The sequence below is a fragment of the Dawidia cretensis genome, from assembly GCF_018598175.1.
Lineage (GTDB): Bacteria > Bacteroidota > Bacteroidia > Cytophagales > Cyclobacteriaceae > Ohtaekwangia > Ohtaekwangia cretensis.
In genome coordinates this window covers 1-115343 of sequence record NZ_JAHESE010000012.1, presented here as the reverse complement: position 1 = coordinate 115343, position 115343 = coordinate 1, and the positions used below count along the sequence as shown (strand labels likewise).

Sequence of the window (115343 nt, the reverse complement as noted above, 5' to 3'; positions counted from 1 at the left end):
GGTTGGGAGATCGTCTGGCCTTCACCGATCGGAAATGCCTTATCCTGATAGGCATGATCCAACAAGGCGCTTTCAAAGAAGAAATGTCGCGGCACCTTCCCAATAGCGGACAGAACGCGGTCGTCTTTAATGCCCTTTTCCGCTAGTTTTTTAACGAGCTTATTGCGCAATCCCTGGTGCTTATAATTGTCTTCCTTCATGATTTTTCAACAGAATTTATGCTCTTGTGGATTAAATGTGGATCGATTGTTGATAAGATATAACCATCTTATAATCAGTTGCTTGAAGTTTGGTTTTACATTTTCCATGGTCAAAAAACCGCCTAAAAATCGAAATTTATTGGGCCTGTCAAAGTTCAAAAAAAACCTTAGGAAAAGTCGCGGCTTTGACCTTACTTTAAATCCTCTCCACACAGTGATAAGCTTTTTGCCATAGCGTTTCACAGTGTCCTGTCTCAAAAAGGGACAGGTGAGCAGTGTAAATAAAGGCCAGCGACGGTTACATCGCTGGCCTTTCACTTTTAGGCCCATCAGGCCTTTTGAAACCGTGCCGACGGCTTAAGTTCCTTATTTCCAGGCGTATACGTATAAAACCCCTGTCCCGATTTTACCCCTTTATGCCCAGCCTGGACCATGTTGACCAGCAGGGGGCAAGGAGCATACCGCGGATTGCCAAACCCGTCGTGCAGCACCCGAAGAATAGATAAGCATACATCCAGCCCGATAAAATCCGCCAGTTGCAGCGGCCCCATCGGATGGGCCATGCCGAGCCGCATCACCGTGTCAATCTCCTCCACGCCCGCGACGCCTTCATACAGCGAGGCGATCGCCTCGTTAATCATAGGCATTAAGATACGGTTGGCAACAAAGCCCGGGTAGTCATTAACTTCCACCGGCGTCTTTTCGAGTTTGCCCGACAGCTCCATGATAGTATGTGTTGTCTCGTCGCTGGTGCTGTAGCCGCGAATTACTTCCACGAGCTTCATTACGGGTACCGGATTCATAAAGTGCATGCCGATCACTTTCTCAGGCCGCTTGGTGGCCGCCGCGATGCGTGTGATCGAAATGGACGATGTATTGGTAGCAAGGATGGTATGTGCCGGTGCAGCCGCATCCAGGTCTTGAAAGATCTTCAGTTTGAGGTCGATATTTTCGGTAGCAGCTTCGACAACAAGGTCTGCACGTTGCACCCCGGCGGCAATATCGGTCGACGTTGTGATGCGTGCGAGCGCTTCTGTTTTTGATGCCTCGGTGACCGTGCCTTTCTCGACCTGGCGGCCCAGATTCTTTTCGATCGTTGCAATTGCTTTCTTCAACGCCTCGGCAGCAATGTCGATGAGGGTAACGTGGTAGCCATGTTGTGCAAAGGCATGTGCAATGCCATTGCCCATGGTGCCGGAACCGATAACTGCAATGTTTTTCATGATGGTTTTTTCGGGTTAATGAGTTGGGCGCAAAGATAGGATTTCACGGCACGTAGAGAAACCGCCGCATGCGCTAGAATTCTTTCTTCAGGTTGAAGAACAAACCACTGACCCCCTCGGCATTATAGGTGTATTCAAAACGAAATACCGTATCGTATGAGCCCACAATGTCGATACCCATGCCGCCACCCGACAGCAGCCTGCCGGTGAGCTGATTGCTGAGCGTATAGTTGTTGTAGTTGTGCACATAGCCCACGTCACCATACGCCTTGAGGTATATCGCTAACGGTATGTGCCGGAATTGCGGAATAGGTACTGCCTTCATATGATAGGTGCGTGCGAAGAGACGCTTTTTGAAGGTGGTTTTGTTGAGCAAAAAGCGAGGCCCTTCGATCACATATATTTCATAGCCGCGAATCACTTGCTTTTGATACCCCAACGCGCTGTAGTTGTAGTATGGCAGATCGTCGGGACGGCTCCAAAAGCCCACGACGTTGTTTGATAAGAAGTAATTCTTACCCATATCAAAAAAGCCCGTTGCCGTTAAGCTCGCTTCAAACTTATCGATGTCGTCGTTCTTCATAATGCCGTTCTGCGAGGCAGCTACGTTCAGGTAATAGCCGCGCAGCGGATAACCAACATAGTCGCGGTGATCGGTGGTGAATTGATACGTGATCGTGCCGTACTGCTGCATGCGGTTTCCTTCTCCCAGGTAGTTCGGGTTCAGGCTCATGATCGTGTCGTTAATGCTGACGCTTTTATACGATACAGAGAAGCCATGCGACTGGTAAAAGGACGGCCGATAGGTATAGGTCAGGCCGCCACTCCGCACCGTGCGCAAGACACGTTCGGATTCGAGAAAGACCATCTTGTGGCGCAGTGTCTGATAGGCCAGGTTCTTGGCTTGCGCAAAGTCCAGGTCGATCATGAGCCCCTGCCGCTGCTTGCGGTCAATGTAGGGAATGCGATACGATAAATTGAACCGGCGCGTAAAGCCGAGCTGCGTAGTAAAGCGCAGCGTTTCGTTGCGGCCCCGCATGTTGTATTGATACAAACGTAAACCATAGTTCACACGGCTGAAGTCGTGGTTATAGTTCTGCCACCACTCGTTAAAGTTGCGGTCGGCCAGCTCGAAGATCGGAGAAGGAAATGTATACCATCGCTCGTTCACATCCACAAGCAGGTCGACATGGTTGGGATCATACTCCAGCGCACGGATCTCGACGGTATTGAACAACCGGGTGTTGATGAGTTTCTTTTTGTCGAGCTCCAGCATGCTGGGCAATTCCCGGCTGAAGACATAGTCGCCAGGTTTAAGCGACAGCTCGCGCAGTACGATGGGATCACGTGTAATACGGTTGCCGACAATAAAGATGCGATTGATCTGCAGGAAACGGCCCGCGCTGTCCGGCAACTGCCGGGTGTGGACAGGACGAATCACGGAATCCGCTGCCGGTAAAGCAACCGTATCCTGACGGTCTTTTCCCAACGGAAAAAGACTAAACAAACCGAAGATAAATGCCAACATTTCGTAGCGCTAAGACACCTGCCCGTACGACAAGTTTAACGCTACTTTTCTAAATATCAGGTGTTTTTCGGTTCCTTTTTTCGACTGGTGTAGATTAGAATGATAATTCCGGCAACCACCAGCGGAATACTCAGAATTTGGCCCATGTTGATGGGCAATCTATCCTCGAATGCCTCCTGATTTTCTTTCAGGAACTCGATTACGATCCGCATACCGAAACACCACACCAGGAAGATCCCAAAGATGCGCCCCGTGACCAGATGCTGACGGTGGCGGTTCCAGATGGCGAACAGCACGAGGAACAGGATCACACACGAAATGGCTTCATAGAGCTGGCCCGGGTGACGTGCGATGCCCACGGTGTTGATCTTGGCCACAAAGCCCTCGGCGTCGGGTTTGGCGATCTTATAGTCCAGGCGCAACTGTGGTGTTTCGTCAAAGTATTCGTACAATCGTTCGCTAAGCAGGGGTACGACACGGTCGTTTAGCAGTCCGGCCGCCTGGGCTTCGGTCGCATGCGGCTTGAAGAAGATGTAAATCGTGATGGGCTTGCGGCCGTTCTCGCCGGCGGGCAGCGAGTCGTTCTGCACATACACCATGTCTTTGACGATGTGGTCGGGATCAATCCGGTCGTCCTTCAACGACTCGGTCAGGCGCCCGGTGAACACAATGCCCCAGGGCTTGTCGGTAGGGGTACCGATAATTTCGGAATTAAAGAAGTTCCCGAGGCGGATCAACGCACCGGTTAAGGCTACCAGAATCACAATGCGGTCGAGGATCTGAAAATAATTCTGTCCAGGCTTGCGCTTGCGGCTGTAGAGCCACAGGGCAAACAAAATACCAATGGCGCCACCGTGGCTGGCAAGGCCTTGCAGACCGGTAAATTTGAACGGACTGAACTCAAAGGGCAGGAAAATACTGAGCGGCTCCTGCCAGATGATTTCCGGCTGATAAAACAGCACGTGACCCAGGCGGGCGCCGATAATCGTGGCCACGATCATGTAAATGGTCAGCGTGTCGACATCCTTCTCCGGTTTGCCTTCTTTGCGGAACATATAATACAGGATCTGCTGGCTGATCAAAAAGCCCAGCGCGAAGAATAATCCATACCAACGAAGTGCAAATGAACCGACAGAAAAGATCTCGGGATTGCCATTCCAGATAATGTAACTCAGTGTAGCCATGAGGGCAAATATAGTGTTAATTGTCTACAGACCAGAGGTTGCCGTAGATGGTGTGCAGTTTTTATGCGTGTTCCAGTTCGTGTAATTCGCGGGCGAATCCTGACGACAAGATGGGAAACCGGCACCATGTACGCGGGTCTACATTGATGTCGTCGAGGTGGAAAGCAGGTGCAATGCGCTCGCGCTTCCATTGGTTGATCGACCACAGGCGAAAGAACTTGGTGATCCAGGCTTTTACCTGTGCCGGTTCGCCGGTGTGTTGCAGGCGATGGTACACCTCTACCGGCGACTTTCGTTCCTGTATTGCCCAGCGCTCAATTTCCGCCAGGATGGAATAGGGCATGAGGTCGGCCTCGTCGGTTTGGTAGCGTTCGGGGGGGCGTAGCTCGGCTGTAGGCTGTAGGTTGTTAACGGCCTGCAGGCCGTCGTGTCCCAACGTATCTTGTGCCCACCGTAGCCATTGCAGTACAAACACCTTGCTGAGCCCCGCAATAGGCGCCAGGCTGCCGCTGGTGTCGCCATCCATGGTGGCATACCCCACGTCGCCCTCGCTGCGATTGGAGGTTGTCAGCAACACGGCGCGATGTATATTGGCCAGCATCCAGATAATGGGTGAACGCGTGCGCGCCTGCACGTTTTGTAATGTAATATCGTCTTGCTCCCAGGTCAGCGTGCGGCCAATCGCCTCCTCGATCTTCTGTGTATAAGCCACGACGGTATCGTCGATGGTCCAGGAGTGAAATACAGCGCCCAACGATTCGGCCAGCAGGCGTGCAGCATCGAACGTATTCGTGGAAGAGTTACGCGTGCCCTGGTACGCGCACGTAAGCAGGCGGCCCACCGTTTGTTGCCAGGAAGCATCCACCGCACCCAGGCCTAGCCGCTGCGCAAAAGTATCCGGGCCCAGTTCGGCGCGGCCGCGTTTTACCATCTCAGCCACAAAGACGGCACAGACGGAAGAGTCGGCACCCCCGCTAAGCGAGAGAACAAAACCGTTTGCGCGACTTTTGCGCGCATAGTCGAAGAGCGCCAACGCCACGGCGCGGGCCAGCTCTTCGTTCCGGTCTTTCGTGTCGGCGGAAGGTATAACTTCGCTCGCCTCGGGCTGCCGGAAGTTTACATCGCAGGCGAGGATATTAAAGCGTTGAAAGGAAAATCGTTTATTGACGGCCAGCAGGCGGCCGTGTTGTGCCAGGATGATGTCGCCGTCGTAGATCATACGGCCGGCTTCGTTGCCCAGCAGGTTGGTAAAGAGATAGGCGCAGGCAAACAGCGATGAGCCCTCTTGTACTACATCGCGTTCGCGCACGGTGCTTTTGCCCATGGCGAAGTGACTGGCACTGGGGTTTAAGATCAGGTCCACGCCACGGTCGCGCAGCCGGTAGCCAGGCCGAAGGTCTTTGCGCCAACCATCTTCACAGATCTCAAAACCCATCTTGATACCGGCCACATCGTAGATTAGGTCGCCCGCCGGAATAGATTCATCGCCTCGTTCCAGCGTGACAACTTTGTGTGCCGGCCATGCATCAAACCAACGTGGCTCGTAGTGTACGCCGTCGCGCGCCAGGTTTTGCTTGAACGTAACCCCGACAATTTTACCATCGCTGATAACGCAGGCACCGTTGTACGTGATGCCGGCGATACGCACGGGCAAGCCCACACTCACGGTAATACCGGCGCAGTGCGCGCGTATCCGCAGCACTTCCTCCCAGGCTTTCTCCGCCAGCCAATCGCTGAGAAAAAGGTCCTCACACCCATAGCCCGTGACACTTAATTCGGGCAGGCAGAGTATAGCGACCTGCTGGTGGCGGGCTTCTTCGATGGCATCGATAATGTTCCGGGTGTTGTTGTCCCAGTCCATCGGGACCTGGTTTACGGTAGCGCCGGCTATTTTCATGACGATGGGATCAAACGCGTTTGTGTGAACTGCGCTGCATTCTACAGACAATTAAATTACCGGTCAAGTTCGCGGAAAAGGAGGAATCGTCGGAAGGGGAGGGGAGCGGCGATTAGGGGGTCAGCAGGTTGAGCATTTCACACGTTTTAAAGGCAGCATCCTGCTCGGCCTTCTTCTTGCTGTTGCCATAGCCCGTGCCCTGGGGCTCATTGTCGACAATCACCTGCGCGGTAAATTCCTTGTGGTTTTTACCCTTCTTCACATTGAGGATTTCGAACCGTACGTCCTTGCCTTCGCGTTGTGCCCACTCGATAATCTTGCTCTTGAAGTTTGAGTTAGAGTTTACAAGCTCCTCCAGGTCGTAATTGGGCCCGATGAGTTTGTCGATCACAAACTTCTTGGTGCGCAGGTAACCTTTGTCGAGATAGATGGCGCCGACGATCGCTTCGAGCGTGTTGCCCAGGATGACCTGCTGCAGGTGCGCGTTCTTTTGGTCGTACTGTACGATGTTGCCCACGCCGATCTTGCGGGCGAGCAGGTTGAGTGTCTCGCGGTTTACAATGCGCGAGCGGATTTCCGTCAGGAAGCCTTCCGAGCGGAAGGGGAATTTTTTGAAGAGGAAATCGGCTACGGCTGCGCCGAGAATCGCGTCGCCGAGGTATTCGAGACGCTCGTTCGATTCTTTATAACCCTGTCCATTTTCTTTCGCAATAGAGCTGTGAACCGTTGCGAGACGATAAAGTTCAAGATTGGAAGGAGTAAAGCCCGCAATGTTTTGTATTGCGCTGACTAACTTCTTGTCGCTCGTCGTTTTTCCTTTCGGAAGCTTAAGGATTTTCCAGACCAAGGTTTATGTCAGTTCATTTTTTTGTCCGGATGCTAATGTAGTAAGAATATGCACGATGGTCAATGCTACTGCCGAAGTCCGTGTGGTTGTATACTCGCCAGGTGTGTGAATAGACCGGCAACCGGCACTATACCGCAAGATGTTATGCTGCTTCTAAAAAGCCATGCCAATATCTGCCGCACGCGTGACGGGCAGAAAACCTCAGGGATATACAGTCGGAATCTCCGGTGATCAGATCTTCTTGAAAAGCACCGAGAAATTGTGGCCTCCAAAACCGAAGGTATTGCTCAAGGCAATATTCACGGGGCGCTCTTGTGCTTTGTTGAATGTCATGTTGAGCTTGGGATCAAGCTCCGGATCGTCCTCGAAGTGGTTGATGGTCGGCGGAATGATGGAATGGTTAATCGCCATGATACACGCGATGCTCTCGATCGCACCGGCGGCACCCAGCAAGTGACCCGTCATCGACTTTGTCGAGCTGATGTTCAGATTGTAGGCGTGCTCACCGAATACTTTCTGGATGGCACGAATCTCGCCAATATCGCCCAGGGGGGTCGATGTACCATGGGTATTGACATAGTCGATCTGCTCGGCCGTGATCTCGGCGTCCTCCAGCGCGTTGAGCATTACCTGGATGATACCGGCCCCATCGGGGTGTGGCGCCGTAATGTGGTAAGCGTCTGACGACATGCCACCACCGATCACCTCGGCATAAATCTTGGCACCGCGTTTTTTGGCGTGCTCGTACTCTTCCAGGATCAGCGCACCCGCGCCTTCGCCCAGTACAAAGCCATCGCGGTTTTTGTCGTAGGGGCGTGAAGCCGTTTCGGGCGAGTCGTTGCGCTCGGAAAGAGCCTTCAACGCGTTAAACCCGCCGACGCCGGCCTCGCATACGGCCGCTTCCGATCCACCCGATACAATGATGTCAGCCTTGCCTAAACGCAGGAAGGTGAAAGCATCGTACAAGGCGTTCGTGGAAGAGGCGCATGCGGATACCGTGACATAGTTCGGGCCACGGAAACCGTATTTAATAGAAATATGACCCGCGCTCAAGTCGGGGATCATCTTCGGAATGAAGAAAGGATTGAAGCGCGGCGTTCCGTCGCCCTTCGTATATACCTTTACTTCCTCCTGAAAAGTAAGTAACCCCCCGATACCTGAGCCCCAAATCACCCCAATGCGATTCGGATTGAGCTCAGCCAGCGGGAGGTTGGCATCTTTTATAGCCTCGTCTACCGCCACCATAGCATACTGCGTGAAGGGGTCCATCTTGCGGGCCTCCTTCCGGTCCATAAAGTTTGTGACATCGAAGTTCTTTACTTCGCAGGCAAACTTTGTTTTAAAGAGACTAGCATCAAAGCGCGTAATCGGGGCAGCTCCGCTTTTACCATTCTTTAGTCCATCCCAGAACTCGGGTAGAGTATTGCCGATGGGTGTGAGTGCACCAAGTCCTGTAACGACTACTCGCTTTAATATCATGCTGATTGGGGTGTGGTTGTAGAAAGACTGTTGTCAATTATTTCTTCACGTTTTGCTCCAGGTAAGAAATGGCCTGGCCTACAGTAGAAATATTTTCAGCCTGATCGTCTGGAATAGAGATGTTGAATTCCTTTTCGAACTCCATGATAAGCTCTACAGTATCGAGGGAGTCAGCACCCAGATCATTGGTGAAGCTGGCCTCAGGAGTAACTTCAGATTCCTCAACACCAAGTTTTTCGATGATGATCTGTTTTACTTTTTGTGCAATTTCAGACATGTTTTTAAGGTTTATGATTTAAAAATCTGTGCAAAGAAAGAGATTTGCGTCAATATTGTCAAACTTTTTTGAACTCGCTCCAAGGGGGTAAAAAACAGTACCAATAGTATAAAAAATGAAAAAAAGCAAGCTGGTCATCGACTATGAATATGACTTCGATCTGCTGGGGTTGACCACGGCTGCCAAAGGCTACAAGTTGGCCTGGGACATGAACCAGACCCTGCACATACAACTCATAAAACAGCCCGATTTGGCCGTTGGCTTCAAAAATAATGACGAAAGGAGCTTTTCTTTTTATGCCTTTGAAACCCAGATCAATCGTTTGAAACTGTTCAAAAACCGCCCATCGGAGGGCGATACGGGAAAGTATTTCCTAATCCCTGAATTTCCTCACTTCGATTTTATAATTTTGGCAGCTATGAAAGATCAGTACGCCCATCCGCAGTTGCTGGAGTTGATCAAGTCCATACCCTCCGTGCAGTTCGCTGCATTTATTCCCATGGAAGGCCTGAAGTCGAAATCAAACTTTATCTTTTAATTATCGGATGCACACTGAAGCGCTCATAGTACCACCATATCCAGAGAAATATTCCTTTTAACCTATGTTAGAAAAAGTATCGTACAACAAGACTAAAATTGTTGCCACTGTAGGCCCTGCTTCCAACTCAAAAGAAATGCTGCGTGCGTTGGTGAAAGAGGGTGTGGATGTATTCCGCCTCAACTTCTCACACGGTAAGCACGAAGATCACCTCAAGGTGATTCAGTTCGTGCGTGAGATTAACAAGGAGATGGGTACGACAGTCTCTTTGCTGCAAGACCTGCAAGGCCCGAAAATCCGTGTCGACGAAATGGAACCCGGCATTATCATCGAGCCGGGACAGGAACTCACCATTACCACGCGTGACCTGGTGGGCAACCGCGAGCTGGTAAGCACCTCGTACAAGAATCTCCCCAACGACGTGGCAACCGGTGACACGATCCTGGTAGACGACGGCAAGATCGAGCTGAAAGTAAAAGAAGTACGCGGTGGAGATGTTATAACAGAAGTTGTCTATGGCGGTCCGCTGAAGTCGCGCAAAGGCATCAATCTGCCCTTTACAAAAGTGTCAGCCCCGTCGCTGACTGAAAAAGATCTGAAAGATCTTGAGTTTGGTATCACCAACGACGTAGACTGGATCGCCCTGTCGTTTGTACGGAAAGCTTCTGATATCCAGCAACTCCGTGAAATTCTGGACGAGCGCAAGTCCTCTGCCCGCATCATTGCCAAGATCGAAAAGCCTGAAGCCCTCAGCAACATCGACGAGATCATCAACCTGACCGACGCCGTGATGGTGGCCCGTGGCGACCTGGGTGTAGAGATCTGGCTGGAAGAAGTACCGATGGTACAAAAGATGCTGGTAGAAAAGTGTAACCGCGTGGGCAAGCCCGTGATCGTTGCTACCCAGATGATGGAAAGCATGATCGAAAACCCACGTCCTACACGTGCAGAAACCAACGACGTGGCCAATGCCGTGATGGATGGCGCTGATGCCGTAATGCTGTCGGCCGAGACCGCCGCAGGTCGATTCCCCATCGAAGTAATCCGCTCCATGGTGCGCACCGTGGCGTCGGTTGAAAAGAGCCCCAATACGTACTACCGCTTCCGCGAAGTACAAAAAGATTCGGCTACGCATATTCACGACAACTTTGTGCTGGCGGCCTGTAAGCTGGCCAAAGACGTAGGCGCCAAAGCCATTGTCGGCATGACACAGTCAGGCTATACAGCCTTCAAGTCATCGTCTTACCGTCCCAATGCTAATATCTTCGTATTTACATCCAACGCTTCCCTACTGACCAAAATGAACCTGGTGTGGGGCACCCAAGCCTACTTCTACGACAAGGTGAACTCAACCGACGAAACCATTGCCGACGTGGAAGAAGTATTGAAGCGCGAAGGTCACGTGACCACAGGCGACATCATCATTGTATTGGCCAGCATGCCGATCCAGGAGAAAGCTCGCACGAACACGCTCAAGATCAACATCGTGAAATAAGAATCACGATCGCCATACACGCAAGAGGCTGCTCCGCACGGGGCAGCCTCTTTTGTTTGATTACGGTTGGGGAGTATCTAATGTTCGCCCTCCAGGCGGGGCACGACAAGAATCACTTCTTCGCGCTCGACCACCACGGCGCCCGCGGGATCGCCTTTGCGCTTGCGCACATACTTGCGCGGTGTGACTACAACCGGGCACAGCGTTTCAGTCTTACGTTTGGAGTTATAGGCAGCCAGCTCGGCGGCGCGTTCGATCACGTCTTTCGGGAAAGGTTTATTCGCCTGGTGTTTAATCAACACATGCGACCCCGGTACGTCTTTGGCATGAAGCCACAGGTCTTCTTTGTAGCCATAGCGCAGCGTCAGTGTATCGTTGCTTTGCGCATTTTTACCCACCCAGATCTTAAAGCCGTGATAGATAAATTCGTGGTAGGGCAAGGGCACTGGCTGCTTTTCTTTTACAGCGAAGACAGGATTGCGACCCACCTCTGCGCGCACCGTCTTCAAGTCGGTCGACGCTTCCAGCGTAGCAATCTCTTGCTTGAGCCGGGCCATTTCTTTTTCTTTGGTCTCAAGCGACTGTTGCAGCCGTTGTATTTCGATGTGCTGGTTCTTGGCCTTGCGATAAAAAGCCTCCGCGTTCTTTTGCGGTGACAGGTCCTTTTTCAGTTTGATGGTAATAGTGTTCTGATCGTTGTAGAAGTCGGGGAACGTGACGGTTTCCTGTCCGGGCTGTAACGTGTGCATATAGGCCATGATCAGATCTGCCCATGTTTTATAATTCGTGTCGCGCTCTACTTCGGCGAGCTTCTCGAAAGTTTTTTGATAATAGTTCTCGCTGCCTTTCAGCTTTTCGCGCAAGGAAGCAATAGCCGCCTGCCGCTCGCGTACAAACGCAGCCCGATGCGTGTACGTGTGAAAAAACTCGTTAATGGCCTCGAGTGGATTGGAAAATTTTCGGAGCGCACCCGGCACGGGCAGCAACGAGAAGTAGACCATACCGTCTGCTTCCACAATAAAGTAGGAATGGTGAAACATCAACTGCTCGCGAACAATCTTAATCAACTGCCAGCGTCCGTCCAGGGATTGTGTATCAAAACCCCGTTGTGAGAGATACTCCCAGGTGACTTTTCCAAAAGTGAAGTAAAGTGCACGAAGATTGCCCTGATGCTGTACGAATGCTTCACCCGACCAGTCGATGGTGCGGCTGAGTGTGGAGAGGTGCAGACCTTCATCGGCAGACATGTTATTGCGGAAGAGCGCGGTCACGGTGTCGTGCTCAAACAACAATACATTTGAGCGGTTAGCGTGCATTTTAAATAACAAGGTGAGGTCGTTACTTAACACCAATGCTATGCTGCGCTCATTTTCAAAAGGGTGCACATCCAGGACACGTTGGCCGATCAGAATCGGGAACAGGTCCACGCTGTTTTTGCGTGCACGATGAAAGTTCGAAGGAAATGAAAGGCACGAGAACGCAGGTTCCAGGCTAGCCTTGATAAAGAATGGCTCGGAAAGGGTCTCAAATCGGACGATAAGTTCGTCTTTGTTCTGGCTGAAACACTCGGATATCACAGTGCCACGCAAGAGCGAGTCAAGCTCATGACTAAGGGGGACGAGAAAGTAATAATTGTTGTGCAACTGGTTGGAATAAAAATGACAGGTATAGGCTTACGAATCAATATCAATCTGAAGGCCGTCGTAGGCCAGCGCGACAGAAGCAGGCAGCTCATGCTGTACCGCGCCATGGAGCCCCAGCTTGTGGCTGATGTGCGTCAGGTACGTTTGCCTGGGTGCAATGCGTTGAATAGTTTCCAATGCTTCGCCCAGGTTGAAGTGCGATATATGGTGCTCGCGTTGCAACGCATTCAGCACAAGTACGTCCGTGCCCCGAAGCCGCTCGAAGGTCTCTTCGGGTATATAGTTAGCGTCCGTGATATAGCTGAAATTGCCGATGCGAAAACCAAACACCGGCATACGCAAGTGCATAACAGGCAATGGCAGAATAGAGATGCCGTTAACGGTAAAGGCATCTTCGTTTATGGGCAGCAGCGTGAGGCGTGGTATCCCGGGGTAGGCCGGGCCGGAGAGGGCATAGGCATACTCTACGGCCAGCTGGTCGAGCGTGGCCTGTGAGCCGTATACCGGCATGTCCATATTTTGTAAAAAATTGTAAGCCCGTACGTCGTCCAGGCCGGCGGTGTGGTCGCGGTGAGCGTGCGTGAAGAGCACGGCATCGAGGCGCTCGATATACTCGCGCAGCATCTGCTGGCGAAAGTCGGGGCCGGTGTCGACCACCAGGCTCTGGCCATCGACGGCGATGTGCAGGGCCGTGCGCAAGCGCTTGTCACGGTAGTCCAGCGAGCGGCATACGTCACACGTACAGCCGATCACGGGCACACCCTGTGAAGTGCCGGTGCCTAGAAACGTTATTTTCAAGCGGCAGTGGTCTGTTGTTCTCCCTCCGAAGCTTGTGCCTGCGGCTCGCCTTCCGGGGTTTCCTCCGGAGCTTGTTCTGCCTGAGCCTGCGGCAGGTTTAACTCCTCGTGCAGCTTACGGCTTTTGTCGGAGAACCTGGTTGGGTCGAGAGTGGTGTTTTTGAGGATATCAAGTAACGCGTTAATCTTTCCTTCTGTGGTAAAGAACTTATTCACGATCATGATCTTCTGGTCTTTCAGCACGCAGTAGCCCGACTTGAAATTGCCCTTCTCATAGCGCAGGGTATAGTCAGACTCCGTCAACATCTCTTCCATTTTTAGCAGAAACTGGGTTGTGTATTTGATCATCGCGGTTGTTGTCTGTTCAGGGGGCAAGATAAGCATTTTAAGTCGAATGGCGCGCCCGCAGAAGCGCCCGGCCATACACATGATGGCGTGGTTTTATTGCGTAATTTGCGGCCTTGAAGCAGGAAAACAAGCATCTGATTGTGGTCGCCGGACCCACTGCCGTCGGAAAAACGGCGGTCGCTATCGCTGTCGCAAAACATTTCCACACCGTGGTGATTTCGGCAGACTCCCGTCAGCTGTTTCGCGAAATGACCATCGGCACCGCCAAGCCCACACCCGAAGAGCAGGCCCAGGTGCGCCACTATTTTGTTGACAGCCACTCGATCGACACGCCCTACGACGCCGCCCAATATGGTCGCGATGCGTTGGCACTGATCGACACGCTGTTCCGCGAGCATAATGTGCTGGTGCTCTGCGGTGGCTCCGGCCTATACATCAAAGCCGTGCTGGAAGGATTTGACGACATCCCCGAGGTGCCTGAATCTATCCGCGCCGAGCTCGTAGCGCAATTCCAGACCCAGGGTATCGGCTGGTTACAAGCGCGCATGGAAGAAGAAGACCCTGCATTGCTAGCCACCATTGACCGCCAGAATCCCCACCGCCTCATCCGCGCGCTGGAGGTAAAGCGCGGCACCGGTCAGTCCATTGCAACTTTTCGTACACAGAGGCAACACATATTGCCTTTCCACGTACATCGGGTAGGCCTTACATTGCCGCGCGAGCAGCTCTACGCCCGCATCGACGCCCGTATGGACGCTATGATCGAAGCAGGCCTCTTTGAAGAGGCCGGGGCGTTGTATCCACGCCGCGTGCACAACGCGTTGCAGACCGTAGGCTACCAGGAGATCTTCGATTGGATTGACGGCCAATACGACCGCGACGAAGCCATCCGGCTGCTGAAACGCAACTCCCGGCGCTATGCCAAACGGCAGCTGACATGGTTCCAGCGCGATGAGGCCATGCGTTGGCATAGTCCGTTTGACCTCGGCATTGTTTTGCATGAGATAGAACAAGCCATGGCCCCCGCGGCCGTATAACGAGAGACGAAGAAGCCCATACACCCGTGACCGAAAAGAAAGTACTCATCATTACCTATTACTGGCCTCCGAGTGGAGGCAGTGGCGTACAGCGCTGGCTCAAGCTGGTAAAATACCTGCCGCAATTCGGCTGCAAACCCTATGTGTTCACACCCGAGAACCCGGCCTTTGCCATTCGCGATGAGTCGTTGCTCAAAGACGTGCCGCCCGAAGCCGAAGTTATCAAGCTGCCCATCTGGGAACCGTACGATGCATTCTTCAAAATGTCCGGTTGGTTCGGCCGCAAGAAATCCGCCAGGCCTACCGACCTCGTGGCAACGGCAGGTCCCAGGTCGTTGTTCCAAAAGCTCAGCACGTGGGTACGCGGCAACATGCTCATTCCCGACCCACGCATATTTTGGGTGCGCCCCGCCGCGCGCCATCTTCACAAATACCTGAAGGAGCACAACATTCCGACCATCATCACCACCGGCCCGCCGCACAGCATGCACCTGATCGGCCGCCGCCTCAAACGCAAGAATCCAAACCTAACCTGGATCGCCGACTTCCGCGATCCGTGGAGTGAATGGGGCCTGCTCGACAGCCTCATGTCCGGAAGCTTCGCACGGAACCAGCACCGCCGCCTGGAGCGCTGCGTGTTAAAAGAAGCTGACAAGGTTATTACCGTCACGCCTTTTTACGTGCGCCAGTTCGAGCACCTCGGCCAGCGCCGCGTGCAGTTACTCACCAACGGTTTTGATACCGACGACTTCCGCGAAGTACAGGTTCGCCCGACAGAGAACTTTGTGATCCGTCACGTCGGGATCATCAACGAAAAGAATAATCCGCGTCCCTTCATGCTAGCCGTGAAGGCGCTGATGGAGGAAGATGCGGCGTTTCGCGAGCGAGTGCGTATCGAGTTTACCGGCGAGGTACATCCGCAGTTTCGGGCGTTTGTTACCGCCGATCCGGTACTGTCCAGCATATCATTATTCATGGGCAATGTACCGCACAAAGAGTTGATGAGCCTTTATGGGCAGTCGTCGTTATTGCTCGTCGTGCTAACAGGATATAAAGACGCAGAAGGCTACTTGCCCGGTAAGCTGTTTGAATACCTGGCTACGGGTCTACCCGTGCTGGGTGTGGGTCCTGAACATGGCGATGCTGCAGTAATGCTGAATGCCACCGGCGCGGGCGCGATGATTGATGACAAAAATCCTGCGGCGATCAAAGCCTTCATTCTGAACGTCTTCAAGCATTGGCAGCAGGGCGAGCTGAAGGCCGCTACAGGCAACGGACATTTACTGTATTCGCGGAAAGAGCTGGCCCGCAGCGTAGCAGCCATGCTGGAACCAGGATCGGAAAACCATAAATGAAGGGTCATGCCTATACCAAAGCTACCACCATACCTATGGCATACCTATACCATACCTATGGTTGACTTATAGTAAGCTTATAGTGAGTATAGTAAAATGAAAGTTGCGAAGCTCGCGCAAGTTTGTAGCCAGTCTTAGACTGGCGTCTCTGCATTAAGGCAACAACAAAGAACTATCCCCATAACTCAAAAATCGATACCCATTCCCCAACGCCTCCTCATAAATCCGCCTCCAATCATCCCCAACCAACGCCGCCACCAGCAGTATCAGCGTAGACGCCGGCTGGTGAAAATTCGTCACCAATCCCTTACAAACCCGGAATGTATACCCCGGCATAATATATATACTCGTATTCCCCGCTAACATATCCGTCTGCAACGCATCCATCCGGGCCAGCACACGCTCCAGCGCCTCCACAGTGGAAGGCAACGACGCGTAATCCTGATAAGGGTCATGCTGCGTAATCACAAACGGCGTATTAGCATCGGCCATCAACCGAACCCCGTACCAATACAAACTTTCCAACGTCCGCATCGACGTCGTCCCCACCGGCACAATAAACCGTCCCGGCTTCAACAAGTTCTCCAGGTTACGGCGAGCCACGAGCACTTGCTCCGTATGCATCGTATGATCAGCAGCATGTTGAACCTTCACAGGCTGGAAGGTCCCGGCGCTGACGTGCAAGGTCAGAAAATCAGTTTGAATGCCTTTGACATGGAGTGCCTCGAGTACAGTCGGGGTAAAGTGCAACCCCGCCGTGGGCGCCGCAACAGCGCCCTCGTGGTGCGCGTAAACAGTCTGGTAGCGATCCCGGTCCGCGGCCTCTGCAGCACGCTTCAGGTAAGGCGGCAGCGGTGTCTCGCCGGAACGTTGAATGATCTCCGCAAAGGCATACGGTGCCGCCCACTCAAAAGCCACCAGGCCTTCCGTGCGGTCCAGCAGTCGGGCACGTAAAGGCACGCCTTGCACGTCCTTTTCCAGCACGGAGCCCTCGGCCCACTTCTTGAGGTTGCCGATGGTACACTTCCAGGTGCTCGACCCCTGGGCCGTCATAGCCTCGGCAATCAGCGGCGACGGGGCCATAGGCTGCAGCAGGAATACTTCAATCGTGGCGCCGGTGTCTTTGGTAAAGTGTAGTCGCGCCGGGATCACCTTGGTATCGTTAAAGAACAGCGAGGTGTTGGCCGGCAGGTAGTCGGATAGGGAGGCGAAGGCCTCGTGCTGGATCGACCCACCCCGGTACAGCAGCAACTTCGACTGGTCGCGTTGCTGTAGCGGGTGGTGCGCGATCCGCTCGGGCGGTAGCGCATACGTGTAATCCTGCATGTCAATGGCCTTCATAGGGCCCAAAGTTACGGCCTGCGCCAGATTTGTCGGGGACAATTTTCATCCCTCCGCGAATTAAATTTATTTTACAGCCATGGCCGTGCACGCAGCATTCATACAGAAAACATTCGAGTTCAATTTCCAGGCGCGTACCTCGCGGGGTCCCATGCATGACAAGATATCGTGGTTTATCAAACTGTGGGATGATGCCGTCCCCGGCGTAGTCGGACTGGGCGAATGCGGCCCACTCCCGGGCCTCAGCATCGATGCGCGGCCGGACTTTGAAGCGATCTTACACGCCACGCTGAAGAAAGTGATGCAGACCGGCGGTCTACAAAACCTGCCGCCAACATGGGTTGAGCAAATCACACCCACAGGCTTTCCGGCCATTACTTTCGGATTGGAAACAGCGCTACTCGATTGGCAGCACGGCGGACGACGGGTGATCTTTGACAATTCCTTTTTCCAGGGCCAATCAATTCCGATCAACGGCCTCATTTGGATGGGCAACCTGGATTTTATGATGCAGCAGATCAACGACAAGGTTGCCAAAGGTTTTACATGCATCAAATTGAAAGTAGGAGGATTGAACTTTGACCGCGAATGCGACGTACTGCAGTATATCCGACAGCGGTATTTTCGGGAGAACCTGACGATCCGGCTGGACGCCAACGGCGCCTTTAAACCCGAAGAGGCGTTGATGAAGTTGGAAGCGCTGGCGAAGTTTACTATACATTCCATCGAGCAGCCCATTAAGCAGGGATTGCCGGAGCTGGCGGATATCATTCGCCAGTCGCCGGTGCCGGTGGCGTTGGATGAAGAGTTGATTGGTGTGGAGGGAGAAGCGCGCGCAGCGCTGATCGAGCGATTAAAACCGGCCTATATCATTTTGAAACCCACCTTGCATGGCGGGCTGTCAGGATGCCGCGCATGGATTGCTGCGGCGGAGCAGCACGGCGTAGGCTGGTGGATTACTTCAGCGCTGGAGTCGAATGTCGGGTTGAATGCAATTTGTCAGTTTACAGCGGAATATAACGCGGCAATGAGTATGCCGCAGGGATTAGGGACAGGCGCTATTTACACCGAGAACATTCCTTCGCCGCTCGTGGTGACCCAGGGAGCAATACGATACGATTCTACGAAGGCCTGGGACGTGGCAATGATTTAGGCAAATCTTCGTGACTTTTGAGCCTGCAACAGGGGGGATGTCTCCGAGTATAGTCCGTGTATTCTCCGAATATAGTCCGAGTTTAGCCCGTTCTAAGAGGACGGAGACTACTCCGTGTATACGCTCGTTTATTTTCGGCCGGAATGGCCATTCACCACCTTAGAGGTAGCGCTTCACATCCTCCGCCGTAACCTCGTCACCGCCCATAATAACAAGCCGCTCTACCACATTCCGCAGCTCCCGAATATTCCCCGTCCAGTTATGCGCCTGCAATGCCGTCAATGCTCCTGCATCAAACGACTTCTTCCGCGCCCCATACTCATCGGCAATGTCGTGCAAAAACTTATCCGCCAGCAGCGGTATATCATCCTTACGATCATTCAACGCAGGCACCTTGATAATAATCACACTCAACCGGTGAAAGAGATCTTCCCGAAACCGGTGCTCTTCAATCTCCTTGCGCAGGTCTTTATTCGTAGCCGCCACCACGCGTACATTCACCGTAATTTCCTTATCCCCGCCAACCCGCGTGATCTTGCTCTCTTGCAACGCACGCAGCACTTTCGCTTGTGCCGATAGGCTCATATCACCGATCTCATCCAGGAACAATGTCCCTCCTTCCGCCAGCTCGAACTTTCCAATACGCTGTTTCACAGCCGAAGTAAACGATCCCTTCTCATGCCCAAACAATTCGCTCTCGATCAGCTCCGACGGAATAGCAGCACAGTTTACCTCGATCAACGGGCCGTCCGCGCGTTTACTCTTTTCATGCACCCAACGCGCCACCAGTTCCTTACCGGCACCGTTGGGACCGTTGATCAGCACGCGGGCGTCGGTGGGAGCGACCTTCTCGATCATCTCTTTCACCTGGCGGATGGGCTCGGAGTCACCCACCATATCAAACTTCTTGGAGATTTTCTTGCGCAGGGTTTTGGTCTCTTTGACCAGGTTGGTTTTATCCAGGGCGTTGCGCAGGGTAATTTCCAGGCGGCCCAGGTCAAAGGGTTTCTGCAGGAAATCGAAAGCGCCTTTCTTGACCGCTTCGACGGCTACGTCGATGGTGCCATGAGCCGAGATCACAATGAAGTTGGTAGCGATGCCCATCTCCTTTACCTTGTCCAGCACTTCGAGGCCGTCCATTTTGGGCATCTTGATATCGCACAGACAGAGGTCGAAGCTGCCCTGCTCGAGCTTCTTAAAACCTTCCTGGCCGTCGGCGGCCTCCTGTACGTCGTGCTCTTTCTCTTCGAGTATTTCTTTCAGAACAGCGCGGATGCGCGCGTCATCTTCAATGATCAGAATCTTGGCCATATCCTGTAAAAGTATTGTATAAAAATTAAACCCACCATACCTCGTCGGTAGGGTGGGTTTAAAAGTGGTAAGCCTGTAAGCCGGGTTCTGTCATCCCTTGCGGGAGTCCTTATCATTTATCTGGGCCTGTCTTCGCAGACAGGCTCTATCAGTCTACCCGTTCCGGTGCTACAGACCGCGAAGCCTGCAGCCAAACGGGCCGCTTGATGCCCGGAACCTATTTGACCTTTCAACGCGTAAGGTTTACCCTGCAACGACTGTCGCCAGCCGCCCGGTGAGCTCTTACCTCACCTTTTCACCTTTTCCCACAAGGATAAATCCCCACGGGTAGTTATTTTCTGTGGCACTGTCTGTTCCCGCGCCGTCACCAGCACAAGACCTTCCCGTTAGGAAGTACGCTGCCCTATGTTGCCCGGACTTTCCTCCCTTTCTGTGACAAAAGAGCGATAAGGCGGCTCACCGCCATAAAGGTACGGCGAAAGCTTGAAAGTAAATAGCATAACCGCCCCAAGGGAATCCCAGGGTTGCTGAAGAATGTCTGAACGACGTTGACTAGTGAATGTCTTTGCCCGTAAGCTTCAGCTCGTAATGGTCAGCGAGCTGCGCTACTTCCTGGATCATCTCCTTCACTTGCTCTTCCGATACAGTCTCCGACAAGCAGGAAGCTTCCACCTTCACATAACCTTCTTCGAGAATAAACTTACTGTAGTCGAAGTGCGCGTTTTGCTCCAGCAGCGCCTTGAGGTCAATGTTGGGAGTAAACTCACATACCTTCGAAGTAAAGAGCGCCTGCTCGCGGCCTGATACCGGGCTGGTCTGTGAACTGGCCAGTACCGTTTGATAACGGCTGCCATTGATGGGCACAACAATCACGGATTTGGTATGGTCGTAGTCGGTGTATTGGCCGCCGATGTGCTCGGCATACTTTTCAACGTACTCCATGAAGCCTGGTAAAGTAGAGATCATATATGGTAGGTTTAAAGTGGATGGTCTATGAAGTTAAAAAAATGGCACCTAAAAGGGCCTGCCACCTGGAGATTTATTTAAATGTTATACCGCCTAAGTTAGAAATAAAATGCGTGAAAACGAGTGCCTCGTGCGGAGAATTCGATGGATGGCGCTGGCACCTTGATCATACTGGCCACAAAAAGCAGCGTGTTCCATACCTTAGACCTCGTTTTAAAGGCCGTCAGGTCGAAGTCCAAAGAAAGATAATATTGCCGATAAGGCGTACCATAGCCCGCCGCCAGGTTCTGCGACGTGCGGGCGTAGACCATGCCCTGCGCACCATAGCCCACGGCCAGGTTAAGCCACTTCGGGAAGTGTATGAACTTGTCTACATCCACCGATAGCCAGTAGGTTTGACCGTTATAATCTTTTAGGATCTCATCCGGCAAACCCTTGCCCAGCGTGTTGGGCCGCTGTGGCGCATAGTCCGTGCGGTGGAAAGAAAACCTGGGGTGTATGCGCACCTCGTTCCAGAGATAAGACTGGCCCAGGTAGAACGCCGAGCCCGCGGCATCGGCAATCAAGTCGCCAGTAGAGGCACCGTAGGCGTCCGAAAAACCATCGAATATTTCTACGGGCACGAGCACGGCAAAGCCCGTCAGCGCACCCCAGAGATCGCCTTTGCGCACCGGCACTTGGCAGGCTTGCAGCGCCCGCGAGGTGCCGTAGCTGAAATAAAAAGCCGAGTAAACATGTCCGAGCTTATCGACCTGTTTCCACTCGGCGTTATCGTTAAAGAACCGAAAAGACTGGCGGCGCGTGTCGGCATACCACAGGTGATTAAGGCCGGCCAGCGCGATGCCATAGCCCGCCGCCCCGCCAATAACCAGGCCGCGTAGCCGGGGTTTATTTACCTGTCGGGCAGAGTCCACTTGTGAAAAGCCGCTGACCGAAAACATGAGCAACAGCAGGCACAGACAGCAGCGTTTACTCCGTGCCGGTGGCATCGTTGTCTTCATCTTCTTTGATTGCGTCACGGTTACCGTTCTTGCGTTCCTCTTCCTGCTTTTTACGACGCTTGCGTGCCGATTGCCAGAGGTCGCGTAGCTCGTTAAAGCTTTGCGTGTGGATAATACTTGCGCCCGTGGTGATCGCGTTTTGGTTGGTGTTCACCGAGCTCAGCATCGGGTTGACGTTGGTGCGGCTATACATTTTTACGCGCAGCTTGCCGTCGGCGGTAAGCATGTAGTCTACCGTCCAGTCACCCGCTACACTGGAAGGATTGGCTTGCGCGTTCGGGTTAGTGCTGTTGGCGGGAGAGCTGGAGGTGTTGTTAAACGTCCCGTCACCCGTTACCCGCAGCCGTCCATTCAGGAACGTATACGACAGCCGCAGCTGGAAGGTGTTGAACGTCTCCTGGTCCATGGAGCCGAGGTCTACGTCCACCACCAGGTCTTCGTCCACCTGGCTCATCCAGTGGCTCAGCTGGTTGGAGAGCAGCTCGCTCAAGCTGTTTACAACGGACCCGCTGGCGTCAAACGACTCCGGCGGCGAGAAGCGACGCAATACGATCAAACTGAATACCTGGCGCTTAAGCTCCTGCTCGTCCAGTTTATTTTTAAACGCCGTGAACACCAGGTCCAGGTTGACGGGTGTACCGCTTTCCGTTTGGACGTTCTTCGGCAGGTCCTTCGCCATGATGTCGAAGTTGATCTCCGGAGACATCATCGGGCCATCCAGGCGCAGCAAAACCTGCACGGGGTATTTACGTTGCAGCTGCGGTGATGCACCGGCCGTCTGGTCGGTAATCGTGATTAAGGGGGCCAGTGACGCCATCTGGTTATACGAAGCATCGATCTCAACCGTGCCCTGGTACGGATTACCATACCATGTGATCCGGCTGCCTTTCTTCACGGAAAATTCTTTATTGATAATGTCGTAGAGCGTAAAGTTATACCACCCCTCGGTGAACTCGAATGGACCAAACATGTTGAACTCACCCTTCGTGTCAAGTTGCAACTTCAAATCACCGTTACCGCGTCCACGAATGATATCGCCCGACTTCTGGTCAAAGATAATCTCGCAGTAGGCGTCGGGTGTTACGTCCAGGTTCAGGTCCAGGGCGAGACCCGTCAGGCTGACGCGATTGCTGAAACTGCCTTCGATCTTTTTGGTGAAGGTCGTATCCTTGAAATTCACGAAGGATATAAACTCTTTCTTGTCGACCGAGGATGACGAACCGCTCAGCGGAATATAGATGTGTGTATTCCGCTCGGTGCGTGCCGTAGAAGTGATGCGCAGGTTCGACAGGGGGCCATTGAAGTTCAGGTCACCCGTGGCATAGGCCTGCCCGTAAAACAAACTGTTGTCTTTGTGCGACGTGTTCAATACCTGGAAGTTGCGGAAGCGCGCATCCAGGTTGATGGTCATGTCGGAGAAACTGTGGTGGTTAATGGTACCGTTGAGGCGTGCTTTGTTGCGCAGCACGTCGGCCAGCTCGATGTCTTTAAAGTATAAGGAAGTCGGCGTAAGCCCGATGATACCCGTAAAACGATACATCGTTTTGAGGTAGTTGATCATGATCTGGCCATCGTCGGTATTACCTTCACCGCGTATAGCCGGATCGTTCAGCGTACCGGTAATCCGGAATTCGCCGGATACCGTGCCACCGATCTGGCTAAAGATCTCGCCCAGGAAAGGCTCGGCAATCTTGAGGTCAGCTTTCTGCAGGCGGGCGGACAGACTCAGCGGACTGTCGGACAACCCCGGTGTATAATGGCCCGTTACGTTAACGATGCGGCTTTGAGAGCGGTCAACAAACAAGTTGATGTCAAACCGGCGCGCCGTGGTATCCCAACGATTTTGCGTGGAGATATCGCCCACCAGAAAATCGTTAATAGTAAAATCTTTTACTTGTAGGGTATTCTGAAATGTAGGCTCCTGGTAGTAATGCGTTACATCCACTTGCGCTTCGGCAATGCCGCGAAACTTCAGGTCGGTCAGTACATCGAGCAGTGCCAGGTCGAGATTGTGGATGTTGAGCGACAGGACTTTGGATGGATCTTCCGAGATCTGGCCATTCACGCGCAGGTATTGTTCGGCGTTCTCCAATGCCAGGTCGTGGAAAGTCCAATCGCTGCCGCGGATGGCCACGTAGTTGCCTGGCATAAACGCCCAATTGCGTTCGAGTATCTTCACGTCGGAAGGAGCCATCGTCACCACGGTGCTGTCGCGCAAGAAGTCAACGCCGCCCTTCAGACGCACATAGTTGTTCTTGCCCTCATGATCGGCATCGAGACCAAAGTCAATGTGGTTCTTGTTCCAGATCGCTTCCGCCAGCAAGTTCTTGGTCTGCAGGTTTTTACTGAGGATTTGCCGCTCAGAGTTTACCGTAAGCATCGAGAGCACGCTGGTGCTGTCGGCGATCTTAGAAGTGGTGAGCTCGAGGTCGGTATTGATAAACACTTTACCCTGGTACTCCAGCGAGTCAAAGGCCGTATATAGGTTGATGATCGTAGTACGCCCGCTCGTAAAGCGGCCGTCGATATGGGTGTTACGTCCCAGCGACAGGTCTAAGTTCAGCAGGTCGTTGATCGGCCGGATATCTTTCAGATCAATCGCGATCTGGGCTTCGTATGATTTAGGCTTGTAGGTCTTTTGCCGGTAATACTCGGCGATCTCGTGTTGGTCATTGCGGATGTTGAGCGAGACTTCCTTCACCAACGTCTGAATATCGTAGGAAATGTCAGAGAAGTTATAGTTACCCTTGGCCTCGACATCGGCCAAAGAAGATTGTACCTTAAAAGAGCGTGTGCCCTGGTCGCGCTGGGCATCCACCAGGACATGATCGAGTTTCAGGTGCTCATGATTATACTCCAGCATCAGATCCGTTACATCGGCGGTACCGCGTAGCGAGTCAAGCGTTAACCCTTGAATGTCGGCTGCCACGCGCGCGTGTAGAAAGAGTGTGTCGCGTGAGAGGTTAAGCTTGTGTAGGTATGCGGTATCGAGCCGCGCGCGAATGCGGATCTGATTACGCCCGTCGCGCAGGTCGATCGAACCCCGCGCGGTGAGCTCGAGATTAGGATCGTTGATCTCCATCAGCCCGCGAAACAAACCCGAGGCAAAGCGGGCGTCCGTACGGATGTTGGTATAGTTGTACTTGTTGACACCGATGGAGCTCACGCGGCCGTTCAATTGAAAATCGGCCGTCTTCTGCGTCAGTCCCGAACCGGCAATCTGACCGTCGAGGCTTACCCGCTGGTACATGGCCGTGTCTTCCAGGTACGTGCCCAGGTCAAAGTTGATCAGCGACACACGCCCTTTGTATACCGAGCGATCGATATCTTCCTCGTTTACTTTTAAGTTGATGTCGGAGCGGATGGTGCCCAGGCGTCCGGAGAACGTGCCGTTTGCAACAAAATCGTTCGGGTAGCCCAGGAATTGCCCGTGCATGGCCAGGTCTCCCATAGGTCGCAGCCGCGCCAGCGTCCGCTCGTTGAACAAAAAGGCAATGTCGTTTGGATCGAGCGTGGAATTGCGCAGGTTGAGAATAATAAAGGTCTCGTTGATGTTCGGTAACCCTTCCATCTCCAACGAACCCATCAACCGCGACCGCCCGATGTCGACTTCCATCTGGGTATACTTGAATTTGTTGACGCGGCCGTTAAAGGTACCGCTGACGGTTAAAGGCTGTCCCAACTGTTTTACACCCGGGGCGAACAGCTCCAGGTCTTCGGGGTCAATGACTGTTTTTGTCAGGTGTGCATGAATGGACACCTCGTCGAAAAAATGACTCAACGCGCGGTGCCCCTGGTAGCGAAAGAGCACGGTATCGGAGATCGTGCTTTGTCCTGCCTGCAAATTGAGACCGGTGAACTCCATGCCCGCCTGTGAGAGCCGGAAGAAGGTCGACAGTTGTTTGACGCTGAACTGTGTTTTCTGATCCTGCGCAATCAACGTGCGCACATAAAACTCCGTGGTATCACCCAACACCACAAAGCTGTTGAGGTGGCCTTCGTCTACAGCCAGGGAGAAGTGACGGTAGTCAAACCCCTGCGGCACGGTATCACTATCCTGGTCTATATAGGTAAACTGGCTGCGGTTCAGGAACGCCTCGCCAATGTTTACCCGCGGCGTGCGACCCGTGCCGCCACCACCACCGCCACCCGACGAAACCTCGTTGATGCGGTCGATAAAGACGTTGATGTTCAGGTTCCGGACAGTATCCGATTCCTGGATCATCGTCACAAAGACGTGTGCGCTGTCGACATAGATGCCGTCGATGTTGATGTCCTGCTGGTGGAAGAGCTGCAAGAGCTTAAAGTTGATGAGAATCTCCCTGGCACCGATCATGCGGTTCTGCTCGGTGTCGTAGACGTTGACTCCCGTCAGCTCCAGGCGGTCGAACCAAAGCATGCGAAAGGCTGTTACGGTGGTCGGAAAACCGGTGACTTGTGTAAAATCCTTTAACAGGCGCGAAACGAGCCAGTTTTGAACGGGTGGCATCTGCAATACCAAAAAGGCGGAGATGAACAGGAACAGAACGGCCGTAACGGAGTAGGCAAGTATCTTCCGAATCCTATTTTTGATAACTTGCAGGTTCATGCTTCATCATATGCGTCCCGTTATCCTTGCCATCGAGTCTTCTTGCGACGAGACTTCTGCCTCCGTGATTAGAAACGGCAAGGTACTTAATAATATTATCGCCTCACAGGCGGTACACCAAAAATACGGCGGCGTGGTGCCCGAGCTGGCGTCGCGTGCGCACCAGCAGAACATCGTGGCCGTGGTAGATGCTGCCCTGGAAGATGCGGACGTGACTAAAACAGCGCTGGACGCCATCGCGTTCACCCGCGGCCCCGGATTAATGGGCGCGCTGCTGGTGGGGGTTTCATTCGCTAAGGGGCTGGCCATGGGCCTGAAAATACCCCTGATCGAAGTCAACCACATGCAGGCGCACGTCCTGGCCCACTTTATCGACGAGCCTCGCCCGTCCTTTCCGTTTTTATGCCTGACCGTCAGCGGCGGCCACACCCAAATCGTGCTGGTAAAAGATTACCTCGACATGGAAGTGATCGGCCAAACCCAGGACGACGCCGTGGGCGAAGCCTTTGACAAAGCTGCCAAGATCTTAGGCCTGCCATACCCCGGCGGTCCCCTGATCGACAAATATGCCCAACAAGGCAATCCACGTGCCTATAAATTCTCAGAGACGGTCATGCCGGGCCTGGATTTCTCCTTTAGTGGTATAAAAACTGCCTTTTTATACTTCCTGCGTGATAAAAAGAAAGACAACCCGGCCTTTGTAGAGGAAAACCTGAACGATATTTGCGCCAGCCTGCAGCATCACCTCGTGTCGATGTTGCTGACCCGTGTGGAGCAGGCCTGTGCCCAGACGGGCATCCGGCAAGTGGCAATTGCCGGGGGCGTGTCGGCCAACCAGGGATTGCGGCAGCGGCTGCAGTCGCTGGGCGAGCAGCGGGGATGGGAAGTGTTTATTCCGGCCTTTCAATACTGTACCGACAACGCCGGCATGATTGCCATGGCGGCTCACTATAAATATCAGCGCGGCCTGTTTGCCCCGCTGAACGTGGCGCCGCTGGCGCGCATGCCGCTGTCGGCATAACCCGTCCAAAGCATGAAAAAGCTATTCTCCGAAGGTGACACCCGCGTTTACCGCCACCAGGTGGAGATGGCCGACCTGGCGGCATTCCCCAACGGCCTGGTGCATGCCGTCTGCTCGACGTTTGCCCTGGCCCGCGACATGGAGTGGACCAGCCGCCTGTTTGTACTGGAAATATGTGACGACGACGAAGAAGGTATCGGTACACACCTAAGCATCGATCACAAATCCCCGGCTTTTCCGGGAGAAGAGATTATCTTTACCGCCCGGATCGAATCGCAACACAACCACGAGCTGTTGTGTACGTTGGAAGCATCCGTGGGCGACCGGCTCATCGCCACCGGGCGCACGGGACAAAAGATCCTGAAGCGCAATAAGATTGGGCAACTATTAAAACAACCATGACGAAACCCAGATTTTCGAACGATATTAACATCAGAAACCGTCAGGCAGGATATGAATACGAGCTGCTCGACCGTTATGTGGCAGGGATGGTGCTGCGGGGCACAGAGATCAAGTCGATCCGCGAAGGTAAGGTCAACTTGCAGGATGGCTATTGTTATACGAGCCATGGGGAGCTTTTTGTAAAGGGGATTACGATCACACCCTACGCGCAGGGAACGCATTACAACCACGAAGCCGGCCGGGAACGGAAGCTGCTGTTGAAGCGTTCGGAGATAAAAAAACTGGAAGGTAAGATGGAAGAGAAGGGCTTGACCGTCGTGCCCACCCGCCTGTTCATCAACGACCGGGGCCTGGCAAAAATAGAGATTGCTGTAGGCCGTGGTAAAAAGCTGCACGACAAACGTGACTCGATGCGCGAGCGTGATGCCAAGCGTGAATTGGACCGGCTAAAACTGAAGTAAGAAGTCCTGCTTTTTTATAGTTCAAAGACCCCCGATTGAATTGATGGATTATACAGATTACGGCGTATGCCGGCTTAGTGTAGTGCCGGTGCGTGCCGCTGCAGCGGATACGTCCGCACAAACAACCCAATTACTATTTGGTGAGCATTACGAAGTGACCGAGCAAACGCGCGACCGCGCGTGGTTGCGTGTTCGGATAGCGTATGACCAATATGAAGGGTGGCTCGACGCGCGTCAGCACCACAGTGTGTCGCGCGAGTACTTTGATTATCTCAACCGTACCGAGTTTAAGATCACCACCGATCTGACGGCCAGCATCCTGTACAATAAAAGTCCAATTCCCATTTTGATCGGTAGTATAATTCCGATCTCCAGCTCGGAGCTGTTCAAGATGGAAGAACAGTTTGCCTTCAACGGCGATGCTAAAAATCTGGGCCAAAAACGTGAACCCGAGTTTCTGTATAAGATGGCCTATAAATATCTGAACGCCCCGTGCCAGGGGGGCGGCAGGGGCCCGTTCGGCATCGACTCCTCAGGCTTTACGCAGATGGTTGCCAAGCTCTGCGGCTATACATTGCTGCGCGATGTGTGGCAACAGGCCAATCAGGGAAGGGCTGTTAAATCGTTCCAGGAGCGCAAAATGGGCGACTTGGTTTTCTTTAAGGATGCCGAAGGACGCATTGTCCACACGGGTATTTTTCAGGGAGGTGATAAGATCATCCATGCGTCTGGCCGCGTACGCATCGATGCGTTGAGCGAGGCCGGCATTGAGGATTTCGACACCAAACAGCTCACATACGCTTTCGCCCACATCCGGCGGATCCTGCCGGATTAAAGCCCAGAAGGGTTTTCCCGCGATTTTTATCGTCGTCTACTCGTCCTGTAACCGTTGCTTTGTATCGTTCTGGCGAGTATATTACCAGCATGAACAGCCGCGTGCTCGTGCTCAATCAGGACAATAGCCCTCTCATGGTGTGCTCGGTAGAGCGTGCTTTTGTGCTGGTGTTCATGAACAAAAGCGAGCTGGTGCGCACGGCCAACGGGCACAAGCTGCACTCCGTCACGCAGAGCTTCCCCATGCCTTCTGTCATTCGCCTCAACCGCTACGTAAACGCCCCCTACAAGGGCGTTAATCTTACCCGGCAAAATATATTCAAGCGCGACAATCACGAGTGCCAATACTGTGGTACTAAAAGGGAGCTTACAATCGACCACGTCATACCCCGCGCCCGAAAAGGTGCCGACTCGTGGACCAACCTGGTGACAGCCTGTAAGCGCTGCAATGCCAAGAAGGGCGACTACATGCCCGAAGAGGCCAACATGGTGTTGCGTAAAAAACCGTATAAGCCGTCCTACGCCATTTTTCTGAAAGACCACCACAACAATTCCTCCGGCGAGTGGGATGCTTTCCTCGGACACCACCCCCATTAACAGCGCCGCCTGCCATCATGGGCATTTGCCCTAAATTTCCCCGCGGAATTATACCGTGTGTTTGGTTCACGCGTTTGCGGTGGCTATACTTGTCGTTATGTTCAACTTACAACAGAAAACGGCCGTCATCACCGGCGGCGGAAGTGGCATTGGTAAAGCCATTGCCACCTTGTTCGCCCGTCAGGGCGCATCGGTTTATATTCTTGAGCTCAACCAGGATGCCGCCAACGCTGCGGTGAACGATATCATTGCCGCAGGAGGCAAAGCCACCGCCCTGGCCGTCAATGTCGCCGATCAGCGCCAGGTGAAAGACGTGCTGGCCACGGTTGCCCAACAGGCCGGCCGCATCGACATACTTATCAACAGTGCCGGAGTTTCGCACATCGGACGCCTGGACAACACGCCCGAAGAAGATTTCGACCGCGTCTTCCAGGTAAATGTGAAAGGTGTATATAACACCATGCTGGGCGCCATCACCCACATGCGCGCGCAGGGTGGAGGCGTGATCCTCAACCTCGCGTCGATCGCTTCCAGCGTAGGCTTGCCCGACCGCTTTGCATACTCCATGAGCAAAGGTGCCGTCTTAACCATGACACTCTCGGTGGCGAAAGACTACATAAAAGATAATATCCGCTGCAACTGCATGTCGCCCGCCCGCGTACATACTGCATTCGTGGATAACTTCCTGGCCAAGAATTATCCGGGCCAGGAGGAGGAAATGTTTGAGAAGCTCTCAAAGACACAACCCATCGGCCGCATGGGCAAACCCGAGGAAGTAGCAACGCTGGCGTTGTACCTGTGCTCAGACGAGGCTTCGTTTGTGACCGGGTGCGATTACCCGATCGACGGGGGCTTCATACGCCTGAATAACTAAGCATAAACTGGATCTTGTACTAGCTGTATCGAAATTTATACTATGAAACTATTGCGCTTTGGTGAGCCCGGCACCGAAAAACCGGGAGTACTCGTCGGAAATGATATTGTAGAGGTATCGTCGTTTGGCGAAGACTTTGGTGAAAAGTTCTTCGAGACCGATGGCATCGCACGGCTGGCCACCTGGCTGCAACAGCACCCCGACCTGCCCAGGGTAAAACAACCCGTGCGTCTGGGGGCACCGTTCCAACGCCCTTCCAAGATCATTTGCATCGGATTGAACTATTCCGACCACGCAAAAGAAACAGGCGCTGCACTGCCGAAGGAGCCGATCATATTCTTCAAGGCTACCACGGCACTGGTCGGCCCGAACGATACACTCGTAATTCCCAGGAACAGCACGAAGACAGACTGGGAAGTGGAGCTTGCCGTCGTGATCGGTAAAAAGGCAACCTATGTGTCCGCCGAAGAGTCATTGAATTATGTCGCCGGCTATTGCGTGCACAACGACTACAGCGAACGCGAATTTCAATTGGAGCGCGGGGGACAATGGGTGAAAGGCAAGAGCTGTGATACATTTGCGCCGATGGGCCCGTACATGGTGACCCGCGACGAAATAAAAGACATCAATAATGTCAAGCTGTGGCTTAAGGTTAACGGCAAGACATACCAGGACGGCACCACCGCCAACATGGTCTTCAACGTAGCATTTCTGGTAAGTTACGTAAGCCAGTTTATGACCCTTCTGCCGGGTGATGTAATCTCGACGGGTACACCAGCAGGGGTAGGGTTGGGTTTCAATCCGCCGATCTACATCAAACCCGGCGACGTCGTCGAGCTTGGCATCGAAGGCATGGGCGAACAACGTCAGGTAGCAAAAGCATATTAAATACCGCATGTTGCTCGATAGCCACCAGCATTTTTGGCAGTATGATACAGTGCGCGACGCATGGATCACAGAAGACATGGCCGTACTCCGCCGGGACTTCCTGCCGGAAGATCTCAAGCCCATACTGGATCAGAACCATGTCGGTGGCTGTGTGGCCGTACAAGCCGACCAGTCGGAAGCCGAGACGCACTTTCTGTTGGCGCTGGCCGGCCAACATGCGTTTATCCGGGGCGTTGTCGGGTGGGTAGACCTGTGCGCCGATGACCTGGAAGATCGGTTGGCATACTTTTCGTCATTCAAAAAGCTGAAGGGGTTTCGTCACATTGTACAGGGCGAGCCGACGGGCTTTTTGCGTGATCCGCGATTTATCCGGGGGGTGCGCATGCTGGCGCGGTATAATTACACGTACGACCTGCTGCTCTACCATCATCAGTTGGACGAGGCACTGCACTTTGTGCAGCAAGTGCCCGAAGTAAAGATCGTGGTAGATCACCTGGCCAAGCCGTCTATTCGCACCGGCGAGAAAACACAGTGGGAACTGAACATGGCGGCACTGTCGACATTCGACCACGTTTCGTGCAAGGTGTCGGGCATGGTGACAGAAGCGGACTGGCAGCAATGGAAGCCTGCGGATTTTTATCCATACCTGGACGAGCTCTTTGAGTCGTTCGGCCCTTCACGGCTGCTCTATGGGTCTGACTGGCCGGTATGTTTGCTGGCGGCTAATTATGAGCAGCAGCTTTTTATAATACAATCGTACCTGGCCAACGTATCGGCCCGGGAAAAGGAACAGGTGCTCGGCGAAAATGCCGTAAACTTTTACAATCTTTAGTCATGGATCTATTGCTAACAGACAAAGTCATCATCGTCACCGGCGGTGCGAAAGGCATCGGCGAAGGGATTGTCGAAGTCCTGACCCGGGAGGGTGCGATGCCCGTCATTGTAGGCCGCAGCGAAGAAGACAACCAGAAAGCCCTCGACAAGATCGGAGGAAAAGGCCTGCAGGTGGTAGCCGAGCTCACCCGCCCGGAAGATTGTCAGCGTGCAGTAGAAGCCGTACTGACAAAATATGGTCGCATAGACGGCCTGGTAAACAACGCCGGCGTGAACGACGGCGTGGGACTGGAACGCGGCTCGTACGAAGCGTTCATAGCCTCTTTGCACAAAAACCTGGTGCATTATTACCTCATGGCGCATCATGCATTGCCCGCATTAAAAGCGTCACGCGGCGCAATCGTTAATATCAGCTCCAAGACGGCCGATACCGGCCAGGGCAACACCTCTGCCTATGCCGCATCCAACGGTGGTCGCAACGCGCTGACGCGCGAATGGGCCGTTGAGCTGCTGCCCTATGGCATCCGGGTTAATGCCATTGTCGTGGCAGAATGCTATACACCCCTGTACGATGCCTGGGTCAAAACCCTGCCCGATCCGGAAGGCACGTTGAAACGGATTACCGAACGTATACCGTTAGGCAAACGCATGACGACAGCGGAAGAGATTGCCAATACCGCCGTCTTCCTGCTTTCGGAGCGCTCGAGCCATACCACCGGCCAGCTGTTATATGTCGATGGGGGATATGTACACTTAGACCGGGCGTTGGCCTGATTGCTATGAGAAAGTATTGCCTGGCACTCGACCTGCGTGACGATCCCGCCCTGATCGCAGCCTACGAAGAACATCACCGCCACGTGTGGCCGGAGATCATACAAAGCATTCGCGATGCGGGTATTGTACAAATGGAAATATACCGTGTTGCTACGCGGCTGTTTATGATCATGGAAGTATCCGATACATTTTCATTTGAAGCAAAAACGAAGGCGGATGCTGCTGACCCCGCCGTGCAGCGCTGGGAAAACCTCATGTCTAACTACCAGCAACACTTGTCATTTGCTCCCGCAAACACAAAATGGGTGTTGATGGACCGTATTTTTAAGCTTACGTAACGTTCTTAGCATCAGTTTGAACCCGGGAACTTAAAGGCCTGGAAAGACTGTTATTTTGAAAATTGTACCGTTTGGTATAATTTTGCGACCGATATGACCAAAGCTGAACGGACACGCCAATTTATTATCGAGCAAACGGCCCCGTTGTTTAATAGCAAAGGCTATGACGGCACCACGCTGACCGACCTGATGGATTCCACCGGTTTGTCGAAGGGTGCGCTGTACGGAAACTTTCGCGATAAAGACGAGATCGCGCTCGCGGCGTTTCACTATGCTATCGACACCATGCGCACACGACTGCGCGATGAGCTGGAACAAAAAAACACCTATAAGAAACAGCTAATAGCGCTGTTTGATTTCTTTGGTGAATATGTATTTAATCCGCCCATCGCCGGCGGCTGCCCGCTGTTGAACACAGCCGTGGAGGCCGACGACCACCGTATATCCATGCGCCGCCTGGTCGCGCGCGAATTAGTGGAGACGGTAGAATTTATAGCTTCGCTCATTGAAAAGGGAATCGAGTCCGGCGAATTTAAAAAAGGTACAGACGCACATCAAATGGCCTACGTATTTTTTTGCTCCATTGAAGGAGCTGTCATGTTTGCACGGGCCGAGCGTTCGGAAGAACCTATGCAGATCGTCATCAAACACTGTAAGAACTTAGTAAAACAAATCAGCAATTAACTTTATGAAGCAACGAAGAGTAGTGGTTACGGGCATGGGCGCGTTAACCCCGCTGGGGAACACCGTGCCGGAATTCTGGAGCAATCTGATTGCGTCCAAGAGCGGTGCCGCCCTCATCACCAGCTTTGACACAACAAAGTTTAAAACCAAGTTCGCGTGTGCGCTGAAGGGGTATGATCCGCTGAACTACTTCGAAAAATCCGAAGTGCGCAAGCTCGATCCCTTTGCGCAATATGCACTGGCCTCCTCCGAAGAAGCGCTGAAAGATTCGGGGCTCGACCTCGACAAGATCGACAAGACGCGTGTAGGCGTGATCTGGGGCTCCGGCAACGGCGGCTTCTATACTTTCCAACAAGAAATACTGGAATACGGACGTGGTGATGGTACACCGCGCATCAACCCGTATTTTATACCCAAAGTGATCGTAGACATCGCATCCGGATGGATCTCGATCAAGCACGGTTTTATGGGACCAAACTTCACCACCGTGTCGGCCTGTGCTACATCCAACACTGCGATTATCGATGCGATGAACTATATCCGCTGGGGCAAGGCCGACATCTTTGTAACGGGCGGCTCTGAGGCCGCCATCAACGAAGCGGGCATCGGCGGGTTTAGCGCGTTGAAAGCCCTCTCCACACGCAATGACGACCCCGCCACCGCGTCACGTCCGTTTGACGTAGATCGTGACGGCTTTGTCATGGGCGAAGGCGGCTGCGCACTCATCCTAGAAGAATACGAGCATGCGAAGCAGCGCGGCGCCCGCATCTATGCCGAAGTAGCCGGTGGCGGCATGTCGGCCGATGCGTATCACCTGACGGCCACACACCCCGAAGGCGCCGGTGCCGCACTCGGTATGAAGTGGGCGCTGGAAGATGCCAACCTGAATGTTACGGATGTAGACTATCTCAACCCACACGCTACTTCTACACCGCTCGGCGACGAGAGCGAGCTCAAGGCTGTTTCAAAAATGTTTGGTGAGCATACCAGCAAGTTGTTGATCAGTGCTACGAAGTCGGCAACAGGTCACTTGCTGGGAGGAGCCGGGGCGATCGAGGCGATCGTGTGCATCAAGGCAATCCAGGAAGGCATTATACCGCCGACGATCAACACCCAGAACATCGATCCCAGTATGCCGCAAGGATTAAACATCGTTCTGGGTAAGAGTGTAAAGGCTACCGTAAATGTGGCCATGAGCAATACCTTTGGCTTTGGCGGCCACAACGCTACCGCAATATTCAAGAAGGTCGATTAATCGACCTTCTTGAATTGCGTATACTATTATTTCTTCTTTACTGTAAACGATTGGCGTAACCGTTCATCTGCCGAATGGCCGCCAATTACTACGGTATACGTGCCGGGCGTTATTTCCCACTGGCTCTTCTTCAGGTTCCATTTCTGTAGGTCCGCTACCGGTATTTTTAGCGTTACATCGTTCTCGCCGTTTTGCGCAACATACGCCCGCGCAAATTGCTTCAGCTCTTTTAACGGCATGCGCTCGCCCGCAGGGTATTGAATGTAGGCTTGAACTACTTCCGCGCCACCCTGCTTGCCGGTATTCTTCAGGTGGACGGTCATCGCCACCGTATCCTTGCTTTGGTACGTCGCGGCAGGCTTCTGCTTCCAGCTATAGTCGAAGGAAGTATAGCTTAGCCCATAACCAAACGGATACTGCACTTTGCCTGCAAAGTAACGATAGGTTCTTCCCTTTACATGATAATCGTCATAGGCAGGCAGATCCTTAAAAGATTTATAGAACGTGACAGGTAGCCTGCCCGAGGGTGATACTTTTCCAAAGAGAACATCGGCAAGCGCATTGCCGCCCTGTGCCCCCGGATACCAGGCCAACACAATGGCGTCGGCATACGGCTCGAGCGCAGCAATGTCGACGGCGCTACCAGCCGTCACAACAGCAACAATGGGCTTCTGGTGGCGCTTGCGCAAAGCCTTCAGAAAGGCGATATGACTGGCCGGAATACTCAGGTCTACCCGGTCACCACCATTCGCCGCCAGGAATGCGTCGCCTTCTTCACCTTCCAGCACGGGCGTGAGACCGAGCACGGCGATGGAAATATCGCTACCCTCCGCATGCCAAAGGCCACCGAAGTGCACACTGTCTACGTCGTTACAACCCATGTCATACTGCACGGTAACCGCCGGTCCGGCAGCTTGAGTAATACCTTCGACAAAGGTGGATACATCGCCCGAGACACCGTGGTAGTTGGCCAGCAACGCATCCAGCGAGGCCGCATTCGGCCCCAGGATCATGATGCTGTTATATTTATTCTTCGGCAAGGGCAGTATATTCTTGTTGTTCTTCAGCAAGACCATCGACTGCTGGGCCGCGCGGCGTGCGAGGGCTGTATGCGCCGCATTGCTGATGCTTTCCGCACCGAGCGAAGTATAGGGTACCTGGTTAGGAGCATCGTAGAAGCCAAGCTTAAATTGTGTACGGAGGGCGGGGATCAGGGCATTGTCTATATCTGATTCCGTAACGAGCTTTTGCTGCAGGGCTTTTTCAAGATCTTTCTGCAACAAACCGGAACAGTCGATGTTAACACCCGCCTTTACAGCAGCGGCCGCTACGTGCGCAGCATCGGGCATCGTTTTGTGACGCAGATAAATATCATCGAGGGCGCCGCAGTCCGTTACTACATGTCCTTTAAACTTCCATTCGTCGCGCAGGATCTGTTGCAGCAGTGTATTGCCTGTACAGCATGGCTCGTCGTTCACGCGGTTATACGCGCACATCACAGACTCCACACCGGCATCCACGAGGGCATGGAACGCATACAGATAGGTCTCGCGCAGGTCTTTTTCGTCGACGCGTGCGTTGAAGGTGTGGCGATTAGCCTCAGGACCGCTGTGCACGGCAAAGTGCTTGGCGCAGGCGGAAGCTTTCAGGTATTGCGATGAATTGCCCTGCAGACCGCGGACAAAGGCCGTGCCCATGCGTGCGGTAAGATAGGGATCTTCACCGTACGTTTCCTGACCACGGCCCCAACGCGGGTCGCGGAACAGGTTGATGTTCGGCGACCAGAAAGTAAGGCCCATATACTGTATGTGCCGGTCTTGCTGCACAGCCAGGTTATACTTGGCACGCGCTTCCGTGGAGATGACGTCGGCCATGGCGCGTTGCAGGGAATCATTAAACGAGGCCGCCATGCCGATGGCTTGCGGGAATACAGTGGCTTCGCCGGCACGTGCGACGCCGTGCAGTGCTTCGTTCCACCAATTATATACCGGCACGCCCAGGCGGGGTACACCCTGGTTGTTATAACCGAGCAAGTGAATTTTCTCTTCGACGGTCAGCTGGTGCAGCAGGTCGTTTACGCGGCTGGTAAGGTCTTTCCGGGAATCGCGAAAGGCGGGGGTTGGTGTTTGACCAAACATGTGCACACTGGCCAAAAGCAAGGCGGCCAGCAGCAGGGATGTACGGGAGAAAAACAGGCGGATGTGTCGCATGCGAAAGGTGATTAATGTTGAGAGCCCAAATATTGACGGTAATTTATTGCGAAGACCTACCATCGGGATAATTTTTTTCACAAAGGTCTCCATAATTTTATTGGCATCTTTGTGTTAGATTGGCTCATACACTTCGTTTGCTAGGAGATCATCGGCCGCAAGCTTGCGGCCGTGTATCGTGTAAAACCTATTGTACCTATTCCACCATGACAAAAAAGCGGATACTCGTCATTTGTTTATGCCTATGCACGGCGCTGGCTCACGCACAAACCCCAACCGAATACACTTTCCGCGAAGGATTGGCGGCAGACTCGCTGCATCGCTACGGCCGCGAAGCGTTGGTGACCGATCAACTGACATATGCGTGGTTTACCGGACAATTCACAACCCCCGCTGCGACTGATAAAAACATCGGGTGGACAGCGATTAAAGCCGACAGTGCCGGACTTTTTAAAGGTCGTGCCATCGTAAACGGTTATTTGTATTTAACATACGAGGCCACGGCTGAACAAACGGCATTGCTACACGTGTCGGGGCACAACATGCTGTTCTTCAACGGCGAGCCGCACGCCGGCGATATTTACCGCCTCGGATGGTTATATGTACCGGTGAAGCTCAAGAAGGGTAAGAACGAGCTGCTGATCCGCTGCTCGTCATGGGCTGTGCGCCAGGGTGTATCGGCGCGTCTGCTGTTTCAGGAGAAAGCCGTGATTCTGCGCACAGACGATGCAACGCTGCCACACATCGTTGTGGGTCAATCGGCTGAGAACCTATGGGGCGCTGTTGTAGCCGTGAATGCGTCGGATAAGACGCTTACTGACCTGCATATCACAGCAAAACTGGAAGGCAAAGAAGTAACGACACAAATACCAGCGCTGACACCGTGGAGCATCCGCAAAGTAGGTTTTCGCATAGACCCTGCCACCGTCAGCGCGAAAGGCTCATATACGTGTACACTCACGATACGACAAGGTGCTAACGGCCGCGCGTTGGATGCACAAGAGATCAGGATCGATGCAATGCAACCGCAGGATCATTACAGCAAAACCTTCGTCAGTGACATCGACGGTAGCATTCAATACTATAGCGTCACGCCGCAGCTCGGAGGAAGCACGACAGCGCCGGCATTGTTCTTTTCAGTGCACGGTGCCAGCGTAGAGGCAATCAGCCAGGCACGTGCATATCGTTCCAAAGATTGGGGTGTGCTGGTAGCACCGACCAATCGTCGCCCGCGCGGCTTTAACTGGGAAGACTGGGGCCGCCTCGACGCGCTGGAAGTATTAGCACAAGCAAAGCAACAATTTACGCCCGATCCCAAACGCATTTACCTCACCGGCCACTCCATGGGCGGACACGGCACCTGGTACCTCGGCGCAACCTATCCGGGCAACTGGGCGGCTATTGCCCCTTGTGCCGGCTATCCTACGTTGACGGGCTATGGCTCCGCCGACGGTAAGATTCCGACCGAAAGCCGTTCTGCAGCCGAGAAGATGTTGCTGCGCGCCAGCAACCCCAGCGACGTCATTGCCCTGGCCGGCAACTACAAAGGCCTGGGTATATACATTCACCACGGCGACAGCGACAAAGTGGTTTCCGTTGACTACGCCCGCCAGATGCGCCGCCTGCTCGGTGATTTCCACAAAGACTTCAGCTACTATGAATATCCCGGCGGGAGCCACTGGTTTGGAAATGAAAGTGTTGATTGGAATCCAATCTTTGAATACTTCAAATGGCACACGATTCAGCCAGACAGCGCTGTGGATAAACTGGAATTCACAACTGCGAACCCTGCCATCTCTCACCACTATCGTTGGGTGTCCATCGCACAGCAGCAACACCTCCTGGACTATAGCAAAGTAGACCTCGCCCGCGACAAGAAAAAGAAAACCATCACCGGTACGACTACCAATGTTTCCATCGCGGGTCTTTCTCTGGCCGTGTTCAACACAGGCGATGTCGTCACCATAACACTGGACGGACAACCCGCGATCTCTTATACCAAAACGGCCGCCGAGTGGGTATATCTTACACGATCCGGCAATACATGGCAGGTGTCGGCTAAGCCGGATGCGAAGCAGAAAGGGGTGACGCGCAACGGCACATTCAAAGAGCCATTCAAAAACCGCATGGTGTTTGTGTATAGCACAAAAGGTACAGCGGCCGAGAACGCCTGGTCCTATGCCAAAGCACGCTACGACGCGGAAGTATGGTACTACCGTGGCAACGGCGCGGTAGACATCGTAGCCGATCAAGCTTTCCAACCGGCGAAATATCCGGACCGTGGTGTTATTCTCTATGGCAACGCAACGACCAATGCAGCCTGGAACAAACTATTGAAGAACTGTCCCATTACCCTAACGCGTAATCTTGTCACCATCGATGGCCAGCAATACCGCGGGGATCAGTATGGTGCATACTTTATGTGGCCTCGTGCTGACAGCGATGTAGCCTCTGTCGCGGTGATCGGCGGTACGGGACTGCCGGGCATGTCGGCTACCGAGCCCAACCAATATTTTGCCGGGGGCAGCGGGTTCCCCGACTACACGATCTTGTCTACAGAGATGTTGAAGAGCGGCGCGGATGGCATCCTGTCGACCGGATACTATAGCAACGATTGGCGTATAGAGACCGGAGAGCGTACGACAAAGACCGGCAATACCAACACCGATACACCAAAAAAATAATAACATGATGAGACGTCTGATACTGCTGGGACTGGTCGCGTGCATGGCGGCTCTGACCGTACACGGCCAGGATAACCTGCACCGTCAATCAACCGTCTATGAATGGCCTGCCGACACCCAGGTTCGGCAGAAGCTGGAACACTGGCGCGACCAGAAGTTCGGTATGATCATTCACTGGGGATTATACGCCGTACCCGGCATTATCGAATCGTGGGAGCTCTGCTCGGAAGATTGGATCTCACGCGACAGCACGATCACCTACGATGCGTATAAACAATGGTATTGGGGATTAAAGAAAGATTTTAATCCCACACAATTCAACCCCGACCAGTGGGCACAAGCGGCAAAGGACGCCGGCATGCGCTACGTGGTATTCACCACTAAACACCACGATGGGTTCAACATGTTCGACACGAAACAGACCGACTTCAAGATTACCAACGGTCCCTTCGCAAACCATCCGAAAGCAAACGTAGCGAAATATGTATTTGAGTCGTTCCGGAAGCAAGGCTTTATGATCGGTGCCTATTACTCCAAGCCTGACTGGCACTCGGAGTATTTCTGGTGGCCGCGATACGCAACGCCAGATCGCAACGTAAACTACGACATCCGGAAGAATCCCTGGCGGTGGAACAAGTTCAAGCAGTTTGCCTACAATCAGGTCAACGAGCTCATGCACGACTATGGCGCCATCGACATCTTGTGGCTCGATGGGGGCTGGGTACGACCGCTGGAAACGGTAAACGACGAAGTGCGTGCCTGGGGCGCGGCAATCCCGCCGTGGAGCCAGGAAATAGATATACCCCGCATCGCCACCATGGCGCGTGCCGCACAACCCGGCCTGCTGATCGTCGACCGCACGGTACATGGCCCTTACGAGAATTACCAAACGCCCGAGCAGCATATACCGGCGACCAGGCTCGATCATCCGTGGGAGAGCTGCATCACCCTGGGCGGTGCCTGGGGCCACGTTCCCAACGACAAGTATAAATCGGCTGCCAAAGTCATTCACACACTCGCAGAAGTGGTAGCCAAAGGCGGAAGTCTTTTACTCGGCGTAGGCCCGACCCCCGAAGGGACACTGCGGCAAGAACAGATCGACCGCTTGAAAGATATCGGCGCCTGGTTAACCCGCAACGGCGCGGCGATCTACGACACCCGTCCGGCAGCGCATTATCAATCAGACAAAACATTCTTCACGACCAATACTGCGGGAAAACTATTTGCTATTTCCTGTCTTGCCGAAGACATGCCCATGCCGCGCACGGTATCCTGGAAAGGAAATGTACCCCGCAAAGGCACACGCATGACGTTGCTCAGCTCCGGCGCTACCGTAAAATGGTCGGTACAGGGCGACATTGTAACGGTGTCAATACCGGCATCGGTTGCCAAAAGCTATACGCCGGCGCTGACCTTAGCCTACGACGCGGGCAAGTAGTCGCCCATCAAATGTCGCTTTTCCACCTTTCAACCGGGATTTACAACGGTTGTAATGATTCCTTTTGCCTTCTCCCAAAAACTTGCAATTTCATTTCGTAGTACGGTCAAAAAGTTAGATTTTTAAGCCCGTTTGCGTACACGGAGCAAATTTCTGATATACTTGAGAAGGGTGGAAAATGGTATTTTGAAGCGGGTCAATGCCTTGCAGGTGGGGGAGGCTACCCTATGGGAGCATTTTAAGCAGGGGGACGAGGGAGCTTACGCGCTGATCTATCGGAGGTATTTTTTCGACCTTTATCAATACGGCAAGAAAATATCCGACGATCAGGACCTGATCAAAGACTGCATTCAGGATTTGTTCGTCAAGCTGTGGCACAACCGCGAGAACCTGAACCAGACGACCTCGGTCAAATATTATTTATTCACTTCGCTCAAACATAAGATCCTCGATGTCCTGAAATCGGCCGCCATTCGCTACAAGGCAGCGGAAGATCCACTGGAGCTCGATATGGCCGATGAAAACGCCGGCGATGAGGTATACGACGATCAACGCGAGGATGTGCTGCGTGCGCTCAATACCCTGTCACATCATCAGCAACAGCTGCTGCACCTGAAATTCAACAAGCAACGTACCAACCAGGAGATTGCCGCCGAGCTGGGTATCACGATCCAGTCGGTGTACAATGCTGTATTTAAGGCCCTGCGCTCGCTCCGAAAACAATTGCATTAAGAGTCGGGATAATTATTTTCATTTTTTGGTATTAGGAATAGACGATTTACGCGTCTGGGTTAAAGTGCTGGTGTTCTGCCAGTGCTGGATTAGGTTTGGGATCCTCTCTACCTTCACCGCGAAAGGGGTGGAGGCGAGAGGATTTTTTTAAATTCGCGTCGTATGAAATTCCCATCTGTTTTCTTCCTGCTTCTTTTGATCTTCTGTGCCCCCGTGGCAAATGCGCAACGTCTTTACGACCTGAACAAGGCCTGGAAAGCCCGACGAGCGAGTGAAGTACAGGAAGACGGCGCAGCCCTGTCGCGTGCGGCAGGCAGCCTTACGGGCTGGATACCGGCACGTGTACCCGGCACCGTACTGACCACGCTGTTGGAAAACGGTCTGGTGCCCGACCCGTTCTATGGCATGAACAACGAACGTATCCCCGACATCTATAAAACGGGCAATGCGCATTATACCTATTGGTTCGTAAACGACTTTACCTATCCGGCCCTCGTTGCCGGCGATCAGGCCTGGCTGCACCTGCGCGGTGTAAACTATCGCTGCGATGTATTTCTCAACGGCGAGAAACTGAACGCCAAACCGCACAATGGCATGTTCCTGCGCCAGGTATACAACATCACAAAAGCGCTCCGGCCCGGAGGCACCAACCGCCTGGCGGTGATTGTACACCCGGCCGATGTCGCGGGCAACCCCAATGGTGGGCAAGGTGGCGATGGTACCATTGCAAAAAATGTAGCACACCAATACGTCGCGGGGTGGGACTGGATTCAACCCATTCGCGACCGGAACACCGGCATCTGGGATAAAGTATGGATCGAACAAACGAAGTCAATTAACATTAAAAATCCGCACGTAGTGACACGCGTGCCGGGTAAACGCTTCCCGGAAGGCAACCAGGCACCTGCACTGATCAACGTTTCTGCTGAGTTGGAGAATCCTACTGCGGCAAAAGTAAAAGGTACGCTCACCTATACGCTCGATGGTCAGACAGTATCACAGGCGGTGACAATTGCTCCGCAGCAAACGCTCACCGTCACCCTACCAGTATTGACACTTAGCAACCCCAAACTCTGGTGGCCCAACGGCTACGGGGCGCAGCACCTGTATACATCGTCGCTGCAATTTACCGAACAAGGTAAAGGTGCATCAGATGAAGAAAAGATTACCGTCGGTGTGCGGGAAGTGCGCACAGCCTGGAATACCCATACCCGCAGCCGCGAGGCATCCGTGAACGGGCAGAAGATTTTTATCAAGGGCGGCAACTGGATTATTTCCGATGCCATGCTCCGTTTTTCGGATGCGCGGTATGACGCCGAAATCCGATTCCACCGTGACATGAACCTCAACCTCATTCGTGTGTGGGGTGGAGCATTGATCGAGCGCCCGGAGTTCTTTGCAGCCTGCGACCGCTATGGTCTGCTCGTCATGCAAGACTTCTGGATGTCGGGTGATTGCAATGGCCGCTGGCTTGACCCCATGAAGACCGAAGACCAATGGACCCGTCGTAACTATCCCGATGATCATAAATTGTTTATTGCTTCGTGCGAAGACCAGATCAAAATGGTACGCAACCACCCGTCGCTCGCCATGTGGTGTGGTGGTAATGAGATCACCCCGCCGGCCGACATCCTGAGCGCCCTGCGCGACGATCTGCTGCCGCGCCTGGATGGCACACGTTGGTTTGCTGAATATTCCAACACCGACAGCATGTCCTATAACAGCATTGGTGGCAATGGCGATGGCCCTTACGGCATTCAGAATATTCGTACGTTCTGGGAAGATCGCACCTTCCCCTTCAACTCCGAAGTAGGATCGGTGGGTGTAGGCGACGCCGTTTCACTGGAGCGTTTTCTGCCGGAAGCAAACCGCGTAGCGCCCGATGATCCCAACCGGCGCATCGACTCCGTATGGCAATATCACAAATACATCGGCTATGATTCGTCTGTATACCGCTACGGCAAACCGAAAGACATGGCCGACTTCGCCAACAAAGCACAGCTCGTAAACTATGACCAATACCGCGCACTGATGGAAGGCTTCAGCGCGCACATGTGGGATTGGTATACCGGCACGATCATTTGGAAAACGCAAAACCCCTGGACAGCACTGCGTGGCCAGATGTACGACTACTATCTCGATCCCAACGCGTGTCTCTACGGCTTGCGCAAAGGCAGCGAGCCGCTGCACGTGATGTGTAACCCGGTAACAGGCATGGTGATGGTAGCGAACAATACCTTCGCGGCCTACAACGATCTGATGCTGGTGGTAAAAGCATACGACGCGACTGGTAAAGAACGCCTTATCACGCAAGTGTTTGTCGGTATTGAGCCTACCGATGCGAAGAAGTATCTCTCGGTAAAAGGATATCTGAATCAGCCGGGACAACCGAAGGACGTATTCCTGTCGTTGCAGTTGCTGGACGTGAAAAAGAACGTGGTCAGTGAGAACTTATACTGGATGCCGGATGCAAAAGGATCCTATCCGGGATTGAATCAACTGGCGGCCGCACCGGTAAAAACAACTGTCAAACGCCTGGGCGCTGGGCAGGTGTCGGTAACGTTGAAGAACCCTGCTGGCAGCGCCGTGGCGTTCTTTAATCGTGTGTCGTTGATTGATGCGAATACGAAGAAACGGCTGCTGCCGGTGTTTTATAGCGACAACTATGTTTCTGTTGTACCAGGAGAAGAGAGGACTGTAGTGCTCGACTATACACCGGGCAATGTGCCTGTAGCGGTAACGGTTAGTGGGTGGAATGTTTCTGAGCAGATTATTCCGGTAAATTAGAAACTGATCCGTAAGTTCAGGGCATAATTAAACAGTTAAAACGCGTGAGCAGTAAAAGAGGACAAGCACTTCCATTCGGAATCGTAGCAATCGTTTTAGGATGGACCATATTTAAACAATTCGATTTTGAGCATTTCAAATTCGAAAAACCGGCATTAGCGATTGTCTATATATTGACCTTTATAATGTCTGTTTACTTTCTTGTTAAGAACATGAAAGGAAAATAACATCAGTCTCCGGGCTGACACTGCTAAAAATCAAAACGGCTTGAGCAAACCAGAAATCAGAACTTCAGCGTAAAAATTGTTTGTACGTCAGGTTCGGACTCGGCGGTGATCGAGCCGTTGTGCATTTGCATGATCTGGCGCGATAAACTCAGGCCGATGCCCGAGCCTGTACGCTTGGTGGTATAAAATGGCACAAAGATGCGCTCCAACGCTTCCGGAATGATGCCTGCGCCGTTGTCGATCACCTCGATCTTGATGGCATTTTCAGCATAATATCCTTTCAGGCTCAACCGGGGATTTTCGGTTTCGCACAGCGCTTCGATCGCGTTCTTGAGCAGGTTGATCAATACCTGCTCGATCATTTCCACGTCGGCTTGTATGGTGAGGTATTCCGAGTCGCAGGTACATTCGAACTGTATCTGCGTTTTTCGAAGCTCGGTCTTCATGAGCTGCGACACATGGTCCAGCAATTCTCTCAGTCGTACCGTGACCAGCTTCGGTTTCGGCAGCGAGGTATATTCGCGGTAAGCGTCGATGAATTTGATCAGGCCTTTGCTGCGGTTGGCAATCGTGCTCAGCCCTTCGCGCAGGTCGTCCGCACCTTCTTCGTTTAGTACATAGTGGCCGTCGCGCGCTTCCATTTCGTGATCGAGTATATCGCTCAGGGTAGAGGTGAGCGACGAGATGGGCGTGATGGAATTCATGATCTCGTGGCGTAGCACCTTCGTCAGGTTTTGCCAGGCTTCGAGCTCTTGCTTCTGTAATTCAGGCTGGATGTTCTGCAGGGTGACCAGCTTAATGTCTGTGCCGCGAATGCGCAGCTCGGTGGCCTGCACGGTCAGGTAAAGTTCGTTGCTGCCTTTGTATAGCTCGCTTTTGCCGGACTCTGCGCTGTGAATGGCATGGTAGAGGCCCGGGTTAATGTCGATCAGCTCGCGCAGGTTTTTGATGTTGGTAATACCCAAAAACTTTTTTGCGTTGGCATTGACAAGTTGCACATTGCCTTCGGTATCAAAAGAAAGAATACCCGTACGCACTTGTTGTACAACCGTGTTGAGGTATTGCCAGTGCTCTTCTTTCTCAGACCGCGCCTTGCGAAAGGCTTCGAGCACTTCGTTAAAGGCCAGGTTCAGGTCCTTAAAGCTCTTGCCAAGTTTATTGTCGGAAGCAAACCCCGAGATAAAGTCTGAGTAGCGCACCGATTCCAGAAAACGCGTAAGCTTCCGGTTGGTTTGGCTGACAAACCGAAAGATCTCCACGAGCTGCAGCACGACGATCAGGGCCATGAGCATGGCAGCAAACAGCATATTAGGTCGTACTACCATGAACATAAACAAGCCCATGGTACAACCCAGTAAGATTACCCGCAGGATGACGCGGGTACGGAAATCTTTAAATCCTAAGTTCAAAGTGCGCGGTTCAGCATTCCAACATTCACTACGAAGGTAATGGATTTGCCGATCACAACCCGTATTTCTCTAAGCGGCGGTATAACGACGACCGCGTCAGGCCCAACTCGGTAGCCGCCTGGGTAATGTTGCCGTTGTATTTCTTCAGCACCTTGCGGATCAACAGTTTTTCGACCTCTTCCAGGTTGTATTGCTCCAGACTCAGCTGGCTGTCCTCCTTGCCGCTGCCCCCGCCATTGGAGGAAAAGTTAAAATCTTCGGGTTGGAGCACACTGCTATTGCTCAAAATGACGGCCCGCTCGATGGAATGTTGCAACTCGCGGATGTTGCCCGGCCAGTGATGTTTGTGCATGCGCGTCATGGCCGCTTCGCTGATCTTGGTCAGGCTCTTTTCGTACTTGGCCGCGTAGTGCTTCAGGAAGTGGTTTGCCAGCAGGGGGATGTCCTCAAAACGATCGCGGAGCGAAGGCACCTCCACTTCGATCGTATTGATACGGTACAGTAAGTCCTGACGGAAGCGGTTTTCCTTTACCATCTCGTACAGGGGCATGTTGGTGGCGCAGATCAGGCGTATGTTAATGGGCGTTTCCTTATTGGAGCCCACACGGCTTACCTTTCGGTTTTGCAGCACCGTCAGCAGTTTGGCCTGTAGAGGCATGGACAGGTTGCCAATCTCGTCCAGGAACAAAGTGCCGTTATTGGCCAGCTCAAAGCGGCCGGCACGATCTTCTTTAGCGTCCGTAAAGGAGCCCTTCTTATGACCGAACAGCTCGCTTTCAAACAGCGTCTCGGTAATAGAGCCCAGGTCTACCGCCACAAAATTCTCGTGTTGTCGTGCCGAGTTCCGGTGGATGGCGCGGGCCATCACTTCTTTACCCGTACCGTTTTCACCGAGGATTAAAACGTTCGCATCCGTACGCGCCACCCGGTCTATAGTTTGGAAGATCTTCTGCATAGCCGAGCTCTGGCCGATGATCTCGCTGAAGCGGTCATTGATCTCCTGGTTGATTTCCTGGTTCTTAAACTTGAGCGTTTCAATCACGTCGCGCGATTCGCGCAGCCGCATGGCAGAAAATAACGTGGCCAGCAGCTTTTCATTTTCCCATGGCTTTAGTACAAAGTCGGTGGCCCCGGCCTTGATGGCTTTCACCGCCATCTGGATGTCACCGTATGCCGTGATCAACACGACAACAGACGACGGGTCGATCTGCAGGATGCGTTCCAGCCAATAATAGCCTTCGCTGCCGCTGCTCACGTCCTTGGTAAAGTTCATATCCAGCAGGATCACGTCATAGTCTTCGTTGCCCATCAGCGCGGGAATCGCTTCCGGGTTCTTTTCAATGTCAACCTGCGCGAACTGCCGCTTGAGGTACATTTTTGCTGCCTTTAAAAGGTCTTCGTTGTCGTCAACGATCAGAATCTTTCCGTGTTTATTTTCAGCCATGGTGCGAATAACAAGTTGGTTTAAGTCTACCCTTTCGCACAGCCGATAACGGCCGGGCAGGACGGTGGACGTCCGGGAACGAACAAAGGCTGTACCGGAATTGGTACAGCCTCTAAATGCGCCAAAAACGTGCTTCTGGGCCTTTTTGATAATTATCCGGACGTTCGGAACCGGACACACCCGTTCACATGTGAACGTGAATATCGCGTAAACTACCTGGAAAACGGGTTAATTTGGGTTTCTGGCGCTTGGCACGCTTGTTGGCTTTAGGCAAATAACGTTGCCCACGGGCAGCCATAACTGAATCAGCATGGATAAAAAGATTGTCAAGAAAAAATGGACGTTGAAACGTATCGGGACCTACGGCGGCATCGCTGTTTTCGTATTGTTCATTGGGTACCAGTTCATTTTTGCAGACCGGCGCTCACGCGTAAAGGTGGAAAAAGATAAGATAACGATCTCCAACGTACAACGTGGGGTATTCCAGGAGTTCATTCCGCAAACCGGTACTGTAGAGCCGAGCCGCACGGTGTACCTCGATGCAGTCGAAGGCGGAACCATCAAACGTGTGGTGGCCGAAAGCGGCGCCATGCTGAAAGCCGGCGACGTAATCCTCGAGTTGAGCAACCTGAACACCGAGTTGTCGGTATTAGGACAGGAGGCACAGCTGAGCGAAAGCATCAACCGTAACCGCGATACCCGCCTGGGCATTACCCGAAATGACCTGGAGCAACGCCAAACCCTGGCATTGATCGATAATATGCTGGCGGTGCTGGCGCCCCAGTACAACCGTGAAAAACAGCTGTTTGAGAAAAAGCTAATCTCCAAGCAGGCATTTGAAAAAACAGAGGCCGACTATCGGTACAATCTCGAGCGCCGTCGCATTACCTACGAGGTATACCGGTCCGACTCTGTAGACCGGATTCGTCAGCTACGGGAGATCAAGATTGCCGAGAACCGCATGAGCCAAAATCTGGAAGGTGTAGGCAAGATCCTGGACAACCTGGTGATCCGCGCCCCGATCGACGGGCAACTGTCACGGCCGCAGCTCGATGCAGGTCAGAACGTAACACCAGGTCAGCGCCTGGGCCAGGTCGACATCCTGGGAAGCTACAAAGTACGGGTGCCCATCGACGAACTGTACCTGCCCCGTATTATGACCGGGCTGAAGGCTACCACCTCGTTCAACAACAAAGACTACGCGCTGGAAATCACCTATGTGTATCCGGGCGTAACCGCAGGCCGGTTTGAAGTAGACATGCATTTTACCGCCGACACGCCTCCGGGCATCCGCCGTGGCCAGTCCCTGCGTCTGCGCATCGAGCTGGGTCAGTCATCCGAGCAGCTGCTGTTGCCGGTGGGCGGATTCTACAAAGATACAGGCGGCAACTGGGTGTTTGTACTCGACGGCGAGGATCAGGCCGTACGCCGCGACATCAAGCTGGGCCGCAAGAATACCGAGAATTACGAGGTGCTGGAGGGGTTGAAGCCGGGTGACCGGGTAATTACCTCGTCGTACGAGAACTTTGGCGACAACGAGGTATTGTTACTGAACTAACAAAAAGCGTAACCATTAAAAATAATTGAAGTATACATGCAACAGCATGCAACCCATACAGTCAATTCTGCATCTTACAATATAATCCTGAAAATCTCCTAGCCATGATTAAACTCAAGAACCTTGAAAAAGTTTACACCACAGAAGAAGTGGAAACTACCGCGTTGAACAGCATTAACCTGGAAATCAAAGAGGGCGAATTCGTTGCCATCATGGGTCCTTCCGGTTGTGGGAAATCGACGTTGCTCAACATCCTCGGTCTGCTGGACAATCCTTCCGGAGGAGAGTATCATTTTGGCGAGCACGAAGTGGCCAGGTATTCTGAACGCCAGCGTGCACAGCTTCGCAAAGGCTCGATCGGCTTTGTGTTCCAGAGCTTCAACCTGATCGACGAGCTGACCGTATTCGAAAACGTTGAGCTGCCACTGTTGTACATGAAGGTACCGTCATCTGAACGCAAACAACGCGTAGAGGAGGTACTGGAACGTATGAACATTATGCACCGCCGCAACCACTTCCCGCAACAACTGTCGGGTGGTCAACAGCAGCGTGTGGCTATCTCCCGCGCGATTGTAGCAAAACCCAGAGTAATCCTCGCCGATGAACCGACTGGTAACCTGGACTCTGCCAACGGCGAAGAAGTAATGAAACTGTTGTCACAGCTGAACGAAGAAGGAACAACGATCGTGATGGTGACCCACTCGCCGTACGATGCGAACTATGCACACCGCATCATCAACCTGTTCGACGGTAAGGTCGTAACAGAGAACATCAAAGAGCACTTCCATATCTAATGGATAACATACCATAGCACTGCCCCACCGGGCGGTGCTATTACTGACCCACCGACATAAACATGTGGTTGGGATCGTTATGCCTATGGCGCAGCGGTAGAGGGATCATGCAGGTGAGTATATTATTCCCGCGGCATGCAACCCAGATAGGGAGCGGGAGTCTTAGAAAAGCAAATACCGTAAAACACCCCACTATTATGATCAAAAATTACCTGCTCATCACCCTGCGGAGTATGATGAAGAACAAGTTCTTTATCTTCGTCAATATCTTCGGGCTCGCCATAGGCATAGGCTGTTGTATTGTAGCCTATTTTAACTGGGAGTACGATCAGTCATTTAACAAGAATCATGAACACCGGGGAGAAATCTATCGTATTAGTCCACTCCGGACGTTTGACGGCACGACGGAGTTACACACGGTAGTCAGCATTCCACTGGCCAATGCCGTTCGACAAAATATAGCGGATGCAGATCACGTTACGCGTCTCAATCGCTCATGGACAAACTTCAAGATTGGAGACAATCTTTTTCCGGGGCAGGTACGCTATGTCGATCCCGATTTCTTTACTATGTTCTCGTTTGATTTTATCTATGGCAAGGCCGACGCGGTAAAAGATAAATCAACGGTGCTGATCAGCGACGAGATGGCGAAAACGCTTTTTGGCAGCACGGATGTCGTAGGCCGTCAGCTTACCCAGGTAGTGAGAGAGCAGCTAAAAGAATTTACAGTAGGAGGTGTCTTCCGGAAGCAACCGCAGAACTCGAGTTTTCAAGCACAGTCGTATATGCACTACGACAACTTCTTCGATGACGCCAACGATCGAACCGAAAACGACTGGCGTTATAATACAGTCTTATTTGTGCAGATCAAAGACCCCTCACGCACCAGTATTGTACATCAGCAACTACAGCCATACCGGGAGAATAACAACAAAGTCCGCGAAGATTTTCAGATCACAGAATATGTGCTCGATCCTTTTGAAGGGATGGCGCAACGTGATGAGAGCAATGAGCGGTGGTCGGACACGCTCCAAAATTCCAACCCCCGCGCGGCAGTCATTACACCTACTATCATGGCGGTACTGATCTTGCTGATTGCCTGCTTTAACATGACGAATACATCCATCGCGATATCGTCACGGCGGCTGAAAGAGATTGGCATCCGTAAAGTGATGGGCAGTATGCGCGCACAGCTGATTATGCAATTCATTGGCGAGACCCTGTTCATCTGCTTCCTGGCGCTTGTCATTGGCATGGTGCTGGGAGAGGTGCTATTGTCAGCGTGGAATTCGCTGTGGACGGACATGAAGCTTACTTCGCACTACCTCGATGCACCCGGCTTCCTGCTTTTTATGATCGGCGTCCTGTTCTTTACCGGACTGCTGTCAGGCAGCTATCCCGCCTTTTACATCAGCAAATTTGAGCCCGTCGGTATTCTGAAGGGAAAGCAGAAGTTAGGGGGGACAAACTTCTTTACACGCATTCTGCTGTGCCTGCAGTATGCTATCTCGCTACTGGCGATCATCGGCTCGTTCGCCTTCTATGAAAACTCGCGCTATCAACGTGACTTCGACCTGGGCTTTGACCAACAGGGTGTCATGATCGTATATGTCAGCAATGGGCAGGAGTATGAAACGTTCCACCATGCCATTGCGCGAAACAAAGATATTCAAGCAATCGCCGGTTCGAAACACAGTGTCTTCTCATCGCGCTATAGCGACCCGGTGAAACATGAGTCGCGTGAATATGAGGTCGATATTATTGATGTAGGCGATGGCTATCTACAAGCCATGGGGCTGACACTCCTGGAAGGACGTGATTTCCAAAAAGACTCCGAGACCGATCGCCGGGAGTCGGTCATCATTACCGAAGAATTTGCTAAAACCTTTTCGTGGAACAAAGCACTGGGCAAAGAAATACTCTGGCACGACACCGTAAAACTATACGTCGTGGGCGTTGCTAAAAACGTCTACACGGCAGGCCTTTGGGACAAAGCGCAGCCGATGATGATCCGCTACACGGCGCCAGAAAACTATACACACGTTATCGTGAGCGCTCCGGTCGAGAAGCTGATTGCCGTTAACGCGTCGATGGAACAGGAATGGAAACAGATATTTCCAAACCGCCTATATACCGGCCGCTACCTGAACGAGGAGATGAAAGAGTCGTTAACGGTAAATGACAACATCGTCAAGATGTTTGCCTTCCTTGGCCTCGTGGCCATGGGACTTTCCGTGACCGGGCTTTTTACCCTGGTGTCGTTGAACATCATTCGCAAAATGAAGGAGATCGGCGTGCGCAAAGTGCTCGGTGCTTCGATCGGCAACATCGCACGTATTATCAATACCGAGTTTATCATTATTCTGGTAATAGCGTCGGTGGCGGGCTGCCTGATGGGTGCGTTTCTCGTCGACATGCTCATGTCAAGCATTTGGAAATATTACCTGCCCGCAGGTTCATATACATTCCTTATTTCTGTTGTAGTCATGTTTATGCTGTCGACGTTGGCCATTGGCTATAAAGTATTCAGCGCTGCATCCATGAACCCCGTGTCGACACTGCGTGATGAATAAAAAAACAACGTATTCGGTAACATGAGGGTAGGGAATGGCGTCAGATAAAGAAAACACGATCTTAATTTCATAACCGTATGTTTAGAAACTACTTCCTGGTGGCGATCCGGAACATGAACAAACACAAGTTCTTTTCCGCGATCAACATCTTTGGCATGACAACGGGCATTACGGCTTGTATGCTCATTTTCCTGTATATCTCAGATGAGCTGAGCTACGACCGCTTTCATGCCCGGGCGGACCACATGTATCGTGTAAACCTGTATGGCAAGATCAGCGGCCAGGACATTCATACGTCGACGACGTGCCCACCCATGGCCGCAGCCCTGGTGGCCGAGATACCGGAGGTAGAGGAAGCGACTCGGATTGACTCCTACGGACAGTCGTCGATCAAATATGGAGACATTGCCTTCATTGAAGAAAAGATGTTTTATGCCGACTCTAATTTCTTTCAATTCTTTAACTACAAACTGTTGCTTGGAGATCCCAGGACGGCGTTAAAAGAGCCCCGTTCGATCGTCATGACGGAGGACCTTGCGCATAAATACTTTGGTGAAGAGCCTGCGCTGGGCAAGATGGTTGTGATCGGCAATGAAAACGAAACGTTTAAGGTGACCGGCGTCTGTGAAAATGCACCCACCAACTCACACCTGGTCTTTAATGTTCTACTCTCCGCCAGCTCGGCAGACTTCCTGCGAAAAACCATGTGGTTGAACAATAGTTTATATACCTATTTGGTGTTGAACAAGGGCGCTTCAATCGAAGCCGTGCATGCCAAGCTCCGGGGACTGGCCGAGCGCCACGTAGGACCCGAGATGGAACGTTTTCTGGGCAAGTCCATGAAACAGTTGGAAGCCGAAGGCGGGCAATTTGGGTATACGACCATTGCTGTTCCAGACATTCACCTGCGGTCTACCATGCAACATGAGATCGAGCCTGTCGGAAATCTGCTGTATGTATATTTCTTTGGTGGTGTTGGCGCATTCATTATCGTCATCGCCTGTATTAATTTTATGAACCTGTCCACGGCTCGCTCCGCCGGCCGGGCAAAGGAAGTAGGACTGCGCAAGACGCTGGGATCACTGCGCGGGCAACTGGTGCGGCAATTCCTGTCGGAGTCGCTATTGTATAGTGCCGTAGCGGTGATAATGGCCCTGGCCGCATGTTACCTGTTATTGCCGTCGTTCAACCTGTTGGCAGGAAAGACACTTCAAATGGAATTACTGTACACACCAACCTTCATCGCGAGCGCGCTTGCGCTGATTGTCCTGGTCGGTTTTATCGCCGGCAGCTATCCGGCGTTTTATCTAACGTCGTTCAGTCCGGTGGAGGTATTAAAAGGCAAAGTGCGTAGCGGCATGCGCAGCAAGGGAGTACGCAGCTCGTTGGTCGTGTTCCAGTTTGCACTGTCCATCTTCCTGATCATTTTTACCATCGTGGTATATCAGCAGATCACCTTCATGCAGGAGCGTAACCTGGGCATGGACAAACACAACCTGCTAATTATCAACAATGCCTGGAAGCTTGATAAGAACCAGGTATCTTTTAAAAATACACTGTTGGAGCAAACCGGTATAGTGGATGCCAGCTTTACCAACAACAACTTTCCCGGTGTGAACAATACAACTGTTTTTAAAGCATCCGGCAGCGAGCAAGACCACATCATGGGGGTTTACTATGCGGATGTCGATAACCAGCACACCATGCGGTTTGAAATGAAAGAGGGCCGGTTCTTTTCTCCCGACTCACCGGCTGATACGCTGGGCATTGTACTGAATGAAGCGGCGGTGAAAGAGTTTGGATTCGAAAAACCGCTGGAGGAGGAGATTTTGTACAACGATAACGAGGATGGACTCGAGCGCCTCAAAGTAATCGGCGTGTATAAAGATTTTAACTTCGAGTCACTGCGCGACAAGGTGCGCCCCCTGGCCATTCGCTTTACCCGTACCGCAGGCCGCCTGATGGTGCGGTATGAAGGCGATCCCACCAAAGCCATCGCAACGATTGAGAAGCTTTGGAAAACACAAACCGAAAACGAGCCGATCCAATATTCTTTTATGGATCAGAACTTCGACCGGCTGTTCCGCTCGGAACAACGGATGGGGCAGGTGTTCGGCGTGTTCTCGGCATTGGCCATCTTCATTGCCTGTCTCGGCCTGTTTGCGTTGGCGGCTTTTACCGCCGAGCAGCGCACCAAGGAGATCGGCATTCGCAAGGCCATGGGTGCCTCTATGCCCAGCCTGATCGTGCTGTTGTCAAAGGAGTTCACGCGGCTGGTATTAGTCGCCTTTGTACCGGCGGCCCTGGCCGGGTGGTACATCGCCTCCAGCTGGTTACAAGGCTTTGAATATCGCGTAGAGATTAGTCCGTTGATCTTCGTGGGGAGTGGTCTTGCCGCCATCACCATTGCCTGGGTAACGGTTGGCTACCAATCCATCAAAGCCGCCGGAACCAACCCCGTCAACTCGTTGCGGTACGAATAAAGTGCCGATACGACATTTATTCGACGGTTTTTGGAAGGACGGGACTGTGTCAATGTTAAGTTTTGGCAAACTGGATAACATTGCCGTAATAAATCCGTAAATTGAAGTTCAACGAATGATTTATGGAGAAGAATAAGACATCGAAAAAGGCTCTGAGAAGCCTCATCGAAGATTCGACGCAGGAGGCCTTGAGCCGTCTGGAACTGCCCGAGGCGACCAAGAAAGTGAAAAAGTTGATCGGCCGGAGTGCCAAGAAGTTGGCGGAAGCTTACGCCGAGATTCTGAAACGAGAAGAGAAAAAGAAGAAAAAGGTAGAGAAGTTTATCGACGAAGCGGTAAAAGGCGGCCGTAAAAGCACGAAGAAGAACAAGAATACCAAAGCCGAACATGTAACGGTATAGGACTTTTTCCAAACAATCCTGGTAAAGCCGTCTCAAGAAGTTGAGGCGGCTTTTTTTGTATCTTTCTCGCCCATATCTATCTGACCATGTCTTCAGCGGAACGCTTAAATGAGTTAAAGGCCCATCGCAACCGTCGCATTGGCGTCGTCCGTACGGTAAAAGATACACTCTTCATCTCGCTGGGAGTGTTGTCGGCCGGCTTCGGATTAAAAGGCTTTCTGCTGCCCAACAACTTCCTCGACGGCGGCGTGATGGGAATCTCCTTGCTGGCAAGCTTGTTGACCAGAATCGACCTGTCCTATCTGGTCGTGTTGCTCAACATTCCCTTTATCATCATCGGCTACACCCAGATCTCGAAGAAATTTGCCTTTAAAACACTGGCGGCCATTACTGCGCTCGCCATCTGCCTGGCGGTGATTGAATTCCCGGCTGTTACTCACGACCGCCTGCTGATAGCCTTCTTCGGTGGCTTCTTTCTGGGCTGCGGCATTGGCCTTTCTATACGGGGCGGCTCTGTCATCGACGGCACCGAGGTGTTGGCCATTTATACCAGTCGTAAGACAACGCTGACGGTGGGTGATATTATTCTCATTCTGAATATTCTTATATTTTCCGTAGCAGCCTACCTGATCAACATTGAAGTGGCGCTATACGCAATCCTGACATACCTCGTAGCGTCCAAGACGGTAGACTTTGTTGTGCACGGTATTGAGGAATATACCAGCGTGATGATCGTTTCGGAAAAGAGCAGGGAGATCCAGGATGCCATTACTGAAAAGATGGGGCGCGGTGTAACGATCCTGAAGGGGACGAGTGGCTATGGCAAGACCGGCCATCGTGAGAAAGATCTGGATGTGATCTATTCGGTGATCACGCGCCTGGAGCTGCAAAAGCTTAAAACGGAAATTGCCAAGATCGATCCCGGAGCCTTCGTAGTAGAGAACAGTGTAAACGATATTAAAGGAGGCATGATCAAAAAACGGCCTCTGCACGACTAAGCATCATGGTAGTAAGTATAGTGGGGTGTGGCTGGTTTGGAATGCACTTTGCCGGCGCACTGGTGGCAAGGGGTCATCAGGTAAAAGGTTCTACTACATCCGAAAATAAACTGCCGGCGTTGGCGGAGCGGGGTATTGAACCGTTTCTGATACACATCCGGTCAGAGGAACTGTCGGTGACGCCGTCATTCTTTTACTGCGATGTATTGGTCATTACCATTCCACCTCGCGCAAGCGTAACACCAGCCGGAGAGTATCAAGCGACCATAACTCGGATTGCCGCGCTGGCGAAACAATACAAAGTCCCGAATGTAATTTTTATAAGCTCCACGGCCGTCTTCAGTGACTTAAATGGACATGTTCAGGAGGACACTCTTCCCACGCCGGAAAGTGACTCCGGCAAAACATTGCTGTCGGTGGAGCACACGCTGCAAGCCGAGACAGCCTTTACGACAACCATCGTCCGATTCGGTGGCCTTGTAGGACCAGGGCGTGATCCGGGAAGGTTTTTTGCGGGTAAAAAAGATGTGGCAAATGGCCAGGCACCTGTAAACCTTATTCATCAGGACGATTGTACGGGGCTCTGCCAGGCAATTCTGGAGACAAAAGCTTTTGGCGGTATTGTGCACGGTTGTGCACCCGACCATCCTTCCCGCCAGGCGTTTTACCGAAACGCATCAATACGGGCAGGATTGGAGGAACCTACATTTGTTGACGAGCTTACGCATTGGAAGATTGTCGAAGGCGCGCAAACCCAATCCCGGCTGGTGTATCGCTATCACGTAGACGATTGGCTTGCCTGGCTGAACCGTCCGTAACTTTCTACTGGATTGTTACGTTTTAACAAAACACTAACTCCGTCCCACATGAACTGGCTTGTAATATTAATTACTGTAGTTGTGACGACCGGCCTGGTATACGCCCGTCAGTGGATCATTCGGAATCGTAAAACACACCCCGCACTATACCGCAATAGAGGGCCTTTATACACGCTGGTATGGGTTATTCTGCAACTCGGGGATATAATAGGGTAGTTTTCCATCGGTAATTTTCCGGCCTCACTGCTGTGGGAGCGTAAAGCCGTTCTAAAAGTATAGATGTGTGTTACTTGGCCAGGAACGTGTCAATCATCATAACAACGAAATCAGGCAATTTGCTATTCTTTTCCGCGGCGCAGATCTCGCCGATATAATCGCTGTGGCCGCCCGGCAGGATGGCCAGCTCGGCGTGCGGCAGCGTACGTGACAATAGCAAAGCGTGTTCTACACGTATTACGTCGGTGTCGCCGTTGATGACCAACGCCGGAGCCTGAATAGCCTTGATGAGGTCGTCGCTGATATCCTGGAAATGGATCATCCTGGTAGCGTCGCGGGTAAACATTTTTTGCAGCCCCTGTGGGTCGGCGTTAACTTTTCGGTAAGCCTCTTTCAGCGGGGCAGGCATTTGCTCGAGCGTAGTCTGCTGCATAAACTCAAAGAAGTCGGTGGGCATACCATCGCGTTTATAGAGCGTGGATGCCAGCACCAGTTTATTGACCTGCTTCGGATGCCGTATGGCAACTTGCAAAGCAGTAGTGCCGCCGTTGCTGAATCCCAGGATGTCGGCCTTCTCGATGTGCAGGTGTTGCAGAAGCGCCGAGACGTCGTCAGCATCTTGTTCGAAACTGAAAGATCGGTCGATGTCGGCGGTGTGGCCATGGGCCTGCAGCTCGATGGCAATGACCTGGTGTGTCCTGGCCAGGGCCGGCAGGACACGCGCGAAGTTCGACTCGATGGTAGAGCCACCACCGTGTAGCAACACCAGGGGCTTGCCCGTGCCATGGAGCTCGTAATACAGCTTCAGTCCGTTGACAATGGCATACCGGCCGACGGTGTTTTGTTGGGCTTGCAAAGCGTTAGAAGTCATGATGATAAGTAAAAGTACAAGAAAGGTTTTAGGGTACATACAAGCAATGGTTGATGCAACAAACTTAGGGCAAAATACGCCATGTCAGGCGACGCTCTTGTGCCATTCTACCGGGTAAATCGGGTCATGATGACGACAATATACAAGCGTCTTAAAAAAATAACCTGCAGGACGTTGTATAATGTCGAAGGTTGCTTATTTTCGATACTAGCCCGTCTTTGCTGCCGCTTGAAATCAAGGCGGGTGCAAGATGGGCGCTGTTATTTTTACCATATCCTCCTGTATGCAGTATAAAAAATTACTATCCCTGGTTGTGCTGTCCCTGTTTTTTTGCACCACCTATGGGCAACGCGTCACTGAATTTCGCAACATGTCGCGCGAAGGCGATCAACGTCTGTTCCGGCGCGACTACGTGAAGCTGACAGTAGAGCAGCTCGACTCACTCAAGAAAAAAGCAGGACAGGACAAGATCATATTGTATATAGATGACGTGCCGTTTGAAGACCTGGTGGGCGAGTTTGCCGACAGCGCCACGGTAACGTTCAAATTTGAAAAGAGCGACAATTCCGATAACCCCGAGGCGAAGGCCTGGGCGTTCTTCTACAAGAAACCTCGTAAGTGGATCTTACAAGATAAAAAGATCAGCGTTGGCATCAAAGGTCAGCACGCGGTGCCTTCCACGGCCACTATAGACATTGTGATCATTCAGTCAATCCAGTATTGGCTTGGCATTTTGCTGATAGCCTTGCTGCTCGCGTTGCTGATTTGGCTTTCGGTCAGCTCGAACCTGTTACGCGATACCACCGGTACTTCGACCATCCGGCCACCCTACAGCCTGGCACGAACGCAGTTCACCTTCTGGCTCATGCTGATCTCCTCGGCCTATATCTTCCTGTGGATTTCCACCGGTGAAATGCCGGTGCTGACCAGCTCGACGCTCATTCTGTTGGGCATCAGCGGCGGCACCTCGGTCATTGCCAAGATCATTGACAACAGTCAGTCGTTATATGCTTTGACCGATGACAAAACCGACGGGTTCTTTATCGACATTCTTTCCGACGAGAAGGGTATCAGTGTGCACCGCCTGCAGATGGTGGTGTTCACCCTCATCGTCGGCTTGATATACTGCTACGACGTGATCGTGATCTTTGAAATGCCGGAGTTCGACAACAACCTGTTGATGCTGATGGGCATTAGCAGCGGCGCATACGCCGGCCTGAAGTCGACGGAACACAGTTCTACCACACCTGTGGGATAGCCATGAAGATCGAAGCAAAACGAAACCTGAACATCCGCCAGGCGCCGGACTTAAGCTCGGCGCGTGTAGGGGTATTGCTGGCCGGCAACCAGGCAGAGGTAGATGGCGCAACCACCGGGCAAAACATCCAGGGCAACTCCCTGTGGTATGTTGATCGGAACCGAAACTACTATTGGAGCGGCGGCGCACGTCCCGTCGGAACGATCGATACGATCTTACAGGAGTCGCAACCAGCGCTCCCGGCTCCGGCACGGTTCCCCTGGTTTGACATGCTCAAGATCAACGAGATCTGGGATACCTACGGCGAACGTGGGCAAGGCGCCACGATTGCGGTACTGGACACGGGCTACAATCCCACTGTCCCGGAGATTGTAAATGCCATCGGTGGTTCGAAGATCATCATTACGCCCGAAGCATACCCTGGCATTCCGCTGGTGGAAGAAGACCAAAGCAATATAGGCCATGGCAGCCGCTGCCTGTCGCTGGCAGGGGCGCGGGCAAATGGCCGCTTTTCACTGGGGGTAGCCCCGGAAAGCAAACTGCTATCCGCCAAAGTCAGCATCAACCGGGAGATACGCAACTTTGATTTTATTCTGCAAGGTATACAATGGGCGATCGGGGCTGGTGCCGACGTGATCTCCATCAGCTATGCGGCTGAGCTTAGCGATGCCGATAAAAGCCGGTGGGAAGCAAAATATCTTGACATCATAAAAGATAAAAATGTATTGATCTTCGCGGCCGCCGGTAATGCGGGCTCAACCCAAATGCCGGGCGAGCGATACCCCGCTTCTTTTAATCAGTGTATCTCCGTCGGCGCGGTGGATCAGTCGGGAAGCTTGAGCCCGATTACAATCCTGAGTAACAAGACCGTGCTGCATGCGCCGGGTATTGACGTAGAATCAATCGGAAAATCCCCGACACCGGATGTGCAGTCGGGTACGAGTTATGCAACCCCCATCATTGCCGGCATTGCCGGGTTGGCGGTTGCCTATCTAAAACGGACCAAAGGCAGTTGGAATGCCGTCGACCTGTATCATAAATTACAGGCGTCGGCCACCGTGATCGGCAACCAGCCCACAAAGAAACTAATTAACGGCATCGAGTTATTTAAACAGATTACGATATGAAAAGTTGTATATACGTATGGGGAGTTATGCTAGTGCTTCTGGCTCATACCGGCTATGCGCAACAGACAAGCCTGTATTACAAGGCGATGTACCTGGAAGCGCAACGCAGCCCGGTAACACACAAGATACCCCTGGACGAGTCCACCAAAGATGTACTGCGGGAGCTCTATGCCCCCAATACCAATATCACGGTCCCGCTACTGGATGGCAACCCCTTGTTGAAAGATCAGTTTGAGGATGCTCCCGGTTCAGGGGTGAGTGCCCTACGGCAGCCCCTGGCGGCCGTCGGTGGCCTGAATGTTACGAACCTGGCCGATGGCCTCGCGAAATTTCTGATCAAGCGATCGAAGGAAGAGTTAAGTGTTGCTTTCTTCCAGGGTTTTAAAGATGACTTGAAGAAGTACCCGGAACTGAAGGTGTTGTTTCCGAACACGGCCTCGTTCATTGAAAATATCGAGGCGTACAACTATGCTTCGTTTTTACAAACCCTACGCGAGGGGTTTCAGGCCGACCTGATGTCATTGCCCACGGGCCTGCGCAACCTGCGTACGCTCAAGCCGGCCATGTGCCTCGACGGGAATAAAAAATGCACGGAGCGGCTCGCCGCCATCGAGAATTTCTTTGAAAAGAACGAGCTCAGTATCCTGTATGTAGCCTCCACCATTGTCATGGACAGTCTCCAGGCAGGTGCAAACATAGCGGACATCCTTCATGCAATAGCAGAAGACGAACAGACGGACAAATTCCAGGACGTATCGAACATATCCAATGCCGTGCTGCTGGCGGATATCTTTTCCGGCAGTCTGCGAAGCAAAGACGCCGATCGTGTGTGGGTTACAAGAACTGAGCTGAAAGAGCTAAAGAACACCGATCGGCTGAAATTGTTCTTTGGCATGATCCTGCAAAAATGTGTTCTCGAAGATATCAAGTTTAACGTCAATGGAAACAATGTATCATTCGCGTCGTTGATTAAAGCCGAAGATACACAGCGATATTATACCTACCTGGAAACAATTGTCAGTGCCGGTACAGAGGTCAACCAGGTTGTAAAAGACATCCGGACCAAAAAAGCAGCAAACGAGAAATTCACTTCGGATAACTATGTACAATACCTCAACGCCTCCGTCGATGCCGTACAATTGCTGGTTAACCTGGAGCAGTTTAAGATCACCATACCTCCGGCCCAACTTCAAAACATCACAACGACTCTGAGATCAGCGATTTCCGTCTATTACAATATTCGCGCGGAGAACTATGCGTCTGCCATCAGCAATGTCTTCATCATTGTCGATCATACGTTGAGCAGTAGCTACGAGCACAAGGACAAGATCTTGCGCTACGGTGCCTTTATGGCCTCGATCGTACAAGCAGAAAGCGCCGACCAGGTGGAAGAAGCAATTGAAGCCGTGGCACTCCCTGCCGGCAGCGCGTCGATCAAAAAGAGCGCCGACTGGAACATTGCACTGAACGCGTACCTGGGTGGTTTCACCGGTCGTGAATACCTGGCCGAAAAGGTGACGGATAGATGGAAAACGATGCGCGGTATTGCGGCGCCCGTGGGCATTGCCATTAGCCATCGTGTTTACACAGCCTCGGTCACGGCGTTCGTATCGGTGCTGGATATCGGTGCGGTCGCTTCGTATCGCTTAGATGATAACACTTCAGCCGACCTGCCCGAGCTAAAACTGCAAAACATCTTTGCGCCGGGCGGCGGTGTAATCATTGGCTTGCCCCGATGGCCAGTGTCCATCGGATACATGTGGCAAGTTGGTCCGGCGCTGCGGGAAATTTCAGACGGTTCGGCAATAATTTCCAGCAAAGTAAACCAGCGGCAGTACCTTTTCGTAGGTGTAGATATACCGCTACTGAATTTTTATACGAAGCCGCGTAATAAATAGGCGAATGTCAATTTCACTTCTTTTCATCCGCCTTTTCGGTTTTGGGAAACAAGTAATTTGTCACTACGTAAAAGAATCCAATAACATTTGCCGTAGTAGTTGTTAATAATGCAATGATTACCGAATCGGATAAGTGAAAGGCAATAGCAGGTGAAAAGATAATTAAACAACTTGAACCCGATGAGATTACAATATAGATAACTACGGATAGCCAAAAAATTAGTACGGCGAACAGACACCAGGCAAAGGTTTTCCTAAGCGCAATATTTTGGCTGCGATCACGGATATCAAGGCTTTGAAGAGTGTACTTCTGTATTTCAAATGCAGTTACAACATCGGGAGCCGATGAAGTTTTGCCTAGGATTCCCTTGAGCTTTTCGAAGGGCTTTAGTTCAGGCTTGCTCAAGTTTACCGTATTCAGTTTTGAAATACGTTTTTATCTTCTCTTCATCAAGGCTCATGCCTTTCGGAATTGAAAGCCCCTTAGCATGATAGTCACGGTACAATTGATCCCAAGGGGTATCTACCTCGTGTGTAAGATTTGAAAGTTGAGTAGCCGTTAAATCAGAATATAAATTCCACATGCTGTCCAACAACGCGATAGTATCCGGATTCGTCACCTTTGGTGCGTCCTCCAGGATATTTGTATAAGGCGATTTGATTTCCTTATTTCCGTAGTGCTTAAATTCATGGTATACCGAAGGGATTACTGGACCATATGGCCAAGCTTGAATGGCCTCATCGATCAACGGGGTATCGTACAAAGCAAGACACCAACCATGAGAAAAGTAAATAAGCTTCTGAAGTTTCATAGGAGAGACTGGCTTTTTATCTTTTACCCCCTTCTCTATGAAGAAATTAGCAACCGCTAATGCCTTTTCCATATGCAAAGCTTTTCTTTTAGAATACATAAAGCTAACAAAAAAAGGAATCTATTGAATCCTTTATTAAGCGCTAATATAATGCTTTTAGTCTTGTAATGCTAATATTATTAGTTTTTGGTAAAAGCTCAACAATAGGACGCAGAATGAGTTAAAAATAACAGCGCCAGGCTTGTGGACCTGACGCTGATTAAAGGTTATCGAATATCAATCGGTATTTCCATCTGCTGCTTCGAGCTGTTAATGCCATAGACATAGGCACGGCCGCGGTACTTCGAAAAGAACTCACTCACCTCTTCCGGATCTTTCACACGCTGGCGGTTCAACGCTACAATGGTGAAATTCTCCGGTATACCAATACGCTTCAGTACGCTGGTGTCTTTCATCTTAAACACCTTCACCCCGTAGCGTGTCGACTCAAGCTGCGCACCCAGCGAGCCATCGTTCAGAATCTTGCGTTTGATAATCTCCGTACTGCCATTCTGGTTGATGAGCGTGAGCGTAGCCGTATTGACCTTGTTGCTCCGCAGGTATGTAACAGTGATCTTATCGCCGGGATTGTGATAGCTCAGCTCTTCTTCAAACTCGCTCTGCGTATTGATGTTGATGGTATCGATACGCGTAATGATATCGCCCAGCTTCAAGCCGGCCTTAATCGCGGGTCCTTCGCGGTCGAGCTGCTCCACGAGTACACCGTTGAATGTTTTTACGTTGGTAGCCAGGTCGTACTTCTTGGCATTTTCATAATTATACTCTACCACGCTGGTACCCAGGAACGCCTTCTGCGGTGCGCCGTATTTTACCAGGTCATTGAACACCTTCTTGGCAATATCGATGGGAATCGCGAACGCATAACCGGTATAAGAACCTGTGCGGGAGAGTATGGCCGAGTTGATACCGACCAGCTCGCCGGCTTTGTTGACCAGCGCACCACCCGAGTTGCCCGGGTTGATGGCCGCATCGGTCTGAATAAAAGATTCGATCGGGAACTTGTCTTCCAGGATCCCAATACGCCGGCCTTTCGCACTAACGATACCCGCCGTTACCGTAGAGGAGAGCGTAAACGGATTCCCCACAGCAATAACCCATTCCCCCACCTGTAGGTTCTTGGAGCTACCCAACGTAGCAGCCGGCAGGTCGTTGCCTTCTGGTTGGATCTTGATCACGGCCAGGTCTGTAGAAGGGTCGGTACCAATGAGCTCGGCCGGATAGGTGCGTTTGTTATAGTTCACTTCAATACGCTCGGCAGTCTCTACCACGTGGTTGTTGGTAATGATATAACCGTCGGCGGTAAAGATTACACCCGAGCCGCTGCTGACCTGCGTGCGGTTGCTATTGCCCTGGTTAAAGAACCAATCCCAATACGAGTAGGAGGCGCCTTGCGAAATGCTGTTGATGTATACAACACTTTGCGTGGCCCTGGCCGCGGCAACGCTAAAATCTACGTTGGGTACGGCTACCGTTGGAGCTGCCGAAGAGGAGGAGTGATAGGTAAGGGGTGTGTCGTAGCCTGTCGCAGAAGTAAACGCCGTTTTGGCCTCTTCGGTCTGTAAGCCGGGCTTCACCATCAGCGCATAAAAAGCATAAGAGCCGCCAAATCCGGCCAGGAAAGCTACGATGACAATTTTCAGGACGTTTTTCATAGAAAAATAATATCGGTTTTGTCGTGTGGTAGGGACGAAGCGTGTGTGTAAAAAGTTTCAGCGTGTGGAGCAAAAATACTTAGTTTTGCACATTATGGGAATTCGTTCGTTTTTCGCCCGGCCGCTTGCCGCCTATATTGCCCGTCAGACTGAAAAATGGTCGCTTGCACCGGTTGCTTCTCAGCAAAAAGTATTCCGGTATCTGATCGACGAGGCAACACAGACAGCCTTTGGCAAGGACCACGGCTTTGATACTATTCATACATACGAGGACTTCAAGAAACAAGTTCCCATACGCGACTATGAGGCCCTGCGGCCTTACGTCGAACGGGTAGTACATGGCGAGCCCGACGTGCTCTGGAAAGGCAAACCGGCCTACTTTGCCAAGACCTCCGGCACGACGTCGGGCATTAAATATATTCCCATCACCCAGGCATCGCTCCCCAATCATTTCAATAGTGCCCGCAACGCGGTTCTGAGCTACGTGCACGAAACGGGCAACGCCTCCTTTCTCGACGGCGGGCTGATCTTCCTTTCCGGCAGCCCTGTGCTGGAAGAAAAAGCCGGCATCAAGACCGGTCGGCTTTCGGGGATCTCCAACCACCAGGTGCCTGCATACCTGCGGGGCAACCAGAAGCCCAGCTATGAAACGAACTGTATCGAAGATTGGGAAGAGAAGCTCGACAAGATCGTCGACGAAACGTTGGCAGCCGACATGCGCCTGATCTCGGGCATTCCGCCGTGGGCGCAAATGTATTTCGACCGCATCCAGGCGCGCACCGGCAAGAAGGTAAAAGATGTATTCCCCAACTTCTCGGTGTTTGTGTATGGTGGCGTAAATTTTGAGCCCTACCGTGCCAAATTGTTCGAGGCCATCGGTAAACAAGTAGACTCGATCGAAACCTATCCCGCATCGGAAGGATTTATAGCCTACCAGGATTCACAGGCAACACACGGCCTGTTGCTGCTGTTGGATACTGGAATCTTCTTTGAATTTATACCCGTAGAAGAATACTTTTCCGAAACGCCCACACGCCTGAGCATTGGCGAAGTAGAGCTTGGCAAGAACTATGCATTGATCATCAATAGCAATGCCGGTTTGTGGGGCTACTCCATTGGCGACACCGTCAAGTTCGTATCAAAAGATCCATACCGCATTGTCGTCACCGGCCGCATCAAACATTTTATCTCGGCCTTTGGCGAGCACGTTATCGGCGAAGAGGTGGAGCGCGCCATGAAATATGCGCTGGAAAAATTCCCGGAAGCCGCTCTGGTAGAATTTACGGTAGCCCCGCAAGTAACACCCGCTACCGGCTTGCCGCACCACGAGTGGCTGGTGGAGTTTGCACAGCTGCCGAAAGACCTGGAGGCGTTCGCGCAAGCGCTCGACGACCAATTACGGAACCTGAATGTGTATTACGATGACCTGATCACTGGAAATATCTTACGTACACTTATTGTCACCCCATTGCAGCGCAGTGCTTTCATAGAATACATGAAGTCGTTGGGAAAATTGGGTGGTCAGAACAAGGTGCCCCGCTTGTCAAACGACCGTACCATTGCTGACGTGCTGGGTGAAAAGTTTGTCGCTCGGTCATAAGCAAACTTTGCGTACTTTTGCCGAACGTACCGGCATATGCCTGGTCGTCTGGATCATCAATTTTAGTGCAGTTGAGTAACAAAAAAAATATTGCCATTCTTGGCTCCACCGGTTCCATCGGTACACAGGCCTTGGATGTAATTGCGGCAAATCCCGATGCTTTTCAGGTGGAAGTGCTCACGGCGCAAAACAATGCCGCGCTTCTGATTGAACAAGCCCGGCGGTTTCAACCAAATGCAGTCGTTATCACCAACGAAGACCATTACGAGCTCGTACGTCAGGCCCTCGCGAATGAGGACGTTAAAGTTTACGCGGGCGAAAAAGCCCTGGCCGACATTGTGCAGATGGAAACCATCGACCTGGTTATAACCGCCCTGGTAGGATATTCCGGCCTGCGCCCCACGCTACGGGCCATTGAGGCCGGCAAAACCATCGCCCTGGCGAACAAAGAAACGCTGGTCGTCGCGGGTGACCTGGTAACGCGCCTGGCACGGGAGAAAGGGGTAAGCATTTATCCTGTAGATTCTGAGCATTCGGCCATTTTCCAGTGCATGGTGGGCGAGTTCCACAACAAGATCGAAAAGATCGTTCTGACGGCTTCTGGCGGTCCTTTCCGGGGTCATCTACGGCCGCAACTCGGCGCGGTGACCAAAGCACAGGCGCTGAAACACCCCAACTGGTCTATGGGGGCGAAGGTCACGATCGACTCCGCATCACTCATGAACAAAGGACTGGAAGTGATCGAAGCCAAATGGCTGTTTGGACTCAACCCTTCGCAAGTCGAGGTAGTCGTACACCCGCAATCCATCATTCACTCGTTCGTACAGTTTGAAGACGGTTCCCTCAAAGCGCAGCTGGGCCTGCCCGATATGCGGCTGCCGATCCAATTTGCAATGACGTACCCGCATCGCCTGAAAAGCGACTTTCCGCGCTTCGATTTTGCGCAATACCCATCGCTGACGTTTGAAAAACCCGATACCGAAACTTTTCGTAATCTTGCACTGGCGTTTGATGCCCTGCACCGCGGTGGCAATATGCCGTGCGTGCTGAATGCAGCGAACGAAGTGGCCGTGGCCGGGTTTTTGCGTGAACAGGTAGGTTTTCTGGAAATGTCGGACATTGTTGAACAATGTTTGGCAAAAATGGATTATATAGGTAATCCCTCTTACGAAGATTACGTTACAACCGATAAAGAAACACGCCTGCGTGCGCAGGAATTGTTACGATAAAAAGACCCACACGCACACTGTAATAATTTGAAAAAGAAAAAGACTAACGGATTAAAAGATAACGAATGGATTGGATGATCATGTTAGCTCAGTTACTGCTGAGCTTATCGTTTTTGGTGGCCGTACACGAAATGGGCCACTTGTTGGCAGCCAAGTATTTTGGAATGCGCGTAGAACAATTTTCGATCGGCTTCCCGCCGAAGATATGGTCCTTTACAAAGGGTGAAACAGAATACGCCATCAGCGCCATACCGCTGGGGGGATATGTAAAGATCTCGGGTATGATCGACGAGTCGCTCGATACCGAAAAGATGAAGCAGGACCCGCAGCCGTGGGAGTTTCGCTCCAAGCCGGCCTGGCAACGTCTCATCGTTATGCTCGGCGGTATCATCGTAAACCTCGTCGTGGGCGTATTGATCTTTATCTCCCTGACGTTCGTCTTTGGTGACATCTATATGCTGAAAGACGTCGTAAACAAAAACGGCGGCTTTGATGTAGGCGAAGTAGGCGAAGAAATCGGCCTGCGCACCGGCGACAAGATCGTGAAGATCAACGGTAAAGATTTCTTGTATACCGAGGAGATTACCAAGCCGCAGACATTGCTCAGCAATGACGGCTACTATACCGTAGAGCGCGACGGCAAACTGGTCGATATTTCCATTCCCGGAAACTTCATCGAGAAGTTCAACAAGAAAGAAAATGCCATGAACTTCCTGCGGTACCGCGTGCCGCCGGTAGTAGGCGAAGTGACGAAAGAATCTATTGCCGAAAAGACCGGGCTGAAAGCCGGTGACGTATTTACAGAAGTGAATGGCACGCCCGTAGCATACTTTGACCAGGTATATAAGCTCGTACAGAATAGCAAAAAGGCAAAAGCTGATTCCATCTCCTTTAAGGTGTCTCGCGCCGGCGCGACGCTCGCATTTAAAGAGGCATTCAAAGGTAAGGAAGGTATTGGCTTCCGCGCCATGGAACCGAAAGACTACCTGGCAGATGGCCGCGTCGCCAAGAAATATGGTCTTGGAGAGTCCATACCGCTGGGTGCTACCCGCGCAGTAGAAACGCTGAGGACACAAGTGACTGCCTTTGGCGCGGTGATTAGCGGCAAACTGTCTCCCAAGAAGTCCCTGTCCGGCCCGATCGGCATCATGCGTGCCTATGGCGGCGAGTGGGACTGGCAGCGTTTCTGGTCACTGACCGGCGTGTTGTCACTCGTATTGGCTTTCATGAACCTGCTGCCGATCCCGGCGCTCGACGGTGGCCATGTGATGTTCCTTACGTACGAGATCGTTTCGCGTCGCAAGCCTTCTGATAAGTTCCTGGAAAATGCGCAGAAAGTTGGGATGGTATTCCTGCTGGCGCTGATGGTATTTATCTTCGCGAACGACATCGTGAATCTGTTCTCGTAAGAACAATAGATAAGTTATTTTCAATGCCCGCCGACGTTAGTCGGGGGGCATTGTTGTTTTATTCCGGTTTGTGGATCTGGAATTCTACACGACGGTTTAAGCTTCGGTCTGCTTCAGTCTTTTCGTCAACAATGGGCTTCGAGCTTCCGTAGCCATGGGCTTCAATGCGACTGGCATCAATGCTGAACTTGTAGATCAGGTAAGCCTTGATGGCGTCGGCGCGTGCTTGCGACAGTTTCAGGTTTGCAATTTCATTGCCCTGCTTGTCGGTATGCCCGGCAATGCTCAGGTTGAGCATCGGGTGATCGATCATAAAGTTGGCCAGCTTATTCAGGTCGGGGTGCATGGATTCGAGTATGTCGGCCATGCCATTCTCAAACTCGAGTGATTGGAAAGCAATCTTACTTTCGATGGGTTCGGTCTCGAGGTTGATTTCCTGATCACCATCCATGAAGAAGATTTGCTCGATGCGGAAGAAGTCGTCACCCTGAATGATGAGCAAATAATTTCGTTTGTTGATCAGGTTGAAATCGAACGAACCGTCCTCGCGGAGAAACTTGGGCGCTACTTCCACACCTTTGTCTAAGTCAATGACCGACACAATGCCACGGAAAGGTTTCTTCGTTTCGGAGTTGATCAGCTTACCTTTCAGACGCGCCACCGCGTCGGGCTGCGCTTCCATCGGCACCGGGAAGGAGTATAGATCGAGATTGTTCAGGTTGTCCTCAGCCGACTTGGCATAGTATAGATTTTTGGACTCCGAGTCGATTGTAAAATAATATTCGCTTCCTACGCCGTTCACCAGCGGGCCGATGTTCTTGGGCTCGCCCCAGGCGGACCCATCGCGATGCGCCTTGTAGATGTCGAAGTCACCAAAGTTCAGCGGCTGCCCGTTGGAGCTGAAGTAAAGTACATTGCGCGTATGATGAAAGAATGGACTTACCTCAAACGCGCGGGTATTGACAATCGGGCCCAGGTTCTGCGCCCTCTGCCAGCGGCCGTCGATGTCGCGCACCGAAACGTAAATATCGGAAAAGCCAAAGCCGCCAATGCGGTCGGACGAAAAGTACAAGGTGTCCCCGGAGTGGGAGAGAGAAGGCTGCGAGTCCCACGATGCGCTGTTGATGTTCTGTCCCAGGTTTCGTGCCTCGCCCCAGGTGCTGTCAGGCTGTAGGTCCGATACAAAGATGTCGCAATTGCCGTACGAATCGGGCGAGTTGCAGCGCGCAAAGTATAAATGCCGGCCGTCGCGGCTCAAGCTGGCCGACCCTTCGTTGTACGGCGTATTGATCTTTTTCAACTCTTCCGAAAAGCCCCACAGGGTGTCACTCTTGATCGTATAAAACAAGTCTTCGTTGTAGGTCTTTTGCAGCGGTGTGATCTTGGAGTTTCGCTTGGACGTAAAGAGCATGACGTTGTCGACGTTGCCGATCGTCGGGCCATAGTCTTCTTTCTCTGAGTTTACACCGTACCCCATGTTGAGCAGCACACCCTGCGGCGGGCGCAAGGTGTCAATCTCTTTGCGAAAGGCCACCAGGTCATAGTATTGCTTCAGCGGCACATACAGGTCTGTTTGGTTACGCGTGAGCGTATCGAACTCCTGACGTACCAGTTTCTCGTCGATGTTCTGTTTGTGATGTTTGAGTACGAGTTTGTAGAGCAATACAGCTTCGCCTGGTGGACCGAGCTTTTCCGAAAGCTTCGCTAAATCCCAAATGAGCTGTGTCTCGATGCCAAAGTTTTCAATACCGAAATTGCGCACATACGCTTTCAGCTCGGCATATTGTTGCTCGTAGTCGCCGGAGGCGGCAAGCGCTTTTATTTTGGCGAGTTTTGCTGCATCTTTATAGAAGCGAACCCCATTCACATTGGGAAAAACGAAAATGTCAGATTGGCGGTAGCTTGTCAGGCTATCATTAAGCTGAACGACTCCACCCTTTTTGTATTTCGTTTTAGGCTTTTGAGCCAGGAGCGGAGCGTGAACCAACAGCCAAAAGGCCGTAATTAAGGTTAAAAAGTAGGTTTTCACTTAACCTGCGTTTGGTAAAAAACACGCCAACCGGATAAAGTTGACACTATTTTGCTTCTTTTACAACTCTCTTGGCACTACTATTGTCCTTTAGGCGCACATACCAACCAGATAACGAAGCGCACGCACGCCGTGCCAGTTTGACATTTTTCGACCAAGGCAATGTTTAAAGCAAATCCCATACAGCTCGTTCAGGAAGAATCAGATGATCTCATTCAACTGATCAATCCCGAGCAAGATTCCGATATTAAGCCGGAAGACCTTCCGGAAGAACTTTCGATCCTCCCCATCAAAAACACAGTGTTATTTCCCGGGGTGGTGATTCCCATCACAGTAGGCCGGCAGAAATCCATTAAGCTGGTAAAAAAGGCCTACCAGGGAAACCGTATCATTGGCGTCATAGCGCAAAAGAACTCGCAGGCGGAAGAGCCTATTATCGACGATCTTTACCGCACCGGCACAGTCGCCCGCATCATTAAGATGCTGGTGTTACCCGACGGCAATACAACCATCATCATCCAGGGCAAGAACCGGTTTACCGTCAAAGAATTTGTGCAGGAGGAGCCGTACCTCACCGCCCGCATCGCGCTGCAATCAGAGCCTATACTCAATGCCAACAACAAAGAGTCCAGGGCCCTGGTACAGTCATTGAAGGATGCAGCCACCAAAATTCTGAAGCTAAATCCGGAGATACCCCAGGAGGCACAGGTGGCACTCGACAACATTTCGAGCATGTCGTTCCTGGTGCACTTCCTGTCCTCTAACCTCAACGCCGAGGTAGGCGACAAACAAAAGATACTCGAAACGCAGAATATTACCGATCGCGGCACACTGCTGTTGCAGTATATGCTGAAGGATATACAGATGCTGGAGATCAAACACGAGATTCAGAAGAAAGTACACACCGACATCGATCAGCAGCAGCGCGACTATTTCCTGCGTCAGCAGATAAAAGTGCTGCAAGACGAGCTGGGCTACGACGGCCCCGACAAAGAAGTAGAGAAGTTCCGTCGCCGCGCCGAAACCAAACAATGGACAAAACAAGCTGCCGAGCACCTCAATAAAGAGCTGGACAAGCTGCTACGCATAAACCCCATGGCAGCCGAGTACCCGGTGGCCATGAACTATGTCGAGTTTATGCTCGACCTGCCCTGGGCGGAATATACCGAAGACGACTTCGACCTGAAGCGCGCCCGCAAGGTGCTGGACCATGACCACTTTGGTCTGGAAAAAGTAAAGAACCGTATCCTGGAATACCTGGCTGTGCTCAAGCTCAAGCAGGATATGAAGGGACCGATCTTGTGTCTGTACGGCCCGCCCGGCGTAGGAAAAACTTCGCTGGGGCGTTCTATAGCCAAAGCGTTGCAGCGCAAGTATGTACGCATGTCGCTGGGCGGCGTGCACGACGAGGCCGAGATTCGTGGGCACCGTAAGACCTACGTGGGCGCGATGCCCGGTAAGATTCTGCAGCACATCAAAAAGTCGCAGTCATCCAACCCCGTCTTTGTACTCGACGAGATCGACAAAGTAAAAGCAGACTTCCGCGGCGACCCGTCGTCGGCGTTGCTGGAAGTGCTCGATCCCGAGCAGAACAGCACCTTTGGCGACAACTACCTGGAAGTAGATTATGACCTTTCGAAGGTACTCTTCGTCGCCACCGCCAATTCGCTCGATACCATTCACCCCGCGTTGCGCGACCGGATGGAGATCATCGAGATCACCGGCTACACGCAGGAGGAAAAAGTCGAGATCGCCGTCAAACACCTCATCCCCAAACAGCTGAAAGAGCATGGTTTACGGGCGAGCGACGTGAAGTTCTCGAAAGATGCCATCAACAAAACCATCAATAGCTATACCCGCGAGTCGGGTGTACGCAGCCTGGAGCGCAAGATCGGTACCCTCGTGCGGCACATAGCCAAGTCGGTAGCGATGGAAGAGGAGTATGACAAAGTGATCAGCGACGAGACGGTACGCAAAGTCCTGGGCGCAGAGGTATTTGACGAAGAGCTATACCAGGGTAACGACATCGCAGGAGTGGTAACAGGCTTAGCCTGGACACAGGTGGGTGGAGAAATTCTCTTTGTAGAATCCAGCCTCAGCCGTGGCAAAGGTGCCTTAACGATCTCCGGCCAGTTAGGCGATGTCATGAAAGAATCGGCCGTCGCCGCGTTATCTTATTTAAAATCCAATGCCGAGGCGCTGCAGATAGACTACCGGTTGTTTCAGCAATACGATCTGCACATACACGTGCCGGCCGGGGCCGTGCCCAAAGACGGACCGTCGGCGGGGATCACTATGTTCACCTCGCTGGCGTCGATCTATACACAACGCAAAGTAAAAGCCAAGCTGGCCATGACCGGCGAGATCACCCTGCGAGGCAAAGTATTGCCGGTAGGGGGCATCAAGGAGAAGATCCTGGCGGCCAAGCGCAGCGGTATAAAAGAGATCTTGCTGAGCGCGAAAAACCGGCGCGACATCGAGGAGATCGAAAAGAACTACCTCAAGGGACTGACGTTCCACTATGTCGACAACGTCGAAGAGGTACTCAAGATCGCGCTGCTCAAAGACCGTATTACGGTGCCCATGAAGTTCGTCTTAACCGACCAGAAAGCGACCGCCTGAGCAGAATAGCCGGGCGCTGCCGTGATATGACAACATTTTTGCGATATTAGCAGGCAAAGCTTCTGGCGTGGTGAGACGATTACACCTTCTTTTTTTCCTTTTCTGTACCGTGTCATCCTATGCGCAGATCGGCGGCAAACGCTCGTTTGAGTTTCTGCAGCTACCGGCCAGTGCACGCCAGGCCGCCCTCGGGGGCGTAAACGTGTCCCTGGCGGACCAGGACGTAAACTTCTTTTTTGCCAGCCCCGCACTGGTGTCCGACACCCTGGCGGGCACGGCCTCGGCCTCCTACCAGTTCTATGTGGCCGACGTGGGGCAGGCGACCTTTGCCTATGCCCATACATTCCGCGGCATTGGCACCCTTTCTTTTGGCGTACAACACCTGAGCTATGGCACCATACAAAGTTACGACCCCGCGGGCAACCCCCTGGGCGACTATAAGTCGAGTGAAACGGCGTGGGTGGTGAGCAAAAGTCACCAGGTGGGGCACTTTCGCATGGGTGCAAATCTAAAGCTGGTATTCTCCAACCTGGCTGGCTACCGCGCCAGCGCCCTGATGATGGACCTGGGCGGCGTGTTTGTCCATCCGCAGCAAGACCTGCGTGTGGGCCTGACAATTCGCAATCTGGGCGCTACTTTATCAGAATACACCGATACGGGCGAGACCTCTTTGCCGTTTGATGTACAGGTGGGCGCCACCTTTAAACCCGAGCACATGCCCTTGCGTTTTTCGCTTACGGCCTATGCGCTGACCCGCAAAGACGTGACCTATTACGATCCGGTCAGTGGCGACGACGAGCCCGGCACATTGGACAAGGTGCTGCGACGCATTAACTTTGGCGCCGAGATCCTTTTTCACCGCAACGTAAACCTGCTGCTGGGCTACAACTACCTGCAACACCAGGAGCTGAAGCTCGAAGAGGGTGGGGGTGGAGCCGGTATCTCGCTGGGCTTTTCTGCCCGGATAAAAGCTTTTGAATTTGTTTTCAGCCGAAGTGGTTATGTGGCTGGAAACGGCGGCTATACACTCACGCTGTCATCGAACGTGGAACGAATGTTGAAGAGACGATAAACTTATGATGGAAAAGAAATACCTGACGCCCCAGCAGATCGTAGCGGAGCTCGACAAATATATCATCGGGCAATACGAAGCCAAGCGCAATGTCGCGATCGCGCTGCGGAACCGCTGGCGTCGCATGAATAGCCGGGCCGACATACAAGGCGAGATCGTGCCCAACAACATTCTCATGATTGGCGCCACGGGCGTCGGCAAGACGGAGATCGCGCGCCGCCTGGCCAAGATCGCCGATGCTCCTTTCGTGAAAGTGGAGGCTTCGAAGTTTACCGAGGTGGGCTACGTAGGTCGCGATGTGGAAAGTATGGTACGCGACCTGGTCGAGCAGTCGGTCAACATGGTACGCGCACGCAAGAAGGAAGAAGTAAAAGAGCGAGCGGCCCAGGCCGTAGAAGACACTATACTGGATGCGTTGATTCCACCGCTGCGTTCATCCGGCACCGTGACGAATCGTGCGGCCGGCTTTGGCACCAACGACAGCAACAACGATACCCCTACGAACGACGCCGAGCTCAACGAACGCACACGACATCACTTTCGTGAAAAGATCCGCAATGGCGAGTTGGAAGACCGCAAGATCGAGATCGATATAAAAGGCGCCGGCGGGCAGGGCGTCGGCATGATCGGTGCCGGCATGATGGACGAAGTGTCGATGATGAATTTGCAGGAGATGATCAGCGGCATGATGCCGAAGAAAAGCAAGAAGCGAAAGGTGACCGTAGCCGAGGCGCGCACGCTGCTGCTGGAAGAGGAAGCCGCCAAGCTCATCGACATGGACGAAGTTAAAGACGAAGCCATCCGTCGGGCAGAAGATGCCGGCATCATCTTCATTGACGAGATTGACAAGATTGCGTCGGGTTCGCGCAAAGGTGGTGGCGGGAGTGGTCCCGACGTCAGCCGCGAAGGTGTACAACGCGACTTGCTGCCGATCGTAGAAGGCAGCACCGTCAACACCAAACATGGCATGATCAAAACAGACCATGTGCTGTTCATTGCTGCCGGTGCGTTTCACATCTCTAAACCTTCTGACTTAATACCCGAGCTGCAAGGCCGCTTTCCCATACGCGTAGAGTTGAACAACCTGACGCGCGAAGACTTTGTACAGATTCTGAAAGAGCCGCGCAACGCCCTGACCAAACAATACCAGGCACTGTTTGAGGCTGAACAAGTGATGATCGACTTTACCGACGACGCCATCGAAGAAATTGCCGAAACGGCATTCGTCATCAACGCCGAGGTCGAGAACATCGGCGCCCGTCGCCTGCATACCGTCATGAGCAGATTGCTCAACGAGTTCCTGTTCGACGTGCCCGATAAGATCGGCCCCAATGCCCGCATCACCATTAATGCGGCGATGGTGCGCGAAAAACTGTCAGGCCTGGTAAAGAACAAGGACCTGAGCGAATTTATTCTTTAATGAAAAGCTTTTTTCGGACACTGATGCTGGCCGTGCTTGTGCTGCCGGCATTTGCGCAGGACGATGTAACGATACAGCCTGCCTCGCAGGGCAGCTACGATTCTATACGGTCACAGTATATCCAGTCCTTTCCCGATCATTTCTTTTTATGGCCGGTGCTGAAGCAGCGCCGTCTCGACTTCGAAATGGGCAGTCTGTCCAACGATGACTACACATTGAAGTATCGCTCGAACAAACCCTATGCCTTTGGCCTGGGGATGTATATATTCGAGCTGGGCATCGAGCTCGCGTTCTCGGTACCCCTGGACGAACAAAACAAACGCATCTATGGCGAGTCGGATGCCAGCGACTTGCAGTTGAACATCATCGGTAAACGATGGGGCATCGATGCTTTTGTACAGAAGTACCGCGGGTTTTACATCGAAGACCCGAACATGAATATTCCCAGCAATACGCCGTACCCGCAGCGGGCGGACATCACAACGCGCAACACCGGGGTGAGCGTAAACTATACATTTAACAACAAGAAGTTTTCGTTCCGATCGGCGTATAACTTTGCCGACCGTCAGCTGCGCAGTGCGGGTTCGTTCTTGCTGGTGGCCTCGCTCAGCAGCTTTCAGGCATCGGGCGACTCGGCCATTCTGGGCAGTGCCTATGCAGCCGAGTTTAAAAACGACGCCAGGATCAAAAAAATGCAGGTTACTACCCTGGGGCTTGCACCCGGCTATACCTATAGCATCATTTACAAAGGATTCTTTTTGAACGGCACACTGGCCATCGGCCCGGCGCACAACTGGTTAGGCTCTACGTTAGAAGGAGGCAAAGACCGCAATGACATTCGCTTTAATGTTTACATCACGGCCCGCATCGGCATCGGCTATAACGGCGATCGTTTCTTTGGCGGTATGGGCTTTAACAGTCAGAACCGCTCGGCGAAATTTGACGATGTACAGTTGGTCAGCACCAGCGGCACATTTAAAATACTGGTGGGCTACCGCTTCCGCGAGTTCGGCATTTTGAAGAAACGTATTTCAGATCTGCCCAAAGAGCTGGCCCGGTAATCGGTCAGTCTTCGCGGCTCTTCGGGTAATCAAAGAAAAGCATCTTGCCTTTGCCCCACGAGGCATCTTTCCACGAGTCGATGTTGAGCTGAAAGGCGACCACGCCGCAGGTCGGCATGTTGTCGATGTCAAACTCGTCGTCCTGGAAGGAATTGACAAACTCGGTCAGGCCCGGGTTGTGGCCAAAGATCATGACAACGTTGTGTTTATCTTTCAGGTCTTGAATGGTCTTTAAGATTACCTCTTCCCCTGCGTGGTACAGCTTGGTTTCTTTTTTGATCTTTTCTTTGGGAAAAGCCAACACCTTGGCCACCCGTTTGGCCGTAGAGCGCGCCCGTTTGGCAGGGCTTGTCACCATCAGGTCGGGGTGAATATTCTTTTCAGACAGCCGTTTGGCCATGCGCGGGGCGTCACGCTTGCCGCGCTCGTTCAAAGGGCGATCAAAATCTTCCTGCGATGGGTTGGCCCAGCTGCTTTTCGCATGACGAATGACATACAGTGTTTTCACGACTTAAATTTAGTGCCAAAAATCCTAATCCTAACCCTTATCTTCGCGCCTCATGGCAAGTCTTAAAATAATTCGCCGGAAGATCCGCTACGCAATCGTTTATGGGTTGGTCAGGTTCCTGATCTTTCTCTCAAACCTGATGTCCCGGGTGGCCTGGCTGCGGTTCTGTGGCTTTCTGGGCCGACTGGCCTATCCGTTTGCGGGCCAGACACGCACACGCACACTTCGCCACCTCACCCTGGCGTATGGTAAAGAAAAATCGGCTGCGGAGATTCGCACGCTGTCACGACGCACCTTTGAGTATCTGGGAAAAAATGCCGGCGAGATGTTACGGGCCACGGCCTCCATACACACCCTGGCCGACCTCGACAAAATCCTGGTTGTACATGGCTACGAGAATTTTGAGCGCGCACAAGCTAAAGGCAAAGGGGTGATCTTCCTGACCTGCCACATGGGTGCCTTCGATTTGCAGGTAACGGTCATGGCCCTGCGCGGCCTCAACCCCAATATTATCGGCACGCCGTTAAAAGACCCCCGCCTCAACGACCTGCTGTGGGACTATCGCAATAAACACGGCGCCATTGCCATCGAGCGCGGCCGCGAGACTTTCAAAATGATCAAGGTGTTGAAGTCGGGTGGATCGTTGGCATTGCTGATCGACCAGGACACCCGTGTAAAGAGCCGGTTTGTGAATTTCTTTGGTATGCCCGCCGCGACACCCGTCGGAGCGACCGTCCTGGCTTTGAAGACCGGTGCCGCCATCGTGCCCACCTACATCCACCTGGGGAAGGACTGGAAGCAACACATGCACATCCTGCCGGAGATCCCGCTCAATGTCAGCGGCAACGACGAGGCGGACATGGTGTACAACACACAAATTCTGACAAACTTCATTGAACAGCAAGTGCGCAGCCATCCCGAACAATGGGTATGGATGCACGAACGCTGGAAGACCCAGCCCGGCGAAGAGATCGCCTAATTTCCATTCCGCTTACCGGCGTGCGTAAACGACAAAGTCAAAGCTATAGGTATGCCGTTCGTCGGCTGCATGCGGCACGCGCGACACTTCCTTCCATTCTTGTTTGTCAAACGTCGGGAAATATGTATCGCCGTCAATCACAGCGTGTATCTCGGTAAGGTAGAGCAAGTCGGCCTGTGCCAGCGTGGCGCTATAGATTTCAGCACCGCCGATGATGAACAGCTCGGGCTCGCCGTTCGCGCGGGCCAGTGCAATGCCCTGGTCGATGGTGTTTACGGTGATACACCCGGGCGCGTGAAAGCCTTTTTGACGTGTTACGACAATGTTGGTGCGGTTGGGCAGTGGCTTAAACTTGTCAGGTATCGAATCGTAATTCTTGCGTCCCATGATGCAATGATGCCCCCGCGTGGTCTGCATGAAATACTTCATGTCGTCGGGCAGCTGCCAGGGCAGGTCGTTGTTTTTGCCGATAACATGATTCTGCGCATGCGCGGCAATGAGAGATATTTTCATGAGAGTTTATTTCCGCGAAAGAATTCGTCAATTTTCATACTGCGCTTGCCTTCCGGCTGCAGCTCTTCCAGCGCCACCCACCCATCGCCTGTGCGCACATGCAAATAGGTTTTTTGATCGGTGTCATAGGCGCCGGGTTGTGCGTCCTGATTCTTTTGGACAATAGACACACGGTATACTTTAAAGGTCTTATCGCCCAGCACACACCATGCCGCCGGGTAGGGGCTCAGGCCACGTACAAAGTTGCGTACATCGTACGCGGATTGCGTCCAATCGATGCGGCAGGTCTCTTTAAAGATTTTGGGCGCGTGTTTGATCTCTACGTCCGCCGGCTGCGGCACAGACCGGTAGTTGCCGTCGGCAATGGCCTGCACGGTCTTGAGCACGAGCTGTGCGCCGCGCGCCATCAGGCGCTCGTACAACGTACCGACGTTGTCGTCTTCGTGAATAGGTTCTTTCTCCTGAAAGATGACACTGCCGGTATCGATCTCGTGCTTGAGGAAAAACGTCGTAACGCCGGTCTCGCGCTCGCCGCGTATAATGGCCCAGTTGATGGGGGCCGCACCACGGTATTGGGGCAGGAGGGACGCGTGCAGATTGAAGGTGCCAAAGGCGGGCATCGCCCAGACAGCTTCCGGCAACATGCGAAACGCCACGACGATTTGCAGGTTGGCATTATAGCTGCGCAGCTCATCGAGGAACTCCGGTGCCTTCAGGTTGGTAGGCTGCAGCACGGGAATGTTATGCTTCAGCGCGCATTCTTTTACAGGTGAGTATACAATCTTTTGGCCCCGGCCCTGTGGTTTGTCAGGCGCGGTTACGACGGCCACCACGTTGAAGTGATTTGTCACGAGCACATCGAGGCTGGGCACGGCAAACTCCGGGGTGCCCATAAAAACAATACGAAGCTTTGTCATAAAAGTGGAGGCCGCAAAACCGGGCGCAATGTAGGCCGTTTGCGGGCTACAAATTAACACAATAAAAGAAACATCATATATTGTACAAAGCGATAAAAAGCTGCCTAACGGCCTCGCCAGAGGGTTTTTTAGAATTGGCCCTAAACTTGCCTTACAAGGGTTAGTAACAATTACTACTTATATGAAACAGTTCATGTTTGCTGCCTTCGCCCTGGTTACACTGGCTTCTTGTAATGTCAATGTAGTAGACGAGCCCCGCTACGACCCCCGTGATCAAGTCGTGGGTTCCTATAGCATGGAAGAATATTCGGAGACGTATGACGACTATACGTATTACAAAGTATACGTCAACAAAGATGGATATTCCGACGACCGGATCTACCTCGATAACTTTTACGGTGCCGACCTGCGGGTGCGTGCCTTCCTATATAACAACAAGATCACGATCCCTTACCAGGTCGTCAATGACTACGAGATCGAAGGTGTGGGTACCGTTGACCGTAGTGGCGTGAGCCTGCAGTATTCGGTACGCGATCTGTACGAGAACACCATAACCGACTATTGTCAGACATACGGTGACTACCACTAATCAGGCTCCGCGGAACCACTTCTTATCGGCATAGAAGGTGCCGAACGGAATGAAGGAGGCGACGAAGGCAGCCACCGAGCGCGAAAACTTCCAGCGCAATTCCAATGCTACTTGTAGCAGTAGGAGTACGTAGGCGATGAAGAGCACGCCGTGGGCCATGCCCACCACGCGCACAGGCCCGGGGATATCGGCCATATACTTCAGCGGCATAGCGATGCATAGCAGTACGAGGAAGGAGATGCCTTCTAAGAACGCGACGATGCGCAGGCGGCCTAATGCGGTTTTGATCATGATGCTATATCCAGTAGTTATATTACGATGATAATTGGCCCGCCAGGACGGCAATGCCCTCCGGGAAGCTGTGCGGCTCATAGCCCAGCTCCCGGCGGGCTTTTTCAATGATAAAGCCCGTCTTCGCCGGGCGTTTGGCCGGCTGCGTAAAACGCGTCGAGTCGGTAGGCTGGATGAACGATTTGTCCAGCTGAAAATAATCGGCCGTCGCGAGGGCAATTTGATAGGGGCTCAGAAAATCTTTGCCGGAAATGTGATAGATGCCCTGCGCGCGTTTAACCGCTGCCAGGTAACAACCTTGCGCCAGGTCTTCGGCCAGCGTCGGCGTGCGCCATTGATCGTTTACGACCTGAATGGTCTTGCCCTGCTCGACACTGTTCTTCACCCACAATACGATGTTGGAACGGCTCATGTCATTGGTAATGCCATAGACCAGTACCGTGCGGAGGATTGCCCAGCCCGATGTTGCATGCTGTTGTATATACTGCTCGGCCGCCAGCTTGCTTTCACCGTAGTAGTTTACGGGGCGTGGTGTTTCGGTTTCATCCAGCGGACCGTGCGAACCGTCGAATACAAAGTCGGTGGAAACGTGCACCAGGTGTATCGCATGGCGATTGCAGGCTTTGACAATATGCTCCACAGCCGTAACGTTGGCGGCCCAGCATTGCGCGCGTTCAGTCTCGCACTGGTCCACTTGTGTCATGGCCGCGCCGTGAATGACCACATCCGGTTTTTCGGCGGCCAACACACGCTCGACAGCTTCGCCGTCGGTGACGTCCAACGACACAAAGAGGCCGGCAGTGGGCGGTAACACAGACTTGCCGCGGGCCGTAGCCACCAGGGCAATGCCCGGCATCTGTTGCAAGAGCACAGTAAGCTTCTGACCCAACAGGCCGTTCGAGCCCGTAACAAGAATTTTCATGGACTACTTTTTAGCAGACGGCGGGTAATGATAGCCGTATAGTTTCTCGATCTTTTTCTTGGACACTTCTTCGATCGTCACCGTCATGCGAATATCTTCCAGCGGACGTTTTGCCTGATCGACCGACTGCCTGGCAATGGTGTCGATTATGTCCAGGCCCTTGATCACTTTTCCAAAAACAGTATAGGCACCATCCAGCTGCGGCGCGCCACCCATGGTGGTATACGCTTTAACTTGCTCGGCCGGTACATCTTTCTCCGTAGCGATGCCGGTCTCCTTTTCTACACGCGGCTTAAGCTTCAGAATAAAGTCTTGCGCGCCGTGCAAATCGTTCGCCTGATAGAACTGGCCGATGGAGTCATACACCGGTTTGTTGACCGGGTTTTGAAAGAACTGCTGCATGGCCTGGTTGAACTTAACCGGATCGATCTTGATCTCTTCCTCTTTCACTTTGGTGCCATGTACAATGTAGAACTGGCTTCCGCTGGACGCTTTGGAAGGGTTCATCTGGTCGCCCAAACGTGCTGCCGACAGGGCGCCTTTCTCGTGGTAATATTTCGGGTTGAACTCGGCGTCGATGGTATAGCCCGGTCCGCCCTGGCCCAGCATGGCACCTTTAGCGGCCTTGCGCGAGTCGGGGTCACCACCCTGGATCATAAAGCCGTCGATCACGCGGTGGAACATCAGGCTGTCAAAGTAATGCTCTTTGGCGAGCTTGATAAAGTTCTGTTTGTGCTTGGGCGTTTCGTCGTAGAGAATAGCCACCATGTCGCCGTAACGTGTGTGAAATGTTACGACCTGGTCGCGCTCTTGTGCGCAGCTGGTAAAGATGACGCAGTAGAGTAAGGCAATGCCGGCAAAAAAAGTATGCTTCATAACTGTGGAGTATAGATCAGTGATAACAGGTATCAGTCGTTGTGTAGTTGTTGGCGTATTTCTTTCAGGATCTGGTCGCCGCCGATGTTCAGCACTTCATTGGCTACCAGCTCGCCCAGCTCTTTGGCTTCTTCCGTGACCGATGAGCGTTTTACTTTAATAACGCGTTGGCCGTCGAGTGAAATGATACCGGCCTTCAGCGAAATCAGATCGCCCTCAAAGTGCGCATAACCAAAGGCGGGAATGCTACAGCCACCGTGCAGCGTCTTCAGAAAGGCGCGCTCGGCGCGTACACATACCGCTGTCTCCGGGTGGTTCACCCACCGATCCAGAATCTCTTTCTTGTCAAACGCCAGCTTCTTGTGACACTCCACGGCAATACAGCCCTGGCCAACGGCCGGCACAAAGTAGCTGGTCGGAATTTTCTCAACGATAAAGTTATCAAAGCCCATACGGTGTACGCCGGCATAGGCCAGCAGCAATGCATCGCACTCGCCGGCCTGCAGTTTGGCAAACCGTGTCTGCAGGTTGCCTCGAATAGAGACAGCCTGTACGTTGGGATAAAAGTGCTTCAGCAAGGCCACCCGCCGCGTGGCCGACGTACCGATGCGCAAGGCAGCGCCGTTGGTAATATCGATCGGGCGGTTGCTGACCAGCACATCGTTCACGGCTTCGCGTTCTGTAAAGGCGATCAGCTCCAGCTCATCGGGTAGCTCAGACGAAAGATCTTTTGCGCTGTGCACGGCAATATCGATCGATCCGTCCAACAGCTTCGCTTCGATCTCTTCGGTAAAGACACCCTTGCTACCGATCTTGGCAATGGAAACATCGAGGATCTTGTCGCCACGTGTTTCAATCGGAACAATCTCGGTGCTATAGCCCGATGGACGAATCAGGGACGCGACGTGCTCGGCTTGCCAGAGGGCCAGCTTGCTGCCGCGGGTCCCGATGCGGATGGTTTTATTCATGTTAGGGATTAAGCGTTTTGGATAGTTTCAGAGACAGGTCCAGGAAGATCATCTTGGCGCTTCCGTTACGTTCCAGGTGATAGGCGGCATCGTTGAGCAACTTGTAGGAGCCTTCGATTTTTTCCAACGTCAGCACTTTGCTAAAATCCTGCACGAATTTAAGCTCTTCGCCACGGGTACGGTTCATCGCGCCCGCCCCCGAGATGTGCAGCATCGACTCGCGCATCATGTTGATGCTATAGGTCATCATGTTACGTTGGCTGAGCTTGTCCAGTGCGTGGTACGAGTCGGACATGCCCACCAGCTGGCCGTAGCTCTTGCGGAAGCAAGCGCGCATCCAGTCGATAAAGACCGAGGCGTTGTTGTCCTCCGGCGTGTCAATCAGTCGCACGGCCAGGCCCAGGTTGCCTTCGGCCAGCGGCGCCAGCTTGTCGGCCTTGGTCGCTTCCACGCCGTGACGTTCGCGCAGCGTGGCCGCTACTTCGTCGTCGTGCAACAGCGGCACGGTAACGATCTGCGTACGCGATATAATGGTCGACAGCAGCCTGTCGGCGGCGTTGGTAACAAGTATAAAGAACGTCTGCGGCGGCGGTTCTTCCAGGATCTTCAGGATGCCGTTGGCAGCGGAGGTGTGCATCAGCTCGGGCTGCCAGATGATCATGACCTTGTGCGGGCTTTCAAACGGCTTCAGTGACAGGGTCTTAATGATCTCGCGGCTCTCTTCGCGCGAAATGAGCGCCATCTTGTCTTCGCCTCCGTAAAAATTTGTCCAGTCGTCGAGCGACCCGTAGGATTGCTCTAACAGAAACGACCGCCAGCTTTTTGTGATGTCGGCCCGGAAGCGGTCGTCGTCTTTATCATTCTTGACGTTGCTCAGCGGAAAAACAAAGTGTGTATCGGGGTGAATGAACTTGGCGTTCTTGGAGCAAGCGGGGCACACGCCGCAGGAATCGTCGCCTTTGTTTTCGCAATGCAGGTACGTGGCATATGCCAGCGCCAGCGGCAGGTTAAGTGCACCGGCAGCCCCCACGAAAAGTTGTGCGTGCGCCGTATGGTTGCTTTTGACAGCGTCGGTAAGAAGTTGTTTGACGTCAGCGAGACCGGGTATGTCGGAAAATTTCATGCTACATCTTTTCCCACGCGCGGCTTTGCGCGGTGGTCTCAAAGATATGTCGGAGAATGGCTTTATCCACGTCCCCCAGCGTAACATTTCTTCGGCCCAGCACCCGGTTCGCTGTTTCGAGGGCTTTTGACAGATCGTGTGTCACCATGCCCTCGGCGCCGCCCCAGGTAAACGACGGAATATGTGTCGGCGGAAAACCGGCGCCAAAGACGTTGGAGCAGACATCCACCACCGTAGCGGTGTTAAACATCGTGTTGATGCCGGCCTTGCTATGGTCGCCCATCATCAATCCGCAGAACATCAGGTCCGTCTGTTCGGGCTCACCCAGCGCATGGCTCCAGGGACGAATTTTGTCGTAGTTATTCTTCATGTTCGAAGCACTGGTGCCGGCGCCCAGGTTGCACCATTCGCCCAATACGGCGTTGCCGAGAAAGCCATCGTGGGCTTTGTTGCTGTAACCAAAGACCACGACGTTCGAAACTTCACCCCCCATTTTAGAATAGGGGCCAATGGACGAGTCGCCTCGGATCTTCGCGCCCATGTTGATATGCGCACCTTCGCCCAGCGCAAACGAGCCGCGTACCATAGCGCCCTCTTGTATCGCGCTGTGGCGCCCCAGGTAGATGGGGCCGTTCTCGGCATTCAACAGACAGGCGCGCAGGGATACACCTTCTTCCAGAAAGATGTTTTCCTTCGGGCCGTAGACAATGGTATGGGGATCGGTAATAGGGGCGGAGGTACGGCCGGCGGTGATCAACGCAAAGTCAAGCTTGATCTGGGCGGCATTCGATGAAAAGATCTTCCAGGTCCTGTCAATGACAGTAACCGGGTGCGTGTACTCGATGGTATTTTGCTGGGTGATGGCGTCGGCCGGCTGATTCGCCGCCAGCAGCACATTGTCCTTTACCAGAAAGTACTGCGGAGGCAACGCCTTGATGGTATCGACCAGGGTTTGATCGGGGCACACCGCGCCGTTGATGAGCAGGTCTTGCGCGGTGGTGTGAAAAGGAAATTTTTGTTGCAGGTAGGCTTCCGTGCGAAAGGAGGCCCTGGTATGTAAGCGGCGTTCCCATTTTTCCTGGATCGTCAGGATACCCGTGCGGATGCAGGCTACGGGGCGTGTGAAGGTAAAGGGGAGGAGTGCGGTGCGAATCGAGGGATCGTCGAACAAAATCAAATTCATGGGCCAAAAATAGAATATGAAATCAACGCCGCAACATACACCAAATCAGTGTGTGTGTCTGTGTGCGCCCACAGTAAAAATAAATTTCAGACAACAAAAAAGCCCTCGTTACCAAGGGCTTTTCTCTCCATTTTAAAGAAGTAAGTTATTATGCTTTCTTCTGATATTTGTTCTTGAATTTCTCTACGCGGCCTGCTGTATCTACGAACAGCTTCTTGCCAGTAAAGAACGGGTGCGAAGCAGAGCTTACTTCGACCTTAATTACAGGGTACTCTTTGCCATCCTCCATTTTAATGGTCTCCTTAGGAGACTGAGTAGAACGGCTGATAAATTTATGATCGCTGGAAGTATCCCAGAAAACCACTTCTTTGTACTCCGGGTGAATGCCTTTTTTCATATCGATTCGTGCTTTTTGCCTTAAAAGGAGTGCAAAGATAAGGAGCCCGCGCGGATATCCAAACGCTTGCCCAGGTTTTGATTCAGAACTTGTTTTCGGGTATCTTGCAGACCCGAAATTACCATTTTTTAAGCTAATACCGGCCAGCGATTGAAACATACTCCGCACTACCCCATTGTCGCCGCCGTTCGCCCGGAATTTCGAAAAAAACCGCTGTCCCTTGAATTTCAATCATTTGCAGATAATTTCACAGGCATGATAAAACGCTACATCCTGCTGGCGATCGGGTGCGTGGCCGCCGCCACCGCGGTTGCCCAAAGCTCGTATGCTCCGCTGAATGAAGATTATTACCACCTCGTAGACCGCTACGAAGTAAAAACCGGCCGCATCCTGCCCCAGCTTTTTACTTCCGTAAAACCCTATAAACGGTCCGCTATCGTCGCCCTGGTCGACTCGGTCAACGCCCTGGAAGGATTCCAGTCCCGCGCCGCCCGCTTTAATTACGATTATTTGCGCAACGACAGCTGGGAGTGGTCCCGCGCCGAAACCGCCGACAGCAAAAAGCCTTTTCTCAAACACTTCTACCGCAAGAAGTCCGACCTGTTTTCCGTAGACGAGCCCGAGTTCGACCTGCACGTAAACCCCGTACTCTACCTGGGCACCGGCCACGACACGCAACGCGACGACGCCCTCTTTATCAATACCCGGGGCGTGGAGGTGCGCGGCATGATCGACCGTAAAATTGGTTTTTATACCTACCTCACCGACAACCAGGCCGTGCTGCCTTCGTACGTGTGGCGTCAGATGTCGCTCAATCCCATCATTCCCCACGAAGGCTTCTGGAAGGAGTTTAAGTCGGGCAAGGGTGTCGACTTCCTGCAGGCCCGCGGCCACATCTCGGTAGACGCCAGCCGCAGCATCAACTTACAAATGGGCTACGACCGCTTCTTTATCGGCAACGGCGTGCGCTCCTTTATCTTCTCCGACTATGCACCCCCGGTGTCGTTCTTCAAAGCCAACATCAAAGTATGGAAGCTGAACTATCAATACTTCATCAGCGAAATGACGGCCGACGTCAGCGCCAACCTGGGCGGTAGCCGCCAGATGGACCAGGGCTATCCGGATAAGTTTGTGACCTTTCACCACCTGAGTATAAACATTGGCAAGAAGCTGAACGTAGGCGTGTTCGAGTCGGTGATCTTCAGCCCTGACGATACCCTGGGAGCCGGTAAATTTGAATGGGCCTATCTCAACCCGATTATTTTCTACCGCGCCATCGAGCAGCAAAACGGCAGCAGCGACAACGTTATTCTCGGGATGGACTTTAAGTGGAATGCGGTGCGCAAGCTTTCCTTCTACGGACAGTTTGTACTCGACGAGTTTGTGCTGAATCACATCAAAGACGGCGACGGCTGGTGGGCCAACAAGTTTGCCGTACAGGTGGGTGGAAAATATATCGACGCGTTTGGCGTGCCCAACCTCGACTTGCAAGGGGAAATCAACATTGCACGCCCGTTCATTTATTCGCACAATACCAACTATGCCAACTATAGTCACTACCAGCAGCCGTTGGCCCACCCGTTGGGATCCAACTTCGAAGAGCTGGTGGGCGTGATCCGGTACCAGCCGTTGCCGCGTCTGAACCTGACAGGCAAGCTGATGGTCACGCGCATCGGGCGCGACTCGACCGACGTGAACTGGGGCAGCGATACGCCGCCGGACTATAAATACAACTGGGGCAGCGATATCCTGAAGCGGAATACCACCCGCGAGAAGGAGTATGGCAACACCGTCGGGCAGGGTATCAAAAACGACCTGGTGTATGCCAGCTTTATCGCCTCGTGGCAATTCCGGCATAACCTGTTCATTGACCTGAACGTGGTACTGCGGCAAAGCAAGGCAAACCTGGCCTTTTACAATAATAATACATCCATTACGTCTGTGGCGTTACGCTGGAATATTGCGCGACGTTCGTACGAACTTTAACGACGGGCTCATCTTTACATGAAAGTATATTTTCGAATATTACGGTACGTTCCTAACCTGGGCATTCGCCTGGCGCAATTCTTTGGATACTCCTTTTTAGGTATTGTCTTTGGTGTCGTAAACTATGCCCTGGTCATTCCGCTGCTCGATACATTGTTTGGCAATACCAAAGATGCCAGCAAGGTGGTGCTGACGCGCCCGGTATTTGAGCCCTCGCTGGACTATGCGACGGAGCTTTTTAATTACCATATTCTCGCCACGGTGCGCGACTACGGCATTATGCAGGCGCTGCTGTTCATCTGCATCGCGTTAGTAGTGAGTATGCTTGTGGCCAGCGTATTTCGGTATATGGAGCGAATGGCTGCCTCGCGCATCAAAGTGGATATCGTGAAGAACATCCGCATGGATATTTTTGATAAAGTATCCAGACTGCATGTTGGTTACTTCAATGACCAGCGTAAGGGCGACCTGATCTCGCGCTTTACCAACGACGTGGTAGAAGTAGAGAACGCGGCGGTCAACAGCCTGAAGTTTGTCTTAAAAGAGCCCATCACCATTCTGGTGACCTTTGGTGTGCTGTTCTTTATATCAGTTAAAATGACACTTTTTACCCTGCTGGTGTTTCCTATTACGGGCGGCATACTGGCGGAGATCATAAAACGGTTGAAGCGCCGGGCTATTCAGAGCCAGGAATCACAGGGGCGTATTGTAAACATCCTGGACGAAGCCTTTGGCGGTATGCGGGTGATCAATGCGTTTAATGCTCGCTGGTTTGTGCTGGGTAAGATCGATGCCGAGACCAGCTATCACCGTAAGGTGAACTTGTCCATGGCCCGAAAGAATGAGCTTGCCTCGCCGGTGTCGGAAACCCTGGGCGTGATGATCATGGCCGGCCTGATGTACTTTGGCGGCACCATGGTATTGGGCGATAATCCGGAGCTGACACCGGGTAAATTTTTAGGGTTCCTGGCGCTCTTTGCATCCATCATTCAACCCGCTAAAAACTTCTCCAACGGTATTACCTCGGTGCAAAAGGGAACCGTGTCAGCGGACCGCATCTTTAAGGTCATTGATACACAGCCCCTGGTACAAAATAAACCCAATGCAAAGAATGTAGAGGAATTCAGAGAGTCTGTCGAATTCCGGAATGTAAGCTTTGCCTACGATCGCGACGTGGTACTGAAGAATATCAACCTGAAGATTGAAAAGGGGAAGACCATTGCGTTGATCGGTCCCTCGGGTGGCGGTAAATCGACCCTGGCCGATCTGGTACCGCGTTTTTACGATCCTACGGAAGGTGAAGTATTGCTGGACGGTATATCGCTGCGCGACTATGAAATGGAGTCATTGCGTAAACAAATGGGTGTTGTTACACAGGAATCGATCCTGTTCAACGATAGCATTTTTAACAACATTGCCTTTGGCCTCGCGAACGTACGCGAAGAAGATGTGATCCAGGCCGCCCGTGTGGCCAATGCCCACGACTTTATCATGCAGACACCCGACGGGTACCAGACGGTCATTGGCGAGCGTGGCTCGAAACTGTCAGGCGGACAACGCCAGCGGTTGAGCATTGCCCGGGCCGTATTAAAGAATCCGCCCATCATGATCCTGGACGAAGCCACCTCGGCGCTTGATTCCGAGTCGGAACGGCTGGTACAAGATGCGCTGAACAATCTCATGAAGAACCGAACGTCGATCGTGATTGCCCACCGGCTGAGCACCATCCAGCACGCCGACGAGATCATTGTGATACAAAGTGGTCAAATCGTGGAGCGCGGACGCCACGAAACACTGCTAAACCAAAGCGGATTGTATAAAAAACTTATTGAAATTCAAACCATGGAGCGGTAAGCCCGTTAGTAGAATTTCATTTTTTCAGTTACCTTTAACAAGTATATCGTACTAACGAGCGTATTTGGTTTTAATCGGTGACTCACATGAGTAAGAACAGAGTAATTTTTTATATCGTATTTGCACTTTTTCACTTGGGTGCATTCATCTTCACTGTTGTACTCGATAATAACACCAACCTGCTCTTTAGTATGGTAAGCTGGGTGCCCTATTTTAAGTGGATCACCCTCTTAGGAGTCATTCTCATTATAGCAGACGTTATTTGGTCATGGATTATCAATCGCGATTCACAGCGGGAAAAAGCAGCCCTGATACTGGAGCTGAACACCCTCAAAGCAAAACTTTTCGACCTGCAGGAAGCCTCTTCCAAGAGCGCCGGCAGCCCATCATCACAAGCCAAGTAAGGCTTCTTAACCCCCCCTTCCGCCATGGTTGCTAAGACCTTTGGCGGGGCCGTCTACGGGGTAGACGCACGCACGATCACCATCGAAGTAAACATCGGTCAGGGCCTTCATTTCCATTTAAGTGGTTTGCCCGACAGCGCCGTAAAAGAAAGCCAGCACCGTGTGGAGGCTGCGTTGAAAAGCGGAGGCTACTTCATGCCGCGTAACAAAACCGTTGTAAACCTGGCGCCGGCCGACATTCGCAAGGAGGGGGCTGCCTATGATTTACCCATCGCCCTGGCCGTGCTGCTGGCCTCCGAACAAATCCAAACCGATCAGCTGGAGCGCTATATCATCATGGGTGAGCTCGCCCTCGACGGCACACTGCGGCCCATAAAAGGTGTATTGCCCATCGCCATTCAAGCCCGCAAGGAGAAGTTTACCGGCTTTATACTCCCGGCCGACAATGCGCGCGAAGCGGCCATCGTCAACTCCCTCGATGTACTGCCCGTACGCACACTGCAAGAGGCAATTGACTTCCTGACCGGTAAACTCGCCCTCGAGCCAGTACGCGTGGACACGCGCGAGCTATTTGCCGCCGGCAATAACAGCTATCCCATCGACTTCAAAGATGTGCAGGGACAAGAGAGCATCAAACGCGCGCTGGAGATCGCCGCGGCCGGCGGCCACAACGTCATCATGATCGGCCCGCCCGGCGCAGGTAAAACGATGCTGGCCAAACGCCTGCCATCGATCCTGCCGCCGCTTACACTTAACGAAGCGCTCGAAACAACAAAAGTACATTCCGTCGTGGGCAGGCTGGGTAAAGATGCTGCCCTGATGACCACACGGCCTTTCCGCAGCCCTCACCATACAATTTCGGACATCGCCCTGGTGGGTGGAGGAAGCCATCCGCAGCCGGGTGAGATCTCATTATCCAATCATGGCGTATTGTTCCTGGACGAGCTGCCCGAGTTTAAGCGCTCGGTGTTGGAAGTCATGCGTCAGCCGATGGAGGAGGGACGCGTAACGATCTCGCGGGCAAAAATATCGCTCGACTTTCCGGCCAACTTCATGCTTGTGGCCTCGATGAACCCATGTCCGTGCGGGTATTACAACCACCCGGATAAGGCGTGTGTCTGCGCGCCGGGTGTAGTACAAAAGTATCTCAATCGTGTCAGCGGTCCGCTGTTAGACCGTATCGACCTGCATGTAGAAGTAGTGCCGGTAAGCTTTGACGAGATGACTGGAAACCGCAAGGCGGAGACAAGCGAGCAAATCCGCGCGCGTGTCATTAAAGCCCGCGAAGTACAGGCCGAGCGTTTTAAGGCGCATGACGACATCTATTGCAATGCCATGATGCCCGCGAATATGGTAAAAGAAATATGCGTGCTGAACGAAGCCGGTCGCAAGCTGCTGAAGACAGCAATGGAACGGCTGGGGCTCTCGGCGCGGGCATACGATCGCATTCTAAAAGTGGCTCGTACCATTGCCGATTTGGGCGGCGCCGCCGACATCCGCGTGGAGCACCTGGCGGAAGCTATTCAATACCGCAGCCTCGATCGCGAGGGGTGGGCAGGATAGCAGCCGTAGATGCTGCCATCCCGCATTGAAAGCACGGTTTTGGATAAAATATATTTTGTTGTAAAAAATACGGCAAATTATACTACTTTAACGATTTAGTTACCTGTCAATACAAATCATCGCCGAAATGACCTTTCAAAATCTACACAGTGACATCGAATGTAATTGTCTGAATGGAACCAAAGAAGATTTCGGGTCTCGCTATGGTTTAAAGACTAACAAGAATCAAATTCGCATTGTAGATTTTGAGTCACATTGGGAGAAGGGAAAACGCCCTGAATCTGCTGCCTGCGAAGAGGTATGTTCTTATAAAGGAAAATCAGTCTCTCTGATCACAGATGCCAACTTGAATGAGGTTACGCAAATTTTTAAGCAACTTTTTCCGTTAAGCCCTAAGTACAAGCCATTTCTTACAATAGTGAAATTTGCTGATCATACGGGAACCGTGAAACATACTCCCGACTTTATAAATGCACACCATCACGATTTTTATAAATGTGATAATTTTACTTTCGAAAATGTCAGCCAATTAGACTCAATATCATTAGGTGATGTTTGAATTGACCGGCCATAAAGTAATCATTCAAGGACTACATAAAATAGTAGACAATAGGCTTGTGTTATTCTCCGATGGGGAAAATGATTTACTTTATACGGGAACTAATATTTATGGAAATAGGATTCTTGGCTCGATTGTGTTTGAAGATGATGACAGTCGGTTCCTCAGGTTCATTCATGCGATCGTTACTGACCAGCAATACCATGCTTTTTTAAACAGACAATTAAGCCTCTTAGGGCTTCTTAACGGTGTTGAGAGTTTTTTTCTTGTAGACTTCAACTATATTGGAGAAGAGATTGATCATGCATTAGTCTCGTTGAATGAAATACCGGAGGGGTTTCGGCCACTGCAAAATTCGTTTTGCCCTGACTTCGTTTTTGAACCTACTTTTAATTTTGCTGCCAGTTTGAAAGGGAATGAATCAGATTCCCATAAGGCATTGCCGGAGGATATTAATAGTATTAACACCAAATTTTCTCAATTTTTAAAGAGTTCAACCGAATTCGTTTCGGAGCTTGATATGGAGAGAACTCTATATGTAGAAGCTTTGTTGGCTGGTAGTTTTCAAATTAATTTTAGAGTAGAAGTAAAAAGGATAAGTCAAACATCGCTTTTTGGTGTTTCATCTGGCAATATCAAGTCCTTTGTTACCGATCTGACCAAGTATATATTTAATGATTTGCCTAACGAACAAAATGATGTATTTAAAAGTGATACTGTGGAGTCGCAAGATTTTAAGAAACTGCAAGATCAGCTAAATTCATTATATACGGAAAGAAATATTGTCCTGCCACAGGAAAGTATCGAGCAAAAATTGCTTGACCTCATACATTATTCCATTGAGCCGCTAAAGGGAATAGATTATACCAAGAGTTTTAACAGGATTGAGTTTGTTAATCTTAGTGAAGATGGAAATAAAATTCCAATAGCGATGGTCGATGAGAACTTTATCCCTTCCGTTGAAGAAAAACTGTATGTGCTGGAAAAAGAGATTAAGGCTGATGTAACGGTTTTTGATGAATTTGCCCAAGAGTATAATTTGCAAGTTTATTCGTTTAACACCCAAACGGGAAAGGGCGGGGCTTGGTTGAAAATAGCTGACGAAAAATGGGAGAGGATAAGTTTGCATGCTAGTGGGAAGGATAATTATGAAAATACCCCTTTTACTAAAAGCATGGATGAAGGAACAATTATCGTCGTAAATGGTATTGCGAAGCGCGTCAACGATCGATATAAGCAGATAACTGTCAGTTTCGATCCCTAGCTGTTTCTTATAAAAAGCTGATTTATAATTATTTATAAGGTGCCGCCAGTTTATTTCCTAACATCGAAAAATATATTGCGGTTTAATTGAAATTTTGGCAGCCGATATTTTACGCTATTTTTGAACCTGTGTCTGCACAGCGCAGCGCGAAAAACGTGTAAACCCGCAGGAATAGCCGTACGAAAATGCCAACAGGAACGAAGAAGATACTCATACTGGGCGGCCTCGGTTTCATCGGTAAGAACCTGTACAATCGCCTGGTGCAAGACGGCCACGCCGTGACCATTCTGACGGAACGTATACACGACGAATCGGATGGCTTTCTGACTCCCACCGTACGACAGCATACTGTACAGGGAAGCATCCTGAACCCGCAGCTGATGAATAACATCGTAGCGCCGTTTGACGTGATCTTCTCGTTAGCGGGCAGCTCGGGCGCCGCCGACAGCATCCGCGATCCGTACCACGATCTGGATACGAATCTCAAAGGCCACCTCAATATACTCGAAGCGTGTCGGCAGCATAACCCCGGTGCGCTGCTGGTGTTTCCTTCAAGCCGTCTCGTGTACGGCAAGCCTGCGGCAAACCCTGTGCGGGAAGACCACCCCTTGCAGCCCGAGTCGATCTACGCCATTCACAAGATCACGACGGAGCACTATTATTTGTTATACCAGCGTCTGTATGGCATTCGCGCTGTCATCTTCCGCATTGCCAATCCATTTGGCCCGTTCCAGCGCTTCGGCAGTAATAACTACGGCATCCTCAACTGGTTTATACACAGGGCGCTTGTCGGCGAGCCGATCGAGATCTACGGTGACGGCAGTCAGCAACGCGACTTTATTTATATCAACGACCTGGTAGAGGTGTTGACTCGCACGATCGATACGCCGGCGATGGCGGGCAATATATACAACCTCGGTGCCGGTGGCGGCATCTCGCTGCGCCAGGCGGTAGAGGTGATTCAAAAGTATATCCCGGCGACACAGGTAGTGTTCCGCCAGTGGCCCGAAATCGCCAAAAAAATCGAAACGGGCGACTACATCGCCGACATCGAATTACTGAAACAACACACCGGCTGGGCGCCCCGTACCAGTTTTGATGCGGCCATGAAAGAGACCATTGCATTTTATGACAGAAGCAACAAGTGATCGGGTCTGCTGCGCGCACTACGCCTCTACGTATTTACCACTCACCCAGAACTGGATCTACCGGACGCTCACGCACCACCGGTTATTCCGCCCGATATTCTTAACGCGCAAGAAGGAAAATCTCAACCTGTTTCCGCTCTCGCAGGTCTATAGTCTCGACGACCAGGGCAAGCTGCTGCAATACGCCTCGATCGCCTTCTTCAAGGTGTTAGGCTATTTTGGTTTTATGCAGCGTGCCTGCCATGACAATCAGGCGCAAATTCTGCATGTACACTTCGGCTACCACGGCGTAAAAATGATCGGCCTGAAGAAGAAGCTGAAGATCCCGATGATCTGTAGCTTTTATGGCGACGATGTGTTTGCCTTTCCGGCGATTCCCGCCAACCGCGCTCGCTATCAGGACCTGTTCCGGGATGCCGACAAATTGTTGGTATTAGGGCCTTATATGAAAGCCGAGCTGATCCGGTTGGGTTGTCCGGAGCACAAGATCACGATTCATCATCTGGGCATCGACGCTCATACCATTCGTTTTGAAAAACGGATCGTCACACGAGGCAGTAAGATCCGTTTCCTGATCGCGTCCAGTTTCCTGGAGAAGAAAGGCATCGCGCTGGCTGTGCGCGCACTGGCGGCCCTGCGCACACAATACGACTTCACCCTCGATATTGTTGGCGATGGCCCCCTGAAGCCGGTCATACTTGAAGCGATCGAGACCGGTGGTATAAAAGACCGTGTTACGTTGCATGGCTATAAACCCTATGCGTATTTCATCGACCTGGCCTACCGTTGTGACGTGCTGATACAGGCCAGCCGCACGGGGAGCAAGAACAACAAAGAGGGCACGCCCATGGCTATTGTCGATGCAATGGCGACCGGCATGGCCATTATTGCCACCAAACACTCCGATATACCGGAGGTGGCCCACGACGGCGTGCATGGCTTCCTGGCCGAAGAGAACGACGTGGACAGCCTGCAGCAATGCCTGGCCCGGATGTTCGAGCAGGCGGACCGCATCGAAACCTTTAGTGTTGCTGCCCGGGCGCGCGTGGAAGCGGAATTTAACGCTGCGATCCAGACGCAACGGCTGGAAGGTTACTATACAGCGCTTATCAAGGCCCGGAAATAACCCGCTTTGGGTGGCTGCATCAAGATGGGGTAGGGCGGCTGTGTAAAAAGATCGGCAGGTTTGTGTAACTTTTGTAACTTCCGGTCGTCTCCTATAGTTACCAGTGTAACCCCACAAACCTATGCTTAAAAGTCTGCTCCTCATCGCCCTGCGCAACATGCGCAAAGACAAAGCCTATACCGGCATCAATGTGCTGGGGCTTACGGTTGGCATTACCTGCAGCATGTTCCTGCTGCTGTACATTCTCGATGAGCTGAGCTACGACCGCTACCACAAAGACGCACCCAACATCTACCGTGTCGTCACTCACATTAAGGAAACCGACGACGCCTTTACCTGGGCCGTGGCCCAAATACCGTTTGCCGAAGAAGTTCGCGACAATTATCCGGAAGTAAAAAACGCCGTGCGCTTTTTTGGCACCGGCCGTACCCTATACCGCTACGAAGAAAAAGAGTTCTACGAAGACAAATTCTTCCAGGCTGACTCTACCGCCTTCGACATGTTCACCTACACGTTCCTGGCGGGCGATCCCAACACTGCGCTGGACGAGCCTTTCTCCATCGTACTCACGCGCAGCATCGCGATTAAATACTTTGGCAAAACAGATGTCCTGGGCCAGTCCTTCCAGAACCAGCAGGGAGAGACTTTTAAGGTCACGGCGGTCATGGAAGATGTGCCGCTTAACTCACACTTCATATTCGATGCGTTGATCTCGGAGACCAGCCGTCCGAAAGACGCCGGTGGCAGCTGGGGTAACTTTGGGATCTATACGTATATACAATTGCCGGCAGGATACGACCTGAACAAGATGTACGCCAACCTGGACAAGATCATCAAGGAGAAGGTAGACCCGATCTTTGCCCAGTATGGCATTACCATTCGCTACGAGCTGCAGCGCATCATCGACATTCACCTGTACTCCGAGATTCAGGACGAAGCCGAAGCCGGCGGCAGCATGGGCGTGCTCTATATATTTGGGGCCGTAGCGGTGTTTATGTTGGTCATCGCGTCCATCAACTATATGAACCTCGCCACGGCGCGGTCGGCTAATCGTGCGAAAGAGGTGGGCATCCGCAAGGTTATGGGTTCACCGCGCACGCAGCTGATGGCACAGTTTATCATGGAGTCCGTGGTAATCACGTTCACGTCATTGATCATCAGCTTGCTGTTGATCTATGCCTTGCTGCCGGCCTTCAACGAGTTGGCCACGAAAAGAATGCCTTTTAGCTACGTGCTACAGGCACCGGTATTGTTGAGCTTGCTGGGTATTGTGTTGATCGTGGGTGTTGGTGGTGGCAGCTATCCTGCCTTTTACCTGTCGAGCTTTAATCCGATCGGGGTATTGAAAGGAAAGCTTTCTGCCAAAGGTGGCAGCGTCATCTTTCGCAAGATATTGGTCGTGGTGCAGTTTGTCATCTCCATCTTTATGCTCATTAGCACCATGATCGTATTTGATCAGCTTCAGTATATGCGTACCAAAGACCTGGGCTTTACCAAAGATCGTGTCATACGCATCGCCCTATCGGATGATGCTCAGATTAAAAAAGCCGAGGTATTGGCCGAACGCTTGCGTCAAACAAAAGGCGTCGAGTGGGCGGGTGCTTCCAATGCCGGACCTGGCGATGGTATTGGCAAGCTTTTGTTGAAGGTAGACGACAGCGAAGGCAAGCTTGTAGAACGCGGCATCAACCTGTACCGCGCCGACTTCGACTTTATTAAGACGATCGGCATGACCGTTGTACAAGGCCGCGACTTCTCGCGCGACGTATCCTCCGACACGACCTTTGCCGTATTGGTAAACGAAGCCATGGTCAAACGCATGGGCTGGAAAGATCCCATTGGCAAACGATTTGTGTTTATGGACGAGAAGCCGGTCGAGAAACACGTCGTGGGTGTTGTGAAAGATTACCACCAAAATTCGCTCTACGGCGTGATCGAGCCGCTGATGATCATGCTGGGGGAAGATGATAACTATCTGCTATTCGTTCGCGTCAAGGAAGGTGAAGATACACGCGAAGCATTGGCCGCTATTGAAAGCACCTGGAACGGTGTATTCTCCAACATCCCGTTCGAATATGATTTCCTGGATCAGCGGTTTGATTCACAATATAAATCAGATGAGAAGCGCAGCTATATTTTCACGCTCTTCTCTTTCCTGACGATCGCCATCGCCTGCCTCGGCTTGCTCGGCCTGGCGGCGTTCACTACGCAGCAGCGATACAAAGAAATTGGTATCCGGAAGGTGATTGGCGCAAGCGTGCAAGGGCTGATCATGCTGGTGGCACGCGAGTTCTTCATACTGGTGGGCATTGGTACGCTCATAGCCTTTCCACTGGCGTGGTACTCCACCAGCACGTGGCTGCAGAAATTTGCGTATCGCATCGAGTTAGGGGCAGAGTGGGCTACGTTTATACTCTCGGCGTTGCTGGCGCTGCTTATTACGATGTTGACGGTTGGCTACCACGTGTTGCGTGCGGCTTCGTCTAATCCGGTGAACGCGTTGCGGGACGAATAAGGCATGTGGCGATCCCGGCAGGTGTATCGACTGCCGGGATCGCCCATAAAGAAATCAGAATCGAATAATAAACGTCGTTCCCTTATTTACTTCGCTTTCCGCAATGACCGTTCCCCCCATGGCTTCAATCTGCGTCTTTGTCAGGAACAACCCTACGCCGCGGGCCTCTTTGTTCTCATGGAACGTCTTATGCAGTCCAAACAACTTGTGGCCAAACTTCTGCAAATCAATCCCCAATCCATTATCACGTACACGCAACTCCGTCTTACCATCGACAATATCCGACGAGACATGTATCTCCGGCTTGCGGTCCGGCGAGCGATACTTCACGGCGTTGGTGAGTAAATTTTGAAATATACTTTCCAGGTATGTCTTTGAATATCCGATGGTGGGGACCTGGTTAAAATCAAATGTCACCGTGGCTTCCGATTGGATCAGCTCGCCTTCCAGTGATTGGATCACTTTGTCGAGCATGTCTTTAAAGCGGATGTCGGTATACTCTATTTCTGTATTCTTTTTAACCTTTAGCGTCTCCATCAGCTCGTTCATGGTCTCGCTGAGGTTGCCGGCGACGTTCTTGAGCTTTTCGAAGATCATTTTATACTCGTCGATGCTGCTTTGCTCGTTGAGGAGGCCGATCAGGGCTTTGATGTTGCCGATCGGCGAGCGCAGGTTGTGCGAGATGATATGCGCAAACTCGTCGAGGGCGCGGTTCTGCTCTTGTAACTCGGAGGCTACAACTTCCAGGTGGTTCTTGGAGCGGATCAATTCATCTTCTGACTTCTTGCGGTCGGTAATATCGATCGCGGAAGCGAAGATGAGCTGACGCTCTACGTCCGTCGAGGAGCTCCACAGCAGCCAGCGGTATGAGCCGTCTTTGCAGCGGTAGCGATTTTCAAAAGTATGTAAATTATTGCCGCCGCGGATGAAGCGCAGCGCTTCTTGCGTAGGGCCGATATCATCGGCGTGTACAAAGTCGGTTAGCGGACGTGCTTTTAACTCCTCCATGGTCCAGCCGAGCCTGTCGGTCCACGCAGGGCTTAGTTTTTTGAAGTAACCATCAAAGCCGGTGATGACGTTGAGGTTAATGGTATAATTAAAAACACGTTCGTTTTCGTCGCTTACCTGGCGGAACTCTTCCTCTACACGCTTTTGCATGGAAATGTCGGTGGCAATGAATGCATAACCAATCCGGTCATTCTTTTCATCCCATAAAGCTGTAACCGATATGGATACAGGAAACATAATTCCATCCCTGCGCACGTATGTCCACTCGCGGCGCTCGGCGTTCTTTTTTTCCTGCACGCGTGCAACAAATACATCGAAGCCTGGAGCGATAGTTTTGTTTAACTCGTCAGACAGGATCTTGGCGCGGTGTAGTATTTCTTGTTCTTCGTGAACGGCTAAAATAGAGACGCGGTCGATTACGCTGTCAGCGGAATAGCCGAGCAGTAATTCTGCCGCCTGGTTAAAGCTGGTAATCGTGCCGTGTATATCCGTAGAGATCACGGCCAACTCGGTCGTGCTGATAATAGCTTCCTGCAGCCGATAAGCATGCGCCAGGGCGTTCAGAAACTTATCGTCCGGCAAGGACTTCTCATACAGGGGGAGGGGCTCCATGAAAGGTGGTCTTTCAAACCCCTAAATTACAGAAATGTAATCGCGATGTATTGCTAACCGTGGAATAATTTGGTTAGAAAACGAATCCGCGCTGTCGCGTGGCTTCAAAAACAACAACGGCCGCAGCCGTGGAAACATTCATCGAGTCTATTTTTCCCTGCATGGGAATAATGATGTTGGCGTTGGAATTGTCTATCCATACATCCGATAGCCCCGTGGCTTCAGTGCCCATCACAATGGCGCTTGGTAGTGTAAAGTCTACTTCATGATAAGGCCGTGAAGCTTGCAGGTATGTGCAATAAATAGCGATGTTGTTTTTGCGAAGCCACGCAATCGTCTCTTCCGATGTCGCAGCAGCGATCTGCTTTGTAAACACGCAACCCACGCTGGATCGTACCACATTGGGATTATAAAAATCGGTTTGCGGATCGCAAATGATCACAGCATCCACACCCGCCGCATCGGCGGTACGCAAGATGGCGCCAAGGTTGCCGGGCTTTTCGACAGCTTCGACAATTAATAATAAAGGTCGCGCGCGAAGATGAAGTCCGCCCAGGCTGTGAGGCTTTTGGCGGGCAATGGCGACCAGGCCTCCCGTGCTTTCGCGTACGGCGATCTTTTCGAAAACCTCTTCTGATACCGGTATGAGCAAGGTCTGCGGTTGGGTATAGCGATCAGCTTCGGTGGCGGGAATGATCGCTTCGCAAAAAAACAGTGTGTCCAATGCATAGCCGGCGTCGCGGGCCAGGCCAATCTCTTTTTTACCTTCAATGACAAACACGCCCTGCTTGCGCCGCTCGCGCGGTTTTTCCAACGATAACAAATGTTTGATCTTCGGGTTCTGGGGGCTGTTGATCTGTACGTGCATGCGCAGCGGTTAATCCCCAAAGGTATGGACACTTCGGGAATTCCCACGGCACTTTTCGCGGTTTAGCATTAGTTCCGTTACTTTGCCTCCAAAATAAACCGCACGACGCGTTGAATATCAAGCTGCACTATCCTTCTTCCTGGCAAGACTATGAGCTGCTGGACTCCGGCGACTTTGAAAAACTCGAACGTTTTGGCAAGTATATTCTCAGTCGCCCCGAGCCCCAGGCTATATGGAGCAAGACGTTGTCGGAAGATGAATGGAAGAAGCTCGCCCATGGCCGCTTTGTACGCGAGCAAAAAGACAACTTTCGCTTTTCCGATGATGTGAAAGGCGGCTGGTCGCGCGGTCCGTCGATGCCCGAAAACTGGCAGGTGCAGTATCGTTACAACGACCTTACCCTCAACCTTCGTCTCGGCTTAACGAGCTTTGGCCACGTAGGTGTTTTTCCGGAACAGGGCAACAACTGGAATTTTATTTATGACACCCTTACCGGTTGGAAAATCGCCAAGCCCCGCGTGTTGAACTTGTTTGCCTATACGGGCGCCGCGTCGGTCGTCGCGCGCACGGCGGGTGCCGACGTAGTACACTGCGATGCGTCACGCCCCGGGATCAACTGGGCCAATCAGAACATGCAGCTGAACAACCAGGACAACATCCGCTGGGTATATGAAGATGCCTTTAAGTTCGTGCGCCGCGAGCTCAAACGCGGGAACAAGTACAACGGCCTGATCATGGACCCGCCGCCGTATGGTCGCGGTCCGGAAGGGGAGAAGTGGACTTTACAAGAGCAATTAAATGAGCTGGTCTATATGAGCAGTCAATTGTTGGAAGAGGACCATCACTTCTTTATTCTGAGCATGTATGCGGTGGGGCTATCGCCGATCGTCGGTTTGAACGTTGTGAAAACACACTTTCCGCAGGCGGCGCCGGAATACGGCGAGTTTTTCTTAAAATCCAGGCAGGGCAAGGATCTGCCGATGGGCACTTTTTTGCGGTTCCGGTCGGAATAACACACCTTATGTATGCCTTTGATAGGGCTTTGATACGGCTTTAGTAGGGCGTATCTACGGCTTTGATACGGGTATGACCCCTGCTGCATTTTCCTGAAATGCCATTCAAACGTGTGCGGTAGGCGAAGAATCTTTTGTGCTTTCCGGGATAGGCCAATAAAAACGTGGTAGAACACAAGAATGTGAATTCTTCGTAGTCTTTTTGTGAGGCCTTCTACAAGTCCTTAAATAACCGTATCTTTGCGCCTCAATTCAAGAAAAACAAGGAATACAACGAATTTATGGACGTTAACAAGATCAGGAACATTGCCATTATCGCCCACGTCGACCACGGTAAGACTACGCTAGTGGACAAACTGCTGATGGCGGGGAAGCTTTTTAAAGACCACGAAACTCCCGGCGAGCTGATCATGGACAGCAATGACCTGGAACGTGAGCGTGGTATCACGATCTTGGCAAAGAACGTATCCGTACGTTATAAAGACTATAAGATCAACGTAATCGATACCCCGGGTCACAGCGACTTTGGTGGTGAGGTAGAACGCGTGCTGAACATGGCCGACGGCGTTCTCCTGCTGGTCGATGCGTTTGAAGGGCCTATGCCCCAAACCCGCTTCGTGCTGCAAAAAGCCCTGCAACTGGGCCTGAAGCCGATCGTGGTGGTAAACAAAGTAGACAAGAAAAACTGTACGCCCGACGAGGTACACGAGCAAGTATTCGAGCTCATGTTCCAACTCGATGCGACTGAAAACCAGCTGGACTTCCCGACCTTCTACGGTTCGGCTAAGAACGGCTGGATGAGCACCGATTGGAAAACACCTACCGACAGCATCGTGCCGCTGCTTGATGGTATCATTGAGCACATTCCTGCGCCGAAAATCGGAGAAGGATTTACACAAATGCTTATTACGTCGCTCGAGTATTCGGCCTATACCGGCCGGGTAGCGATCGGCCGCGTACACCGTGGTGGCATCAAAGCCGGGCAGCCCGTTGCATTGATTAAACGCGACACCAAAGCCATCGTAAAATCAAAGATCAAAGACCTGTATGTCTTTGAAGGATTTGGAAAAGAAAAAGTAGAGGAAGTAAAACCCGGCGAGATTTGCGCCCTGGTAGGTCTGGAAGGATTTGAGATTGGCGATACTGTTGCCGACATCGACAATCCGGAAGCCATGCAGTCGATCAAGATCGATGAGCCTACGATGAGCATGCTCTTCACGATCAACAACTCGCCGTTCTACGGCAAGGAAGGTAAGTTCGTGACGTCGCGCCACATCAAGGAAAGACTTGAGAAAGAGCTCGAGAAGAACCTCGCCCTGCGCGTAGGAGATACTGGTTCGGCCGATTCATTCATGGTCTTTGGCCGTGGTGTACTTCACTTGTCTGTATTGATCGAAACGATGCGCCGCGAAGGCTATGAGCTTCAGATCGGCCAGCCGCAGGTGATCTTCAAAGAAATCGACGGCGTAAAAAGCGAGCCTATTGAAGAGCTGACAATCGACCTTCCGGAAGTTGTTTCCGGCAAGGCCATTGAAACCGTATCACAGCGTAAAGGTGAAATGACCAATATGGAGCCGAAAGGCGACCGTATGATCCTGAAGTTCACCATCCCGTCACGCGGTATCATCGGTCTGCGTAACTACCTGCTGAACGTAACAGCCGGTGAAGCGATTGTAACACACCGCTTCCTGGAATATCAGCCATACCGTGGTGAGATCCCGGGCCGTATCAACGGTTCGTTGATCGTGATGGAGCAAGGCGAAGCCATTGCTTACTCGCTCAACAACATGCAGGATCGCGGTAAGTTCTTCATTGAAGCCGGAGAGCCTATCTACGAAGGTCAGGTAGTCGGCGAGAACAACCGCAGCGGTGACCTTGTCATCAACATCACGAAGACTAAGAAGCTTACCAACATGCGCGCGTCGGGTGCCGACGAAAAAATGCGCATTGCGCCGCCCGTTAAATTTTCGCTCGAAGAGGCGCTGGAATATATTCAGGCAGATGAATATGTGGAAGTAACTCCGAAGTCGATTCGCCTGCGTAAAATTTACCTGAACGAAAGTGAGCGTAAACGTAACAGCAAGTAATATTCGATTTTCGATAATCACCGGACTCATTACCCTTTCCTGGGTAATGAGTTCTTTTTTTGCCGTTGCCCAACAGCAAGGCCGCGCCGCGCTGGAAACCGAGGCGGACACCCTCGCCGCGCGGGAAGATTTTGACGGTGCGATAGCGCTATACAGTAAGATTTTGCAAAAGTCCAGCTACGCGGACGAGTCTGACTACGTCGTGCTGCACAAGCGGGCGTATGCGTACTTCAGTGCTGAGCAATTCGACGCGGCGCTGGTCGACGTGAATCAATACCTTGGTAAATACCCTACCGACGGCCAGGCTAAGCTGCTGCGCATGTATATATACCAGGGCCTGGAAAAATTTGACCTGCTCCTGAGGGACCTGGACGAGTTTGCTGCAGGCCGTCGCGGTGATCCAGCCATCGACCGTTGGCGCACTTCGATATTGATAGAAGCGGGTCGTTATGCGGAAGCGCGCACCTCGATTCGTAAACTGCTTCGTCTTCAGGACGATCCTGAAGTGCATGCTTATCTCGGACTGACGTATGTATACGAGCAACGGCCGGACAGCGCGAAAATCGTCTTTGATCAGGTTATTGCGAAGGAACCTGCCTACGTCCGGACATATTTGTTTGCGGGCTCTATGTGTATTGACCAGGAGGCCTATGGCCTGGCCCTGAAATATATTGACGCAGGGTTGAAACAGGAACCAGGCAATATTACGTTGTTATTCTACAAAGGTTTGGCGCTGGTCGAAGATGACCAGTTGAAGGAAGGATGCAGCACCCTAACGAAGGCCTTCAACGCCGGTTTTGACGACGCTGTCGACTATTTGAAAGAGTATTGCTACTCTACGAAAGAATAGCTTATCCTCAGCATTTCCAGCTGGTTCTCCCAATCATTTTTATACTGACTTAACGGTTGCCTAAGCATGGCCGGCAATAGGGGAGATACTTCCAGTTTCCCCCAGGGATGTCCCATAGATGTCCTACACATATCCTACGGATGTTCTACCGAAGGTCCCCGGAAGTAAGGACATCCGTAGGACATCCGTGGGAAAAGGGTGTGAAAAGCGAAGGTTAAACAGGAACCGTCCTGCCATTTGGCGGAACATTTTTCAATATTTTTTTCGCACCCACTCAAAAAAAACGCCGCACCCTTATGGACGCGGCGGAGAAAAGTATTTCTCAGTTTAGGTATTTCGTTTACATATTCCGGCGGTACTGGCCACCGACTTCAAAAAGCGCCTTCGTAATCTGCCCGAGCGAGCAAACCTTACAGGCATCCATCAGCATTTCGAAGATGTTCTGGTTTTGTACCGCCGCCGCCTGCACACGTGCCAGGTGTTCTGTCACACGTTGCTCATGAATGCTGTGCAGGTCGCGCAGCATGCTGATCTGATACTCCTTCTCTTCCGTCGTGGCACGAATCACTTCCCGCGGAATTACCGTCGGCGACCCTTTCGAGCTTAAGAAGGTATTCACACCAATGATCGGGAACTCGCCTGTGTGTTTCAACATCTCGTAGTGCAGGCTCTCTTCCTGAATCTTACCGCGTTGATACATCGTTTCCATTGCGCCCAGCACGCCACCGCGCTCGGTTATGCGGTCGAATTCTGTGAGTACGGCTTCCTCTACCAGGTCGGTCAGCTCTTCGATAATGAACGAGCCCTGCAGCGGGTTTTCGTTCTTGGCCAGGCCCAGCTCTTTGTTGATGATGAGCTGAATGGCCATGGCGCGGCGTACGCTTTCTTCCGTCGGCGTGGTGATGGCTTCGTCGTAGGCGTTTGTATGCAGGGAGTTACAGTTGTCGTAGATGGCATACAATGCCTGCAGCGTGGTGCGAATGTCGTTGAAGTCGATCTCCTGCGCGTGCAGCGAGCGGCCGGATGTTTGGATGTGATATTTCAACATCTGGGCGCGGGCATTGGCGCCATACTTATTCTTGAGCGCTTTCGCCCACAGCCGGCGGGCTACACGCCCGATGACGGCATACTCCGGGTCAACGCCGTTGCTGAAGAAGAACGACAGGTTCGGGGCGAAGTCGTCGATGTCCATGCCGCGGCTGAGGTAGTATTCTACGTATGTAAAGCCATTGGCCAGGGTGAAGGCCAGCTGTGTGATGGGGTTGGCGCCGGCTTCGGCGATGTGGTAGCCGGAGATCGATACCGAGTAGAAGTTACGTACGTTCTGGTCGATGAAGTATTGCTGCACGTCGCCCATGAGGCGCAGCGCAAACTCCGTCGAGAAGATACAGGTGTTTTGTGCCTGGTCTTCTTTGAGAATGTCGGCTTGTACCGTGCCACGCACTTGCGAGAGTGTTTCGGCTTTGATCTTTTGGTATACGTCGGCCGGCAGTACCTGGTCGCCGGTTACACCCAGCAGCATCAGGCCGAGGCCGTCGTTGCCTTTGGGCAGTGCACCCTGGTACGCAGGTTGTTTGCCGGAATGGTTCTTATACAGGGCGGCGATCTTTTGTTTTACCTCTTCTTCCAGTCCATTTTGTTTGATGTATACTTCACATTGCTGGTCGATGGCAGCGTTCATGAAATAACCCAGCAGCATGGGCGCGGGACCGTTGATGGTCATCGATACCGATGTTTTGGGATCGGCCAGGTTAAAACCGCTATAGAGTTTTTTGGCGTCGTCCAGGCAGCAGATGCTGACGCCGGAGTTGCCGATCTTGCCGTAGATGTCGGGACGGTAGTCGGGGTCGTTGCCGTAGAGTGTTACCGAGTCGAATGCGGTCGACAATCGTTTGGCGGGCATCGCCATGCTTACGTAGTGGAAGCGGCGGTTGGTACGCTCGGGGCCTCCTTCGCCGGCGAACATGCGGGTAGGGTCTTCGCCTTCGCGTTTGAAGGGATATATACCGGCGGTATATGGAAACTCGCCGGGCACGTTCTCTTGCAGGTTCCACTGCAGCAGATCACCCCAGGCTTCGTAGCGCGGCAGCGCAACCTTGGGGATCTGTACCTGCGATAAGGACTCTGCATGTGTCTTGATGCCGATCTCTTTGTCGCGTACTTTGAATTTAAACAGCGGGCCTTTATACTGGGCTACGAGCGCAGGCCAGTTTTCGAGCAGCTTCCAGTTGCGTGGATCGAGGTCTAGCTTGAGCTTTTCAAATTGCTCGTCCAGTCCTTTTATGATGCGGTCTTTGTCTTCGGGAGCCAGCTCGCGTACGGTGTCCATTGACGTGCGTAGGGCGTAGAGCTTCTGTGCGATGGTGGCCTGGTCTTTAACCCACTTGTCATAGCTGCGATTGTTTTCGGAGATCTCGCTCAGGTAGCGGGTGCGGTGCGGAGGAATGACAAAGATCTTCTCCGACATCTCGCGTGTGATCTCGAACGACGTTTGCAGCGGTGCTCCGGTCTTTTCAGTGATGGTGTCCATCACGTGCTTGTAGAGCTGGTTCGTGCCGGGGTCGTTGAATTGCGAAGCGATGGTGCCGAACACGGGCATGCCTTCTGCCGGACTGTTCCACAGCTGGTGGTTGCGTTGGTATTGTTTCTTGACATCGCGCAGGGCGTCGAGCGCGCCGCGTTTGTCGAACTTGTTCAGCGCAATGACGTCGGCGAAGTCGAGCATGTCGATCTTCTCCAACTGCGTGGCGGCGCCGTACTCGGGTGTCATGATATAGAGTGACACATCGCTATGGTCGAGTATCTCTGTGTCGCTTTGGCCAATGCCGGAGGTCTCGAGGATAATGAGGTCAAAGCCTGCCGCTTTGAGCGATTGTATGGCTTCTTTCACATAGGCAGACAACGCCAGGTTGCTTTGGCGTGTCGCCAGCGAGCGCATGAATACGCGCGGGTTGTTGATGGCGTTCATCCGGATGCGGTCGCCTAAGAGCGCGCCGCCCGTTTTGCGTTTGGAAGGATCGACGGAAATGATGCCGAGTGTCTTGTCTTTAAAGTCGATCAGGAAGCGGCGTACGATCTCGTCTACCATCGATGATTTACCGGCGCCACCGGTGCCGGTAATGCCCAGTACGGGGGCTGTAGATGTAGCGGCCTTTTCGTTTACCTTTTTGAAAACATCCTGGTGTTTGTCATAGAAGTTTTCGGCGGCGGAGATCAACCGCGCCAGCGCGGGGTGGTTGGAGGTTGTTAGCTGTGTGATGTCGTCGGAGATGGTCTCGCCGGTAGGGTAGTCGCTCTTTTCAACGAGGTCGTTGATCATGCCTTGCAGGCCCATCGCGCGGCCGTCGTCGGGTGTGTAAATGCGGGTGATGCCATAGTCCATCAGCTCGCGGATCTCTTCCGGCAAGATTACGCCGCCACCGCCGCCAAAGATGCGGATGTGGCTTGCGCCCTTCTCTTGTAAGAGGTCGTACATGTATTTAAAATATTCCGTATGCCCACCCTGGTAGCTGGTCATGGCAATGGCGTGTGCATCTTCCTGTATGGCGGTGTTCACCACTTCTTCCACGCTGCGGTCGTGCCCCAGGTGAATTACTTCGCAGCCGGTGGTCTGGATGATCCGCCGCATGATGTTGATCGCTGCATCGTGGCCGTCAAAAAGGCTGGCCGCCGTGACGATCCGCACCTTGTGTTGCGGTTTGTAAGGCTCCTGAACCGTGTGGCCCGCTGCAACAGGCTCTTTTTTTTCAGTTTTACTGGCTGTAATCGTGTCGGAACGCATGAAAAATCGATTGTTATGCACAAAAATACGTAGAAGCGGGCTATTGTGCTAACAGGAGTTAGGAAAGCAGCGGGATGAAGAAATTTTCTGATATTGTGGGTAGCATTAGCTCTAAATACTTTAACCGATGGCGACAGTAAAAATCTGGCTATTTAAAAATCTTGTGTGGATTTTAACAATCGTAGGAATCTCACTCTTTTTAATTGGCCATTTTAACTCCGATACCTCAGATTCGACTCTTTCGTTCTCTGATAGATTTTATAAATTTTTACCGTCGGCACTTAAAGCTGTTGGCGTTGCAGTTTTATCGAGCGGCATTTTTGCAGCTGTTTTAAAATCCATTCAATTTTCTGGAATTTTTCAAGAGGAGCTTGCAAAGGTCATATATAGTAGAAATTATCTTGAAAAACAGGATAGAAAATTTCTGGAAGATATATGGAAGTTGACCTCTAAAGTTCTTTACACACAGAAGTTTCCTAGGATTAACGAAAAAATAGAAACCATAGTTTTAAAACATTATTTCCCATCGGATCATAAATATTATTTTGAGGATTTTCGAATATTCTATAATGACATTGATATTGTTAACGATGGAGGTATTGATTACGTGACATATGAGCAAGTAACAAGTGCAAAGCTTGTTCCGATAGATGAACGCGGAAAATTTCCCTGGATTAATATATTTAGATATGAAACAGATCAATCGTCATACAGAGAAGTGACCAAAATGACGATCACCAACTGTTCAACCCGTGAGGAGACTAATTTGATCGAAGAATTTTCTAAGACATTGAGCTCTGGAAAGTTTGAAAAGCTTCTGGAGTGTGATAACGAGTATGAGTTCTGGAAAGCAGAGAGGAGAAAATTTCCATTAAATATTCCATCAAACGAGCTGCAGGATTTTGGCCTTTCTAAGGTTACGAATGGAATGATTATTTCGATTTCTTATTCAGAAAATGTCAAAATTTCGTTTATCAGTAAAACTGTTAAAGAGTTTCATACGTTGAATAAAGTAGATGGGAAATTGACGATGGAACACAGAGAATTGCTTTTGCCATCTCAGGGTTTTTGCTTAGTTTTAAGTAAATCACGACTAGAATGAAAACGAAAGAAATTATATAAAATACGACATTTTAACGTCAACGAAGGCCCTTCCAGGGCCTTTTTTATTTTGTAATAATCTGATTGTCAGTGTGATGTGTTTTGCGTTCTGGTTTTATAAAGTTGTTAATAATTGGAATGGATCGTTTCCGAAAAAAAAGGTCTTCCCGGCGAACCGGGAAGACCCAACACAAAAAATACATAGAAGAAAGTCTCTTTATTGCCAGCCGCCGCCGAGCGATTGGTATAGCTCGACCTGTGCGCTGAGGTGCTGGCGGGTGATGGCGGCTTGCTCGAGCTCGGCCTGTAGTGCGCGGCTTTGGGCCGTTACAACTTCCAGGTAGTTGGCCATACCGCTGCGGAACAACAGTTGGGCATTTTGTACAGCCTGATCGAGTGTCTCTACGCGGTCGTCGGCTACAGTCTGTTGTGTTTGCAGCTTCTCGATCTTTACCAGTGCGTTGGTAACCTCGTGCACACCTTGCATAACAGAGCGACGGAACTCGATCGCGCGCTGCTCGCGCTCTACGCGGGCTACGTCCAGTTGCGTACGTAGCTGACGCTTCTGGAAGATCGGCTGCGTTAGGTTACCGGCCAGTATGCCGAATAGTGACGCTGGTGTTTTAAACCAATTGGAAGCCTCGAATGCGTTTAGACCACCCGTAGCGGTAATACTCAAGGCGGGGTACATGGCGCCCTGGGCTGCACCAACGCGGGCGTTGGCCGCTACCAGTGCCAGCTCGCTTGAGCGTACATCGGGACGCAGGCGCAGCAAATCTGCAGGGACGCCGGTGGCCAGCGAATCTTGTGACAGCAGGCTGTCGAGTGCTGTGCCGCGGGTGACGGTACCCGGCCAGTCGCCGAGTAATAAGCGTAGTGCGTTTTCTTGCAATGTGATAGCCTGCTCCAGCTGCGGTACCAGCAGTGCAGCGGTTTGCTGTTGTGACAGGGCTTGTTGCACGGCCAGCTCCGTGACTTCACCTGCGGTTTTTTGCAGGCGGATCATTTGCACGATGCTGTCGCTGAGGTTTGCGTTACGTGTGGCGATTTCCAATTGTGCGTCGAGCATGACCAGGTTGTAGTAGTTGTTGGCAACCGAGGCAACCAACCCGGTTTGCACGGCGCGGCGTGCTTCGAAGCTCTGCAGGTAGGTTGCTACAGCGGCTTCTTTTTGGCGGCGGATCTTACCCCACACGTCGATCTCCCAGGACAGCGTACCACCGAGGGTATAATCTTCGAGGTGATGGAGGGGACCAATGGGAGGAGGAACTGAGCCCAATTGTATGCCGGTGAAGCTATTGTTCGATGGATTATTGGTCGATACAGTGCCTTGTGCATTGAGCGACGGAAGCCATGCCAACCGTGCCTGTTTGGCGTAGGCATGTGAAGCCTCCAGCCGTTGGATCGCTAATTGCAAATCGAAGTTGCTGACCAGTGCCTTGTCGATCAGGCCTACCAGCGTAGGGTCTTGAAAGAACACCTTCCACGACAGCAGCGCCGCGCTGCTGTCGCTGGCACCCGCAGCATATTGCGCGGGTGCGTTCAGTTCAGGACGTTTATAGTTCTTCCCGGCAGAGCAACCCGCTAAAAGGGCTACGGCCAGTCCGAAGGATATACTTGTGGATAAATACTTATTTCTGCGCATATGCGGAAAGATTATAGCGTTGAGGTCGGTTCTACGGCAGCGGCTTCAGGGCTCTTACCCGAAATGCGCTCCTGGAGGTATTGGAAAATGACGAAGAGGACTGGCACAGCGAAGATGCCGAGCACCACCCCCGTTAACATACCGCCGGCAGCACCTGTACTGATGGAACGGTTACCCAATGCCGAAGCACCGGTAGCACGCATCAGCGGCAGCAGCCCTACGATAAAGGCGAACGAGGTCATGAGGATCGGGCGCAGACGCAGGCGCGCTGCTTCCAGTGCTGCGGCCACCAGGTCCATGCCCGCGCGTCGCCGTTGTACGGCATACTCCACGATCAGGATGGCGTTCTTCGCCAACAAGCCGATGAGCATGATGAGGCCTACCTGTACATAGATGTTGTTCTCGATGCCAAAGAGGCGGATGAACAGGAACACCCCGAATATACCCAGCGGTATCGACAGGATAACCGACAGGGGCAGGATGTAGCTTTCATACTGTGCCGCCAGCAGGAAGTATACAAAGATCAGACAGAGGGCAAAGATGAAGCCTGCTTGTCCGCCAGAGGCGATCTCTTCTTTGGTCATACCGGCCCACTCGTAACCAAAGCCACGGGGCAGGTACTGTGCGGTCACTTCTTCTACGGCCTTGATGGCATCACCCGAGCTATAGCCTGGCTTCGGCACACCGTTGATGGTAACAGCGTTGAACAGGTTATTACGCGTTACGGTTTCGGGGCCGTACACACGTTCAAGTCTGATGATCGTGCTCAGCGGCACCATCTCGCCAAAGGAGTTCTTTACAAACATGCCTTTGAGTGACGTAGGATCGTCGCGGAACTGCGCGTCGGCCTGCATGATGACACGGTAGAATTTACCAAAGCGGTTGAAGTCTGAGGCGAACGTGCTGCCGTAATATACCTGCAGCGTCTGCAACGCGTCATTGACGGAGACGCCGAGCTGCTTGGCTTTTTTCTCATCGATGTTCAGCATGAACTGCGGGTTGGCCGTGTTGAACGTTGTAAAGGCAAAGGCGATCTCGGGGCGCTTCATCAGCTCGCCGATCAGGCCTTGCGCCGTTTCGTTCAGGGTATGCAGCGAGCCGCCGGTGCGGTCTTGCAAGATCAGCTCAAAGCCCGACAGGTTACTAAAGCCCGGTACGGTCGGCATCATGAAGGTAAAGATGTTCGCTTCATTGACGGCGCCGAGCTTCTGGTTCACGATGCCCATGATGGCGTTGATGTCTTTGACTTCCCCGCGATCTTTGTGCGGCTTCATCTTCACAAAGCCCACCGCATAGTTCGAGCTGATGGAGTTCGTAATGATGTTCAGGCCTGACACCGAGAGGTAGTGGTTAGTAGCCTCCAGGTCTTTCATGATGTGCTCGACCTTGTTTACCACTTCCCGCGTACGTTCCAGCGATGAGCCGGGGGGCATGGTGATGGAGAATACGAAGAAGCTTTGATCTTCGTTCGGAATAAAGCCTGTGGGTGTCGAGATCAGCATCCAGACGCTCGCCAGTGTAACGAGGGCAATGCCACCGAGCGGAATCCATTTACGACGGTTCAGGAAGCTTAGGCTGCGAATATACTTCTCGGTCATCGCGTTGAAGCTGGTATTAAATGCCTGGAAGAAACGCTTGTGAAGCGGCAGGCTCGCGTGACCCTGGTCATCATGGTCGACATGTGGCTTCAGGAACAGTGCGCACAATGCCGGGCTAAGCGTCAGGGCGTTTACGGCCGAGATGATAATGGCGATCGCGAGCGTAAAGGCGAACTGGCGATAGAATACACCCGCCGGACCTTGCATAAAGCCTACCGGTATAAACACCGCGGACATTACTAATGTAATAGAAACGATCGCACCGGAAATCTCTGTCATGGATTGCAGTGTGGCGGCGCGTGGATGCAGCTTGGTGGTCTGCAGCTTGGCGTGTACCGCTTCTACGACCACGATCGCGTCGTCCACCACAATACCAATGGCCAGTACCAGGGCGAACAGTGTCAGCAGGTTGATGGTAAATCCAAAGAGCTGCATGAAGAAGAACGTACCGATGATCGCTACCGGCACCGCAATGGCCGGAATGAGTGTCGAGCGGAAGTCTTGCAGGAATATAAATACAACAAGGAATACGAGGACGAACGCCTCGAGAAGAGTAGTTGTAACCTGTTTAATCGATTCGTCCAGGTATTCCTTGGTGCTATAGATCGTAAACACCTGTACGCCTTGCGGAAGGTCGGCTTTCGCTTTTTCCAGCAATTCGTTTACTTCGGTTTGAATGTCGTTGGCATTCGAGCCGGCCGTCTGGAAGATCGCCAGACCGATGCCCTGCTTACCGTTGACGGTAGTGTTTTGGTTATACGAGAACGAGCCCAGCTCAATGCGCGCTACGTCGCGCAGACGCAACACAGAGCCATCTTCATCGGCGCGCAGAATGATTTCACCATACTGCGAGTCTTTGTTGAATTTGCCCTGGTATTTGATTACATATTCAAATGACTCATGGCTGTTCTCACCCAACCGGCCGGGAGCGGCCTCGAGGTTTTGCTCGCGCACAGCGGCCAGCACTTCTTGTACGGACAGGCCGTATGCCGCCAGGCGGTCGGGCTTCAGCCAGATGCGCATGGAATAATCT

The 115343-nt window shown here is 52.2% G+C and carries 92 protein-coding genes and 1 other RNA gene (1 of these 93 running past the window's edge); 53 read left to right on the top strand and 40 right to left on the bottom strand.

Translation table 11 applies throughout. The annotated features are described in order from the left end of the window. The 8 genes from KK062_RS13955 to KK062_RS13920 form a co-directional block, all read right to left on the bottom strand. A protein-coding gene (locus KK062_RS13955) for a protein-L-isoaspartate(D-aspartate) O-methyltransferase (protein WP_254084918.1) crosses the window boundary here: on the bottom strand, positions 1-200 show its beginning. Its footprint begins 451 nt before the window's first position; the window shows 200 of its 651 coding nt (coding positions 1-200); the start codon lies at positions 198-200; the stop codon falls past the left edge of the window. A gap of 329 nt (positions 201-529) precedes the next feature. Continuing rightward, positions 530-1423: a 3-hydroxybutyryl-CoA dehydrogenase gene (locus KK062_RS13950; RefSeq protein WP_254084917.1), complete on the bottom strand. Its 894-nt coding sequence runs from the start codon at positions 1421-1423 to the stop codon at positions 530-532. Positions 1424-1496: 73 nt separating this feature from the next. Next, positions 1497-2951, bottom strand: a complete 1455-nt coding sequence (locus tag KK062_RS13945) for a BamA/TamA family outer membrane protein (RefSeq protein WP_254084916.1) — start codon at positions 2949-2951, stop codon at positions 1497-1499. 56 nt (positions 2952-3007) lie between these two features. Beyond that, positions 3008-4135: a prolipoprotein diacylglyceryl transferase gene (locus KK062_RS13940; protein ID WP_254084915.1), complete on the bottom strand. Its 1128-nt coding sequence runs from the start codon at positions 4133-4135 to the stop codon at positions 3008-3010. Positions 4136-4196: 61 nt separating this feature from the next. Continuing rightward, the gene (nadE, locus tag KK062_RS13935) at positions 4197-6032 is read right to left on the bottom strand and encodes an NAD(+) synthase (protein WP_254084914.1); all 1836 of its coding nucleotides are present in this window, start codon (positions 6030-6032) and stop codon (positions 4197-4199) included. Positions 6033-6144: 112 nt separating this feature from the next. After that, positions 6145-6879 (bottom strand): ribonuclease III, encoded by a 735-nt coding sequence (rnc, locus tag KK062_RS13930; RefSeq protein ID WP_254084913.1) that lies wholly within the window; start codon positions 6877-6879, stop codon positions 6145-6147. Positions 6880-7110: 231 nt separating this feature from the next. Then, complete coding sequence (fabF, locus tag KK062_RS13925; RefSeq protein ID WP_254084912.1) at positions 7111-8358, bottom strand: beta-ketoacyl-ACP synthase II; 1248 nt, start codon at positions 8356-8358, stop codon at positions 7111-7113. Between the two features lie 37 nt (positions 8359-8395). Then, on the bottom strand, positions 8396-8635 hold the full coding sequence (locus KK062_RS13920; RefSeq protein WP_025537672.1) for an acyl carrier protein: 240 nt from the start codon (positions 8633-8635) through the stop codon (positions 8396-8398). Positions 8636-8750: 115 nt separating this feature from the next. On the opposite strand from KK062_RS13920, the gene KK062_RS13915 reads away from it, so the two are divergent. Together KK062_RS13915 and pyk are read left to right on the top strand one after the other, a co-directional pair. Continuing rightward, on the top strand, positions 8751-9173 hold the full coding sequence (locus KK062_RS13915; protein ID WP_254084911.1) for an IPExxxVDY family protein: 423 nt from the start codon (positions 8751-8753) through the stop codon (positions 9171-9173). Between the two features lie 64 nt (positions 9174-9237). After that, entirely contained in the window at positions 9238-10668 is a 1431-nt protein-coding gene (gene pyk / locus KK062_RS13910; protein WP_254084910.1) for a pyruvate kinase, read from the top strand. 77 nt (positions 10669-10745) lie between these two features. Here the strand turns inward: pyk and KK062_RS13905 are convergent, their stop codons facing one another. The 3 genes from KK062_RS13905 to KK062_RS13895 are packed head-to-tail and all read right to left on the bottom strand — an operon-like array spanning position 10746 to position 13456. Beyond that, a complete protein-coding gene (locus tag KK062_RS13905; RefSeq protein WP_254084909.1) occupies positions 10746-12311 on the bottom strand; it encodes an NFACT RNA binding domain-containing protein in 1566 nt (521 codons plus the stop codon). A gap of 30 nt (positions 12312-12341) precedes the next feature. Next, on the bottom strand, positions 12342-13109 hold the full coding sequence (locus tag KK062_RS13900; protein WP_254084908.1) for an MBL fold metallo-hydrolase: 768 nt from the start codon (positions 13107-13109) through the stop codon (positions 12342-12344). Continuing rightward, a complete protein-coding gene (locus tag KK062_RS13895) occupies positions 13106-13456 on the bottom strand; it encodes a hypothetical protein (RefSeq protein ID WP_317195778.1) in 351 nt (116 codons plus the stop codon). The genes KK062_RS13900 and KK062_RS13895 overlap by 4 nt, the downstream gene beginning before the upstream one ends. Before the next feature lie 113 nt (positions 13457-13569). On the opposite strand from KK062_RS13895, the gene miaA reads away from it, so the two are divergent. Both miaA and KK062_RS13885 read left to right on the top strand, forming a co-directional pair. Then, on the top strand, positions 13570-14493 hold the full coding sequence (miaA, locus tag KK062_RS13890; RefSeq protein WP_254084907.1) for a tRNA (adenosine(37)-N6)-dimethylallyltransferase MiaA: 924 nt from the start codon (positions 13570-13572) through the stop codon (positions 14491-14493). A 26-nt stretch (positions 14494-14519) separates the two neighbouring features. After that, entirely contained in the window at positions 14520-15848 is a 1329-nt protein-coding gene (locus KK062_RS13885; protein WP_254084906.1) for a glycosyltransferase family 4 protein, read from the top strand. A 153-nt stretch (positions 15849-16001) separates the two neighbouring features. Here KK062_RS13885 and KK062_RS13880 read toward each other — a convergent pair whose 3' ends face one another. Continuing rightward, entirely contained in the window at positions 16002-17189 is a 1188-nt protein-coding gene (locus tag KK062_RS13880) for an S-adenosylmethionine:tRNA ribosyltransferase-isomerase (RefSeq protein ID WP_254084905.1), read from the bottom strand. 79 nt (positions 17190-17268) lie between these two features. Between KK062_RS13880 and KK062_RS13875 the strand changes: the two genes are divergently transcribed. Then, positions 17269-18342: an o-succinylbenzoate synthase gene (locus KK062_RS13875; protein ID WP_254084904.1), complete on the top strand. Its 1074-nt coding sequence runs from the start codon at positions 17269-17271 to the stop codon at positions 18340-18342. 159 nt (positions 18343-18501) lie between these two features. On the opposite strand, the gene KK062_RS13870 is transcribed toward KK062_RS13875, so the two are convergent. The 5 genes from KK062_RS13870 to KK062_RS13850 form a co-directional block, all read right to left on the bottom strand. Further along, positions 18502-19653, bottom strand: coding sequence for a sigma-54-dependent transcriptional regulator (locus tag KK062_RS13870; protein WP_254084903.1), 1152 nt, complete (start codon positions 19651-19653; stop codon positions 18502-18504). A gap of 60 nt (positions 19654-19713) precedes the next feature. Next, positions 19714-20116: RNase P RNA component class A (rnpB, locus tag KK062_RS13865), an RNA gene on the bottom strand. 89 nt (positions 20117-20205) lie between these two features. After that, entirely contained in the window at positions 20206-20619 is a 414-nt protein-coding gene (locus tag KK062_RS13860; protein WP_254084902.1) for a type III secretion system chaperone family protein, read from the bottom strand. Positions 20620-20717: 98 nt separating this feature from the next. Then, complete coding sequence (locus tag KK062_RS13855; RefSeq protein WP_254084901.1) at positions 20718-21620, bottom strand: DUF2279 domain-containing protein; 903 nt, start codon at positions 21618-21620, stop codon at positions 20718-20720. Then, entirely contained in the window at positions 21589-26208 is a 4620-nt protein-coding gene (locus tag KK062_RS13850; protein WP_254084900.1) for a translocation/assembly module TamB domain-containing protein, read from the bottom strand. Before KK062_RS13850 ends, KK062_RS13855 begins: the two co-directional genes overlap by 32 nt. Between KK062_RS13850 and tsaD the strand changes: the two genes are divergently transcribed. The 12 genes from tsaD (at position 26207) to fabF (KK062_RS13790) (ending at position 35170) form a co-directional block, all read left to right on the top strand. After that, positions 26207-27229 carry a tRNA (adenosine(37)-N6)-threonylcarbamoyltransferase complex transferase subunit TsaD gene (gene tsaD, locus KK062_RS13845; RefSeq protein ID WP_254084899.1) on the top strand — a complete coding sequence of 341 codons (1023 nt, stop codon included), beginning with the start codon at positions 26207-26209 and terminating at the stop codon, positions 27227-27229. The genes KK062_RS13850 and tsaD overlap by 2 nt on opposite strands. Before the next feature lie 12 nt (positions 27230-27241). Beyond that, positions 27242-27631: a thioesterase family protein gene (locus tag KK062_RS13840; protein WP_254084898.1), complete on the top strand. Its 390-nt coding sequence runs from the start codon at positions 27242-27244 to the stop codon at positions 27629-27631. Beyond that, positions 27628-28092 (top strand): SsrA-binding protein SmpB, encoded by a 465-nt coding sequence (gene smpB / locus KK062_RS13835; RefSeq protein ID WP_254084897.1) that lies wholly within the window; start codon positions 27628-27630, stop codon positions 28090-28092. Before KK062_RS13840 ends, smpB begins: the two co-directional genes overlap by 4 nt. A 43-nt stretch (positions 28093-28135) precedes the next feature. Then, entirely contained in the window at positions 28136-28927 is a 792-nt protein-coding gene (locus tag KK062_RS13830; protein ID WP_254084896.1) for a C40 family peptidase, read from the top strand. Between the two features lie 59 nt (positions 28928-28986). Then, complete coding sequence (locus KK062_RS13825) at positions 28987-29523, top strand: HNH endonuclease (RefSeq protein WP_438835899.1); 537 nt, start codon at positions 28987-28989, stop codon at positions 29521-29523. A 97-nt stretch (positions 29524-29620) separates the two neighbouring features. Beyond that, positions 29621-30397, top strand: coding sequence for an SDR family NAD(P)-dependent oxidoreductase (locus KK062_RS13820; RefSeq protein ID WP_254084895.1), 777 nt, complete (start codon positions 29621-29623; stop codon positions 30395-30397). Positions 30398-30439: 42 nt separating this feature from the next. Beyond that, the gene (locus KK062_RS13815; protein ID WP_254084894.1) at positions 30440-31285 is read left to right on the top strand and encodes a fumarylacetoacetate hydrolase family protein; all 846 of its coding nucleotides are present in this window, start codon (positions 30440-30442) and stop codon (positions 31283-31285) included. A 7-nt stretch (positions 31286-31292) separates the two neighbouring features. After that, positions 31293-32117, top strand: a complete 825-nt coding sequence (locus KK062_RS13810; RefSeq protein ID WP_254084893.1) for an amidohydrolase family protein — start codon at positions 31293-31295, stop codon at positions 32115-32117. A 2-nt stretch (positions 32118-32119) separates the two neighbouring features. Beyond that, complete coding sequence (locus tag KK062_RS13805) at positions 32120-32893, top strand: L-fucose dehydrogenase (protein WP_254084892.1); 774 nt, start codon at positions 32120-32122, stop codon at positions 32891-32893. Between the two features lie 5 nt (positions 32894-32898). Then, positions 32899-33231: an L-rhamnose mutarotase gene (locus KK062_RS13800; RefSeq protein WP_254084891.1), complete on the top strand. Its 333-nt coding sequence runs from the start codon at positions 32899-32901 to the stop codon at positions 33229-33231. Between the two features lie 93 nt (positions 33232-33324). Beyond that, positions 33325-33915 carry a TetR/AcrR family transcriptional regulator gene (locus KK062_RS13795; protein WP_254084890.1) on the top strand — a complete coding sequence of 197 codons (591 nt, stop codon included), beginning with the start codon at positions 33325-33327 and terminating at the stop codon, positions 33913-33915. 4 nt (positions 33916-33919) lie between these two features. Further along, on the top strand, positions 33920-35170 hold the full coding sequence (fabF, locus tag KK062_RS13790; protein ID WP_254084889.1) for a beta-ketoacyl-ACP synthase II: 1251 nt from the start codon (positions 33920-33922) through the stop codon (positions 35168-35170). Between the two features lie 26 nt (positions 35171-35196). Here the strand turns inward: fabF (KK062_RS13790) and KK062_RS13785 are convergent, their stop codons facing one another. Then, positions 35197-37380, bottom strand: a complete 2184-nt coding sequence (locus KK062_RS13785) for a glycoside hydrolase family 3 protein (RefSeq protein WP_254084888.1) — start codon at positions 37378-37380, stop codon at positions 35197-35199. Between the two features lie 206 nt (positions 37381-37586). Here KK062_RS13785 and KK062_RS13780 point away from each other — a divergent pair, with 206 nt between their 5' ends. The 4 genes from KK062_RS13780 (at position 37587) to KK062_RS13765 (ending at position 45021) form a co-directional block, all read left to right on the top strand. Further along, on the top strand, positions 37587-40064 hold the full coding sequence (locus KK062_RS13780) for a carboxylesterase family protein (RefSeq protein ID WP_254084887.1): 2478 nt from the start codon (positions 37587-37589) through the stop codon (positions 40062-40064). A gap of 4 nt (positions 40065-40068) precedes the next feature. Continuing rightward, positions 40069-41502: an alpha-L-fucosidase gene (locus KK062_RS13775; RefSeq protein ID WP_317195776.1), complete on the top strand. Its 1434-nt coding sequence runs from the start codon at positions 40069-40071 to the stop codon at positions 41500-41502. 171 nt (positions 41503-41673) lie between these two features. Further along, positions 41674-42234 (top strand): RNA polymerase sigma factor, encoded by a 561-nt coding sequence (locus tag KK062_RS13770; protein WP_254084966.1) that lies wholly within the window; start codon positions 41674-41676, stop codon positions 42232-42234. A 162-nt stretch (positions 42235-42396) separates the two neighbouring features. After that, the gene (locus KK062_RS13765) at positions 42397-45021 is read left to right on the top strand and encodes a glycoside hydrolase family 2 protein (protein ID WP_254084886.1); all 2625 of its coding nucleotides are present in this window, start codon (positions 42397-42399) and stop codon (positions 45019-45021) included. A 283-nt stretch (positions 45022-45304) separates the two neighbouring features. On the opposite strand, the gene KK062_RS13760 is transcribed toward KK062_RS13765, so the two are convergent. Together KK062_RS13760 and KK062_RS13755 are read right to left on the bottom strand one after the other, a co-directional pair. Continuing rightward, a complete protein-coding gene (locus KK062_RS13760; RefSeq protein WP_254084885.1) occupies positions 45305-46657 on the bottom strand; it encodes a sensor histidine kinase in 1353 nt (450 codons plus the stop codon). 52 nt (positions 46658-46709) lie between these two features. After that, positions 46710-48101: a sigma-54-dependent transcriptional regulator gene (locus KK062_RS13755; protein WP_254084884.1), complete on the bottom strand. Its 1392-nt coding sequence runs from the start codon at positions 48099-48101 to the stop codon at positions 46710-46712. A 310-nt stretch (positions 48102-48411) separates the two neighbouring features. On the opposite strand from KK062_RS13755, the gene KK062_RS13750 reads away from it, so the two are divergent. The 7 genes from KK062_RS13750 (at position 48412) to KK062_RS13720 (ending at position 57726) form a co-directional block, all read left to right on the top strand. Next, complete coding sequence (locus KK062_RS13750) at positions 48412-49659, top strand: efflux RND transporter periplasmic adaptor subunit (RefSeq protein ID WP_254084883.1); 1248 nt, start codon at positions 48412-48414, stop codon at positions 49657-49659. A 104-nt stretch (positions 49660-49763) separates the two neighbouring features. Continuing rightward, the gene (locus KK062_RS13745; protein WP_254084882.1) at positions 49764-50453 is read left to right on the top strand and encodes an ABC transporter ATP-binding protein; all 690 of its coding nucleotides are present in this window, start codon (positions 49764-49766) and stop codon (positions 50451-50453) included. Positions 50454-50650: 197 nt separating this feature from the next. Continuing rightward, complete coding sequence (locus KK062_RS13740) at positions 50651-53026, top strand: ABC transporter permease (RefSeq protein WP_254084881.1); 2376 nt, start codon at positions 50651-50653, stop codon at positions 53024-53026. A 77-nt stretch (positions 53027-53103) separates the two neighbouring features. Then, complete coding sequence (locus KK062_RS13735; protein WP_254084880.1) at positions 53104-55509, top strand: ABC transporter permease; 2406 nt, start codon at positions 53104-53106, stop codon at positions 55507-55509. Between the two features lie 122 nt (positions 55510-55631). Continuing rightward, entirely contained in the window at positions 55632-55910 is a 279-nt protein-coding gene (locus KK062_RS13730) for a hypothetical protein (protein WP_254084879.1), read from the top strand. An 86-nt stretch (positions 55911-55996) separates the two neighbouring features. Further along, positions 55997-56908: a YitT family protein gene (locus tag KK062_RS13725; RefSeq protein WP_254084878.1), complete on the top strand. Its 912-nt coding sequence runs from the start codon at positions 55997-55999 to the stop codon at positions 56906-56908. A gap of 5 nt (positions 56909-56913) precedes the next feature. Continuing rightward, complete coding sequence (locus tag KK062_RS13720) at positions 56914-57726, top strand: SDR family oxidoreductase (RefSeq protein ID WP_254084877.1); 813 nt, start codon at positions 56914-56916, stop codon at positions 57724-57726. 286 nt (positions 57727-58012) lie between these two features. Here KK062_RS13720 and KK062_RS13715 read toward each other — a convergent pair whose 3' ends face one another. After that, positions 58013-58813, bottom strand: coding sequence for an alpha/beta fold hydrolase (locus KK062_RS13715; protein ID WP_254084876.1), 801 nt, complete (start codon positions 58811-58813; stop codon positions 58013-58015). A gap of 283 nt (positions 58814-59096) precedes the next feature. Here KK062_RS13715 and KK062_RS13710 point away from each other — a divergent pair, with 283 nt between their 5' ends. The 3 genes from KK062_RS13710 to KK062_RS13700 are packed head-to-tail and all read left to right on the top strand — an operon-like array spanning position 59097 to position 63096. Continuing rightward, on the top strand, positions 59097-60071 hold the full coding sequence (locus KK062_RS13710; protein ID WP_254084875.1) for a hypothetical protein: 975 nt from the start codon (positions 59097-59099) through the stop codon (positions 60069-60071). Between the two features lie 2 nt (positions 60072-60073). Beyond that, entirely contained in the window at positions 60074-61198 is a 1125-nt protein-coding gene (locus tag KK062_RS13705; RefSeq protein WP_254084874.1) for a S8 family peptidase, read from the top strand. 26 nt (positions 61199-61224) lie between these two features. Continuing rightward, on the top strand, positions 61225-63096 hold the full coding sequence (locus tag KK062_RS13700; RefSeq protein ID WP_254084873.1) for a hypothetical protein: 1872 nt from the start codon (positions 61225-61227) through the stop codon (positions 63094-63096). Positions 63097-63109: 13 nt separating this feature from the next. Here the strand turns inward: KK062_RS13700 and KK062_RS13695 are convergent, their stop codons facing one another. The 3 genes from KK062_RS13695 to KK062_RS13685 form a co-directional block, all read right to left on the bottom strand. Next, a complete protein-coding gene (locus tag KK062_RS13695) occupies positions 63110-63502 on the bottom strand; it encodes a hypothetical protein (protein ID WP_254084872.1) in 393 nt (130 codons plus the stop codon). Then, positions 63489-63980 (bottom strand): Panacea domain-containing protein, encoded by a 492-nt coding sequence (locus KK062_RS13690; protein ID WP_254084871.1) that lies wholly within the window; start codon positions 63978-63980, stop codon positions 63489-63491. Before KK062_RS13690 ends, KK062_RS13695 begins: the two co-directional genes overlap by 14 nt. A 194-nt stretch (positions 63981-64174) precedes the next feature. Further along, entirely contained in the window at positions 64175-65620 is a 1446-nt protein-coding gene (locus KK062_RS13685; protein ID WP_254084870.1) for a S1C family serine protease, read from the bottom strand. A gap of 94 nt (positions 65621-65714) precedes the next feature. Between KK062_RS13685 and KK062_RS13680 the strand changes: the two genes are divergently transcribed. The 3 genes from KK062_RS13680 to rseP all read left to right on the top strand — a co-directional run bounded on the left by KK062_RS13680 (position 65715) and on the right by rseP (position 69858). Continuing rightward, positions 65715-67220, top strand: coding sequence for a GH3 auxin-responsive promoter family protein (locus tag KK062_RS13680; protein ID WP_254084869.1), 1506 nt, complete (start codon positions 65715-65717; stop codon positions 67218-67220). Between the two features lie 71 nt (positions 67221-67291). Then, on the top strand, positions 67292-68449 hold the full coding sequence (locus KK062_RS13675; protein ID WP_254084868.1) for a 1-deoxy-D-xylulose-5-phosphate reductoisomerase: 1158 nt from the start codon (positions 67292-67294) through the stop codon (positions 68447-68449). A gap of 74 nt (positions 68450-68523) precedes the next feature. Beyond that, positions 68524-69858 (top strand): RIP metalloprotease RseP, encoded by a 1335-nt coding sequence (gene rseP / locus KK062_RS13670; protein WP_317195775.1) that lies wholly within the window; start codon positions 68524-68526, stop codon positions 69856-69858. Positions 69859-69916: 58 nt separating this feature from the next. Here rseP and KK062_RS30940 read toward each other — a convergent pair whose 3' ends face one another. Beyond that, positions 69917-71887: an OmpA family protein gene (locus tag KK062_RS30940; protein ID WP_254084866.1), complete on the bottom strand. Its 1971-nt coding sequence runs from the start codon at positions 71885-71887 to the stop codon at positions 69917-69919. A gap of 162 nt (positions 71888-72049) precedes the next feature. Between KK062_RS30940 and lon the strand changes: the two genes are divergently transcribed. From lon to KK062_RS13645, 4 genes are all read left to right on the top strand, one after another. Next, positions 72050-74509 carry an endopeptidase La gene (gene lon, locus KK062_RS13660; RefSeq protein ID WP_254084865.1) on the top strand — a complete coding sequence of 820 codons (2460 nt, stop codon included), beginning with the start codon at positions 72050-72052 and terminating at the stop codon, positions 74507-74509. Between the two features lie 70 nt (positions 74510-74579). Then, the gene (porQ, locus tag KK062_RS13655) at positions 74580-75581 is read left to right on the top strand and encodes a type IX secretion system protein PorQ (RefSeq protein ID WP_254084864.1); all 1002 of its coding nucleotides are present in this window, start codon (positions 74580-74582) and stop codon (positions 75579-75581) included. A gap of 4 nt (positions 75582-75585) precedes the next feature. Continuing rightward, positions 75586-77001, top strand: coding sequence for an ATP-dependent protease ATPase subunit HslU (hslU, locus tag KK062_RS13650; protein ID WP_254084863.1), 1416 nt, complete (start codon positions 75586-75588; stop codon positions 76999-77001). Then, complete coding sequence (locus KK062_RS13645; protein WP_254084862.1) at positions 77001-78062, top strand: DUF4421 family protein; 1062 nt, start codon at positions 77001-77003, stop codon at positions 78060-78062. The genes hslU and KK062_RS13645 overlap by 1 nt, the downstream gene beginning before the upstream one ends. Positions 78063-78066: 4 nt before the next feature. Here the strand turns inward: KK062_RS13645 and KK062_RS13640 are convergent, their stop codons facing one another. Continuing rightward, on the bottom strand, positions 78067-78570 hold the full coding sequence (locus tag KK062_RS13640; protein WP_254084861.1) for a SixA phosphatase family protein: 504 nt from the start codon (positions 78568-78570) through the stop codon (positions 78067-78069). A gap of 52 nt (positions 78571-78622) precedes the next feature. Between KK062_RS13640 and KK062_RS13635 the strand changes: the two genes are divergently transcribed. Continuing rightward, positions 78623-79549 carry a lysophospholipid acyltransferase family protein gene (locus tag KK062_RS13635; protein ID WP_254084860.1) on the top strand — a complete coding sequence of 309 codons (927 nt, stop codon included), beginning with the start codon at positions 78623-78625 and terminating at the stop codon, positions 79547-79549. Positions 79550-79561: 12 nt separating this feature from the next. On the opposite strand, the gene KK062_RS13630 is transcribed toward KK062_RS13635, so the two are convergent. Both KK062_RS13630 and fmt read right to left on the bottom strand, forming a co-directional pair. Continuing rightward, positions 79562-80062 (bottom strand): dihydrofolate reductase, encoded by a 501-nt coding sequence (locus KK062_RS13630; protein ID WP_254084859.1) that lies wholly within the window; start codon positions 80060-80062, stop codon positions 79562-79564. Beyond that, positions 80059-80979 carry a methionyl-tRNA formyltransferase gene (gene fmt / locus KK062_RS13625; protein WP_254084858.1) on the bottom strand — a complete coding sequence of 307 codons (921 nt, stop codon included), beginning with the start codon at positions 80977-80979 and terminating at the stop codon, positions 80059-80061. The genes KK062_RS13630 and fmt overlap by 4 nt, the downstream gene beginning before the upstream one ends. 181 nt (positions 80980-81160) lie before the next feature. On the opposite strand from fmt, the gene KK062_RS13620 reads away from it, so the two are divergent. Further along, positions 81161-81568, top strand: coding sequence for a hypothetical protein (locus KK062_RS13620; protein ID WP_254084857.1), 408 nt, complete (start codon positions 81161-81163; stop codon positions 81566-81568). Here the strand turns inward: KK062_RS13620 and KK062_RS13615 are convergent, their stop codons facing one another. The 7 genes from KK062_RS13615 to KK062_RS13585 all read right to left on the bottom strand — a co-directional run bounded on the left by KK062_RS13615 (position 81569) and on the right by KK062_RS13585 (position 87328). After that, the gene (locus tag KK062_RS13615) at positions 81569-81859 is read right to left on the bottom strand and encodes a DUF3817 domain-containing protein (RefSeq protein WP_254084856.1); all 291 of its coding nucleotides are present in this window, start codon (positions 81857-81859) and stop codon (positions 81569-81571) included. Between the two features lie 22 nt (positions 81860-81881). Further along, complete coding sequence (locus KK062_RS13610; protein ID WP_254084855.1) at positions 81882-82781, bottom strand: SDR family oxidoreductase; 900 nt, start codon at positions 82779-82781, stop codon at positions 81882-81884. Positions 82782-82784: 3 nt separating this feature from the next. Then, entirely contained in the window at positions 82785-83657 is an 873-nt protein-coding gene (locus KK062_RS13605; RefSeq protein ID WP_254084854.1) for a peptidylprolyl isomerase, read from the bottom strand. Positions 83658-83689: 32 nt separating this feature from the next. Continuing rightward, on the bottom strand, positions 83690-84625 hold the full coding sequence (hemC, locus tag KK062_RS13600; RefSeq protein ID WP_254084853.1) for a hydroxymethylbilane synthase: 936 nt from the start codon (positions 84623-84625) through the stop codon (positions 83690-83692). Between the two features lies 1 nt (position 84626). Then, on the bottom strand, positions 84627-85748 hold the full coding sequence (locus KK062_RS13595) for a DNA polymerase III subunit (protein ID WP_254084852.1): 1122 nt from the start codon (positions 85746-85748) through the stop codon (positions 84627-84629). A gap of 1 nt (position 85749) precedes the next feature. Further along, complete coding sequence (locus KK062_RS13590; protein ID WP_254084851.1) at positions 85750-86931, bottom strand: GlmU family protein; 1182 nt, start codon at positions 86929-86931, stop codon at positions 85750-85752. Between the two features lie 148 nt (positions 86932-87079). Then, positions 87080-87328, bottom strand: a complete 249-nt coding sequence (locus KK062_RS13585) for a type B 50S ribosomal protein L31 (RefSeq protein WP_254084965.1) — start codon at positions 87326-87328, stop codon at positions 87080-87082. A 255-nt stretch (positions 87329-87583) separates the two neighbouring features. Here KK062_RS13585 and KK062_RS13580 point away from each other — a divergent pair, with 255 nt between their 5' ends. The 9 genes from KK062_RS13580 to KK062_RS13540 all read left to right on the top strand — a co-directional run bounded on the left by KK062_RS13580 (position 87584) and on the right by KK062_RS13540 (position 99747). Beyond that, positions 87584-89314 (top strand): hypothetical protein, encoded by a 1731-nt coding sequence (locus KK062_RS13580; RefSeq protein WP_254084850.1) that lies wholly within the window; start codon positions 87584-87586, stop codon positions 89312-89314. An 18-nt stretch (positions 89315-89332) separates the two neighbouring features. Beyond that, entirely contained in the window at positions 89333-91168 is a 1836-nt protein-coding gene (locus KK062_RS13575) for an ABC transporter ATP-binding protein (RefSeq protein ID WP_254084849.1), read from the top strand. Positions 91169-91254: 86 nt separating this feature from the next. After that, a complete protein-coding gene (locus KK062_RS13570) occupies positions 91255-91572 on the top strand; it encodes a hypothetical protein (RefSeq protein WP_254084848.1) in 318 nt (105 codons plus the stop codon). A gap of 24 nt (positions 91573-91596) precedes the next feature. Further along, on the top strand, positions 91597-93135 hold the full coding sequence (locus KK062_RS13565) for a YifB family Mg chelatase-like AAA ATPase (RefSeq protein ID WP_254084847.1): 1539 nt from the start codon (positions 91597-91599) through the stop codon (positions 93133-93135). Between the two features lie 127 nt (positions 93136-93262). After that, the gene (locus KK062_RS13560; protein WP_254084846.1) at positions 93263-93694 is read left to right on the top strand and encodes a hypothetical protein; all 432 of its coding nucleotides are present in this window, start codon (positions 93263-93265) and stop codon (positions 93692-93694) included. After that, on the top strand, positions 93687-94958 hold the full coding sequence (locus KK062_RS13555; RefSeq protein WP_254084845.1) for a hypothetical protein: 1272 nt from the start codon (positions 93687-93689) through the stop codon (positions 94956-94958). Before KK062_RS13560 ends, KK062_RS13555 begins: the two co-directional genes overlap by 8 nt. Positions 94959-95143: 185 nt before the next feature. Then, positions 95144-96106 (top strand): NAD-dependent epimerase/dehydratase family protein, encoded by a 963-nt coding sequence (locus KK062_RS13550; RefSeq protein WP_254084844.1) that lies wholly within the window; start codon positions 95144-95146, stop codon positions 96104-96106. Further along, complete coding sequence (locus KK062_RS13545) at positions 96087-97232, top strand: glycosyltransferase (protein ID WP_254084843.1); 1146 nt, start codon at positions 96087-96089, stop codon at positions 97230-97232. Before KK062_RS13550 ends, KK062_RS13545 begins: the two co-directional genes overlap by 20 nt. A 121-nt stretch (positions 97233-97353) precedes the next feature. Beyond that, complete coding sequence (locus KK062_RS13540; protein ID WP_254084842.1) at positions 97354-99747, top strand: ABC transporter permease; 2394 nt, start codon at positions 97354-97356, stop codon at positions 99745-99747. Positions 99748-99801: 54 nt separating this feature from the next. Here the strand turns inward: KK062_RS13540 and KK062_RS13535 are convergent, their stop codons facing one another. Together KK062_RS13535 and KK062_RS13530 are read right to left on the bottom strand one after the other, a co-directional pair. Next, entirely contained in the window at positions 99802-101367 is a 1566-nt protein-coding gene (locus KK062_RS13535) for a sensor histidine kinase (RefSeq protein WP_254084841.1), read from the bottom strand. A gap of 73 nt (positions 101368-101440) precedes the next feature. After that, complete coding sequence (locus KK062_RS13530) at positions 101441-102235, bottom strand: TrmH family RNA methyltransferase (RefSeq protein WP_254084840.1); 795 nt, start codon at positions 102233-102235, stop codon at positions 101441-101443. A gap of 110 nt (positions 102236-102345) precedes the next feature. Between KK062_RS13530 and KK062_RS13525 the strand changes: the two genes are divergently transcribed. The 3 genes from KK062_RS13525 to KK062_RS13515 all read left to right on the top strand — a co-directional run bounded on the left by KK062_RS13525 (position 102346) and on the right by KK062_RS13515 (position 106185). Next, complete coding sequence (locus KK062_RS13525; protein ID WP_262899219.1) at positions 102346-103248, top strand: class I SAM-dependent methyltransferase; 903 nt, start codon at positions 102346-102348, stop codon at positions 103246-103248. A gap of 281 nt (positions 103249-103529) precedes the next feature. After that, positions 103530-105335, top strand: a complete 1806-nt coding sequence (typA, locus tag KK062_RS13520) for a translational GTPase TypA (RefSeq protein ID WP_254084839.1) — start codon at positions 103530-103532, stop codon at positions 105333-105335. Between the two features lie 46 nt (positions 105336-105381). Continuing rightward, positions 105382-106185 carry a tetratricopeptide repeat protein gene (locus KK062_RS13515; protein WP_254084838.1) on the top strand — a complete coding sequence of 268 codons (804 nt, stop codon included), beginning with the start codon at positions 105382-105384 and terminating at the stop codon, positions 106183-106185. Positions 106186-106525: 340 nt separating this feature from the next. Here KK062_RS13515 and KK062_RS13510 read toward each other — a convergent pair whose 3' ends face one another. Further along, entirely contained in the window at positions 106526-109966 is a 3441-nt protein-coding gene (locus KK062_RS13510; RefSeq protein ID WP_254084837.1) for a methylmalonyl-CoA mutase family protein, read from the bottom strand. Between the two features lie 127 nt (positions 109967-110093). Between KK062_RS13510 and KK062_RS13505 the strand changes: the two genes are divergently transcribed. After that, the gene (locus tag KK062_RS13505; RefSeq protein WP_254084836.1) at positions 110094-111068 is read left to right on the top strand and encodes a hypothetical protein; all 975 of its coding nucleotides are present in this window, start codon (positions 110094-110096) and stop codon (positions 111066-111068) included. Between the two features lie 216 nt (positions 111069-111284). Here KK062_RS13505 and KK062_RS13500 read toward each other — a convergent pair whose 3' ends face one another. Together KK062_RS13500 and KK062_RS13495 are read right to left on the bottom strand one after the other, a co-directional pair. Next, a complete protein-coding gene (locus tag KK062_RS13500) occupies positions 111285-112712 on the bottom strand; it encodes an efflux transporter outer membrane subunit (RefSeq protein WP_254084835.1) in 1428 nt (475 codons plus the stop codon). An 11-nt stretch (positions 112713-112723) separates the two neighbouring features. Then, the coding region (locus KK062_RS13495; protein WP_254084834.1) for an efflux RND transporter permease subunit at positions 112724-115343 on the bottom strand (2620 nt) is incomplete at its 5' end.

Bases quoted from the DNA above. Each gene is read 5' to 3' on its own strand.
- KK062_RS13950 (WP_254084917.1), bottom strand. From the start codon at position 1,423: ATGAAAAACATTGCAGTTATCGGTTCCGGCACCATGGGCAATGGCATT.
- KK062_RS13945 (WP_254084916.1), bottom strand. From the start codon at position 2,951: ATGTTGGCATTTATCTTCGGTTTGTTTAGTCTTTTTCCGTTGGGAAAA.
- KK062_RS13940 (WP_254084915.1), bottom strand. From the start codon at position 4,135: ATGGCTACACTGAGTTACATTATCTGGAATGGCAATCCCGAGATCTTT.
- nadE (WP_254084914.1), bottom strand. From the start codon at position 6,032: ATGAAAATAGCCGGCGCTACCGTAAACCAGGTCCCGATGGACTGGGAC.
- fabF (WP_254084912.1), bottom strand. From the start codon at position 8,358: ATGATATTAAAGCGAGTAGTCGTTACAGGACTTGGTGCACTCACACCC.
- KK062_RS13920 (WP_025537672.1), bottom strand. From the start codon at position 8,635: ATGTCTGAAATTGCACAAAAAGTAAAACAGATCATCATCGAAAAACTT.
- KK062_RS13915 (WP_254084911.1), top strand. From the start codon at position 8,751: ATGAAAAAAAGCAAGCTGGTCATCGACTATGAATATGACTTCGATCTG.
- pyk (WP_254084910.1), top strand. From the start codon at position 9,238: ATGTTAGAAAAAGTATCGTACAACAAGACTAAAATTGTTGCCACTGTA.
- KK062_RS13895 (WP_317195778.1), bottom strand. From the start codon at position 13,456: ATGATCAAATACACAACCCAGTTTCTGCTAAAAATGGAAGAGATGTTG.
- KK062_RS13880 (WP_254084905.1), bottom strand. From the start codon at position 17,189: ATGAAGGCCATTGACATGCAGGATTACACGTATGCGCTACCGCCCGAG.
- KK062_RS13875 (WP_254084904.1), top strand. From the start codon at position 17,269: ATGGCCGTGCACGCAGCATTCATACAGAAAACATTCGAGTTCAATTTC.
- KK062_RS13870 (WP_254084903.1), bottom strand. From the start codon at position 19,653: ATGGCCAAGATTCTGATCATTGAAGATGACGCGCGCATCCGCGCTGTT.
- KK062_RS13860 (WP_254084902.1), bottom strand. From the start codon at position 20,619: ATGATCTCTACTTTACCAGGCTTCATGGAGTACGTTGAAAAGTATGCC.
- KK062_RS13855 (WP_254084901.1), bottom strand. From the start codon at position 21,620: ATGAAGACAACGATGCCACCGGCACGGAGTAAACGCTGCTGTCTGTGC.
- tsaD (WP_254084899.1), top strand. From the start codon at position 26,207: ATGCTTCATCATATGCGTCCCGTTATCCTTGCCATCGAGTCTTCTTGC.
- KK062_RS13850 (WP_254084900.1), bottom strand. From the start codon at position 26,208: ATGAACCTGCAAGTTATCAAAAATAGGATTCGGAAGATACTTGCCTAC.
- KK062_RS13840 (WP_254084898.1), top strand. From the start codon at position 27,242: ATGAAAAAGCTATTCTCCGAAGGTGACACCCGCGTTTACCGCCACCAG.
- smpB (WP_254084897.1), top strand. From the start codon at position 27,628: ATGACGAAACCCAGATTTTCGAACGATATTAACATCAGAAACCGTCAG.
- KK062_RS13830 (WP_254084896.1), top strand. From the start codon at position 28,136: ATGGATTATACAGATTACGGCGTATGCCGGCTTAGTGTAGTGCCGGTG.
- KK062_RS13820 (WP_254084895.1), top strand. From the start codon at position 29,621: ATGTTCAACTTACAACAGAAAACGGCCGTCATCACCGGCGGCGGAAGT.
- KK062_RS13815 (WP_254084894.1), top strand. From the start codon at position 30,440: ATGAAACTATTGCGCTTTGGTGAGCCCGGCACCGAAAAACCGGGAGTA.
- KK062_RS13810 (WP_254084893.1), top strand. From the start codon at position 31,293: ATGTTGCTCGATAGCCACCAGCATTTTTGGCAGTATGATACAGTGCGC.
- KK062_RS13805 (WP_254084892.1), top strand. From the start codon at position 32,120: ATGGATCTATTGCTAACAGACAAAGTCATCATCGTCACCGGCGGTGCG.
- KK062_RS13800 (WP_254084891.1), top strand. From the start codon at position 32,899: ATGAGAAAGTATTGCCTGGCACTCGACCTGCGTGACGATCCCGCCCTG.
- KK062_RS13795 (WP_254084890.1), top strand. From the start codon at position 33,325: ATGACCAAAGCTGAACGGACACGCCAATTTATTATCGAGCAAACGGCC.
- fabF (WP_254084889.1), top strand. From the start codon at position 33,920: ATGAAGCAACGAAGAGTAGTGGTTACGGGCATGGGCGCGTTAACCCCG.
- KK062_RS13785 (WP_254084888.1), bottom strand. From the start codon at position 37,380: ATGCGACACATCCGCCTGTTTTTCTCCCGTACATCCCTGCTGCTGGCC.
- KK062_RS13780 (WP_254084887.1), top strand. From the start codon at position 37,587: ATGACAAAAAAGCGGATACTCGTCATTTGTTTATGCCTATGCACGGCG.
- KK062_RS13775 (WP_317195776.1), top strand. From the start codon at position 40,069: ATGATGAGACGTCTGATACTGCTGGGACTGGTCGCGTGCATGGCGGCT.
- KK062_RS13765 (WP_254084886.1), top strand. From the start codon at position 42,397: ATGAAATTCCCATCTGTTTTCTTCCTGCTTCTTTTGATCTTCTGTGCC.
- KK062_RS13755 (WP_254084884.1), bottom strand. From the start codon at position 48,101: ATGGCTGAAAATAAACACGGAAAGATTCTGATCGTTGACGACAACGAA.
- KK062_RS13750 (WP_254084883.1), top strand. From the start codon at position 48,412: ATGGATAAAAAGATTGTCAAGAAAAAATGGACGTTGAAACGTATCGGG.
- KK062_RS13745 (WP_254084882.1), top strand. From the start codon at position 49,764: ATGATTAAACTCAAGAACCTTGAAAAAGTTTACACCACAGAAGAAGTG.
- KK062_RS13740 (WP_254084881.1), top strand. From the start codon at position 50,651: ATGATCAAAAATTACCTGCTCATCACCCTGCGGAGTATGATGAAGAAC.
- KK062_RS13735 (WP_254084880.1), top strand. From the start codon at position 53,104: ATGTTTAGAAACTACTTCCTGGTGGCGATCCGGAACATGAACAAACAC.
- KK062_RS13730 (WP_254084879.1), top strand. From the start codon at position 55,632: ATGGAGAAGAATAAGACATCGAAAAAGGCTCTGAGAAGCCTCATCGAA.
- KK062_RS13725 (WP_254084878.1), top strand. From the start codon at position 55,997: ATGTCTTCAGCGGAACGCTTAAATGAGTTAAAGGCCCATCGCAACCGT.
- KK062_RS13720 (WP_254084877.1), top strand. From the start codon at position 56,914: ATGGTAGTAAGTATAGTGGGGTGTGGCTGGTTTGGAATGCACTTTGCC.
- KK062_RS13715 (WP_254084876.1), bottom strand. From the start codon at position 58,813: ATGACTTCTAACGCTTTGCAAGCCCAACAAAACACCGTCGGCCGGTAT.
- KK062_RS13710 (WP_254084875.1), top strand. From the start codon at position 59,097: ATGCAGTATAAAAAATTACTATCCCTGGTTGTGCTGTCCCTGTTTTTT.
- KK062_RS13705 (WP_254084874.1), top strand. From the start codon at position 60,074: ATGAAGATCGAAGCAAAACGAAACCTGAACATCCGCCAGGCGCCGGAC.
- KK062_RS13700 (WP_254084873.1), top strand. From the start codon at position 61,225: ATGCTAGTGCTTCTGGCTCATACCGGCTATGCGCAACAGACAAGCCTG.
- KK062_RS13690 (WP_254084871.1), bottom strand. From the start codon at position 63,980: ATGGAAAAGGCATTAGCGGTTGCTAATTTCTTCATAGAGAAGGGGGTA.
- KK062_RS13685 (WP_254084870.1), bottom strand. From the start codon at position 65,620: ATGAAAAACGTCCTGAAAATTGTCATCGTAGCTTTCCTGGCCGGATTT.
- KK062_RS13680 (WP_254084869.1), top strand. From the start codon at position 65,715: ATGGGAATTCGTTCGTTTTTCGCCCGGCCGCTTGCCGCCTATATTGCC.
- rseP (WP_317195775.1), top strand. From the start codon at position 68,524: ATGATCATGTTAGCTCAGTTACTGCTGAGCTTATCGTTTTTGGTGGCC.
- lon (WP_254084865.1), top strand. From the start codon at position 72,050: ATGTTTAAAGCAAATCCCATACAGCTCGTTCAGGAAGAATCAGATGAT.
- hslU (WP_254084863.1), top strand. From the start codon at position 75,586: ATGATGGAAAAGAAATACCTGACGCCCCAGCAGATCGTAGCGGAGCTC.
- KK062_RS13645 (WP_254084862.1), top strand. From the start codon at position 77,001: ATGAAAAGCTTTTTTCGGACACTGATGCTGGCCGTGCTTGTGCTGCCG.
- KK062_RS13635 (WP_254084860.1), top strand. From the start codon at position 78,623: ATGGCAAGTCTTAAAATAATTCGCCGGAAGATCCGCTACGCAATCGTT.
- KK062_RS13630 (WP_254084859.1), bottom strand. From the start codon at position 80,062: ATGAAAATATCTCTCATTGCCGCGCATGCGCAGAATCATGTTATCGGC.
- fmt (WP_254084858.1), bottom strand. From the start codon at position 80,979: ATGACAAAGCTTCGTATTGTTTTTATGGGCACCCCGGAGTTTGCCGTG.
- KK062_RS13620 (WP_254084857.1), top strand. From the start codon at position 81,161: ATGAAACAGTTCATGTTTGCTGCCTTCGCCCTGGTTACACTGGCTTCT.
- KK062_RS13615 (WP_254084856.1), bottom strand. From the start codon at position 81,859: ATGATCAAAACCGCATTAGGCCGCCTGCGCATCGTCGCGTTCTTAGAA.
- KK062_RS13610 (WP_254084855.1), bottom strand. From the start codon at position 82,781: ATGAAAATTCTTGTTACGGGCTCGAACGGCCTGTTGGGTCAGAAGCTT.
- KK062_RS13605 (WP_254084854.1), bottom strand. From the start codon at position 83,657: ATGAAGCATACTTTTTTTGCCGGCATTGCCTTACTCTACTGCGTCATC.
- hemC (WP_254084853.1), bottom strand. From the start codon at position 84,625: ATGAATAAAACCATCCGCATCGGGACCCGCGGCAGCAAGCTGGCCCTC.
- KK062_RS13595 (WP_254084852.1), bottom strand. From the start codon at position 85,748: ATGAAATTTTCCGACATACCCGGTCTCGCTGACGTCAAACAACTTCTT.
- KK062_RS13590 (WP_254084851.1), bottom strand. From the start codon at position 86,931: ATGAATTTGATTTTGTTCGACGATCCCTCGATTCGCACCGCACTCCTC.
- KK062_RS13585 (WP_254084965.1), bottom strand. From the start codon at position 87,328: ATGAAAAAAGGCATTCACCCGGAGTACAAAGAAGTGGTTTTCTGGGAT.
- KK062_RS13580 (WP_254084850.1), top strand. From the start codon at position 87,584: ATGATAAAACGCTACATCCTGCTGGCGATCGGGTGCGTGGCCGCCGCC.
- KK062_RS13575 (WP_254084849.1), top strand. From the start codon at position 89,333: ATGAAAGTATATTTTCGAATATTACGGTACGTTCCTAACCTGGGCATT.
- KK062_RS13570 (WP_254084848.1), top strand. From the start codon at position 91,255: ATGAGTAAGAACAGAGTAATTTTTTATATCGTATTTGCACTTTTTCAC.
- KK062_RS13565 (WP_254084847.1), top strand. From the start codon at position 91,597: ATGGTTGCTAAGACCTTTGGCGGGGCCGTCTACGGGGTAGACGCACGC.
- KK062_RS13560 (WP_254084846.1), top strand. From the start codon at position 93,263: ATGACCTTTCAAAATCTACACAGTGACATCGAATGTAATTGTCTGAAT.
- KK062_RS13555 (WP_254084845.1), top strand. From the start codon at position 93,687: ATGTTTGAATTGACCGGCCATAAAGTAATCATTCAAGGACTACATAAA.
- KK062_RS13550 (WP_254084844.1), top strand. From the start codon at position 95,144: ATGCCAACAGGAACGAAGAAGATACTCATACTGGGCGGCCTCGGTTTC.
- KK062_RS13545 (WP_254084843.1), top strand. From the start codon at position 96,087: ATGACAGAAGCAACAAGTGATCGGGTCTGCTGCGCGCACTACGCCTCT.
- KK062_RS13540 (WP_254084842.1), top strand. From the start codon at position 97,354: ATGCTTAAAAGTCTGCTCCTCATCGCCCTGCGCAACATGCGCAAAGAC.
- KK062_RS13535 (WP_254084841.1), bottom strand. From the start codon at position 101,367: ATGGAGCCCCTCCCCCTGTATGAGAAGTCCTTGCCGGACGATAAGTTT.
- KK062_RS13530 (WP_254084840.1), bottom strand. From the start codon at position 102,235: ATGCACGTACAGATCAACAGCCCCCAGAACCCGAAGATCAAACATTTG.
- typA (WP_254084839.1), top strand. From the start codon at position 103,530: ATGGACGTTAACAAGATCAGGAACATTGCCATTATCGCCCACGTCGAC.
- KK062_RS13515 (WP_254084838.1), top strand. From the start codon at position 105,382: ATGAGTTCTTTTTTTGCCGTTGCCCAACAGCAAGGCCGCGCCGCGCTG.
- KK062_RS13510 (WP_254084837.1), bottom strand. From the start codon at position 109,966: ATGCGTTCCGACACGATTACAGCCAGTAAAACTGAAAAAAAAGAGCCT.
- KK062_RS13505 (WP_254084836.1), top strand. From the start codon at position 110,094: ATGGCGACAGTAAAAATCTGGCTATTTAAAAATCTTGTGTGGATTTTA.
- KK062_RS13500 (WP_254084835.1), bottom strand. From the start codon at position 112,712: ATGCGCAGAAATAAGTATTTATCCACAAGTATATCCTTCGGACTGGCC.